At 72.3% G+C, this 112,440-nt stretch carries 106 protein-coding genes, 1 tRNA gene, 1 other RNA gene and 5 pseudogenes (2 of these 113 cut by a window edge); 41 read left to right on the top strand and 72 right to left on the bottom strand.

From position 1 onward, the window contains the following. A protein-coding gene (gene glnA, locus ACNAVT_RS14315; RefSeq protein ID WP_416296397.1) for a type I glutamate--ammonia ligase crosses the window boundary here: on the top strand, positions 1–329 show its final stretch. The gene continues 1,096 nt to the left of window position 1, outside the view; the window shows 329 of its 1,425 coding nt (coding positions 1,097–1,425); its start codon lies off the left edge, out of view; the stop codon is at positions 327–329. A 66-nt stretch (positions 330–395) separates the two neighbouring features. On the opposite strand, the gene mptB (ACNAVT_RS14310) is transcribed toward glnA (ACNAVT_RS14315), so the two are convergent. Beyond that, positions 396–1,883, bottom strand: coding sequence for a polyprenol phosphomannose-dependent alpha 1,6 mannosyltransferase MptB (mptB, locus tag ACNAVT_RS14310; protein ID WP_416296396.1), 1,488 nt, complete (start codon positions 1,881–1,883; stop codon positions 396–398). A 12-nt stretch (positions 1,884–1,895) separates the two neighbouring features. After that, positions 1,896–3,296, bottom strand: a complete 1,401-nt coding sequence (gene mptB / locus ACNAVT_RS14305; RefSeq protein ID WP_416296394.1) for a polyprenol phosphomannose-dependent alpha 1,6 mannosyltransferase MptB — start codon at positions 3,294–3,296, stop codon at positions 1,896–1,898. 45 nt (positions 3,297–3,341) lie between these two features. Here mptB (ACNAVT_RS14305) and ACNAVT_RS14300 point away from each other — a divergent pair, with 45 nt between their 5' ends. After that, a complete protein-coding gene (locus ACNAVT_RS14300; protein WP_416296392.1) occupies positions 3,342–4,928 on the top strand; it encodes a hypothetical protein in 1,587 nt (528 codons plus the stop codon). Between the two features lie 388 nt (positions 4,929–5,316). Here the strand turns inward: ACNAVT_RS14300 and ACNAVT_RS14295 are convergent, their stop codons facing one another. After that, positions 5,317–8,340 (bottom strand): bifunctional [glutamine synthetase] adenylyltransferase/[glutamine synthetase]-adenylyl-L-tyrosine phosphorylase, encoded by a 3,024-nt coding sequence (locus ACNAVT_RS14295; protein WP_416296390.1) that lies wholly within the window; start codon positions 8,338–8,340, stop codon positions 5,317–5,319. 1 nt (position 8,341) lies between these two features. Beyond that, on the bottom strand, positions 8,342–9,109 hold the full coding sequence (locus ACNAVT_RS14290) for a type 1 glutamine amidotransferase (protein ID WP_416296388.1): 768 nt from the start codon (positions 9,107–9,109) through the stop codon (positions 8,342–8,344). A gap of 64 nt (positions 9,110–9,173) precedes the next feature. Here ACNAVT_RS14290 and ACNAVT_RS14285 point away from each other — a divergent pair, with 64 nt between their 5' ends. Together ACNAVT_RS14285 and ACNAVT_RS14280 are read left to right on the top strand one after the other, a co-directional pair. Continuing rightward, positions 9,174–10,103 carry a S66 peptidase family protein gene (locus ACNAVT_RS14285; protein WP_416296386.1) on the top strand — a complete coding sequence of 310 codons (930 nt, stop codon included), beginning with the start codon at positions 9,174–9,176 and terminating at the stop codon, positions 10,101–10,103. 191 nt (positions 10,104–10,294) lie between these two features. Beyond that, positions 10,295–10,768 (top strand): hypothetical protein, encoded by a 474-nt coding sequence (locus ACNAVT_RS14280; protein WP_416296384.1) that lies wholly within the window; start codon positions 10,295–10,297, stop codon positions 10,766–10,768. Between the two features lie 186 nt (positions 10,769–10,954). Here the strand turns inward: ACNAVT_RS14280 and ACNAVT_RS14275 are convergent, their stop codons facing one another. The 3 genes from ACNAVT_RS14275 to glnA (ACNAVT_RS14265) form a co-directional block, all read right to left on the bottom strand. Continuing rightward, on the bottom strand, positions 10,955–11,329 hold the full coding sequence (locus ACNAVT_RS14275) for a VOC family protein (RefSeq protein ID WP_416296382.1): 375 nt from the start codon (positions 11,327–11,329) through the stop codon (positions 10,955–10,957). A gap of 95 nt (positions 11,330–11,424) precedes the next feature. Then, positions 11,425–12,117: a helix-turn-helix transcriptional regulator gene (locus tag ACNAVT_RS14270; protein WP_416296380.1), complete on the bottom strand. Its 693-nt coding sequence runs from the start codon at positions 12,115–12,117 to the stop codon at positions 11,425–11,427. Positions 12,118–12,175: 58 nt separating this feature from the next. Next, positions 12,176–13,525 (bottom strand): type I glutamate--ammonia ligase, encoded by a 1,350-nt coding sequence (gene glnA, locus ACNAVT_RS14265; RefSeq protein WP_416296463.1) that lies wholly within the window; start codon positions 13,523–13,525, stop codon positions 12,176–12,178. A gap of 198 nt (positions 13,526–13,723) precedes the next feature. Here glnA (ACNAVT_RS14265) and ACNAVT_RS14260 point away from each other — a divergent pair, with 198 nt between their 5' ends. Together ACNAVT_RS14260 and panB are read left to right on the top strand one after the other, a co-directional pair. Then, positions 13,724–15,487 carry an NAD+ synthase gene (locus tag ACNAVT_RS14260; protein WP_416296378.1) on the top strand — a complete coding sequence of 588 codons (1,764 nt, stop codon included), beginning with the start codon at positions 13,724–13,726 and terminating at the stop codon, positions 15,485–15,487. Positions 15,488–15,624: 137 nt separating this feature from the next. Next, positions 15,625–16,470: a 3-methyl-2-oxobutanoate hydroxymethyltransferase gene (gene panB, locus ACNAVT_RS14255; protein ID WP_416296376.1), complete on the top strand. Its 846-nt coding sequence runs from the start codon at positions 15,625–15,627 to the stop codon at positions 16,468–16,470. Between the two features lie 60 nt (positions 16,471–16,530). Here the strand turns inward: panB and npdG are convergent, their stop codons facing one another. From npdG to ACNAVT_RS14235, 4 genes are all read right to left on the bottom strand, one after another. Continuing rightward, positions 16,531–17,229 carry an NADPH-dependent F420 reductase gene (gene npdG, locus ACNAVT_RS14250; protein ID WP_416296374.1) on the bottom strand — a complete coding sequence of 233 codons (699 nt, stop codon included), beginning with the start codon at positions 17,227–17,229 and terminating at the stop codon, positions 16,531–16,533. A gap of 112 nt (positions 17,230–17,341) precedes the next feature. Then, a complete protein-coding gene (locus ACNAVT_RS14245) occupies positions 17,342–18,805 on the bottom strand; it encodes an RNB domain-containing ribonuclease (RefSeq protein ID WP_416296372.1) in 1,464 nt (487 codons plus the stop codon). 76 nt (positions 18,806–18,881) lie between these two features. Then, the gene (locus ACNAVT_RS14240; protein ID WP_416296370.1) at positions 18,882–19,760 is read right to left on the bottom strand and encodes a histone; all 879 of its coding nucleotides are present in this window, start codon (positions 19,758–19,760) and stop codon (positions 18,882–18,884) included. A 75-nt stretch (positions 19,761–19,835) separates the two neighbouring features. Further along, positions 19,836–20,039, bottom strand: a complete 204-nt coding sequence (locus ACNAVT_RS14235) for a hypothetical protein (protein ID WP_416296369.1) — start codon at positions 20,037–20,039, stop codon at positions 19,836–19,838. Between the two features lie 253 nt (positions 20,040–20,292). Here ACNAVT_RS14235 and ACNAVT_RS14230 point away from each other — a divergent pair, with 253 nt between their 5' ends. Both ACNAVT_RS14230 and ACNAVT_RS14225 read left to right on the top strand, forming a co-directional pair. Continuing rightward, the gene (locus tag ACNAVT_RS14230) at positions 20,293–21,567 is read left to right on the top strand and encodes a M48 family metallopeptidase (protein ID WP_416296367.1); all 1,275 of its coding nucleotides are present in this window, start codon (positions 20,293–20,295) and stop codon (positions 21,565–21,567) included. A 35-nt stretch (positions 21,568–21,602) separates the two neighbouring features. Then, positions 21,603–22,673, top strand: a complete 1,071-nt coding sequence (locus ACNAVT_RS14225; RefSeq protein ID WP_416296365.1) for a DNA glycosylase AlkZ-like family protein — start codon at positions 21,603–21,605, stop codon at positions 22,671–22,673. 22 nt (positions 22,674–22,695) lie between these two features. On the opposite strand, the gene ACNAVT_RS14220 is transcribed toward ACNAVT_RS14225, so the two are convergent. Further along, a complete protein-coding gene (locus tag ACNAVT_RS14220) occupies positions 22,696–23,433 on the bottom strand; it encodes a class I SAM-dependent DNA methyltransferase (RefSeq protein ID WP_416296363.1) in 738 nt (245 codons plus the stop codon). A gap of 178 nt (positions 23,434–23,611) precedes the next feature. Between ACNAVT_RS14220 and ACNAVT_RS14215 the strand changes: the two genes are divergently transcribed. Continuing rightward, positions 23,612–23,737, top strand: a complete 126-nt coding sequence (locus tag ACNAVT_RS14215) for a hypothetical protein (RefSeq protein ID WP_416296362.1) — start codon at positions 23,612–23,614, stop codon at positions 23,735–23,737. A gap of 48 nt (positions 23,738–23,785) precedes the next feature. On the opposite strand, the gene ACNAVT_RS14210 is transcribed toward ACNAVT_RS14215, so the two are convergent. Further along, positions 23,786–24,394 (bottom strand): hypothetical protein, encoded by a 609-nt coding sequence (locus ACNAVT_RS14210; RefSeq protein WP_416296360.1) that lies wholly within the window; start codon positions 24,392–24,394, stop codon positions 23,786–23,788. 120 nt (positions 24,395–24,514) lie between these two features. On the opposite strand from ACNAVT_RS14210, the gene sigJ reads away from it, so the two are divergent. Continuing rightward, positions 24,515–25,459, top strand: coding sequence for an RNA polymerase sigma factor SigJ (gene sigJ, locus ACNAVT_RS14205; RefSeq protein WP_416296358.1), 945 nt, complete (start codon positions 24,515–24,517; stop codon positions 25,457–25,459). Between the two features lie 93 nt (positions 25,460–25,552). Beyond that, positions 25,553–26,749: an NAD(P)/FAD-dependent oxidoreductase gene (locus ACNAVT_RS14200; protein WP_416296356.1), complete on the top strand. Its 1,197-nt coding sequence runs from the start codon at positions 25,553–25,555 to the stop codon at positions 26,747–26,749. A gap of 127 nt (positions 26,750–26,876) precedes the next feature. Here ACNAVT_RS14200 and ACNAVT_RS14195 read toward each other — a convergent pair whose 3' ends face one another. Further along, positions 26,877–27,656 (bottom strand): YcnI family protein, encoded by a 780-nt coding sequence (locus tag ACNAVT_RS14195; protein ID WP_416296354.1) that lies wholly within the window; start codon positions 27,654–27,656, stop codon positions 26,877–26,879. A 360-nt stretch (positions 27,657–28,016) separates the two neighbouring features. On the opposite strand from ACNAVT_RS14195, the gene ACNAVT_RS14190 reads away from it, so the two are divergent. Then, positions 28,017–28,358 carry a hypothetical protein gene (locus ACNAVT_RS14190; protein ID WP_416296352.1) on the top strand — a complete coding sequence of 114 codons (342 nt, stop codon included), beginning with the start codon at positions 28,017–28,019 and terminating at the stop codon, positions 28,356–28,358. A 317-nt stretch (positions 28,359–28,675) separates the two neighbouring features. On the opposite strand, the gene ACNAVT_RS14185 is transcribed toward ACNAVT_RS14190, so the two are convergent. From ACNAVT_RS14185 to ACNAVT_RS14165, 5 genes are all read right to left on the bottom strand, one after another. Beyond that, entirely contained in the window at positions 28,676–29,035 is a 360-nt protein-coding gene (locus ACNAVT_RS14185; protein WP_416296350.1) for a hypothetical protein, read from the bottom strand. Positions 29,036–29,754: 719 nt separating this feature from the next. Continuing rightward, positions 29,755–30,327 (bottom strand): GrpB family protein, encoded by a 573-nt coding sequence (locus ACNAVT_RS14180; protein ID WP_416296348.1) that lies wholly within the window; start codon positions 30,325–30,327, stop codon positions 29,755–29,757. Between the two features lie 220 nt (positions 30,328–30,547). Beyond that, entirely contained in the window at positions 30,548–31,027 is a 480-nt protein-coding gene (locus ACNAVT_RS14175) for a hypothetical protein (RefSeq protein ID WP_416296347.1), read from the bottom strand. A gap of 151 nt (positions 31,028–31,178) precedes the next feature. Then, positions 31,179–31,307 carry a hypothetical protein gene (locus ACNAVT_RS14170; protein ID WP_416296345.1) on the bottom strand — a complete coding sequence of 43 codons (129 nt, stop codon included), beginning with the start codon at positions 31,305–31,307 and terminating at the stop codon, positions 31,179–31,181. Positions 31,308–31,726: 419 nt separating this feature from the next. Continuing rightward, positions 31,727–32,269, bottom strand: coding sequence for a tyrosine-type recombinase/integrase (locus tag ACNAVT_RS14165; protein ID WP_416296344.1), 543 nt, complete (start codon positions 32,267–32,269; stop codon positions 31,727–31,729). Between the two features lie 221 nt (positions 32,270–32,490). On the opposite strand from ACNAVT_RS14165, the gene ACNAVT_RS14160 reads away from it, so the two are divergent. Next, positions 32,491–32,736 carry a DUF6879 family protein gene (locus ACNAVT_RS14160; RefSeq protein WP_416296342.1) on the top strand — a complete coding sequence of 82 codons (246 nt, stop codon included), beginning with the start codon at positions 32,491–32,493 and terminating at the stop codon, positions 32,734–32,736. Between the two features lie 593 nt (positions 32,737–33,329). Here ACNAVT_RS14160 and ACNAVT_RS14155 read toward each other — a convergent pair. After that, on the bottom strand, positions 33,330–33,689 hold the full coding sequence (locus ACNAVT_RS14155) for a hypothetical protein (protein ID WP_416296341.1): 360 nt from the start codon (positions 33,687–33,689) through the stop codon (positions 33,330–33,332). Positions 33,690–34,085: 396 nt separating this feature from the next. Continuing rightward, positions 34,086–34,495: RNase P RNA component class A (gene rnpB, locus ACNAVT_RS14150), an RNA gene on the bottom strand. Between the two features lie 114 nt (positions 34,496–34,609). On the opposite strand from rnpB, the gene ACNAVT_RS14145 reads away from it, so the two are divergent. Continuing rightward, positions 34,610–35,371: a sulfite exporter TauE/SafE family protein gene (locus tag ACNAVT_RS14145; protein ID WP_416296339.1), complete on the top strand. Its 762-nt coding sequence runs from the start codon at positions 34,610–34,612 to the stop codon at positions 35,369–35,371. A gap of 63 nt (positions 35,372–35,434) precedes the next feature. Here the strand turns inward: ACNAVT_RS14145 and ACNAVT_RS14140 are convergent, their stop codons facing one another. After that, on the bottom strand, positions 35,435–36,667 hold the full coding sequence (locus ACNAVT_RS14140) for an MFS transporter (RefSeq protein WP_416296337.1): 1,233 nt from the start codon (positions 36,665–36,667) through the stop codon (positions 35,435–35,437). 54 nt (positions 36,668–36,721) lie between these two features. On the opposite strand from ACNAVT_RS14140, the gene ACNAVT_RS14135 reads away from it, so the two are divergent. Beyond that, complete coding sequence (locus tag ACNAVT_RS14135) at positions 36,722–37,201, top strand: MarR family winged helix-turn-helix transcriptional regulator (RefSeq protein ID WP_416296335.1); 480 nt, start codon at positions 36,722–36,724, stop codon at positions 37,199–37,201. Between the two features lie 68 nt (positions 37,202–37,269). Here the strand turns inward: ACNAVT_RS14135 and mctP are convergent, their stop codons facing one another. From mctP to ACNAVT_RS14100, 7 genes and pseudogenes are all read right to left on the bottom strand, one after another. Further along, entirely contained in the window at positions 37,270–38,925 is a 1,656-nt protein-coding gene (gene mctP / locus ACNAVT_RS14130) for a monocarboxylate uptake permease MctP (protein ID WP_416296333.1), read from the bottom strand. After that, positions 38,925–39,167 carry a DUF3311 domain-containing protein gene (locus tag ACNAVT_RS14125; RefSeq protein WP_416296331.1) on the bottom strand — a complete coding sequence of 81 codons (243 nt, stop codon included), beginning with the start codon at positions 39,165–39,167 and terminating at the stop codon, positions 38,925–38,927. The genes mctP and ACNAVT_RS14125 overlap by 1 nt, the downstream gene beginning before the upstream one ends. A 152-nt stretch (positions 39,168–39,319) precedes the next feature. Continuing rightward, positions 39,320–40,528: a bifunctional RNase H/acid phosphatase gene (locus tag ACNAVT_RS14120; protein ID WP_416296329.1), complete on the bottom strand. Its 1,209-nt coding sequence runs from the start codon at positions 40,526–40,528 to the stop codon at positions 39,320–39,322. A gap of 5 nt (positions 40,529–40,533) precedes the next feature. Next, on the bottom strand, positions 40,534–41,271 hold the full coding sequence (locus tag ACNAVT_RS14115) for a zinc ribbon domain-containing protein (RefSeq protein ID WP_416296327.1): 738 nt from the start codon (positions 41,269–41,271) through the stop codon (positions 40,534–40,536). Further along, positions 41,261–42,098, bottom strand: a pseudogene (locus tag ACNAVT_RS14110) (Nif3-like dinuclear metal center hexameric protein). The gene ACNAVT_RS14115 and the pseudogene ACNAVT_RS14110 overlap by 11 nt, the downstream one beginning before the upstream one ends. A gap of 148 nt (positions 42,099–42,246) precedes the next feature. Further along, complete coding sequence (locus ACNAVT_RS14105) at positions 42,247–42,828, bottom strand: flavoprotein (RefSeq protein ID WP_416296326.1); 582 nt, start codon at positions 42,826–42,828, stop codon at positions 42,247–42,249. A 41-nt stretch (positions 42,829–42,869) separates the two neighbouring features. After that, positions 42,870–44,096, bottom strand: coding sequence for a helix-turn-helix domain-containing protein (locus tag ACNAVT_RS14100; RefSeq protein ID WP_416296324.1), 1,227 nt, complete (start codon positions 44,094–44,096; stop codon positions 42,870–42,872). Positions 44,097–44,333: 237 nt separating this feature from the next. Between ACNAVT_RS14100 and ACNAVT_RS14095 the strand changes: the two genes are divergently transcribed. Both ACNAVT_RS14095 and ACNAVT_RS14090 read left to right on the top strand, forming a co-directional pair. Then, positions 44,334–45,005, top strand: a complete 672-nt coding sequence (locus ACNAVT_RS14095) for a bifunctional DNA primase/polymerase (protein ID WP_416296322.1) — start codon at positions 44,334–44,336, stop codon at positions 45,003–45,005. A gap of 30 nt (positions 45,006–45,035) precedes the next feature. Continuing rightward, entirely contained in the window at positions 45,036–45,254 is a 219-nt protein-coding gene (locus ACNAVT_RS14090) for a hypothetical protein (protein WP_416296321.1), read from the top strand. Between the two features lie 88 nt (positions 45,255–45,342). On the opposite strand, the gene ACNAVT_RS14085 is transcribed toward ACNAVT_RS14090, so the two are convergent. Genes ACNAVT_RS14085 through ACNAVT_RS14075 form a run of 3 tightly spaced genes read right to left on the bottom strand, consistent with a single transcriptional unit; the run spans position 45,343 to position 48,110 of the window. Continuing rightward, positions 45,343–46,065 (bottom strand): FAD:protein FMN transferase, encoded by a 723-nt coding sequence (locus ACNAVT_RS14085; protein WP_416296461.1) that lies wholly within the window; start codon positions 46,063–46,065, stop codon positions 45,343–45,345. Between the two features lie 50 nt (positions 46,066–46,115). Further along, positions 46,116–46,676 carry an FMN-binding protein gene (locus ACNAVT_RS14080; protein ID WP_416296319.1) on the bottom strand — a complete coding sequence of 187 codons (561 nt, stop codon included), beginning with the start codon at positions 46,674–46,676 and terminating at the stop codon, positions 46,116–46,118. Between the two features lie 12 nt (positions 46,677–46,688). After that, a complete protein-coding gene (locus ACNAVT_RS14075) occupies positions 46,689–48,110 on the bottom strand; it encodes a ferric reductase-like transmembrane domain-containing protein (RefSeq protein ID WP_416296317.1) in 1,422 nt (473 codons plus the stop codon). Between the two features lie 746 nt (positions 48,111–48,856). On the opposite strand from ACNAVT_RS14075, the gene ACNAVT_RS14070 reads away from it, so the two are divergent. Continuing rightward, positions 48,857–49,114, top strand: coding sequence for a DUF3040 domain-containing protein (locus ACNAVT_RS14070; protein ID WP_416296315.1), 258 nt, complete (start codon positions 48,857–48,859; stop codon positions 49,112–49,114). Between the two features lie 39 nt (positions 49,115–49,153). Here the strand turns inward: ACNAVT_RS14070 and ACNAVT_RS14065 are convergent, their stop codons facing one another. From ACNAVT_RS14065 to ACNAVT_RS14055, 3 genes and pseudogenes are all read right to left on the bottom strand, one after another. Next, positions 49,154–50,116 (bottom strand): SWIM zinc finger family protein, encoded by a 963-nt coding sequence (locus tag ACNAVT_RS14065; protein ID WP_416296314.1) that lies wholly within the window; start codon positions 50,114–50,116, stop codon positions 49,154–49,156. Then, positions 50,113–52,557, bottom strand: a pseudogene (locus ACNAVT_RS14060) (DEAD/DEAH box helicase); the annotation flags it as partial. The pseudogene ACNAVT_RS14060 and the gene ACNAVT_RS14065, both read right to left, overlap by 4 nt. A gap of 45 nt (positions 52,558–52,602) precedes the next feature. Beyond that, positions 52,603–53,256: pseudogene (locus ACNAVT_RS14055) on the bottom strand (ATP-dependent helicase); the annotation flags it as partial. Between the two features lie 63 nt (positions 53,257–53,319). On the opposite strand from ACNAVT_RS14055, the gene ACNAVT_RS14050 reads away from it, so the two are divergent. Then, complete coding sequence (locus ACNAVT_RS14050) at positions 53,320–54,192, top strand: carbohydrate kinase family protein (protein ID WP_416296313.1); 873 nt, start codon at positions 53,320–53,322, stop codon at positions 54,190–54,192. 6 nt (positions 54,193–54,198) lie between these two features. Here the strand turns inward: ACNAVT_RS14050 and ACNAVT_RS14045 are convergent, their stop codons facing one another. Next, positions 54,199–54,720 carry a DinB family protein gene (locus ACNAVT_RS14045; RefSeq protein WP_416296311.1) on the bottom strand — a complete coding sequence of 174 codons (522 nt, stop codon included), beginning with the start codon at positions 54,718–54,720 and terminating at the stop codon, positions 54,199–54,201. 82 nt (positions 54,721–54,802) lie between these two features. Between ACNAVT_RS14045 and ACNAVT_RS14040 the strand changes: the two genes are divergently transcribed. Continuing rightward, on the top strand, positions 54,803–55,009 hold the full coding sequence (locus tag ACNAVT_RS14040) for a hypothetical protein (RefSeq protein WP_416296309.1): 207 nt from the start codon (positions 54,803–54,805) through the stop codon (positions 55,007–55,009). 155 nt (positions 55,010–55,164) lie between these two features. On the opposite strand, the gene ACNAVT_RS14035 is transcribed toward ACNAVT_RS14040, so the two are convergent. From ACNAVT_RS14035 to ACNAVT_RS14020, 4 genes are all read right to left on the bottom strand, one after another. Continuing rightward, complete coding sequence (locus tag ACNAVT_RS14035) at positions 55,165–55,695, bottom strand: hypothetical protein (protein WP_416296307.1); 531 nt, start codon at positions 55,693–55,695, stop codon at positions 55,165–55,167. 194 nt (positions 55,696–55,889) lie between these two features. Next, on the bottom strand, positions 55,890–58,379 hold the full coding sequence (locus ACNAVT_RS14030; RefSeq protein WP_416296305.1) for a S8 family serine peptidase: 2,490 nt from the start codon (positions 58,377–58,379) through the stop codon (positions 55,890–55,892). A gap of 698 nt (positions 58,380–59,077) precedes the next feature. After that, positions 59,078–60,229: a polysaccharide pyruvyl transferase family protein gene (locus ACNAVT_RS14025; protein WP_416296303.1), complete on the bottom strand. Its 1,152-nt coding sequence runs from the start codon at positions 60,227–60,229 to the stop codon at positions 59,078–59,080. A 72-nt stretch (positions 60,230–60,301) separates the two neighbouring features. Continuing rightward, on the bottom strand, positions 60,302–60,877 hold the full coding sequence (locus ACNAVT_RS14020; RefSeq protein ID WP_416296301.1) for a TetR/AcrR family transcriptional regulator: 576 nt from the start codon (positions 60,875–60,877) through the stop codon (positions 60,302–60,304). Positions 60,878–60,965: 88 nt separating this feature from the next. On the opposite strand from ACNAVT_RS14020, the gene ACNAVT_RS14015 reads away from it, so the two are divergent. The 3 genes and pseudogenes from ACNAVT_RS14015 to ACNAVT_RS14005 all read left to right on the top strand — a co-directional run. Beyond that, the gene (locus tag ACNAVT_RS14015) at positions 60,966–61,550 is read left to right on the top strand and encodes a dihydrofolate reductase family protein (RefSeq protein ID WP_416296300.1); all 585 of its coding nucleotides are present in this window, start codon (positions 60,966–60,968) and stop codon (positions 61,548–61,550) included. A 41-nt stretch (positions 61,551–61,591) separates the two neighbouring features. Further along, a complete protein-coding gene (locus tag ACNAVT_RS14010) occupies positions 61,592–62,527 on the top strand; it encodes a phosphotransferase family protein (protein ID WP_416296298.1) in 936 nt (311 codons plus the stop codon). A 58-nt stretch (positions 62,528–62,585) separates the two neighbouring features. Continuing rightward, positions 62,586–62,813, top strand: a pseudogene (locus ACNAVT_RS14005) (sigma factor); the annotation flags it as partial. 19 nt (positions 62,814–62,832) lie between these two features. Here the strand turns inward: ACNAVT_RS14005 and ACNAVT_RS14000 are convergent. The 6 genes from ACNAVT_RS14000 to ACNAVT_RS13975 form a co-directional block, all read right to left on the bottom strand. Further along, positions 62,833–63,630, bottom strand: a complete 798-nt coding sequence (locus tag ACNAVT_RS14000; RefSeq protein WP_416296296.1) for an alpha/beta fold hydrolase — start codon at positions 63,628–63,630, stop codon at positions 62,833–62,835. 164 nt (positions 63,631–63,794) lie between these two features. After that, on the bottom strand, positions 63,795–64,298 hold the full coding sequence (locus ACNAVT_RS13995) for a GNAT family N-acetyltransferase (protein WP_416296294.1): 504 nt from the start codon (positions 64,296–64,298) through the stop codon (positions 63,795–63,797). 221 nt (positions 64,299–64,519) lie between these two features. Continuing rightward, positions 64,520–65,998, bottom strand: a complete 1,479-nt coding sequence (locus ACNAVT_RS13990; protein ID WP_416296292.1) for an NCS2 family permease — start codon at positions 65,996–65,998, stop codon at positions 64,520–64,522. 315 nt (positions 65,999–66,313) lie between these two features. Beyond that, the gene (locus tag ACNAVT_RS13985; RefSeq protein ID WP_416296291.1) at positions 66,314–66,718 is read right to left on the bottom strand and encodes a hypothetical protein; all 405 of its coding nucleotides are present in this window, start codon (positions 66,716–66,718) and stop codon (positions 66,314–66,316) included. 507 nt (positions 66,719–67,225) lie between these two features. Next, the gene (locus ACNAVT_RS13980; protein ID WP_416296290.1) at positions 67,226–67,627 is read right to left on the bottom strand and encodes a hypothetical protein; all 402 of its coding nucleotides are present in this window, start codon (positions 67,625–67,627) and stop codon (positions 67,226–67,228) included. A gap of 307 nt (positions 67,628–67,934) precedes the next feature. After that, on the bottom strand, positions 67,935–68,375 hold the full coding sequence (locus ACNAVT_RS13975) for a hypothetical protein (protein ID WP_416296289.1): 441 nt from the start codon (positions 68,373–68,375) through the stop codon (positions 67,935–67,937). Positions 68,376–68,588: 213 nt separating this feature from the next. Between ACNAVT_RS13975 and ACNAVT_RS13970 the strand changes: the two genes are divergently transcribed. The 3 genes from ACNAVT_RS13970 (at position 68,589) to ACNAVT_RS13960 (ending at position 70,498) form a co-directional block, all read left to right on the top strand. Next, positions 68,589–68,930 carry a hypothetical protein gene (locus ACNAVT_RS13970; protein WP_416296287.1) on the top strand — a complete coding sequence of 114 codons (342 nt, stop codon included), beginning with the start codon at positions 68,589–68,591 and terminating at the stop codon, positions 68,928–68,930. Positions 68,931–69,175: 245 nt separating this feature from the next. Next, on the top strand, positions 69,176–69,649 hold the full coding sequence (locus tag ACNAVT_RS13965) for a hypothetical protein (protein WP_416296285.1): 474 nt from the start codon (positions 69,176–69,178) through the stop codon (positions 69,647–69,649). 411 nt (positions 69,650–70,060) lie between these two features. Further along, positions 70,061–70,498 carry a hypothetical protein gene (locus tag ACNAVT_RS13960; protein WP_416296283.1) on the top strand — a complete coding sequence of 146 codons (438 nt, stop codon included), beginning with the start codon at positions 70,061–70,063 and terminating at the stop codon, positions 70,496–70,498. Between the two features lie 157 nt (positions 70,499–70,655). On the opposite strand, the gene ACNAVT_RS13955 is transcribed toward ACNAVT_RS13960, so the two are convergent. Further along, positions 70,656–71,294, bottom strand: coding sequence for a lipoprotein (locus ACNAVT_RS13955; RefSeq protein WP_416296281.1), 639 nt, complete (start codon positions 71,292–71,294; stop codon positions 70,656–70,658). A gap of 126 nt (positions 71,295–71,420) precedes the next feature. Continuing rightward, positions 71,421–71,645 (bottom strand): hypothetical protein, encoded by a 225-nt coding sequence (locus tag ACNAVT_RS13950; RefSeq protein WP_416296279.1) that lies wholly within the window; start codon positions 71,643–71,645, stop codon positions 71,421–71,423. Positions 71,646–71,755: 110 nt separating this feature from the next. Between ACNAVT_RS13950 and ACNAVT_RS13945 the strand changes: the two genes are divergently transcribed. Continuing rightward, entirely contained in the window at positions 71,756–72,322 is a 567-nt protein-coding gene (locus ACNAVT_RS13945; protein WP_416296277.1) for an HD domain-containing protein, read from the top strand. Here ACNAVT_RS13945 and ACNAVT_RS13940 read toward each other — a convergent pair. Beyond that, positions 72,310–72,781, bottom strand: a pseudogene (locus ACNAVT_RS13940) (NUDIX domain-containing protein). The gene ACNAVT_RS13945 and the pseudogene ACNAVT_RS13940 overlap by 13 nt on opposite strands. Between ACNAVT_RS13940 and ACNAVT_RS13935 the strand changes: the two are divergent. Next, positions 72,729–73,625 carry a tyrosine-type recombinase/integrase gene (locus ACNAVT_RS13935; protein ID WP_416296275.1) on the top strand — a complete coding sequence of 299 codons (897 nt, stop codon included), beginning with the start codon at positions 72,729–72,731 and terminating at the stop codon, positions 73,623–73,625. The pseudogene ACNAVT_RS13940 and the gene ACNAVT_RS13935 overlap by 53 nt on opposite strands. A gap of 74 nt (positions 73,626–73,699) precedes the next feature. On the opposite strand, the gene ACNAVT_RS13930 is transcribed toward ACNAVT_RS13935, so the two are convergent. The 6 genes from ACNAVT_RS13930 to ACNAVT_RS13905 form a co-directional block, all read right to left on the bottom strand. Then, positions 73,700–73,774 (bottom strand) — tRNA-Val (locus ACNAVT_RS13930). 83 nt (positions 73,775–73,857) lie between these two features. Then, positions 73,858–74,325 carry a peroxiredoxin gene (locus ACNAVT_RS13925; RefSeq protein WP_091104391.1) on the bottom strand — a complete coding sequence of 156 codons (468 nt, stop codon included), beginning with the start codon at positions 74,323–74,325 and terminating at the stop codon, positions 73,858–73,860. A gap of 75 nt (positions 74,326–74,400) precedes the next feature. Then, positions 74,401–74,838, bottom strand: coding sequence for a DUF3052 domain-containing protein (locus ACNAVT_RS13920; RefSeq protein WP_416296273.1), 438 nt, complete (start codon positions 74,836–74,838; stop codon positions 74,401–74,403). A gap of 111 nt (positions 74,839–74,949) precedes the next feature. After that, positions 74,950–77,472 carry a thiamine pyrophosphate-dependent enzyme gene (locus ACNAVT_RS13915; RefSeq protein ID WP_416296271.1) on the bottom strand — a complete coding sequence of 841 codons (2,523 nt, stop codon included), beginning with the start codon at positions 77,470–77,472 and terminating at the stop codon, positions 74,950–74,952. 51 nt (positions 77,473–77,523) lie between these two features. Then, positions 77,524–78,006 carry a MarR family winged helix-turn-helix transcriptional regulator gene (locus tag ACNAVT_RS13910; RefSeq protein WP_416296269.1) on the bottom strand — a complete coding sequence of 161 codons (483 nt, stop codon included), beginning with the start codon at positions 78,004–78,006 and terminating at the stop codon, positions 77,524–77,526. A gap of 18 nt (positions 78,007–78,024) precedes the next feature. Continuing rightward, complete coding sequence (locus tag ACNAVT_RS13905; protein WP_416296267.1) at positions 78,025–79,446, bottom strand: MFS transporter; 1,422 nt, start codon at positions 79,444–79,446, stop codon at positions 78,025–78,027. Between the two features lie 70 nt (positions 79,447–79,516). Between ACNAVT_RS13905 and ACNAVT_RS13900 the strand changes: the two genes are divergently transcribed. Further along, complete coding sequence (locus tag ACNAVT_RS13900; RefSeq protein ID WP_416296265.1) at positions 79,517–80,287, top strand: helix-turn-helix transcriptional regulator; 771 nt, start codon at positions 79,517–79,519, stop codon at positions 80,285–80,287. 19 nt (positions 80,288–80,306) lie between these two features. Here the strand turns inward: ACNAVT_RS13900 and ACNAVT_RS13895 are convergent, their stop codons facing one another. Next, positions 80,307–80,711 carry a YjbQ family protein gene (locus ACNAVT_RS13895; RefSeq protein WP_416296263.1) on the bottom strand — a complete coding sequence of 135 codons (405 nt, stop codon included), beginning with the start codon at positions 80,709–80,711 and terminating at the stop codon, positions 80,307–80,309. 177 nt (positions 80,712–80,888) lie between these two features. On the opposite strand from ACNAVT_RS13895, the gene aceE reads away from it, so the two are divergent. Continuing rightward, a complete protein-coding gene (gene aceE / locus ACNAVT_RS13890; protein WP_416296261.1) occupies positions 80,889–83,633 on the top strand; it encodes a pyruvate dehydrogenase (acetyl-transferring), homodimeric type in 2,745 nt (914 codons plus the stop codon). Between the two features lie 149 nt (positions 83,634–83,782). On the opposite strand, the gene ACNAVT_RS13885 is transcribed toward aceE, so the two are convergent. Beyond that, a complete protein-coding gene (locus ACNAVT_RS13885; protein ID WP_416296259.1) occupies positions 83,783–84,229 on the bottom strand; it encodes an SRPBCC family protein in 447 nt (148 codons plus the stop codon). Positions 84,230–84,414: 185 nt separating this feature from the next. Here ACNAVT_RS13885 and ACNAVT_RS13880 point away from each other — a divergent pair, with 185 nt between their 5' ends. The 3 genes from ACNAVT_RS13880 to gltX all read left to right on the top strand — a co-directional run bounded on the left by ACNAVT_RS13880 (position 84,415) and on the right by gltX (position 88,557). Then, the gene (locus ACNAVT_RS13880; protein WP_416296257.1) at positions 84,415–85,803 is read left to right on the top strand and encodes a GH1 family beta-glucosidase; all 1,389 of its coding nucleotides are present in this window, start codon (positions 84,415–84,417) and stop codon (positions 85,801–85,803) included. Further along, complete coding sequence (locus tag ACNAVT_RS13875; protein WP_416296255.1) at positions 85,800–87,077, top strand: MFS transporter; 1,278 nt, start codon at positions 85,800–85,802, stop codon at positions 87,075–87,077. The genes ACNAVT_RS13880 and ACNAVT_RS13875 overlap by 4 nt, the downstream gene beginning before the upstream one ends. Positions 87,078–87,147: 70 nt before the next feature. Next, a complete protein-coding gene (gene gltX, locus ACNAVT_RS13870) occupies positions 87,148–88,557 on the top strand; it encodes a glutamate--tRNA ligase (RefSeq protein ID WP_416296254.1) in 1,410 nt (469 codons plus the stop codon). A gap of 145 nt (positions 88,558–88,702) precedes the next feature. On the opposite strand, the gene ACNAVT_RS13865 is transcribed toward gltX, so the two are convergent. After that, positions 88,703–89,323: a copper resistance CopC family protein gene (locus tag ACNAVT_RS13865; protein WP_416296252.1), complete on the bottom strand. Its 621-nt coding sequence runs from the start codon at positions 89,321–89,323 to the stop codon at positions 88,703–88,705. A 216-nt stretch (positions 89,324–89,539) separates the two neighbouring features. Here ACNAVT_RS13865 and ACNAVT_RS13860 point away from each other — a divergent pair, with 216 nt between their 5' ends. Next, the gene (locus ACNAVT_RS13860; RefSeq protein ID WP_416296250.1) at positions 89,540–90,199 is read left to right on the top strand and encodes a hypothetical protein; all 660 of its coding nucleotides are present in this window, start codon (positions 89,540–89,542) and stop codon (positions 90,197–90,199) included. Positions 90,200–90,278: 79 nt separating this feature from the next. Here ACNAVT_RS13860 and ACNAVT_RS13855 read toward each other — a convergent pair whose 3' ends face one another. Both ACNAVT_RS13855 and ACNAVT_RS13850 read right to left on the bottom strand, forming a co-directional pair. Further along, positions 90,279–90,602: a hypothetical protein gene (locus ACNAVT_RS13855; RefSeq protein WP_416296248.1), complete on the bottom strand. Its 324-nt coding sequence runs from the start codon at positions 90,600–90,602 to the stop codon at positions 90,279–90,281. 175 nt (positions 90,603–90,777) lie between these two features. Further along, the gene (locus ACNAVT_RS13850; protein WP_416296246.1) at positions 90,778–91,317 is read right to left on the bottom strand and encodes an orotate phosphoribosyltransferase; all 540 of its coding nucleotides are present in this window, start codon (positions 91,315–91,317) and stop codon (positions 90,778–90,780) included. A 33-nt stretch (positions 91,318–91,350) separates the two neighbouring features. Here ACNAVT_RS13850 and ACNAVT_RS13845 point away from each other — a divergent pair, with 33 nt between their 5' ends. From ACNAVT_RS13845 to ACNAVT_RS13815, 7 genes are all read left to right on the top strand, one after another. Further along, positions 91,351–92,697 carry a PucR family transcriptional regulator gene (locus ACNAVT_RS13845; RefSeq protein ID WP_416296460.1) on the top strand — a complete coding sequence of 449 codons (1,347 nt, stop codon included), beginning with the start codon at positions 91,351–91,353 and terminating at the stop codon, positions 92,695–92,697. A 78-nt stretch (positions 92,698–92,775) separates the two neighbouring features. After that, positions 92,776–93,945, top strand: coding sequence for an acyltransferase domain-containing protein (locus ACNAVT_RS13840; RefSeq protein ID WP_416296244.1), 1,170 nt, complete (start codon positions 92,776–92,778; stop codon positions 93,943–93,945). Continuing rightward, a complete protein-coding gene (locus ACNAVT_RS13835) occupies positions 93,942–94,886 on the top strand; it encodes a beta-ketoacyl-ACP synthase III (RefSeq protein ID WP_416296242.1) in 945 nt (314 codons plus the stop codon). Before ACNAVT_RS13840 ends, ACNAVT_RS13835 begins: the two co-directional genes overlap by 4 nt. A gap of 83 nt (positions 94,887–94,969) precedes the next feature. After that, complete coding sequence (locus tag ACNAVT_RS13830; RefSeq protein WP_396859739.1) at positions 94,970–95,209, top strand: acyl carrier protein; 240 nt, start codon at positions 94,970–94,972, stop codon at positions 95,207–95,209. A 2-nt stretch (positions 95,210–95,211) separates the two neighbouring features. Next, a complete protein-coding gene (gene fabF / locus ACNAVT_RS13825; RefSeq protein WP_416296240.1) occupies positions 95,212–96,438 on the top strand; it encodes a beta-ketoacyl-ACP synthase II in 1,227 nt (408 codons plus the stop codon). Between the two features lie 22 nt (positions 96,439–96,460). Further along, complete coding sequence (locus ACNAVT_RS13820) at positions 96,461–97,885, top strand: acyl-CoA carboxylase subunit beta (protein ID WP_416296238.1); 1,425 nt, start codon at positions 96,461–96,463, stop codon at positions 97,883–97,885. 148 nt (positions 97,886–98,033) lie between these two features. Further along, a complete protein-coding gene (locus tag ACNAVT_RS13815) occupies positions 98,034–98,828 on the top strand; it encodes a class I SAM-dependent methyltransferase (RefSeq protein ID WP_416296236.1) in 795 nt (264 codons plus the stop codon). Here ACNAVT_RS13815 and ACNAVT_RS13810 read toward each other — a convergent pair. From ACNAVT_RS13810 to ACNAVT_RS13755, 12 genes are all read right to left on the bottom strand, one after another. Next, positions 98,806–101,082: a hypothetical protein gene (locus ACNAVT_RS13810; protein WP_416296234.1), complete on the bottom strand. Its 2,277-nt coding sequence runs from the start codon at positions 101,080–101,082 to the stop codon at positions 98,806–98,808. The two genes, ACNAVT_RS13815 and ACNAVT_RS13810, sit on opposite strands and share 23 nt — an antisense overlap. Further along, entirely contained in the window at positions 101,079–102,101 is a 1,023-nt protein-coding gene (locus ACNAVT_RS13805; protein WP_416296232.1) for a glycosyltransferase family 2 protein, read from the bottom strand. The genes ACNAVT_RS13810 and ACNAVT_RS13805 overlap by 4 nt, the downstream gene beginning before the upstream one ends. Before the next feature lie 113 nt (positions 102,102–102,214). Next, the gene (locus ACNAVT_RS13800) at positions 102,215–103,135 is read right to left on the bottom strand and encodes an ROK family protein (protein WP_416296230.1); all 921 of its coding nucleotides are present in this window, start codon (positions 103,133–103,135) and stop codon (positions 102,215–102,217) included. Further along, positions 103,132–104,589: an argininosuccinate lyase gene (locus ACNAVT_RS13795; RefSeq protein ID WP_416296228.1), complete on the bottom strand. Its 1,458-nt coding sequence runs from the start codon at positions 104,587–104,589 to the stop codon at positions 103,132–103,134. Before ACNAVT_RS13795 ends, ACNAVT_RS13800 begins: the two co-directional genes overlap by 4 nt. A gap of 49 nt (positions 104,590–104,638) precedes the next feature. Next, positions 104,639–105,592, bottom strand: coding sequence for an amidohydrolase family protein (locus ACNAVT_RS13790; RefSeq protein WP_416296226.1), 954 nt, complete (start codon positions 105,590–105,592; stop codon positions 104,639–104,641). Next, positions 105,589–106,419, bottom strand: a complete 831-nt coding sequence (locus tag ACNAVT_RS13785) for a creatininase family protein (RefSeq protein WP_416296224.1) — start codon at positions 106,417–106,419, stop codon at positions 105,589–105,591. Before ACNAVT_RS13785 ends, ACNAVT_RS13790 begins: the two co-directional genes overlap by 4 nt. Further along, positions 106,407–108,191: an ABC transporter permease gene (locus tag ACNAVT_RS13780; protein ID WP_416296222.1), complete on the bottom strand. Its 1,785-nt coding sequence runs from the start codon at positions 108,189–108,191 to the stop codon at positions 106,407–106,409. The genes ACNAVT_RS13785 and ACNAVT_RS13780 overlap by 13 nt, the downstream gene beginning before the upstream one ends. 114 nt (positions 108,192–108,305) lie before the next feature. After that, complete coding sequence (locus ACNAVT_RS13775; protein ID WP_416296220.1) at positions 108,306–109,379, bottom strand: ABC transporter ATP-binding protein; 1,074 nt, start codon at positions 109,377–109,379, stop codon at positions 108,306–108,308. 124 nt (positions 109,380–109,503) lie between these two features. Then, on the bottom strand, positions 109,504–110,547 hold the full coding sequence (locus ACNAVT_RS13770) for an extracellular solute-binding protein (protein WP_416296218.1): 1,044 nt from the start codon (positions 110,545–110,547) through the stop codon (positions 109,504–109,506). Positions 110,548–110,596: 49 nt separating this feature from the next. Then, complete coding sequence (locus ACNAVT_RS13765; protein ID WP_416296216.1) at positions 110,597–111,760, bottom strand: ROK family protein; 1,164 nt, start codon at positions 111,758–111,760, stop codon at positions 110,597–110,599. Positions 111,761–112,066: 306 nt separating this feature from the next. Continuing rightward, entirely contained in the window at positions 112,067–112,258 is a 192-nt protein-coding gene (locus ACNAVT_RS13760) for a hypothetical protein (protein WP_416296215.1), read from the bottom strand. Positions 112,259–112,296: 38 nt separating this feature from the next. After that, on the bottom strand, positions 112,297–112,440 hold the end of the coding sequence (locus ACNAVT_RS13755) for a glycoside hydrolase family 3 protein (RefSeq protein ID WP_416296213.1). 1,560 nt of this gene lie beyond the right edge of the window; only the last 144 of its 1,704 coding nucleotides appear in the window; its start codon lies off the right edge, out of view; it ends in the stop codon at positions 112,297–112,299.

The raw sequence follows: 112,440 nt of genomic DNA, 5'->3' as shown, positions 1-112,440 counted from the left end.
CGGATCCCTCCAGCAACCCCTACCTCGCCTTCTCGGCGATGCTGATGGCCGGCCTGGACGGCATCAAGAACAAGATCGAGCCGCCGGCGCCGATCGACAAGGACCTGTACGACCTGCCGCCGGAGGAGTGGGGCGACGTCAAGCAGGTCCCGGGCTCGCTGCCCGAGGTGCTCGACGCGCTCGAGGCCGACCACGACTACCTGCTCGACGGCGGCGTGTTCACGCCGGACCTGATCACCACCTGGGTGGATTGGAAGCGGACCAACGAGGTCGACCCGGTGCGCCTGCGCCCGACCCCGCACGAGTTCGCCATGTACTTCGACTGCTGATCGACCTCTCCACCGGCCGGGCCGGCTCCGCGACCGCGGGGCCGGCCCGGCCGTCCGCGTACGGCGTCAGCGAGCGCGTCGGGTCAGGGCCGCCCGGACTCCCCAGACCGCCACCGTCACGACCAGCGCGGTCATCAGGATCGCCCCCGGCGCCTTGGTGAACCGGGCCAGGTTGGTGCCGTCCGGCAGGACGAGGCAGGACGCCACGGCACAGGGTGCCACGAACCAGACGGTCCGGGCCACCGACACCGTCGCCACCGCGAGCAGTGCCAGCGGCCAGGTCGCGTACCAGGGGTGGAAGACCGGGGCGAGCAGCACCGTGGCGGCCAGCGCGAGCCCGGCACCGGTCAGGGCCACCCGGGGTCGGTCGACGGCCAGCCGGGCCACCCGCTGCCGGACGTCGCCCAGCCGGCGCAGCGCCGTCCAGGCCCACCACCAGAGCGCCGCGAGCAGCACCGCGAGCAGCGCCAGCGCGACCAACCGGACCACCGGCACGGCGTGCGGCTCCGGGCCGAACAAGGTGCCGGCGTAGTCGACCACGAACCCCACCGCGGTCGGCGGCGAGGTCCACTGCTGCGAGTCACCGCTGTGCGCCAGGCCGCCCACCCAGCCAAGGCCCAGCCCGGTGGCAAGCGAGGTGACCAGCAACGCGGCCAGCACTCCCCCGGCCAGCCAACCGGCGTCGCGCAGCAACGCACGCACCGTGTAGCGGCCCCCCACCGCGGCGAGCGCGGCGAACGGGAGCACCACCACGGCGACGGCCTTCACCGCCACCGCCAGCCCCAGCAGCACCCCGGCCACCAGCAACGCCCGTGGCTTGCCGGGCCGGCGCACCAGCACCAGCAGGCCGAACAGGAGCAGCCCGAGCCCGACCGCGTCGTTGTGCGCGCCGGCCACCAGGTGCACCCCGACGAGCGGGCAGGCCAGCGCGAGCCAGGCCGCCCGCCGGGTCGGCACCCCGACCGCGTGGGCCAGCCCGGGCAGGCAGAGAGCGGCCAGCAGCACCCCGGCGACCGCGATCAGCCGCAGCAGCACGATCGCCCCGACCAGGCCGCCGCCGAGCAGCACCGCCAGGCCCGCCAGCAGGACGAAGAACGGCCCGTACGGCGCCGGGGTGTCCCGCCAGATCGGCGGCACCGCGTCGGTCCAGGGGCAGCCGGCCGCGGCCACGCCGACCCGGTACGGATCGGTGCCGTGCGTCCAGGACCAGCCCTGGCAGGCGTACGAGTAGACGTCCCGGCTACCCAGTGGCGGTGCGGCCAGCAGCGGCAGCAGCCAGAGCCCGGCGGTCAGGTAGGCCCACCGGGCCGACGGGGCACCCCAGCGCAGCGACCACCACGCGCCCACCAGCAGGGCCGTGCCGGCCAGCCAGCAGCCGAGCACCGCCGGCCCGTGCGGGGCCCGCCAGATGTCGAGGAGGCTGTCGGCGGCGGGGACGTGGGGCAGTGCCCCGCCCAGCCAGCCGGCGACGGTCAGCAGCACCGCCCCGGCGAGCCCGGCGTACCGCGCGAGCGCGGCGGCGACGGGCCGCACCGGCCCGACGGGCTCGCTCACCGGCACCTCTCCTCAGTCGGCGGGGACCGGCTGGCGGGCCGCCCGAGCCGACCGTACCAATCTGACCACCACCACGATCACCAACAGCGTCATCAGGGGGGCACCCGGCATCTTGGTGTACCGGGGTAAACCGGTGCCGTCGGCCAGCACCAGGAACGACGACACGAGGGCGACGACGGAAAACCAGGTGGTCCGGCGGGCCGTGGCGGCGAGCACGGCCAACGGCCAGATCCAGTACCAGGGGTGGAAGAGCGGGGACAGCGCGACGGTCGCGGCCAGCGCGAAGCCGGCGTGCAGGATCGGGTGCCGGGTCCGGGCCCGCCACCAGAGCCCGACCAGCAGCACGCCGAGCACCACCACGGCGATGCCGCGGGTGACCGGCAGCGCGTCGATGTGCGCGCCGAAGAGCGCCGCGAGGTAGCCGACGGTCTGCCCGACGGCGGTCGGCGGCGAGGTCCAGGCGACCACCAGGCCGCCCTGCTCCAAGCCGCTGATGAAACCGAGGCCCAGGCCCGCGGCCAGGGTCGCCCCGACCACCGCGGCCAGCGCCCCGCCGACCACCCATCCGCCGTCTCGGACCAGCGCGCGAATCCGGTACGGCCCGACGATCGCGGCCAACGCGGCGAACGGCACCACGACCAGCGCGGTGATCTTGATCGCAGCGGCCAGCCCGAGCAGCAGCCCGCCGCCGAGCAGCGGCAGCGCGCGGCCCGGCCGGGCGGCGACCACCGCCAGCCCGGCGGTGAGCAGGCCCACCATGATCGCGTCGTTGTGCGCGCCGGATATCAGGTGCACTGGCACCAGGGGGCAGGCCAGCGCCAGCCAGAGCGCGCGCTGCGGCGGCACCCCGCAGCGGCGGGCCAGCACCGGCAGGGACCACGCGGTCAGCGCCACGCCGGCGACCGCGAGCGCCCGGAACAGCGCGACGCTGCCGAACAGCGACCCGGTGGCCGCCACGATCGCGCCGGAGATCATCACGAACAGTGGACCGTACGGGGCCGGGGTGTCCCGCCAGATGTACGAGATGGTGTCCAGCCACGGGCAGGGCAGGGCGGAGACGCCCTGCTCGTACGGGTTGATCCCGGCGTTGTAGCTGGCGCCCTGGCAGGCGTACGCGTACGCGTCGCGGCTGCCGAGGGGCGGCGTGACCAGCATCGGCAGCAGCCAGAGCGTGACCGTGACCAGCACCCAACGGGTCGACGGCACCCGGTGGCGCAGCGACCACCAGGCCCAGCCCAGCAACGCGGTGCCGGCCAGCCAGGTACCGATGATCAACGGCCCGTTCGGGCCCTGCCAGATGCTGACCGGGGTGGGGCGCAGGTTTCCGTGCGGCAGCGCGCCGCCGAGGAAGGCGGCCACGGCGAGCAGCACCGAGCCCGCCAGGCCGATCCAGCGCGAGAGGTGGTGAGGCACGCCGGACATGCTGCCAGTACGGTGGGTCGCGATCAGGAGGTGGGCATGCGGGGTGGTCGGGCGGTGGCGGTGTCCGCCGCGTTCGCGCTCGTCCTCGGCGTGCTGTATCTCACCCTGCCCGCGACCGGCTCGGACCTGTCGGCCCAGGTGGCCCGCGCCGGCTTCTTCGCCGCCCACGGGCCCGCGCCGGTCGACCTGCGCTGGTACGGCGGCGTCCATCCGTGGGGCTACAGTCTGGTCTCGCCGCCGCTGATGGCCCTGCTCGGGGTACGCGCCACCGGCGCGCTCGCGCTGCTCGGGTCGGCGACCGCGTTCGCGGCGCTGCTGGTCCGCACCCGCGTGCCCCGGCCCCTGCTCGGCGGCCTGGTCGGGGTGCTCACCATCGCCGGCAACCTGGTCTCCGGCCGGGTGACGTACGCCCTCGGGGTCGCCTTCGGCCTGGCCGCGCTGCTCGCGCTCACCCTGTCGGCCGGGCCGGACCGGCGCGCCGGCTGGCACCGCGGGGCGCTGACCGGCCTCGCGGCCCTGCTCGCCTCGGCGGCCAGCCCGGTGGCCGGGCTCTTCGTCGGCCTGGCCGGCGTCGCGCTGCTGCTCACCCGCCGGTACGCCGACGGCCTGCTGCTCGCCGCGCCCGCCGCCGCGCCGCTGGCCGTCACCGGGCTGCTCTTGGGCGAGGGCGGCTGGATGAACATCAGCCGGGCCGACACCCTGCACGCGGTGGTGACCAGCCTGGTGGTGGCCGCGCTCGTGGCGTACCGGCCGGTGCGGGTGGGCGGGCTGCTGTCGGGGGCCGGCGTGCTGGCCGCGGCGCTGCTGCACACCCCGGTCGGACTGAACGCCACCCGCCTGGTGGTGATGTTCGCCCTCCCCGTGCTGGCCGCCACCGCGCACCTCCCCCGGTGGCTGGCGGACCGCCTGCCGGCGCCGTCGGGGCGGCGAACGGCCGGCCCGCTGGGCCTGGCCGCCCTGCTCGTGGCGGCGTGCTGGTGGCAGCCGCCGGTGGTCGCCGCCGACGTGCGCAGCGCGGGCGACCCCACCGCCGATCCGGCCTACTTCGCGCCGCTGCGGGCGGAGCTGGTCCGGCGCGGGCTGGCCGGGCGGGTGGAGGTGCCACCGACCCGCAACTACTGGGAGGCCGCCCACCTCGGCGAGGTGCCGCTGGCCCGGGGCTGGCTGCGCCAGGCCGACATCGGTCGCCACCCGCTCTTCTTCACCACCGTCCCGGGCGCGGCCGGCACCGGCGTCCCGCTCACCGCGGCGAGTTACCACGCCTGGCTGGCCGACAACGCGGTGCAGTACGTCGCCGTCCCCGACGCCGAGCTGTCCTGGGTGGGACGTCCCGAGGCCGAGCTGGTCGCGGCCGGCCTGCCGTACCTCACCGAGGTCTGGTCCGACGCGCACTGGCGGCTGTACGCGGTGGCCGACCCGACTCCGCTGGTGGGCGCGCCCGGCGAGCTGGTCCGGCAGGACGCCGCCTCGGTGACCTTCCGCGTCCCCGGCCCTGCCACGGTGCCGATCCGGGTGCGCCACGACCGCTGGCTGGGTGTCACCGGCGGCGCGACGCTCACCACCGACGGGGCGTGGACGGCGGTGACCGTGCCGCGCGCCGGCACGTACACGCTCGGCAGCTGACGCAGGGGAGGAACTGGCCGGCCCGTGCAGGCTGGCTGCCCAGCTACCGGGCTGCTGGTTTCGCCCCGTGACGCACGCCAGCCCGCGTGCCGACAGATGGCTCCCCAGCCGCTACGAACTTGATGACGTGAACGACTCACTTCGATCGCAGCCCTGACGGCGGCCCCGGGTGATCCATCCACGTCATCAAGTTTGTAGGCACGGAAGGCGGTAGGTCGGCCCCGCGTCCGGACAGGCCCGACGCGCAGAAGGGGGTAGGTCGGCCCCGCGTCCGGGCGGGACCGACCGCCGTGTCGCGGCCGCGGCCCGGGACCGCCGACGGAGGCCTCCCGTTCGCTGGCCGGTGCCGGCAGGTCCAGGGTGCCGTGCCCTCAGGGGGCCGGAGCCCTCAGGCCGGGGCGTCCAGCACCCGCTGCATGGCGGCGCGGGAACGCCGGCCGGTGCGCAGATATTCGTCCAGGAACTCACCGGGGTCGTCCCGGCCGAGCAGGCGCACCGCGCCGGCCAGCTCCACCCCGTGCCGGGGCAACTGGTCCCCCGCCCGGCCCCGGACCAGCATCAGCGCGTTGCGGACCTGCGCCGCGAGAGTCCAGCCGGCGGCCATCTCCACGGCGTCGTCGGCCTCGACCAGGCCGGCGTCGCGGGCGGCGTCGAGGGCGTCGAGGGTACGCGTGCCGCGCAGCTCGGGCACCCGGCCGGCGTGCCGGAGCTGGAGCAGCTGCACCGCCCACTCGACGTCGGCGAGGCCACCCCGGCCCAGCTTGGTGTGGGTGGCAGGGTCGGCGCCCCGGGGCAGTCGTTCCGTCTCCACCCGGGCCTTGATCCGGCGGATCTCCACCACCTGCTCGCGGGTCAGCCCGTCGGCCGGGTACCGGACCGGGTCGACCATCGTCTCGAACTCGGCGCCCAGGTCGGCGTCTCCGCACACGAACCGGGCCCGCAGCAGCGCCTGCGCCTCCCACACCTTGGACCAGCGGGCGTAGTACTGGGCGTACGCGGCGAGGCTGCGGACCAGCGGACCCTGCCGGCCCTCCGGGCGCAGGTCGGCGTCCACCCCGAGCGGCGGGTCGGGAGCCGGCGCGGAGAGCAGCCGGCGCAGCTCCTCGGCGATCGCGTGGGCAGCCGCGCTGGCCTTGCCCTCGTCCACGCCGGACGGCGGATCGTAGACGAAGAGCACGTCGGCGTCGGAGAGGTAGTTGGATTCGTATCCGCCGAGCCGGCCCATGCCGATCACCGCGAAGCGCAGCCCGGCCGGCGCCGGCTGGGCGGCCCGGGCGGCCCGCAGCGCGGCGGCCAGGCTGGCGTCGGCGACGTCGGAGAGGGCGGTGCCGACGGCGGTGACGTCGGCGAGGCCGAGCACGGCCCGCCCGTCCGAATCGGGGCGGCTCGGAGTGGGGGCGAGCGCCCCGGCCCGGCTCAGCACGTCGGCGCAGGCGATCCGGACCAGCTCCCGGCGGCGCAGGGCGCGGACCGCCCGGATGGCCTCGACCGGATCGGCGTGCCGGGCCGCCGCGGCGGCGAAGCCCTCGCAGAGCACCGCGCGGGTACGCGGCGTCAGCTCGGTGTCCTCGGCCAGCAACCGCAGCGCCTCCGGCTCGCGGGCCAGCAGGTCGGCGGCGTACCGGGAGGAGGAGAGCACCCGGGCCAGCCGGCGGGCCACCGGGCCGGAGTCCCGGAGCAGTCGCAGATACCAGGGGGTGCTGCCGAGCTTGTCGGAGACCTGCCGGTAGTTGAGCAGCCCCCGATCCGGTTCTGGCGCGTCGGCGAACTCGCTGAGCAGCACCGGCAGCAGGGTGCGCTGGATCGCGGCGGTCCGGCTCACCCCGCCGGTGAGCGCCTGGAGGTGACGCAGCGCCCCGGCCGGGTCGGCGAAGCCGAGGATCTCCAGCCGGTGCCGGGCCGCCTCCGGGGTGAGCCGCAGCCCCTCGGCGGGCACCCGGGCCACCGACTCCAGCAGCGGCCGGTATAGCAACTTCGCGTGCAGCCGCCGTACCTCGGTGGCGTGGGTGACCCACTCGGCGCGGAACTCCTCGACGGCGCTACGGCCCGGGGTGGCCGCGTAGCCGAGCGCGGCGGCCAGCCAGCGCAGCGCGGCCGGCTCGGTCGGCACGGTGTGGGTGCGGCGCAGGCCCTGGAGCTGGAGCCGGTGCTCGACGCCGCGCAGGAAGCGGTAGCCGAGCAGCAGCGCCTCCCCGTCGGCCCGCCCGACGTAGCCGCCGGCAACCAGGGCCCGCAGCGCCGGGATGGTCCCCGGCGCCCGCAGCGACTCGTCCCCCCGGCCGTGCACGAGCTGGAGGAGCTGGACCGCGAACTCGATGTCGCGCAGCCCGCCCGGGCCGCGCTTGATCTCGCGTTCCAGCTCCTTCGGTGGGATGTTGTCGATGATCTTCCGGCGCATCGCGCGGACGTCTTCGACCGCCTCCGGCCGTTCCGCGGCGGTCCACACCAGTGGCGCGAGCGCCTCGATCCACTCCCGCGCGAGACCCAGGTCGCCGGCCGCCGGCCGGGCCTTGAGCAGCGCCTGGAACTCCCAGGTCCGGGCCCAGCGCCGGTAGTAGGCCAGATGGCTGGCGAGGGTACGCACCAGCGGCCCCCGGTTGCCCTCCGGCCGCAACGCGGCGTCGACCGGCCAGGCGACCAGCCCGCAGATGTGGATCAGCCGGGTGGCGACCAGGGTCGCGGCGGCCAGGTCGTCGTCCTCGGCGCCGACGAAGATGACGTCCACGTCGGAGACGTAGTTCAGCTCCTCTCCGCCGCACTTGCCCATCGCCACCACGGCCAGCCGGGGTCGACGCGTCCCCTCCGGCAGCTCGTCGACGGCGATCGCGTACGCGGCGGCGAGGGTGGCGTCGGCGAGCCCGGACAGCGCCGCCATGGTCTGCTCCAGCCCGCGCCCCCCGGTCAGGTCCGCCGCCGCGATGCGCAGCAGCGCCAGCCGGTACGCCTGTCGCAGCACGGGAATCGGGCCGGCGACGGCGGTCAACCGGGCCGCGGTGGCCAGGTCGAGCCGGCCGTCGGCGGGAGGCGCGAGCCCGTCCGGCTCGGTGGCCAGCACCGTCCACTGGTTCGGGTTGGCCACCAGGTGATCGCCGAGCGCCGAGGAGGCGCCGAGCACCGCGACCAGCCGGCGGCACAGCCCCGGGTCGGCGGAGAGGGCCTCCAGCACCGCCGACTTGTCCGCGGTGCGGCGTTCCGCCTCGACGAGGCGGTGCAGCTGGCGTAGCGCCAGGTCCGGGTCGGCGGCCCGGGACAGGGCGGACAGCAGCCCCCCGGCCCGCTCGTCGACGGGTTCCTGCTCCACGGTGCGCCACAGCCCGAGCCCGTCCGGGCCGAGCAGGACGGCGGCCCGCGCCCGCCCTTCGCCCTCGGCGAAGCCGTACCGGGCGAGGCGTCCCCTGGTCGGGCGGGCCATGTCAGTGCCCGAGCAACGGCAGACTGCGGCGCGGGGCGTCGTCGTCCAGCTCGCCGAGGGCGAGGGCGGCGAACCGGATCGCGAACGGCTGCCACACCTCCTCGACGTCGGCCATCACCCGGTCGCAGGCGGCGACCACGAGCTCCGGGTCGTAGCCGCGCTCGGCGAGGAGGGTCGAGTCGCGGGCCCAGTCGGCGATCATCTCGGTGTCGCACTCGATGTGGAACTGCAGCCCCCAGGCCCGGTCACCGAGGCGGAACGCCTGGTGCGGATAGCGGGTGGAGGCGGCGAGCAGGGTGGCCCCGTGTGGCAGCTCGGTGATCTCGTCGGAGTGCCACTGGAACACGTCGGGCATCAGCGGCACGTACCGGAAGAGCGGGTCGGCGTCGGCGGCGTCCCGCTTGCCGACCACGGCGGGCCCGACCTCCGGCCCGGACGGGCTCCGCTCGACCTGCCCGGCATGCGCGGTGGCCAGCAGTTGCGCCCCGAGGCAGACCCCGAGGGTGGGGATCCGCTGCCGGACCGCCTTGCGCAGCAATCCCTCCAGAGCGGGGAACCAGGGCGCACCGGGGCTGCCGTCGGGCAGCGGATACGCCTGCTGCTCGCCGCCGAGCACCACCAGGGCGGCGTAGCCGTCGAGGTCGGCGGGGAGCTCGTCGCCGGCGTGCGGGCGCAGCACCCGCAGGTCGACGCCCCCCTCGGTGAGCCACTCCCCCAGTCGGCGGAGGTCGTCGGTCGGGTCGTTCTCGATCACCAGCGCGGTCGCCACGACGTCGAGGCTATCCGGTAGGTGGCGGGCAGGCCGGAAGGGCTCGGCCCATTAGGCTCCCGCTGTGCCCACCGACGACTGCCTGCACCCCCCGGTCCTGCGTCCTGGCGACACGGTGATGCTGGTGTCGCCGTCCGGCCCGACCCGGCCGGAGCGGGTCGCCCGCGGCATCGAGCTGCTGACCGGCTGGGGGCTGCGCCCGGTGCTGGCGCCGAACGCGTACGCCCGCCGGGGCTACCTGGCCGGCGGCGACGACCTGCGGGCCGCCGACCTGAACACCGCCTTCGCCGACCCGGAGGTGCGCGGGGTGATCTGCACCCGGGGCGGCTACGGCGCGCAGCGGGTGGTGGACCTGGTCGACATGGACGTCGTCCGCCGGGACCCGAAGGTGGTGGCCGGCTTCTCCGACATCACCGCGCTGCAGTTCGCGCTCTGGCGGGGCGCCCGGCTGGCCGGCGTGCACGGCCCGGGGGCGGCGTGGCTGGACGATCGCACCCCGCCCCGCTCGGCGGCGTCGCTGCACGCCGCGCTGATGACCAGCGAACCGGTCACGGTCGCCGCCGTCGAGGAGGAGGACACGTACGCCGTGCGGGTGCCCGGCCGGGCGCAGGGCCGACTGCTCGGCGGCAACCTCTGCCTGATCACGGCCTCGATCGGCACCGCGGACATGCCGGACCTGACCGGGGCGGTGCTTCTCGTCGAGGAGGTGCAGGAGCCGCCTTACAAGATCGACCGGATGCTCACCCACCTGCGCCGCTGCGGGGCGCTGGACGGGATCGCCGGGGTGGCGGTGGGGCAGTTCACCGAGTGCGCCGACGGCTGGGACACCACGGTCACCGACGTGTTGACAGAGCGCCTGGGCGACCTCGGCGTGCCGGTCCTCGGCGGCCTACCGATCGGCCACGGTGTCGGCCAGCTCACCGTCCCCGTCGGCACCCCCGCCGTCCTCGACGCGGACGCCGGCATCCTCACGGTCTCCCCCGCCGTCCGCTGACCCGCCCCGCCCGTCCCGGCTCGCGCTGGGGAAATTGACCGTCTTTCGGCACTCGACGCACCTCCGCAACCGTTTTGTATGCATTTCGCAGTCGGATTTTCAGCGCCCTGACAGGTTCGCCACGGGTTGCCTCCAGCTCGGCCGGTCACTGTCGGTCACGTCAACGCACCACCACCGAACTGGAGAACCGCATGATCCGCAAGATGTCGAGGAAGAACGTGCTGGTCGGCCTGGCCGCCGCCGGGGTGCTCGGCGTGGGGATCGCTGCCCCCACGGTGGCGCTCGCCGACGACAAGAGCCCCGCCCCGAGCGCCAGCGCCGACCAGGGCACCGACCGCCAGCAGAAGCGGGCCGACCGGCAGGCCGAGTTCGCCGACGCCCTCGCCAAGGAGCTGGGCGTCCCGACCGACAAGGTCACCGCCGCGCTGGAAAAGCTCAAGGAGCAGCACAAGGGCGACCGGCCGGAGCGGCCGTCGACCAAGGATCGCCAGGAGCAGCTGAAGGACCGGCAGGCGCAGCTGAAGGAGCGGCTGGACCAGGCCGTCAAGGACGGCAAGCTGACCCAGGACCAGGCCGACGCGGTGCTGAAGGCCGTCGAGGCCGGCGTCTTCCCGGGCCCGGGCGGCCACGGCCACCGCGGCTGGGACGGCCAGACCGACAAGTGACCCGGGTGGCTCCGGGTCTCCTCACCGGCCGAACCACCCTCCCGGCCGGAACCTTCTCCCACGGCGGAGCCACCCCGTGACATGACGCACGGGCGCACGTCCGCCCCGGCGGCGTTGCCGGGGCGGACGCCGTCCGTTCAGCGCAGGTACGGCCCGTCCGTGCCGATCTCGCTGAAGGGGTCGGAATCACGCCCCGGCGGGTGGCGGGGTGAAGACGCCGAGGTGGTTCCCCGACGGGTCGAGCACGTGCGCGAAGGTCAGCCCACTCGGCGCGGTACGCAACGGCACCAGCACCTTTCCGCCGGCCGCCTCCGCCCGGCGGCAGGTCTCCGCCACGTCCGTCACCTCCGCGTAGAAGATCGCGTAGTTCGGGGAGCCCCCGTTCGTGGCCCGGATCGCGCCGCCGATCCCCTGCTCCCCACCGGCCGTCGTCTGCCGGTACGACGCCCCCGGCGCACCCCGCTCCTCGAAAGTCCAGCCGAACAGGTCGGCGTAGAACCGCTCGACCTCCTCCGGTCGGTCGGAGCCGATCTCGAACCAGGTGACGGGTGTGCTGGACATGCTTCCTCCTGTCGTCACGCCGGCCGGTCGGCCGGCGTCGTCAGGAGTCAGCTTCGGGGGCCTTCACGACAGCGTCCTGTCGGTGTTTTCCGGCCTCACACCAGGGTGAGCGGGCGCACCCGCTCCGCGGGGATGTCGAGGTCGCCGGGTTGCAGCTCTCGGGTCACCGGTTGCGCCAGCGGATGCACGGAGAGGATCCGGTCGGTACGGAAGCAGCGCAGCCCGTCGCGGAGCCGGCACCAGGCCAGCAGGTACCAGTGCGTGGGATTGCCGAGGTAGCCCAACGGCTCGACGTCGCGGACCGAGTCGGCGCCCGCCCGGTCGGCGTACCGGATCCGCAGCACCCGCCCGGCAGCGACCGCGTCGGCCACCGCGGCCGGCACGGGCGCGGCCGGCCCCTCGCCGATCAGGTGCACCCGGCCGGCGAGGCGGTGCGCCTCGGCGGCGTCGGCGGCCGGCATCACCGCGACCAGCTTGCGCAGCGCCGCTCCCGCTGCCGGGGCGAACGGCGTGCCGGCCAACCGGTGCAGCGCGACGGCCATCGCCACCGCCTCGCCGGGGCTCAGGTTGACCGGCGGCAGGGTGCGCGCCCGGTCGACCACATAACCGCCGGTGCGACCCGGCTCGGCCCAGATCGGCACCCCGGCACCCTGCAGCGCGGCGATGTCCCGCTCGATGGTCCGGGCGCTGACCTCGAAGCGGCGGGCCAGCCAGCTGGCGCTGCGCGGGCGCGGCGACACCGCCCGCAGCTCCTCCACCAACGCGTAGAGACGGTCGGTCCGGTTCACGGCGTCAGGCTAGGCCCGGGGTACGACGTCCGCGTCCTGCCCGGACGGCCCGCCGGCCCTACAGCGAGAGGTAGCGCTGCCGCTCGTACGGGGTGACCTCGCGGCGGTACTGCTCCCACTCCGCCCGCTTGTTGCGCAGGAAGAAGTCGAACACGTGCTCGCCGAGGATCTCGGCGACCAGTTCCGAGCCGGCCATCACGTCGATCGCCTCGGCGAGGTTCTCCGGCAGCGCCTCGTATCCCATGGCCCGGCGCTCCGCGCTGCTCAGCGACCAGACGTCGTCCTCGGCGCCCGGAGGCAGCTCGTACCCCTCCTCGATGCCCTTCAGCCCGGCGCCGAGCATGACCGCGAAGGCCAGGTAGGGGTTGGTCGCCGAGTCCAGCGACCGGACCTCCACCCGGGCCGAGTTCGGCTTGCCGTACGCGGGCACCCGGACCAGCGCGGACCGGTTCAGGTGACCCCAGCAGACGTACGCCGGGCTCTCGGTGATCCGGTCGGGCAGCGCCAGCGGGAAGAGCCGCTTGTAGGAGTTCACCCACTGGTTGGTGACCGCGGTGTACTCCCGGGCGTGGGTGAGCAGCCCGGCGATGAACGACTTGGCCACCTTGGACAGCTTCATCGGATCGCCGGCGTCGTGGAACGCGTTGCGCTCCCCCTCGAACAGCGACAGGTGAGTGTGCATGCCGTTGCCCGGCTGGTCGGTGAAGGGCTTCGGCATGAAGCTGGCCTGCACGCCGGTGGAGAGCGCCACCTCCTTGACCACGTGCCGGAAGGTCATGATGTTGTCGGCGGTGGTCAGCGCGTCGGCGTAGCGCAGGTCGATCTCCTGCTGGCCGGGGGCGACCTCGTGGTGGCTGTACTCCACCGAGATGCCGATCCGCTCCAGCGCCAGCACCGCCTGGCGGCGGAAGTCCCGGGCCACCGCGTGGGTGGTGTGTTCGAAGTAGCCGCCGCTGTCAACCGGGATCGGCACCGAGCCGTCCTGCGGGCCGTTCTCCAGCAGGAAGAACTCGATCTCGGGATGGGTGTAGAAGGTGAACCCCTTCTCGGCCGCCCGGGAGAGCGCCCGGCGCAGCACGTGCCGCGGATCGGCCCAGGACGGGCTGCCGTCGGGGAGCAGGATGTCGCAGAACATCCGGGCGCTCTCGCCGCTGACCCCGCCCTCGAAGGGGAAGACCTGGAAGGTGGTGGGGTCGGGCATGGCCACCATGTCGGACTCGAAGACCCGGGCGAAGCCCTCGATCGCCGAACCGTCGAAGCCGATGCCCTCGTCGAAGGCCGCCTCCAGCTCGGCGGGCGCCACCGACACGCTCTTCAGCGTGCCGAGCACGTCGGTGAACCACAGCCGGACGAACCGGATGTCCCGCTCTTCCAGCGTACGGAGGACGAACTCCTGCTGACGGTCCACTTCCACCGATACCTTTCCTTGGTCGGAGCCGGTCCGGCCTGACCGCTTAGTCTCCACCGGTCTCGTTACGCCGACGTTACGCGACCACCCCGGCGCTGTCCGCCCGTGTCACGGCGGGGATGACGCCGGTGGCGGGGGCCGCCGGGTCTCCCGCGTCCGGCCGGGTCCGACCCGCCCCGCTGCGGCAAGATGAGGAACATGCCCACCCTGCGTCTCGCCCTGTGCCAGGTCAACCCCACGGTCGGCGACCTCGCCGGCAACGCCGACCAGGTCCGCGCCCGGGCCCGCGAGGCCGCCGACGCCGGTGCACAGCTCGCCCTCTTTCCGGAGCTGATGGTGACCGGCTACCCGGTCGAGGACCTGGTCTTCCGCCCGTCCTTCATCGCCGCGTCGAGGGCCGCGCTGGAGCGGCTCGCCGCCGACCTGGCCGCGGACGGGCTGGGCGACCTGCCGGTCGTGGTCGGCTACCTCGACGCGGACGGTCCGCCGCAGATCAGCAGCGACGCCCAGCCGGGCCGGGGCGCCCGAAACGCCTCCGCGCTGCTGCACCGGGGCGCGGTCGTGGCCACCTACTACAAGCACCACCTGCCCAACTACGGCGTCTTCGACGAGGACCGCTACTTCGTCCCCGGCACGACGCTCACCGTGGCGCGGATCGGCGGCGTGGACGTCGCGCTGACCATCTGCGAGGACCTCTGGCAGGCCGGTGGTCCGTTCGCGGTGGCCCGGCAGGCCGGCGTCGGGTTGGTGGTCAACATCAACGGCTCGCCGTACGAGCTGAACAAGGACGACGTCCGGCTGCCGCTGGTCCGGCGCCGGGCCGCGGAGGCCGGCGCCACCGTCGCGTACGTGAACATGATCGGTGGCCAGGACGAGCTGGTCTACGACGGCGACTCGATGATCGTCAGCGCGGACGGCACGCTGCTGGCCCGGGCCCCGCAGTTCGTCGAGCACCTGCTGCTGCACGACGTCGAGCTGCCCGCGGCGCGGCAGCCGGCCGGCGGCGACGAGGAGCTGGCCGACGGGATGCGGGTGGTCCGGGTCACGGTCGGTGACATCCCCTCGCCGGCCCCGCCCGGGCAGGTCGCCGTCGGCGGGATCATCGAGCCGGTCGCCGACGAGGCCGAGGTGTGGCAGGCGCTGGTGCTGGGCCTGCGCGACTACGTCAACAAGAACCGCATCCCGTCGGTGGTGCTCGGCCTCTCCGGCGGCATCGACTCGGCGGTGTCGGCGGCCATCGCGGTGGACGCGCTCGGCCCGGACCGGGTGGTCGGCGTGTCGCTGCCCAGCCAGCACTCCTCCGAGCACTCCCGGGCGGACGCCGAGGAGCTGGCGAAGCGGACCGGCCTGGTCTACCGGACCGAGCCGATCCAGCCCATGGTGGACGCCTTCCTGGCCAACATGTCGCTTTCCGGCGTGACCGTGGAGAACCTCCAGGCCCGGGTCCGTGGCGTGATCCTGATGGCGCTGTCGAACCAGGAGGGCCACCTGGTCCTCACCACCGGCAACAAGAGCGAGCTGGCCGTCGGGTACTCCACCCTCTACGGCGACTCGGTCGGCGGCTACAACCCGGTCAAGGACGTCTGGAAGACGCTGATCTGGCGGCTGGCCAAGTGGCGCAACGCCGATGCCGGGCGCCGCGGCGAGACCCCGCCGATCCCGGAGAGTTCGATCGGCAAGCCGCCGTCGGCGGAGCTGAGCCCCGGCCAGCTGGACAGCGACACCCTGCCCGACTATGACGTCCTCGACCCGATCCTGATCGGCTACATCGACGGCGACCTGGGCCGGGACGGCCTGATCGCGTCCGGACACGACCCGGCCATCGTGGACAAGGTGCTGCGGATGGTGGATACCGCCGAGTACAAGCGGCGGCAGTCCGCCCCCGGCACGAAGATCTCGATGAAGGCGTTCGGGCGGGATCGCCGGCTGCCGATCACCAACCGCTGGCGCGAGCACGGCTGAGCGGTGGTCGTCCCCGGCCCGCGCCCGCAGCCGGGAGTGAAATCCTCCACTCCGCCCTGCCGTCGCCCGGGCGTCGAGTGCCACGATCGGGGCGGAACCCGGGGACCGCGAACGCGGCCTCGAGGAAGGAGAGAGTCATGGTGGAGTCCACCCCGACCGAGGTGACCGCCCTGTACGGCGGGCCGGCCACCCGACGGGTACGCACCCGCGACCTCATCGCCGCCAAGGAGCGCGGCGAGCGCTGGGCGATGCTCACCTCGTACGACCAGTACACCGCCTCGATCTTCGACCAGGCGGGGATTCCGGTGCTGCTGGTCGGCGACTCGGCGGCGAACAACGTCTTCGGCTACGAGACCACCCTGCCGGTGACCGCCGAGGAGCTGCTGCCCCTGGTCCGCGCGGTGGTACGGGCGACCCGGCAGTCACTCATCGTCGGTGACCTGCCCTTCGGCTCGTACGAGGAGGGGCCGACGCAGGCGCTGCGCACCGCGGTGCGGTTCATGAAGGAGGGCGGCTGCCACGCGGTGAAGCTGGAGGGGGGCCGGCGCTGCGCCGCACAGATCGAGGCGATCGTCGGGGCCGGCATCCCGGTGATGGCGCACATCGGCTTCACCCCGCAGAGCGAGCACACCCTGGGCGGCTACCGGGTGCAGGGCAGGGGCGACACGGCCGAGGAGGTGATCGCCGACGCGCGGGCGGTGGCCGAGGCGGGCGCCTTCGCGGTGGTGCTGGAGATGGTGCCCGGTGAGGTGGCCAAGCGGATCACCGCCGAGCTGCCGATCCCGACCGTGGGCATCGGCGCCGGCCCGGACACCGACGCCCAGGTGCTGGTCTGGCAGGACATGGCCGGCCTGCGCACCGGCAAGGCGCCCCGCTTCGTCAAGCGCTACGCCGACCTGGCCGGCACGCTGACCGACGCCACCCGCCGCTTCGCCGACGAGGTCCGTGGCAACGAGTTCCCCGCCGCCGAGCACACCTTCTGACCGTACGATCCGGCGCGGCGGTGGGTACCCGCCGCCGCGCCCACCGCACCGGGCAGCGGCTCAGAGGTCGGTGACGCGGATGCCGGCGTGCGCCTTGTATCGCTTGTTGATCGCGATCAGGTTCGCGGTGAACGCCTCGATCTGGTGGGCGTTGCGCAGCCGGCCGGCGTAGATGCCGCGCATGCCGGGGATCCGGGCGGCGAGCGCCGCGACCACCCCGACCAGCTCCCGGTCCTCGGTGCAGATCAGCACGTCGAGGTCGATCCGGTCGATCTCCGGGTCGGCCAGCAACGGCGCGCTGACGTGGTTGAACGCGGCGCAGACCCGGGACTCGGGAAGCAGCCCGGCGGCCTGCTGCACGGCGCTGCCCTCCGCGACGGTGAGCGCGTACGGGCCCTGCTTGTCGAAGCCCAGCGGGTTCACGCAGTCGACCACGATCTTGCCGGCGAGCGGCCCCGCGAGGGCGGCGACGGTGGCGGCGTGCCCGTCCCACGGCACCGCGATGATCACCACGTCGCTGCGCCGGGCGACCTCGTCGTTGTCCGCGCCGGACACCGCTGTCCCGGCCGGGATGCCGGGTAGCGCGGCGATCTCCGCGGCGGCCTGCGCCGCCCGGTCGGCGGCGCGGGAACCGATCAGCACGGTCTGCCCGGCCCGGGCGAACCGGTAGGCGAGACCCCGGCCCTGGTCACCGGTGCCCCCGATGATGCCGACGGTCAGCCCGGAGACGTCGGGCAGCGTGGTCGCGTCGTAAGCCATACGGTCATCCTCGCAAACCGTGCCGGCGGCCCACGCCGCCCCGCCCGTCCGCCCATGCCCACGGTCCTGAGCCGGCCACGGGGGCCGCGTGGGCGCGCGAGACGACGGGGCGTCAGGCGCGTTCGAAGAGGACTTTGCGTTGGGCGGGGTCGGCCGAGACCAGGCGGACCGCGATGCGCTCGCCGAGCGGCAGCTCGCCGAGGCACCGGGCGCGGACCGCGGGCTCGTCCAGGGCGACCGTGCCGCCGGGTGGGCGACCCGGCTTGGCGGTGCCGTTCCCGGGCTGCCGGGGCACCTCGGCGGCCGGCCGCCGGGCGTCCACCTCCAGCACGGCCGCCTCGAAAGTCTCCCCCACCCGCTGCTCCAGCAGCACCGCCTCGGCCAGCTCGACCGCGCCCCGGGTGGCCGCCGACGCGGTCCGATCGGTGCTCGCCATCACCTCCGGCAGCTTCGGCAACGCGGCGCGGACCCAGTCGGGCACCTCGCGGCCCTCGTGCAGGGCCAGGCAGACCTCGGTCGCGTACCGGTCGGCGAGCCGGCGCAGCGGCGCCGTGACGTGGGCGTACGCGGCCGCCACCCCGCCGTGCTCCGGATGCTCGGGCACGGAGCCGTCGAAGGCGGTGTACGCGGCGCCGCGCATCAGCTCGGCCGCCTGGTCGATGAAGGCCGCGGCCCGGGGTTGCGACGCGTCCAGCCCGGCCAGCACCTCGCCGACCGACATCCCCGCCGGCCAGGTCACCCCGAGCGGGCCGGCGGCCAGGCGCAGCCGGTCGACCGCCTCCGGCTTCGGCCACGGCATCGTACGCAGCAGCCCGATCCGGCCGGCGAGCATGATGTCGGCTGCGGCCATCCCGGTCAGCAGGGAGATCTGCGCGTTGTGCTCCTCCATCGGGCCGGGCCCGCGCAGCACCAGCCGCCAGCCGTCGCCGTCCGGCTCGACCTCCTGCTCGGGCAGGGGCAGGTTGACCGCGCCCCGGCGCAGCCCGCGCGCGATGAGCAGGGCGCCGATCTCGGGGAGCAGGGCGATCGGCTCGGGCAGCCGGCCGGCGTCGGCGGCGAGTTGCACGCCGGAGTAGTCAAGCTTGGCCCGGCTGCGGACCCGGGCTCGTTCCAGTGCGACGCCCACCGTGCCACCGTCGGCGTCGAGGTCGACGGTCCAGACCACGGCGGCCCGCTCGGCGTCGGGCAGCAGGCTGGCCGCACCCTCGCTGAGCGTGTGCGGGTGCAGCGGCACGTTGCCGTCGGGCAGGTAGACGGTCTGTCCCCGGCGCCAGGTCTCCTCCTCCATCGCCCCGCCGGGGCGTACGTGGGTGGCGACGTCGGCGATCGCGTACCGGACCCGGAAACCGCCACCGGGACGGCGGCTGAGATGCATCGCCTGGTCGAGGTCGCGCGAGGTCGCCGGGTCGAGCGTGACGAACGGGATGTCGGTCCGGTCCGCGACGGCCGGCAGCGGCGCGACGGCCGACTCCTCGGCCTCGCGCTGCGCCGCGGTCGGGAAGCCGTCGGGCAGTCCCAGCTCGCGGCGCAGCGCGCCGAAGTCGATGCGGGGCGCCAGTACGCGTCGGATCACCACGGCGTCAATCCTGACAGCGCGGCGCGTGATCCGCTCCCCGACGCGGCCGGGCGCCGGTCTTCGGCAGACCCGGGGATCAGCCCGTCGCCTTCCGGGCGCTCGCCGGCCTGGCCGTCGACCGTCCCGCGACGACCCTCGTACCGGCCGGCTTCCGCGCGGCGGTGAGCCGCTTGTGGGTGCCGGTCGAGGTGCTCGTCCTGGCCTCGAGGGGGGTCACGGACGACGCGGAGGTCGCCTTCCGACCCGCCGCCTTGCGCGTGGCGGTCGAGGAGGTGCCGCTGGCTTTCCGCGCCGGAGCCTTCTTCGCCGCCGCCTTGCGGGCACCCCCGGTGGGGCGGGTCCCGGCGGCCTTCACGGCGGTGGTCTTCTTCGCGGCGGCCTTCTTCGCCGGAGCCTTCGCGGCCGTCGTCTTCTTCGCGGGAGCCTTCTTCGCCGGGGCCTTCTTCACCGCGGCGGTGGCCTTCTTCCCGGTGGAGGTGACCTTCCGGGCGGCGGCCGTGGTCCTGGCGGGGGCGGCCTTCTTGGCAGCGGCCGTCGTTCTCTTCGCCGCGGCCGTCGTCTTCTTCGCGGGAGCCTTCTTCGCCGCGGCCGTCGTCTTCCTCGCGGGAGCCTTCTTCGCCGCCGTGGTGGTCGTCCGGACGGCGGCCTTCTTGGCGGGCGCCTTCTTGGCGGTGGTCTTCGTGGCCGGGGCCTTCTTCGCGGTGGTCTTCGTGGCCGGCGCCTTCGCGGGCGCTTTCCGCGCTGCTGACACGACCTTCTTGGCAGTCGCCTTCCTCGCGACCGCCTTCTTCGCCGGCACCCGGCCGGCACCGGCCCCCGACGCGTTAGGGGACGCCTTCGTGACCGTGGCCGTGCGGGCCGTGGCCGCACCCACGGTCCGCCTGGCCGCGGTGGTCTTCTTCGTGGTCAGACGGGTGGTGGCCGGGCGGGTGGTGGCCTGCTGTGCTTCGGCCATCTCGGTTCCCTCCTTGGGGACGTGCGTCCGCCCTCGCGGAGCACGAGTACCTCGACGCGGGCCGTCCCGCGCCGTCTACCTGTCCTCCCCGGCCCAACGGGCGTCCTCGGCGTCCCACGCTTCGTTGCGCTCCTGCACCTGCTGCAAGGCGTTCTCCGCGTCGGCGGCTGAGGCATACGGCCCGAGAACGTGTTTCGCCGCGCACACGTCGGCATCGGTCTCGACCCGGTGGTGTCGGGTGCACCAGTAGTAGTGCCCACCACTGCCGTTGTCGCTCATGCGATCACTGTGCACCGCATAGCGCCCGGCCGCCACCGGAACGCCGCAAATAGTCGCCGATGTTCTCCACAGTAGACCTGCTCAGGGCCGGCCGGAGCCGAACGGGGGAAGGACGGGGCACCCAAGCAGCGGCTCGGTGCCGCTCAATCCCCACCTCGGTCGGCGATGCTGGAGCGGCTGCCGTGGCCGGCGTGAGCGGATCCGCTGAACGGCCGGTACCACCAACGGACGGCTACCGGCAGGATCGACCGCCATGATCACCACGAAGGCCGGTACGGAGGCCTGTCCGGAGTGCGGCGCGGCGACGGTGTCGATCCGCGAGGCGATGCCCTGGTGCGGCCGGTGCGAATGGAACCTCGACGGCTACGACCGGGCCCGGCAGGCGCCCGAGTTCGGTTGGTCCTGGATCGACCGGCGAACCCACCGGCTCGCCACCCGGCTGACCCGCCAGCAGTACGCCGCGCTCGTCGGCCGCCCGCTGGAGTCGTCCGGGTTGGGCCTCGCCGGAATCCTGACGGTTGCCGTCTCGCTGCTGCTCCTGGTCGGGGTGCTGGCGCTGGCGGTGGCCGGGGTGTGGCTGTTGTTCGCGTACCCGTTCCCGAACTTCGCGATCGTCGCCGGGCTGGCGCTGATCGGGCTGGCGGTGGCGCTGCGGCCCCGGTTCGGCCGGATCGACCCCGACCTGGAGGTGCTCACCCGGGAGCAGGCGCCCGAGCTGCACGCCCTGATCGAGGAGGTGGCGGGCAGGATCGGTGCGCCGTTGCCGCACGTCATCGGCGTCGACAGCTCCATCAACGCGTACACGACGGCGGTGGGGCTACGCCGGCGGCGGGTGCTCTGCCTCGGGCTGCCGCTGTGGGGCGCCCTGGACGGGCAGGCGCGGGTCGCGCTGCTCGGCCACGAGCTCGGCCACTTCGTCAACGGCGACGTCCGCCGGCTGCTGGTGACCGACCCGGCGCTGACGATGCTCGGCAACGCCGCCGACCTGTTCCGCCCCACGCACGGCACGCACGGCAGCGGGTTGCTGGAGCTGATCGGCGAATGGCTGGGCCGGATCCTGTCGTGGACGGTGTCCCGCCTGCTCTTCCTCGGTCACCTGGTGCTGGTCTCCACCGCACTGCGGGACAGCCAGCGGGCCGAATACCTGGCCGACGAGATGTCCGCCCGAGCGGGGGGCACTGCCGGTGCCACGCGCCTGCTCGACGTGCTGCTCAACGACGAGTCGGTGGCGCTGGTGGTCCGCCAGGCGGCCCGGGGCGGGCACGGTCCGGCCGCGTGGCGGGCGGGGATGGGCCGGTCGCTGGCCGGGTCCGCCGAATGGCTGCCACTGGTGCGCCAGCTCTCCATCCGGGAGCACACGTCGTTGTTCGCCACCCATCCGCCCGCGGGCCTGCGCCACCAGATGCTCACCGCGCGACCGTGGCAGGACCCCGGGGTGGTGCTCACCGAGGCCCGCGCCGAGCGGATCGACGCGGAGCTGACCACGCACTACGAGCGGGTGGGCCGGATCGTGAGCTGGTCCGCTTGAGACCCGGCCGCTCGGGCGGGCAGTAGCCTCTCCGCATGGCCCCGCACCGGCTCGACCGCGCCACCGCCCGCCGTGTTGCCGTCCGCGCCCAATTGCTCGACGCGGAGCGGCCCACCGACCTGCTGGCGGTGGTGGACCGGCTGACGTTCCTCCAGATCGACCCGACCGCCGCCGTGGCGCCCAACGCCGACCTGGTCGCCTGGACCCGGCTCGGCGCCGCGTATCGGCCGAGCCAGCTGACCCGGGCGCTGGAGGCCGACCGTGCCCTGTTCGAGCACCGGGCGATGGTGCGGCCGATGGCCGACCTGGGGCTGCACCTTGCCGAGATGGCGGTCTGGCCGGAGGACGCCCGGCGCCGGGACTGGCTGGCGGCCAACGACGCGTTCCGCCGGTACGTGCTGGACCTGCTGCGCGACTCCGGCCCGCTGCTGAGCCGCGACGTACCGGACCGCAGCGTCGTGTCGTGGCCGTCGACCGGCTGGACCAACAACCGCAACGTCACGCAGATGCTGGAGTTCCTCGCCGCGCGCGGTGAGGTCGCCATCTCCGGCCGGGTCGGGCGCCAACGGACCTGGGACCTCGCCGAGCGGGTGTACCCGCCCGGCACGTCGGCCGTCCCCGCCGAGGAGGCCCACCGGGCACGCGACGAACGGCGGCTGCGCTCGCTCGGCGTCGCCCGGGCCGTCGTGGTCGGCGAGGCCGGCGAGCCGGCCGAGGTCGAGCGCACGTCCGGCGTCTGGCGGGTGGATCCGGCCGCGCTGGACGGCGTCCGGTTCGCCGGACGTACCGCGCTGCTGTCCCCGTTCGACCGGCTGGTGCACGACCGCCGGCGTGCCCTGGAGCTGTTCGACTTCGAATACCGCCTGGAGATGTACGTGCCGAGGGCACAGCGGCGCTGGGGCTACTTCGCGCTGCCGGTGCTGCACCGCGACCGGCTCGTCGGCAAGGTGGACGCGACGGCCGACCGGAGGGGCGCGGTGCTGCGGGTGGACGCGATCCACGAGGACGTGCCGTTCACCCCGGAGGTCACGGCGTCCGTGCACGCGGAGCTGGCGGCGCTGGCGTCCTGGCTGGGCCTGCCCGAGGTCTGCCTCCCGTCGTCCTGACCACCGCCTCGACGGCTTCCGTTCAGGCCGGCTTCTCCCAGACCGAGACGTGCTGGCGGCTCTCGCTGGTGAACGGCGCCCGGTCCCACCCGTCCCAGCGATCAGACAGGCGCAGGCCGGCGAGCTGCGCCATCAGGTCGAGCTCGGCCGGCCACACGTACCGGAACGGGATCGACCGGTACTCGGCGCGGCCGTCGACCACCTTGACGTAGTTGGAGCTGGTGGCCTGCGTGGCCACGTCGTAGATGTCGAACGCCCAGCCGCTCGGGCCGACGCGGTAGGGCACCACGTTCTGGCCGGGCGGGAGCCGGCGCAGCTCGGGCACCAGGACCTCGATGACGAAGCGACCGCCGGGTGCCAGATGCTCGGCGACGTTCCGGAAACAGGCCACCTGGGCTTCCTGCGTGGTCAGGTTCATGATGGTGTTGAACACCAGGTACGCCAGGGAGAAGCTCCCGTCCACCCGCGCGGTGGCGAAGTCCCCGATCGTCACGCCGATCGCGTCGCTGCCCGGCTTGGCCCGCATCCGGTCGGCCATCGCCCCGGACAGGTCGATCCCGTGCACCGGTACGCCGCGAGCGGCGAGCGGCAACGCGACCCGTCCGGTGCCGATGCCCAGTTCGAGCGCCCGGCCCGTGCCGGCCAGCTCCGCCAGCACGTCGACCGTCCGCGCCACGACCTCGGGGGCGAACATCGCCGAGTGCGAGTCGTCGTAGGTCGCCGCCACCGCTTTGCCGAAGTACCCGTCCGCGTCGGTCATCGCCGGACCGTACCGCGACGCGACCCGTCGATGCTCTCGAATATCCCCGGGACGGGCCGCCTCCGGGTGACGGACGGGTCGGCGGGGATCCGGCGTGAGCGCACGCTGGTGAATGACCGCTGCCCCATCGGGTACGCAAGCTGCGATGCGCGAAACGTGCTCGAGGAGGGGGCTTGCGATGAAGGACAAGATCCTTCGAGGGTTGCGAAGGAAGGCGAGCGCGATCGTGGTGCGCCGCAGGCGCAAGGACTCCGTGGTCAACAAGCCAACCGGCGCCAGAAGACCCGGCAGGCTCTTTCAGTGAGAGCGCGACTTACCGGGGGCCGAAGGCCGCCCGATGGGTGGCTTTCGGTCAGCTGGACAGCCAGAGCGAGGCCCGTTTGATGTGCAGGAGCTGTGCGGCGAAGGCGATCAGCGCCACCGCCACGCCGAGCGCGATCGCCAGCGCGAGGGCTCCACCCGCCAGCCCGGTCACCAGGGCCGCGCCCAGGCCGATCAGCAGTGCGTTGACCGCACCCACCATCGCCGCCGTGGTCAGCAGCAGCTGCCAGCGAACCGGCCTGTTGCCCACTGCCGCCGCGATCACCCGCACGTCGCCCCCGCTTGCCACCGCATCGGCGAAGAAGTCGTGCTCGCCGGCGAACTGGCGGTGGTAGTAGGCGCGGATGCGCTGGATGCGCTTGAGGTCCAGCGAGTTCTCCACCATGTTCTGCACCAGCCGGCCGAACGTGAGCAGCCCGGTGATCACCAGGGTCGGCAGTATCGCACCGAGGTACGGCTTGGTCAGGTGGCCGCTGCTGGAGACGAAGCCCAGCCCGATCAGTGCGGCGGAGAGCAGCGACAGAAACACGGTCGCCCGCCCGACGGACTCGGTGATCGTGGCGCTGCGGGAGGTCTGGAGCACGAAATGCTCGGTGGTCAGCGCGGTGAGCAGCGCCTGCTCACGCGCGTCTTCGTCCATGCCGCCGCCCTCCGGTGCTGGCCGCCCTCTCACATGATGGAGGACAGGCTCCGCGCCTGGAGTGATATGCCCGATAAGGGCGGCGGCCCGATTCGCGAGGCACCGATCTAGGATCGGGCCATGCCTTTGACCGCGAACGACGTCGACCGGTTCGAGGCGTGCAGGCCGCGTCTGGGGGCCGTGGCCTACCGCCTCCTCGGCTCCGCCGCGGAGGCCGAGGACGCCGTGCAGGAGACCTTCCTGCGCTGGCAGGCCGCCGACGTCGACCGCATCGAGGTCCCCGAGGCCTGGCTGACGAAGGTCCTCACCAACCTGTGCCTCAACCAGCTCACCTCCGCGCGGGCGCGCCGCGAGACCTATGTGGGCCAGTGGCTGCCCGAGCCGCTGCTCGCCGGGGACCCGATGCTCGGCCCCGCCGACACCGCCGAGCAGCGCGAGTCGGTCTCGTACGCGGTCCTCACCCTCATGGAACGGCTCTCCCCCAACGAGCGGGCGGTGTACGTGCTGCGGGAGGCCTTCGACTACCCGCACCGGGAGATCGCCGAGATCCTCGACATCACCGAGGCCGCCAGCCAGCAGATCTTCCGCCGCGCCAAGAAGCACGTCGCGGACGGCAAGGCCCGCACCGAGATCGACGAGGCGGCCGCCCGGCGGATCGTCGAGGAGTTCCTGGCGGCCGCCACCAACGGCCAGACCGGGCCGCTCGTGCGCCTGCTCACCGAGGACGCCATCTCTATCGGCGACGGCGGCGGGAAGGTCCCGGCCCGCGCCAAGGCGTTCGAGGGCGCTGTCGCGGTCGCCAAGTTCCTGTGGGGCCTGTTCAGGCCCGGTGAGGCCAAGCGCGCCATCGTCGGCGGCGCGCCCGAGGTCTACGCCTGGACCGCCAACGGCGACCCCGCCGCCGTGGCCGTCCTGGGCGGGCGGGTCGTCGGCGTCATGTGCCTGGAGGTCACCGCCGGGGGCATCGCCGCGGTCCGCAACCAGGTCAACCCCGACAAGCTTCACCGCGCGACCGCGCAGTGGGCGACCACCGACCACGGGATGCCCCTGTTCAACGCCTTCTGACCGCGGTGTGAGGTGCTTCACGTCGCGTTCCTGTCAGGAAACGGCGGGCCGCCCGGTTCAAGTGGCAAGCCCGCGCCAGACAGGAGCAAGGACATGCAGCACCGCGTCATCGTCCTCGGAGCCGGATACGCCGGAGCCATCGCCGCCGGCCGCCTCGCCAAGCGGCTCCGCCGCGAGGAGGTCGCCATCACCCTCGTCAACGCCGAGCCCGACTTCGTCGAACGCGTCCGCATGCACCAGCTGGCGACCGGCCAGGACCTCAAGCTCCGGCCATTGAGCGAGATGTTCGCGGGCACCGGCGTCGAACTGAGGCTCGCGAAGGTCACCGGCGTCGACGTCGACCGCAGGACCGTCGCCGTCATCGACCCGAACGGCACCGAAGAACTCGCCTACGACACGCTCGTCTATGCCCTCGGCAGCGGCTGGAACACCCAGGGCGTCCCCGGGACCGCCGAGCACGCCTACGAGATCGCCAGCCGCCCCGGAGCACTGCGGCTGCGCGAGCGCCTGGCCCGCCTCGACAGCGGGCAGACCGTGGTCGTCGTCGGCGGCGGCCTCACCGGCCTGGAGGCCGCGACCGAGATCGCCGAGGCCCGCCCGGACCTCGACGTCGCCCTCGCCGCCCGCGGCGGCCTCGGCGACTGGCTCTCGCCCAAGGGCCGCGAGCACCTGCGGAAGGTCTTCGGCAAGCTCAGGATCACCGTGCACGAGCGCGCCGCCGTCACCGGCGTCGAAGCCGACCGCGTCGTCACCGCCGACGGCAAGGCCATCCCGGCCGCAGTCACCGTGTGGACCACCGGCTTCGCGGTCCACCCGATCGCGAACGCGACCGCCCTGGAGATCACCGGCACCGGCCAGATCGTGGTCGACGGGACCATGCGCTCGGTCTCGCACCCGGACGTGTACGCCATCGGCGACGCGGCCATGGTGATGGGCCCAGGGGAGAAGCCGCTGCGGATGTCGTGCGCCACGGGAGGTCCCACGGCGTGGCAGGCCGCCGACGCGATCGCGGCGCGCCTGACCGGCGGGAAGCTCCCGAACGTGCCGATCCGCTACTTCAACCAGTGCATCTCACTGGGCCGCAAGGAGGGGCTGATCCAGTACGTCACCGCCGACGACCGCGCCGTGCAGGCGGTCCTGGCCGGACGGCTCGCCGCCGTCTACAAGGAGCTGGTCTGCAAGGGCGCCGCCTGGAGCGTCGCCAACCCGACGCTCGGGCTGCCGACCCGGCGTCGCCGCGTCACGCGGGAGCGGGCGCCGGCGGGCTCGGCCGCCGAGGCGCTGGCGTAGGGCACGAAGCGAAGCGGGCGCCCTCGATGCGAGGGCGCCCGCTTCACTGCTGGTCCATGCGGCGACGGCTTCGCCAAAGCTTCGTCGGCGAGACGGCAGCCGACGGACCTTGGGCTGGCAGAGGGAGTCAGTCGGTCGCCGTGCCGGCGGTGGGTCGACGCCGCCACGCCAACAGGCCGAAGCCCAGGCCGGCAAGCCCGGCGACCAGCCCGGCGATGCCGAGGGCGAGCGCCCAACCGGTGCGGCCGTCCTGTGTGTCAGTGGTGTCGCTGGCTTGGACCGTGGCGACGTTGTTCGAGTTGGCGGCCGGCGTGGCGGCAGCATCCTTGGCCGGGGCCTTGGCGAGCTTGAGGACAGGGGCCGGGTGCTCGGCCTCGGCGCCGTTAGTGCTGGGTTCCTCGATCCACCGCACGATCTCGCCGTTGGAGTAGGTCTGCAGCGCCTTGAAGATCATCGTGTCGGCCTCGGGCAGCGGACCGACGGAAACCTCGAACTCCTGGAACTGGCCCGGCTTGATCATGTTGGCGTCACCACCCTCGGCCGTCCACGTGATCTTTGACGGTGCCTCGGTCACCTGGTTGCCGTGCATCTCGATCGGCTTCGCGAGCGTGGTCTTCTCGACCTGCACCGTCCATCCCGCCATCGGCCGCACCGACACCGACGCCAACGGCGCGTCGGCCGGCAAGGCGACTTCCAGCTTGGTCGTGCCGGCGTTGTCCCGCTCGTTCGGCACCCGGAAGGCAAGCTTGGCGTAGCCGCCCTGGGTCGCCTCACGCGGATTGACCGTCACGTGCGCAGACGCCACGCCGACTCCGATGGTCGCGGCGGCAAGCATTCCAGCAAGGGTTGCGGCAGCCAGCCTGGCCACCGATCGTGCACGCATCAACAGAAACTCCTTGATCCACATACCCGCGCCAGCCGACCCACGCCGCCCGCACGCGGTGACCGGGTGGCCACCACGTTGTTGGTCGGAAGCCGGAACCGTCTGGTTCCCGGGGATTGCAAACTGCGCACGCCCGGCGTTTGTCCGACTTCGGAGAGTTTCGGCCTGACCGCGAGGATTCCGTAGCCGCATGGGGCAGGATCAGGGCGTCCCCAGGGCGTCAGGGCCGGTCAGACGCCAGCCAGGGATGGCCAACAACGCGGATGGGTGGCAGAAAATTAGCGGCCGGGCGGCGGCCCGCTCTCCCCAGCGGCAGGTCGACGGCGAACGCGATGGCAGAGGTTTCCTAGCGGATTCTTGCAACCCGTTCGAACAATGATCGGCATGACAGAGATGAGCCCGCGCAAGGTTAGACGGCTGGGCCGGCTGCTCATGCTGGGGCTCCCGCTGTTCGGGTTCGCCCTCGACTTCGTCCTCCTCCTTGTCACGTATCTGGTGCTGGCCTCGATAGCTCCGAGCGTGCTGGGTGAGGTGGCCGCTAGCCCTGCGAGGTTCGCTGCCTGGATCGCGCTGGTGAAGCTCCCGATGACCCTCGCCTACACGCTGGCCGTTTCGTGGCGCGGCTTGATGGCCGTGGTGACCACGGGCGAGGTTCCCGATCCGCCGGTACGGAAGGGTTGGCGGCGCAGGGTGCGCGACTGGGGGCAGACATCCCCTGGTTGGTGACGGCCGCGCTGATCGTCTTCGACCGGGTGGCCGATCCGGGCGATGCACGGGTCTGGCAGCTCGTTGTCGTAACTGCTGTCGGACCATTCCTGCTGCCGGAGTCCGTGAAGGGATTGTTCCGGCTACTGCGCTGGTGGTGGCGACGGAGGCACACATACCACGCACGGCACGCGAGGCCCGATGAGGAGCCCATCAATGCCTGACACCCGGGCCGAGGGACCGACTCGAAAATCGTGGAGCGCGTGGGCAGGCGGTAGCGCCCGGCGGAGCGGAGTCGGACTTGGGGCGGCGCACTCGCCCGAAGCAGTACCGCCAGGTCACCAGTCCTGGCAGGAAAAGTGTGTTGACCGGTCGCAGTCCCAGTCCAGGAACAGCACCACACGAAAGCGTCCGGCGTCTGCCAGCTCCTGGAACAACCTCCTGCCGACCTGGACCTCGGCGCCCTTCTCGGTCGCGACGTCTAGACGGAAGGGGTGGCTGAGGCCCGGCTCCTCGTCATCGGGGTCGAAGCTCAGCCAGACCCGGAAATCCTCCCCGTCACCGATGACGCACTCCGGATCGCCGACCCTCAAATGGTTGAGACCGAGCACCCGTGCGAGCTCTGCCGTGATCCGGTCCAGTGAGGGTGAAGCGTCCGGCTCGGCGGCAGCAAGCAGCAAGACCACGTCTCCATTCACGGCCGGCGACTGTACAGCCATCCGTACAGCCAGGCCTACCGAGCGCTGGCGGCTGGTGTTGAGCGGTGCCGAGAGGGGTTTCCGCAGGCCAGACGAGGTTGGGGCAGGTTTGCTGCGGCCCGGGCGGGACGCCTGTACACCTTCGCCTCCGAAGCTGACTGCTGGGCAATGGCAGATGCGACCTGGTGGTCGACGGACGAGTCGACCTGTACGCCGGATTCTGTCGGCTACACATGCCGTGAGCTGCGCAAACACCGCTGGCCATGGTTGTCAGGGCGTCTACAGGGCGTCTCCCTCCTCTGCAACGAGATCCGGGACGAGGTTGTCGTGTAATGCATCAGCCGGGACACGACAGCAGGTCACCGGATGACGTTGCCGAATTCCGCTCTATCAGATCAAGGCGGCGCCGGCCGGCATCGGCCGGACCGGCCGGCCATGCTGGCGGAGCACCAAGAGCATGGAGGGCTGAGGCGGGACGATCGCCTTCGGGGTTGCTCTCCATCGAGGGCGGGGCGATCGCTGCCGCGCAGCACAGCTGCTTGCCTCCGAGTCGCGTGGCCGCTGTCCGCGGTTCGATGACGACGAGGACTAGGGCGTGACCCATCCCCCAGGTGCCCGATCCTCTACGCCACCCGGTCGGCGTCAAGGGCGCTGCGCGTCGGCACGCCGATGGCCTACGGCCACCCTTGACCCCGACCGGGCACCGCAGTCCTTGGCACCTATCCGGGGGATGGGGGCAGACTGGCGGCTCTCCGCTCGATCTCCCTCACGAAGTCCCGCTTGTCCCTCGTGTAGCGACCAGGGTCAGCGGCATGTCGGGCAGCAAGTTCGCGTTTCAGCCTGACGTATGAGGCGGCGTCTTCCGGGTGCGCACGGAGGTAGTCCCGGAAGGCCATCAGGCGACGCCAGTAGTCGCTGTCCTGCTCAGTGACATGCAGGTGATGCGTGCGGAGCCGGGTGAGGTCTTCTGGCCCCTTGCGGAAGACACGGCGGCTTGGGTCGTCTGCCTCGGACTCAGGCGTGTAGGTGTAGCCGATCTCCTGTAGGCGCTCCACCAGCGCCAGGAAACCGTTGAAGTCCCGGACAGCGGCGAGGATGTCGATAACGGGCTTTGCCGCCAGGCCAGGAACCGCCGTACTCCCGACGTGCTCCACCGCAAGCAACGAGTCCGCAAGCGTACGCGCCAGCAACTCGGCTTCCTCGGCATAGCGCTCGGGCCAGCTCGGGTGGTACATCTGGACCTGAACCCGTGCCGCCCGATACCAGAGTGCGTTGCCCGGCTGCCCGTTCATGTGCCCTTCCTACCGACCAGGTGCGACATGCGCAGCCCCAGTGAGCTTCGGCTGTACAGCCAGCCATACAGCCAAGACCACCCGCTGACGCCGATGCCACCCGACAACGGCAGACGGGCTGACCAGGGAAGCAGCTACCTGACCAGCCATCCGCGATCTTCTTCTAATCCCCAGGCCGGTCGGGTCACCTGACGCACATGGGGGACGCGAGCCCCGACGCTCAGGGCATGGGCACCACCCGGATGATGCTGGCCCCGCTCACCGTGTTGCCCGCGCCGACCACGGAGGTGACCAGGTTGTAGTAACCCGGCTTGGCGTCGGGACCAATCACGATGGTGCTGACGGGTCGTTCGTCGGGCATGCCGGATGGTCGGACCGGTGCGGCCGCGAAGGTGACTAGCCCCGGAACGGTTGGGGTGCCTTCTGTCGCGGCTTTGAGGTCACCTACGGTGGCGAACGGACCCGTCAGGAGTGCGGCCAACTCGACCTGCGGTGGGGTTCCGCCCGGCTCCTCCGGGGACTCGACAGTCCAATCCACGGTCAAGGTCTGGCCAGGCTGGTACGGCTTGTCGACGTCCAAGGCCTCACAGCAGGTGTAAGTCATCGGCATGGCCTCCACTGGGCCGGAGGGCTCGGCGCCGCAGGCCGTCAGGAGCGGGATGACCATGCAGGTAAGCAGGCGGACTCGCGACGCGTTCATGCGCAGGATCGTAGGCCCAGGTTGCCAGTCCCGTAGCGGCCACAGACGCTCAGGAGGGGCGCGGTCGGCATCCAGTCCGCAAGAGGATGGCGAATGCGGGCGGGCAGGGGAAGGACGGCCGAGAATGCGGCCTAAGCCGGCTCCCCGACGTTCACGATCCACCACGTGACCGGCGCTTGTGGCCGTCGTGGATCGCGTGCCGGACAGCCAGGCGGATCACCCAGTAGAGGACGAACAGACTCAGAACGTAGAGGAGAACGGCTGCGACAGACTGTTCCATGATCGCGGACTATAGGGATCGGCCGCCGCTGTCGCTACAGCCACTCGTAGAGCGAAGACCACGCGAAGGCCGGCATGGGCCATCCGTGGGCCCAGTAACCGTGGCGCGCAGCGGGCACGAGCGGGCACGAGACGCGATCGGGCCGGCCGCCGCCCGCAGGCGTTTCGGGCATCACGGCCGCTTGAGCACGCTCTTCCAAACTGAAGCTCCGCAGCTCAAGTCAGGGCGTCTCCAGGGCGTCGAACGCCGACCAATGTTGACCATCACCGACCATCGACACCCGAACATAGAACCAGGCCAGAGCCTTGATCGCGGCTCTGACCTGGTGGGCGACGGACGAGTCGACCTGTACGCCGGATTATGACGACCACACATGCCGTGAGCTGCACAAACACCGCTGGTCATGGCCGCCAGGCCGTCTACAGGGCGTCTCCCTCCTCCGCAACGAGATCCGGGAAGAGGTTGTCGATCGCCTGCCGCGTTCGTTCCTCGCTCGACGGCATGAGGTGGGTATAGACCCGGAGGGTGAAGCCGGGATCGGTGTGACCGAGGTAGGACGCGAGGGCCTTGATGCTCTCCCCCGCGTCCAGAAGCGCCGAGGCGTAGAAGTGCCGCAGGGCGTGCATGCCGGTAGAACGGCTCGAAACCATGCCAGCGGCACGAACGGCGGGCCGCCATGCGACCTTGTCGAAGGTGGTTCGCCGGAGCGCTCCGTCGCGGGTGGTAGTGAGGACCAGGGCGTGAGTCTGCGTCTCGGCGCTGGCCGGGTCTTCCCATGGGAGAGTGACGTGGACCGGTGGGAACCGGTCGAGGTGCGCCTGCAGGGCTCGCGCGACGGTGCCAGGCAGCGGCACACGGCGGTCCCGGTCGGTCTTGGAAAGTCCGAAGACGAGCCGGGACCGGACGTACTTGACCTGACGAACGATGTGCAGCCAGCCGCCGTCGAAGTCGATGTCGGCCACAGAGAGGCCGAAGATTCCCCCTGACGGAGGCCGCAGCCACCGCCCAGGTCAACCGCGACCCCGTAGCGCTCGGACAGGTTGGCCCGTACCGCGGCAACCTCCTGCGGCTTCCAGGGCACCACCTTCCGCTGCACTGCCCGGGGTGGAATCACGGAACGGGCGGAGCATGGGTTCTTGGCGATGCGCTCGTCGTCCACTGCCGCCGCGAGGATCGAGCGGAGGTGGGTCAATACCACGGCACGGGAGGCAGGGGCGAGAACACCGACCATGTTACGGTCCCACTCACGGATCTGGCCCGGATTGATGGCCGACAGGTGCCGGTGGCCAAAGAACGGTTTGATGAGGTGGGCCACCGGATCAGCAACGAGTTGGTGACCGACCCGGCGACCGTGGTGCAGGCGTGTGCGTGGCGGGACCTGGCAGTCCACTACGCCGCTCCGGACAACGCGCGGAGCGCAGCTGCCTAGCACGAGGAGTCACCCATGAACCCGATGGAAGAGTGGCTGACCCAGCCCGAAGGACTGGCCGATCGCCTGCGCTGGACGGTCTACGACTGCCCGACGAGGAGATCCGCCGCACTCGCTCCTGGCAGTACCGCGAGTTCAGCAGTCCTCGCACGGTAAATGCGTCGACTGTTCGCAAACCCCGTCCAGCCACAGCACCACACGGAAGCGCCCGGTCTCCGCCAACTCCTGGAACAGCCTCCTGCCTACCTCGGGCTCCGAGCCCTTCTCGGTGGCTATATCTACCCAGAAGGGGTGGCTAAGGTGTGGCTCCTCGTGATGAGGGTGGAACTGGACCCAAGCGCGAAAATCTCTCCCGTCACCAAGAACGCACTTGGGGTTGCCGACCCATTCCAAGTCTGCGAGGCCGAGCACTCCTGCAACCTCTGCCGCGAACCGCGCCAGCGAGGGCGGATCGCCTGGTTCAGCAGTACCAACAAGCAATGTCACGTCGCTCACACGCCGAGACGATATAGCCGCCCGTTCAGCTCCCCGGACGGTCTACGACTGCCCGACGAGGAGATCCGCCGCACTCGGCCTCTAGCGGTACCGCCAAGTCACCAGTCCTGGCACGAAAAGTGCGTCGACCGGTCGCAGTCCCAGTCGAGGAACAGCACCACACGGAAGCGCCCGCTGTCTGCCAGCCTCTGGAACAACCTCCTGCCGACCTCGTACTCGGCGCCCATTTCTGTCGCCACGTCTACCCAAATGGGGTGACTGAGGTGCGGCTCCTCGTCTTCGGGGTGGAAGCTGAGCCAAACCTTGAAATCCTCCCCGTCGCCAATGACATACGGATGGTCGCCGGTTCTCAAGTCTTTGAGGTCGAGCGCCCGTGCGACCTCTGGCGCGATCCGCTCCAGTGAGGGTGAACCGTCCGGCTCGGCGGTACCAAGAAGCAAAACCACGTCTCCGCTCACGGCCAGCGACTGTACAGCCATCCATACAGCCAAGACTTCCGGCAGGCACCGACGCTGCCCGACAACCACGGACGGGCTGACCAGGGGAGCCGCTGCCCGACCAGCCATCCACGATCTTCTTCTAATTCGAAGGCCGGCATGGGCCATCCGTGGGCCAGTAACCGTGGCGCCCAGCGGGCACGAGTGGGCACGAGACGCAACCGGGCCGGCCACCGCCCGCAGGCGTTTCGGGCATCACGACCGCTTGAGCACGCTCTTCCAAACTGAAGCTCCACGGCTCAAGTCAGGGCGTCTCCAGGGCGTGGAACGCCGACCAACGTTGACCATCACCGGCCATCGACGCCCGGACATAGAACCAGGCCAGAGCCTTGATCGTGGCTCTGACCTGGTGGGCGACGGACGAGTCGACCTGTACGCCGGATTCTGTGACCGACGCGGCCCGAAGGCGCGTCGGCGGCGGCCATCCATCTCGGCCTACCGTCGCCGGCAGGCTCCAGCGGCCTACCCGCAGACATCGGGCGGGCAGCCCTCAAGCGTCTGCGCGAACCGTCATCTTGCGGTGACGGCCCTTTCTTGGCCTTGCTCCGGGTGGGGTTTACCGAGCCATCCCGGTCACCCGGGATGCTGGTGGGCTCTTACCCCACCGTTTCACCCTTACCGTCCCGTATCGGGCCGGCGGTCTGTTTTCTGTGGCACTGTCCCGCGGGTCACCCCGGGTTGCCGTTAGCAACCACCCTGCCCTGTGGAGTCCGGACGTTCCTCGGCGACGGGCCGGAGCCCGTCGACGCGACCGCCCGGTCGACTCGTCCGTCGCGCCCTCATCCTAACGACAGGTCCGCCCCAACCATTTCCGCCCGGGCGACGACGCGGCAGGGTAGCGAAAAGTTGCTTCCGTCGGGGCGTACTAGCCTCGGGGGACCATGAACCTCTCCGACGCCGCGCTCCTGCTCGCCGCCGGTCTCGCCGCGGGCATGGTGAACGCGGCGGCCGGGGGCGGTTCCCTCATCACCTTCCCGGCCCTGATCGCGATCGGCCTGCCCCCGGTGCCCGCCAACGTCACCAACTCCGTGTCGGTCTTCCCCGGCTACGTGGCCGCTGTGGCCGGCAGCCGGATGGACCTACCGCGCGGGCGCAAGCTGTGGAGCCTGCTGCCCACCGCGATCGTCGGCGCGATCGTCGGCTGCCTGCTGCTGCTGTCCACCCCGGCGCGGGCGTTCGAGGTGGTGGTGCCGTTCCTGGTGCTCGGCGCGACCGCCGTGCTGGCCTTTCAGGATCCGCTGCGCCGGCTCGTCGGCCACCCGGCCCACCTCAGCCCGCGCCGCCGTACCGTCACGGTGCAGGCCATGGTCGGGCTCGGTTCGGTGTACGGCGGCTACTTCGGCGCGGCGCTCGGGGTGATGCTGGTGGCCGGCCTGGCGCTGGTGCTGGACACCACCCTCGCCCGGGTGAGCGCCATCAAGAATCTGCTCTCGGCGGTGGTGGGGCTGACCACGCTGGTGGTGTTCGCGCTCTTCGGGCCGGTCGACTGGGCGGCCGCCGCGGTGGTCGCACCGGCCACGGTGATCGGCGGGTACGTCGGTGCCCGGCTGGTCCGCCGGCTCCCGTCGGTGGTGCTGAAGACCGTCATCGTGCTGTTCGGCACGGTGATCGGCCTCTACCTGCTCTGGCGCGCGCTGCGCTGACCCCGGACACCGGATCGCCCCGGCGCGACGCTGCGCCGGGGCGGTCCGATCAGGAGGGGAAGGTCAGTACGCCTCGCCGACCGGCTCCTCCGGGGAGTGCTCGGCGCGGCGGGCGGCCCGGTTCCACCCCGACCAGAGCACCCGCTCGCCGTAGCCGGCGGCCATCAGGTGCGCGAAGGCGAGGTAGATCACCACGCCGACGGCGAGCACCCCGAAGCCGACCCAGAACGGCAGGGCCAGCCCGTGTTCGGCGAGTTTGCCGGAGATGATCGGGGCCGGCGCGGCGGCGCCCCAACGGACCAGGTTGAACGCGCCGGTGGCGACCCGGCGGTCGTTGGAGCCGAGGCCGAGCGCCAGGTCGGTGAGGTTGGCGTTGGCCAGACCCATGAAGAGGCCGGCGAGCACCAGCACCACCAGCGACTCGGTGGTGCCCGAGGATGTGGCGAAGAGGACCATGCAGACCAGCAGGCCGGCGATGGCGACGCCGACGGTCTGCACCGCGCCGATCCGGTGCGCCAGCCGGTGGCCGATCAGCAGGATGCCGGCGGCCAGGCCGAGACCCCAGCCGGTGAAGGCCAGCCCCAGCGGGATCACGTCGAGGTGCAGGTAGAGCGGGGTGTAGCCGAGCACCACGAAGAAGACGAAGTTGTACGCGGCGGTCACCACGCAGAGGGTGATGAACGCCGGCTTGCGGTAGGTCGAGAAGATCTGGCCGACGCGTACCGGGGGCTGCCGGCGGGCCGGCTCGCGGAGCTTGCGCGCGGCGACGCCCAGCGCGAGCACCATGAAGACGCCGCAGACGAAGAACGGTAGCCGCCAGCTCACCTCGCCCAGCAGACCGCCGATCAGCGGGCCGACGGCGAAGCCGAGCCCGAGCGCGGTCTCGAAGAGGCCGACGACCCACTCCCGGTCGTTGGCGAGGTTGACCAGCACCACCATCGCGGTGGCGAAGAACATCGCGTTGCCCAGCCCCCACACGCCGCGCAGCACGGAGAGCTGCACGATGTCGTTGCTGAACGACGCGAGGATCGCGGCGAGGCCGACCACCGTCACGCCGGTGATCAGCACGGGTTTGAAACCAAACTTCCCGCTGGCCAGGGTCGCCGGGATCATGCCGACCGCCATCACCGCGATGTACGCGGTGAACAGCAGCTCGACCTGCCAGGCCGTGACCCCGATCGCCTCGCCGATGGCGGGCAGGATCGGGTCCACCACGGCGATGCCGGCGATGGCGAGGAAGGCCACCAGCGTGGTGGCGTAGATGGCACTGCGGTTGGGCTCGGAACGCCGATCCACTCCGCCTCCCAAGATAGCTGTATCCTACAGGTAATTCGGTTGTATCATACAGCTATGAACGTGGACCACGACACCGGAACCGATCGGGACGAGGCCACCCTGGGTCGGATCGAGACCGAGGTGGCCCTGTTGATGCGACTGGGCGAGGCGACCCGCCGGGCCACCGGCAGCGCGGAGCACCGGGTGCTGGACCGCGCGGCGTACGTGATCCTGCGGCACCTGGACAACGCCGGTCCGCAGAACATCTCCGCGCTGGCCGCGAGGCTGAACCTGGACGGGTCGACGGTCACCCGGCAGGTCTCCGCGCTGCAGCGGGACGGCCTGATCGTCCGTACGCCGGACCCGGCCGACGGGCGGGGCACGGTGATCTCCCCCACCCAGGCGGGGCTGCACCGGATGGCCGCCGTCCGGGCGGCCCGCACCCGGCTCTACGGCGACATCCTCACCGACTGGACCAGCGACGACCGGGACACCCTGGCCGACATGCTGCACCGGCTCAACCAGGCCCTGGAGTCACGCAACCGGCGCCGCTGACGCGCCGAGCGGTGGGTTGAGCGGGGCCCCCTGCACCGCGCCAGGCGATGACAGGGGACCCCTCCTTCTCAGGCGACCGGCTCGCGGGCGGAGTCGGCGTCCCGCTCGGGGCCGGGCGTGACGCGGGGATCGCCCTCGTCGGCGAAGTAGTCGTCCGGCGTGGTGCGGTCGACCCCGTCGGCCACCTTCGCCGCGCGCAGGGCGAGAGTGACCAGCGCGGCGACGACCAGGTTGACCAGCACCGCCACGATCCCGACGTAGATCGTCTTCTGGGTGTCGAAGCCGAACTTCTCCAGCGGGAACGCCGAGCCGGCGAAGTGCTTCTTCCCCGTCGCCGGGTTCGCGACCTGGTAGAGCATCCACATGCCCATCGCCATGCCGGTCACCCAGCCGGTGATCAGCGCGCCCCGGTGGAACCAGCGGGTGTAGAGGCCCAGCGCCACCGCCGGCAGGGTCTGCAGGATGATCACGCCGCCGATGAGCTGCAGGTCGATGGAGAACTGCGGGTCGAGGAAGACGATGCAGGCGACCGCGCCGACCTTCACCACCAGCGAGGTGATCTTCGAGACGTTCGCCTCCTGCGCCGGGGTCGCGTCCCGCTTGACGTACTCCTTGTAGATGTTGCGGGTGAACAGGTTCGCCGCCGCGATCGACATGATCGCCGCCGGCACCAGCGCACCGATGCCGATCGCCGCGTACGCGATTCCGGCGAACCAGTTCGGGAACTGCTGGTCGAACAGCAACGGCACCACGGTGTTGCTGTCCACACTGCCCGCCTTGGCCCCCGGCAACGGCTTCACGTTGGCCGCGATGGCCATGTAGCCGAGCAGCGCGATCAGCCCGAGCAGCAGGCTGTACGCCGGCAGCGCGGACATGTTCCGCTTGATCACGTCCCGGTTCCGGCTGGCCAGCACGCCGGTGATGCTGTGCGGGTAGAGGAAGAGCGCCAGCGCCGAGCCGAACGCCAGGGTGACGTACTGGAGCTGGTTGTTGGCGTTGAGCAGGATGCCGTCGCCCGGCGCGGGTGTGGCCTTGAACTTCGCGTCCGCCGCGTCGAAGATGCCGCTCCAACCGCCCAGCTTGTAGGGCAGGTAGACGACCGCCACCAGGATCACGACGTAGATCAGCGAGTCCTTGACGAACGCGATCAGGGCCGGCGCGCGCAGCCCGGACTGGTAGGTGTAGGCCGCCAGGATCGCGAACGCGATGATGATCGGCAGGTGCCGGGCCAGCGCGCTCTCCCCGGAGACGCCCATCGTCTTGAGCACCGCCTCGATGCCGACCAGCTGCAACGCGATGTACGGCATGGTCGCCACGATGCCGGTGATCGCGACCAGCAGCGCGAGGATCGGTGAGTCGAACCGGTTGCGGACGAAATCGGCCGGGGTGACGAAGCCGTGCCGGTGCGACACCGACCAGAGCCGGCAGAGCACCAGGAACACCATCGGATAGATGACGATCGTGTACGGCACGGCGAAGAAGCCCGCCGCGCCGGCCCCGAAGATCAGCGCCGGCACCGCGACGAAGGTGTAGGCGGTGTAGAGGTCACCGCCGACCAGGAACCAGGTGATCCAGCCGCCGAAGCTGCGCCCGCCCAGGCCCCACTCGTCGAGGTGGGCCATGTCGCGCGGTGCCCGCCACCGGGCCGCCACGAAGCCCATCGCACTGACCAGCAGGAAGAGGAGGGTGAAGATGATGATCTCGGTCAGGTGGTCGCGCCACATCAGCGGTCACCCCGCTTCTTCGTCATCTGGTAGACGAGCGTGGTGGTGCCCACGCCGAGCAGGATCCAGGCCAGTTGCAGCCAGTAGAACCGCGGGAACCCGAACAGCCGGGGTGAGTCGGCGTTGAACAGGGCCGGGATCAGCGGCACCACGATCGGGATGAAGAGCAACCAGTTCCAGGGGCTGTGGTCCTTCGCCCTGGACCGCGCCGTAGCCGGCGCCTCCGGTTCGGGTGCTGCCATGTGACACACCTCCGGGAAGTCGTAGCTCGCCAGGTGACGGCCGGAGGTTACGACTATGTGAGACAGGTCACGTTCACTCGGAGGACGGTGATGCGCTCAGCGGCCGCCCGCATGCGCCGAACGGCGGCGGCGGGCGGCCGAACGGCCACGGCTCAGAGGTCGGCCAGGTGGGCGGTGTCGTTGACCGAGCGCACCGCGACGCCGCCGTCCGGATACAGGTCGAGCACCGAGACGCCCGCGGTGTCCAGATAGAGGCGGTGCAGGAAGGCGTCACCCGCGGCGAGGGCGTCGCGCAGCACCAGCTTGATCGGCGAGACGTGGGAGACCACCACCACGGTCTCCCCCGGGTACGCCGTACGCAGCCGCTCGATCGCCCGGTCGGTGCGCTCGGCGACGGTGGCGAACGACTCGCCCTGCGGCGGGGCGACCCGGGTGGAGGCGAGCCACGCGTCCAACTCCCCCGCCCAGCCCTCCCGCACCTCGGCGAAGGTCCGCCCCTCCCAGTCCCCGAAGTCGCACTCGATCAGGTCGTCGTCGGGGCGTACCGCGGGATTGCCGACGGCTGCGGCGATCGTCTCGGCGGTGGCCGTACACCGGGACAGCGGTGAGCTGACCACGGCCGCGACCGACGGGGCCAGCGCGGCCACCCGGGCGGCGGTGGCCCGGGCCTGGACCCGGCCCCGGTCGGTCAGCGGCACGTCGTCGCGGCCCGAGTAGCGCTTTTGTACGGTCCGCTCGGTCTCGCCGTGCCGGACCAGGATCAGCCGGGTCGCGGTCTCGGTGGGGCGCGGCTCCCACGAGGCCGGCGTCGTGGCCGGGTCGGTGCCGGTGGCCCGACCGGTGGCGGCCCGGGCGGCCACCTCGCGGGCCGCCGAGTCGGGACCGGCGACCTCGCGCGGCGGCTCCACGATGCGGGGCGACGCGACGGTCGGCCGGGCCGGCGCCAGCCCGGCCGCGGCATCCATCGCCGCATTGGCCAGCGCGTCCGCGTGCCGGTTGCGCTCCCGGGGCACCCAGCTGAACCGTACGCCGGCGAACCGGCCGACCAGGCCGGCGGCCTGCGCAGCGAGCGGCCGCAGCCCGGGATGCTTGATCTGCCAGCGGCCGCACATCTGCTCGACCACCAGCTTGGAGTCCATCCGCACCTCGACCTCGGCCGCGCCCAGCTCGGCGGCGGCCTCCAGCCCGGCGATCATGCCCCGGTACTCGGCGACGTTGTTGGTGGCCGTGCCGATGGCCTCGGAGCGCTCGGCCAGCACCTCGCCGGTCTCCGCGTCACGGACCACCGCGCCGTAGCCGGCCGGCCCGGGGTTGCCCCGGGACCCGCCGTCGGCCTCGACCGTGACCGCGTGCACCGCCACGACGACTACAGCCCCGACTCGCCGGTACGGACCATGATCCGCCGGCACTCCTCGCAGCGGATCACGTCGTCCGGGGCGGCCTTGCGGATCCGGGCCAGGTCGGCGCCGGCGAGGTCCAGCCGGCAACCGCCGCAGCGGGCGCCGGTGAGCAGCGCCGCGCCGAGCCCGGTGTCCTCGCGGATCCGCTCGTAGAGGGCGACCAGATCGGCCGGGAGGTCGCCGGCGAGCGGCTGGCGGGCGCCGCGCTTGAACTCCTCCTCCTTGGCGATCTCGGCCAGGCTCTCGTCGCGGCGCTGCTCGGCGGCGGCCCGCCGATCGCGGGCCTCGGCGAGCCGCTGCTCGATGCCGTCGAGCACGCCCTGCGCGGTCTCGCGCTGCTCCATCAGCTCCAGCTCGGCGTCCTCCAGGTCGCCCTGCCGGCGATTCAGTGAGACCAGCTCGTGCTGGATCGCTTCCAGCTCCCGGGCCGGCCCGCTGCCGGACGCGAGCCGGGCCTCGTCCTTGCTCTTGCGGGCCCGGACCTGATCGATGTCCTTCTCCAGCCGGGCGATGTCCCGGTCCAGGTCGTCGACGGCCACCTGGGCGCGGACCCGCTCGTCCTCCCGCGCGGAGAGCTCCCGCGCGAGCACCTCCAGCTCCGCCAGCTCCGGCAGCGTCCGGCGGCGGTGGGCGAGCTGGGCGAGGGAGGTGTCGATCGCCTGCAGGTCGAGCAGGCGACGCTGCACCTTCGGGTCAGCCTTCACGGTCGGGACTCCTTGTCGTCCGGTCTGGGTGCGGCGGCGTGCACGGTCCACGGGTCGGTGTCCAGGTCGGACACCACGGTCTCGACGCCCAGCTCGTCCCGCAGCTGGGCGGCCAGGTCGTCCAGCCAGGGCCGTTCGGTCGCCCAGTGGGCGACGTCCAGCAGGGCCGGGCCACCGGCGGCGAGGTGCTCACCGGCGGGATGGTGACGCAGGTCGGCGGTGAGGAACGCGTCCACCCCGGCGACGGTCGCCTCGGCGAGGAAGCTGTCCCCGGAGCCGCCACTGACCGCGAGGGTACGAACCATACGCCCGGGATCCCCGGCGGCGCGAACTCCCCAGGCGGTGGCGGGAAGCACAGCGGCGGCCTGCCGGGCCAGCTCGGCGAGGGTCATCGGCGTGGGCAGCTCGCCGATCCGGCCGATCCCCCGCCCGGGGCCGTCGGCCGGCGACCCGGGTCGCGGCCGGTGCAGCGGGCGCAGCCCGGCCAGCCGGAAACGGGCCGCGAGGGCGTCGGAGACGCCGGGATCGGCCACGTCGGCGTTGGTGTGGGCCACGTACAGCGCGACATCCGCCTTGATCAGCCGGTGGACGATCCGCCCCTTGTACGTGGTCGCGGCGACGGAGGAGACCCCGCGCAGCAGCAGCGGGTGGTGCGCGACGATCAGGTCGGCTCCGGCGGCGAGCGCCTCGTCCACCGTCTCGGGCACCACGTCGACCACGCAGGCGATCCGGCGTACCTCGGTGGCCGGGTCGCCGAGCACCAGGCCGACCCGGTCCCACTCCTCGGCCCAGGCGGGCGGGTAGCGGCGGTCCAGCGCGGCCACCACGTCGGCGACGGTGGGCGGGGATCCGGTTGTGCTCACGGCCGGCCAGCTTACCGGCGTTCGGGGCCGGTCAGGGCGTCGGACGGGAGCGCCGGCCGGCGATTCGGCCAGCATCCCCCGATCGGGGCGCGGGGCGCCCGCCGACCGCCGCTCAGCCGACCGGGGTGACCGGGCGCGTCGCGCCGTGCAGCGCCTTGAGGCCGACCGCCCAGGGAAAGGCGTCCAGATACCGCTCGCCGGTGCCCGGCGGATGCAGCGGCACGACGTGGTCGCCGAAGACGACGTGCACCCCCCACTCACGCAGCCGGGCCAGGCCGGCGCGGAACGCCGGGTGCGCGGCCATCGCCGAGTTGGTGTACGGGACGGCCGCGATCGGCACCCCGAGCCCCTGCGCCTCGATCAGCAGCCCGAGGGCGAGCGTGTCGGCGATGCCGACGGCCCACTTGTTGACGGTGTTGACCGTCGCCGGGCAGACCAGCATCGCGTCCGCCGGCGGCAGCACGTCCGGGTCACCCGGGTTCTTGTAGTGGGTGCGTACCGGGTGACCGGTCTGGGCTGCCAGCGCCGGCCGGTCGACGAACTTCGCGCCGTCCGGCGTGGTGACCACGCAGACGTCCCAGCCCTCCTGCTGGGCGAGTTCGACCAGCCGGCCGACACGACGGGCCAGCGGCGAACCGCAGGCGACGACGTAGAGCACCCGGCGGCGTCCCTGGCTGGTGTGCGGACCGTTCATCCGACCGGCACCGCGCTGATGATTCGCTCGCTGGCGCTCGCTCACACTCCGACTCCCATGTGCCCAGCCAACTCCGCGATCGGCTGAGGCGGCGCACCCCGGGTGCGACGGAGCACGTCCGACATCACCTCGTGGGCGATCGGCCGGCAGCGGATCTCGGACGGGGCGAGCCGATCGCCGCGCAGCAGCATCTCGCCCGCGTTCGCGACGTCGCCGATCTGCGCGTAGCCGCGGGCGATGTCGAGCAGGTGGTGCGCGCGACGCTCGGGCAGCAGGCCGTTGAACGCCGCCTCGGAGATGCCGTGGTGGATCTCCACGGCCCGGCCGCCGTCGCCCAACTCCACTGCGGCGGCGGCCCGGTGCAGCTCCAGGTTGGTCGGGCCGAACGAGGTCCAGTAGTGGTTGTAGTCCCCGCCGAGCAGGGTGGCCGCCTCCCGGGCACCGGTGAGCAGATCCTCCACGGTGGCGGGATCACCGGTCCGGGCGGCGGCCATCGCGCCCTGGAGCAGCAGCATGCCGTAGACCGAGAGCCGGGCGGGGGTGGCCTCGTTGCCGCCGCCGGGGGCGAGCCGGTTCGCGATGTTCACGTTGAGTTCGAGCGCGGGGCGGGCCCGCCCCATCGCCACCAGCGCGTTGCTGACCCGGGTGGTGGCGATGCCGGCCAGCAACTGGTCGTCGGCCCGCTGGGCGACCGCCATCGAGCGGTCGGCGGCCAACCAGGCCAGGTCGCACTCGCCGAGCTTGCGCAGCACCGAGGAGGCGATCTGGTAGACCTGCCCGAGCAGGTGGGCCGCCGCCTTGGCCTGGTCGCCGCCGTACGCGGCGTCGGCGGCCTGGGCGTCGCGCAGCAGCTTCGGCAGCGCGCGGGTGAGCATCCCGTAGCGGCCGTACTGGTAGGTGAGCCAGGCGTGGTTGACCGCCTTGCGCATGTCGGGCAGCGGTGGGGGGAAGGGCGCCGCGTCGAAGTACGCGCTCATCGAGTCGTACCGCTCCAGCGCGGCCCGGATCTCCTCCACCTCGACCTGGTCGATGCAGTTGAAGGCGTCGATCCGCCGCTCCGGGTCCTTGCCGAGCAGCAGTTGCACGTCGAGCTGGAGGATGTCGGCGATCTCGTAGAGGACGGAGAACTTGTCGAGCCGTCGGACCCCGCGCTCGACCTTGTCGACCCAGCTCTTGGACTTGCCGAGCCGGTCGGCGAAGACCTGCTGGGACATCTTGCGCCGGCTGCGCCAGTACGCCACGCGGCGGCCTATCGGCAGTTCGTCCATCTGCCTGCCCTCCCCCTCGCCCGGCTGATCCCCCCGGTCGACCAGCGCAATGCCCGTCGGTCTCAAGGTTTTCCCCTGGTCGCACAGTCTGTACGTCGGCCGTCCGGCCAGTCCTCGTAGTTTTTGTGCAACTTGCATCAGCCGTTCGTCAACTCAACGACCGTGGGTTACGGCAGTGACGGCGTTCGACGCGTGGCGTGGGCAGCGTCCGACCAGGGGCGAGAGGGGATGGCGCACATGTGGGGCACCGTCGGACCGCGCATGGCTCAGCTGTCGCCGCTGGAACGGGTCCGGCTGCGCCGGATCGCCATCCGGTACGCCGTCCACGGCTGGGAGGTGACACCGGGGGCGTGCCTGGCGAACCGTCGTTTCGTCTGCGGCCGGGCCGGCTGTCCCACGGTCGGCTGCCATCCGGCGCTGGAGGACTGGGAACACGCGGCGAGCACCGACCCGGCCCGGGTGGCCACCTGGTGGCGCAGCCGCCCGCACGGCGTGCTGCTGCCCACCGGGCGTTCCTTCGACGTGCTGGAGGTGGCCGCCCATCTCGGCCGGCACGTGCTGGAGGCGGTCGCGACCCACCCGGCCGGCTTCGGCGTACGCGGGCCGGTCCTGGTCACTCCCACCGGACGCTGGATGTTCCTGGTCCGCCCGGGCGACCCGCTCCGGCCGGAACTGGAGCACTGCTTCCACGTGGTCCGGCACGGCCCCGGCTCGTGGATCGCGGCGCCACCGACCCGGCTGACCGAGGGGACGGTGCGCTGGACGGTCGCCCCCGAGCAGGCCCGCTGGCAGCTGCCCGATTCGTACCTGGTGCAGAACGCGCTGATCGAGGCGTTGCGGGCCGCCGGCGTCACGCTCGCCTCGGAGGCACTCCCCGGCCAGCTCCCCCTGCCCCGCCGCGGCTGCTGACCGACCTCTCCCCCGACAGCGTCCTCCCCGGTGCCGGACTCGTTGAACCAGGGTGACAGCGAGTTCGCGCCAGATCGGGGGTTGACCATGTCCACGGACGACGCGGCCCGCCACACCGGCGGCACCGAACCATCACCGCACCACCGGCGCCCGCGCCGCTGGGCCGGCACCCGGCCCTGGGGCACCCGCCCCGGCCGCCCCCGCCCGACCGGCTCCCGCCCCAACTCCACCTACCGCCCCCTCCGCTGACCCCCGTCCCCGCCCCCGGCGATCTTGCACGAATTCCCACGGCAGCAACTGCTCGCCGACGGCGGGGAGCGCGGGGGGCCAGGGCGCGTCAGGGTGCCAGCGGGAGGGTGGCGGAGTGGAGGAGGTGGGCGTCGTCGGTGACGACGGCGTGCAGGTGGTCGGGGAGGCGGTCGAGCCAGCCGATTCCGGAGCGGCCCATCGCGACGGCGGCGGTGGCGTACGCGTCGGCCACGCCGAGATCCGGGCCGACCACGGTGACCGAGCGCAGACCGCGGGCCGGGGCACCCCGGCGCGGGTCGACCACGTGGTGGCCGCGCTCGTACACGCCGGAGGTGGCGATCGCCAGGTCGGTGCCGGTCAGCACCAGGCAGGTGGCGGTCGGGTCCCACGGGTGCCGCACACCGATCCGCCACTCTTCGCCGGTGGCCGACCGGCCGCGTACCCGGACGTCGCCGCCGGCGTTCAGGCAGTGGTTGGGGGCGCCGGCTGCCACCAGCCGGTCCGAGGCCACCTGGGCCGACCAGCCCTTGACGTAGCCGGACGGGTCCAGCCGCCCGGTGGCGTACGCGTCGAAGAAGCCGTCGGTCCCGCGCCACAGGTCGGCGCAGCGTTCCAGCACCGTCCGCAGGTCGGCCGAGGCCTCGGCGAGCGGCAGTTCACCCCGGTCGAACCGGCACACCTCGCTGTCGTCCCGGTAGGTGCTGAACCGCGCGTCGACCTCGCGGAGCCAGCCGAAGGTCTCCTCGGTCAGCTCGCGCAACGTGGTGGCGGGCAGGTCGTCGGCCAGGTCGAGGCTGATCGCCGTACCCATGATCTGCTCGACCCGCCGCAGGCCGGGCCGGACGTCGGAGGCCATCCGGGTCAGGCCCTGTCGAGCGCGGCCTGCAGCGACTGCTGGTACGCGTCGCTGGTGTAGGTGGCCCCGGAGACGGTGTTGAGGTTGGCGCTCTGCCTGGCGACCACCTCACCGGAGGTGCCGCTGTAGCGTGCCTGCACGTCGTCGCTGCGCAGGCCGGACTGGCCGCCCTGCGGCATGCCCAGCGCGGTGGCATCGGCGATCCGGGTGCCGCTGAGCGTGATCCGCACCTGGAGCGACCCGTACCGGTAGCTGACCACCGGCCCGGTGACCGTCCGGGCGGCCGGCTTCGGCGCGGCGGTGGTGGCCTTCGCGGCGGTGCTGGACTTCGCGCGCGGGGTCTGGCCGGCGCCAGCCTTGGCGCTCGGTTTCGCCGACGCCGAGGCGCTCGGCGCGACCGATCCGTCCGGAGTGAGGGCGGGTGCCGCGGACCCGTCGGCGGCGACGGGCGCCTCGGCGGCGGGCAGGTCCTGGGCGACCTGGCTGGCGCCCGGGGCGCCCTTGAGCACCACCAGCGCGGTGGTGCTGGCGGCCAGGCCGGTGATCGCGAGCAGCGCGCGACGCATGGGCGGGCCTCCCTACAGCTCGAAGGTGGCGAGGTGGATCTGCCGTCGGGGGACCCCGGCCCGGCGCAGCACCCGGACGGCTTCGTCGACCAGGCCGCCCGGTCCGCAGAGGTAGACGTCGCGGCGGGTCAGGTCGGGCACCAACCGGCGCAGCCCGTCCGGGCTCATCACCTGGCGGGGACCGGGGTCGTTCCGGGAGCCGATCACGTACCAGACCGAGGTGTGCCGGGCCTGGGCCAGGAAGTCCAGTTCCTCTTGCAGGAGCACGTCGGCCGGGGTGCGGGCGCGATAGACGAGAGCGGCGCCGGGCGGCAGCTCCTCCAGCATCGCCCGCAGCGGTGCGATGCCGCTGCCCCCGGCGATCAGCAGCGCCCGGGTCCGGGTCCGGTGTGCGGCGGTGAAGGTGCCGGAGGGGCCCTCGGCCCAGACCCGGGTGCCCGGGGCCAGGTCCCGCAGCTCGGCAGTGTGCGCACCGACGACCTTGACGGTGAGCCGCAGCCAGCGGTCGTTGCCCGCGGCGGAGAGCGAGAAGGGATGTGACTGCCACCAGCAACCGGGGTTGAGGAAGCGCCAGCGGAAGTACTGCCCGCCGAGCAGGTTGATCTGGTCGAGCCGGCGCCCGGTCAGGTAGATCGAGACGGTGTCCGGGGTCTCCGTCACCACGTCGGCGACCCGCAGCCGGTGCCGCAGGTTGAAGTGCAGCGGGGCGATCACCCGGCCCCAGATCAGGGCGGCCACCACCAGCAGGTACCCCGCGACCCAACCGGAGCGGACCGGGCCCGGCTCGAACAGCTGCGCGCCGTTGCTGAACTGGTGGCCGTAGCCGAGCAGCAGCACGGCGTAGCTGGTCAGGTGCAGGAGGTACCAGAGTTCGTACGGCAGGCGTTGGCGGACGCCCCGGACGGCGGTGACGCCGACCGCCACCATGATCCCGGCGGCCACGAAGGCGGAGACCATGTCCTCGTAACCGCCCAGCAGGGAGCCGACCTCACCGAGGATCGACTTCCGCTCCAGGCCGGCGTAGCCGACCACGAGCAGCGCGAGGTGGGCGAGGACCGCCACCAGCAGGGTGGCACCGAGGTCCCGGTGCACCCGGGAGAGCCGTTCCGCGCCGACCCAGCGCTCCAGCGCGCCGAGCCGGCTCATCATCAGGACCTGGACCAGCAGGAGATAGCCGGCGAGCAGACCGGTGATCCGGCCCGCGGCGGTGAGCACGTCGGTGGCCCCGGTGAGCGAGCCGGCCGGGGTGTCCAGCCACCAGGGCAGCACCGCCGCGACCAGGCCGAGCCAGAAGAGCGCGGCCAGGGCGCGCCGCCCACCGGGCCCGCGGCGCGGCAGACCGGGCGGCGGGGGTACGGGGACAGCGGAACGGCCGCCGTCCGGGGGCTCTGTCTCGACAGGGCGGCCGGCGGGGTGAACGTCCTGATATGTCATGTACACAACTTCATGGGAGTGAATTTCTGGCGGGGGAACACCTTGTTCACTTGCGCCGCGCTCAGCCCGAATCGCCCTGTGCGACGGGCCCGTAGACGTCGAACATGTTGTTGTATTCGTACATCCCCGATGTCCAGATCCGTCGATCAATTCCAGGCTCTGAGCAGGGACTTGGCGAGTCTACGCGCGCTCAGGATGATGACAACCCCGCCGTCGCCATGATCGGCGCCGCCCTGGTTCGCGGCGGCCCGGGCGTTCGGCCGCCCTTGATCAGCTGACGGCCAGCGAGTCGTCGCCGATCAGCCGGTGGGGGCGGATCTTGTTGAGCACCGGGTCGCCGGCGGGGGCGACCAGGCTGAGCGGTGGCCAGTGCGGTCGCGGTGGCCACCGCGCCCCGCGGCTGGGCGGTCCACTAGAGACTCCGGCGGTCGAGGGCCGCCGCGAGATGCCTGAGTTCCTGGGCAGGCCGACGGCACCACCGAGGGCACTTAGGACGGTGTCGGACCGAGTGCCGGCCCGCCCGTGCGTGCCGGGCCGGGCGGCGGCGCCCGGAGCAGGGCCGGCCCCCGCCGACGGCCCTCGCCGCCAGCCTTTTTCGGCCGCTACGGACCTGTTCGCGAGGTTTGCCCGCGGACCTGCCCGACTCTCGCCCGATCTGCCGAAAGTAGCAACAGGACCAGCGCGTGACCCGCCGCCGTTGCGGGTATTCCCCTGCACCGCTGAAGCCGTGAGGGGAAGGCACCGCCATGCTCAGCAAAGAGGATCAGCGCAGGTTCGAACAGATCACCCGCCAGCTGCGGGAGAGTGACCCACAGTTCTTTGCCAGGCTCGACCAGCGGGCCCGGGCCCGCCGAGGCCGGTACCTGATGTTGCTGACGATCGTGCTGTGGGCCTCGCTGCCGGCGATGACCGTATTGGCCGGACGAATGGCCGGCGCGATCTGCGCCGTGGTGCTGCTGGCCAACGCCGGACTCATGTGGCGGTTCCGGCGACGCTGGCTATGACCGCGACAGCCCTACCACCGGGACACCGGGCCGCCGGGGTCAGCCCGCCGGCCCGTCCGGGTCCGTCACCGGTCGCGGCCGGCCGAACTCCCGGTAGGCCCGACGCAGCCGCTCGACCAGGCCCGGGCCGCCGATCGCGGCCCCGGGCGGGGCGAGCTGGCGCAGCAGCAGCTCCGGCCCGGTCACCAGGGTGGGCGGCCGGTCGGGCAACGGCACCGGGGCCAGCCAGAACCGATCCACCGCGTCGGCCAGCGGGGCCGACGGCAGGCCGCCGAGCACCCGCCGCGCGCCGGCGACGGGGGACGCCGCTTCCCCGGCTCCGGCACGGCCGACCGCCGGGCCGACCGGCTCACCCGTCGTCACCATCCGGTCGGCCGGTGCGCCGTCGGTGGTGGCGGCGCCCCGCAGCGTACGCAGCCGGTCCAGCAGCTCGGCCCGGCTTCTGCCACGCCAGTGCAGGAGCTGGAACGGGTCAGCGTCGAACGCCTCGGCGAGCAGGTAGAAGGTGGCCGCCAGGTGTTTGCACGGGACCGCGAAGTCGGGGCAGCCGCAGTGCTGCTCCAGCTCATCCACGTCCGCCGGGAAGAGCGGGGCGGCCGCCTCGGCGAACAACTCCTCCAACTCGGCCGGCAGGTCGCCGGCGAGCAGCCGGGCGCTGAAGAACGCCTGCCCGGCCAGGTCCGCCTCGATCCGCTCCCACACCTCGTCCGGGTACGCCGCCAACCCGATCCGCACCGGATACGGGTCGGGCCGGGAGCCCTGCACACTGGCGGTGACCAGCCCGGGGGCGACGTCGAGCCGGAGCACCTGGCCGCGGCGCGCATACGCCCTACCTCGGGTGAGCCGGGTGCCGAGCGCGAAGGATTCCAGCACCTCCAGGAACCGCCGGGACCACCAGGATCGGCCGATGGCGCCTCGGGTGCTGCGCGCCCGCAGGCCGCCCTCCACCCGGCGCGGCGGCCCGAACTCCGCAAACCGGGGGCGTTCGTCCGAAGTGCTCATTCCACCACCGCTCCGGACTCCAACGCGAACAGCTCCCGCAGCGTCTCGGTGGACAGTTCGGTGACCCACTGCTCGCCGCTGCCCACCACCCGCTGCGCCAGGCTGCGCTTGTCCGCAATCATCGCGGCGACCTTCTCCTCGACCGTGCCGGCGCACACGAACTTGCGTACCTGCACCCGGCGGCGCTGGCCGATGCGGAACGCCCGGTCGGTGGCCTGGTCCTCGACCGCCGGGTTCCACCAGCGGTCCACGTGCACCACGTGGTTCGCCGCCGTCAGGGTCAGCCCGGTGCCGCCGGCCTTGAGCGACAGCACGAACAGCGGCGGGCCGTCCGAGGATTGGAACCGGGTCACCATGGCGTCCCGCTCGGCCTTGCCCACCCCGCCGTGCAGGAACAGCACCTCCCGGCCGGTGCGGGCGGACAGGTGCCCGCGCAGCATCCCGCCGAACTCGGCGTACTGGGTGAAGAGCAGGGCCTTCTCCCCCGCGGCGAGGACCTCGTCGACGATCTCCTCGAGCCGTTCCAGCTTGCCGGAGCGGCCGGGCAGGCCGGAGCCGTCGTGCAGCAGCTGCGCCGGGTGGTTGCAGACCTGCTTGAGCCGGGTCATGGTGGCCAGCACCAGGCCGCGGCGCTCCATCCCGTCGCTGGACTCGATCTTCGCCATCATGTCGTCGACCACCGCCCGGTACAGCGCGGCCTGCTCGGCGGTGAGGTTGCAGAGCACCTCCATCTCCAGCTTCTCGGGCAGGTCGGAGATGATCGACGCGTCCGTCTTGAGCCGGCGCAGCACGAACGGGCCGGTGACGCGGCGCAGCCGTTCGGCCACCTCGGCGTCCCCATGCCGCTCGATCGGCTCGGCGAACCGCTTGCGGAACGTGGCGGCCGGGCCGAGCAGGCCGGGGTTGGCGAACTGCATGATCGACCAGAGGTCCGCGAGCCGGTTCTCCACCGGTGTGCCGGTCACCGCGACCCGGTGCCGCGCCGGCAGCGACCGGACCGCCTCGGCCTGCCGGGTGGCGGCGTTCTTGATGGCCTGCGCCTCGTCGACCACCACCCGGTGCCAGTCGATGCCGGCCAGCTCGAACGCGTCCCGGGCGGCCACCGAGTAGGTGGTGAGGACCAGGTCCGCCGCGTGCACGGCCGCGGCGAACTTTGCGCCCCGGGCCCGTTCGGCCCCGTGGTGCACGTGTACGCGCAGCGCCGGCGTGAACCGGGCCGCCTCCCGCTGCCAGTTGCCGACCAGCGACATCGGACAGACCAGCAGCGTCGGCCCGGCCTCCGGCGGGTCCCCGGCGAGCAGGGCGAGCAGTTGCACGGTCTTGCCCAGCCCCATGTCGTCGGCGAGGATCCCGCCCAGCCCGAGCGACTGGAGGAACGCCAGCCAGGCCAGCCCGCGCCGCTGGTACGGCCGCAGCGTCCCGGCGAACCCGGGCGGTGGGTCGGCCGGGACGAGACGCCGCTCCGCCTCCCCGGCCAGCAGCTCGCCCAGCGCGCCGTCGGCGGTCACCTCCAGCACCGGCAGCTCGTCGGAGCGGTCGGCCCCGGCCAGGCCCATTCGGAGCAGGTCGGCCACGGTCAGTTCGCCGGCCGAGCGGAGCAGCCGCAGCCCGGCGGCAAGCCGCTCCGGGTCCAGCTCGACCCAGCGTCCGCGCAACCGGACCAGCGGCGACTTCAGCTCGGCCAGCGAGGCCAGCTCCTCGGCGGTGAGCGGCTGATCGCCGAGAGCCACCTCCCAGCGGTAGTCCACCAGGGCGTCCAGCCCCAGCCCACCCGCCGCGACGGCGACCGTGCCGGGGGCGGTACGGCTGCGGGCCCGCAGCCGGGCGCCGAGGCGCGACGAGGGCCGCCGCCACCACGAGGGCAGGAGCACCCCGAAGCCGGCCGCGTGCAGCACCGGCGCGCCCTCGCGGAGGAACCGGTGTGCGCCGTCCGCGTCCAGGTCCGTCCCCTCCGGCGTGGCGGTCCGCAGCGCGTCCTCCAGTTCCGGCCAGAGCCGGCTGGCCCGGCCCAACTCGGCCAGGAGGGTCTCCTGCGGGTCGACCCCACGGCCGGCGAGCGCGGCCGCCGGCCCTCGCCAGACGTGCCCCGCGTCGACCACCAGGCCCGGCTCGTCAGCCGGTTGCAGGCCGAACTCGACCCGCCAGGAACCTCCCTCGACCAGCTCGGCCACGGGATCGACGGCCGGCTCGACCAGGCGGAAGGCGGCGCGTACCGCGCCGCCGGCGGCGTCACGCTGCCAGGCGTCCAGCTCGGCGCGCAGGATGTCCAGGGCGGCCGGCTCGGTGGTGAAGACGCGCTCCGGCCCGGTCAGCGCGGCCAGCCAGGGGGGCACCGGCCCACCCGGCCGCATGCCCCGGTGCAGCAGGGTGTCGGCCAGGACGGCCCGGGCGGCCGCGTCGGTCAGCGCGTCCAGCGCCTCGGCGACCAACTCCCCCGCCTCGGTGCCGCCCGGCGCCGCGGCCACGTCGGCCCCGGTGACCTCCCACTCGACGGCGGCGCGGGCGGCCGGGGGCAGGGCGAGGGCGAGCGAACGCGCCCAGGCGGCGTCCGTGCCGGTGAGCAGGGGCCGCCAGACCGCCCGCGTGGTGACCACGTCCGAGCCGTCCACCGGGCGCAGGCGACGCCGGGGGCGCCTGCCCAGCTCGGGTCCGGCGGCACCGGCCGGGTCCGGCGGGGGCGGCTCGGCCACGCCGGGCAGGAGCCGGCCGCGGGCGACCAGGTCGGCGGCGAAGTCGGCCAGCTCGGCCAGGTGGCGCAGACTCGCCCCGGCCACGGCGTCCCCCGGGCTCAGCGCCCGGAGCAGGGCGAACGCGGCGTCCGGGGCGTACGCGAGGGCGGGGACCCGCCATCCGGCGAGGGTGACCGGGCCGCGCGCCGGTTCCCCGACGGCGGCTCGGACCAGCTCCGGCGAGTCCAGCGGCGAGCCGGCCCGGGTGGGCAGGGTGAGCAGCACGGACGCCGGGACGGCGGGCGGGTCGCCGAGCGCGGCGGCGAGGCTGGCGTGGTCGGCGGCGAAGGGGTGCGGGCGCTCGCGCGGGGGCCGCCCGGAGCGGCGGGGGGCGTGGGCCGGCCGGGTGCCGTCCTCGGCCCAGACCGCGAGCCCGACGCCGGGGCGCCACAGCCCGTGGATGACCAGCACGCACTCCCCCTCGACGACGCCCGCGGCCAGAATAGGCGGCCCCGGCCCGGTAGTGTCGGCCGCGTGGTCGATCTGCTCGTGATCGGTGGCCTGGGGGTCGACATCCGCGCCCGGGTTCCCGCGCTTCCGCTGCCAGCCGCCGACTCGCTGACCGTACCCCCGATCGAGCTGCGGATCGGCAACACCGGCGCCGGGGTGGCGCTCGCCGCGCACGCCCTCGGTCTGCGGGTGGCGCTGATCGACGTGCTGGGCGCCGACCCGGCCGGCGACGTGGTTCGGGCGGCGCTGGCCCGCACCTCCGTCCGGGCCGTGCTGGCCGACGCCCCGGCTGGCACCCGCCGGTCAGTGAACATGGTCGACCCGGCCGGCCGCCGGATGTCCCTCTACGACCCGCGCGGCTGGACCGGCCCGGCGCCGTTCGCCCCGGCGGAGCTGGCCGCGCTGGTGCGGGACGCGGCACACGTACACGTGTCGATCATGGACTGGGCGCGGCAGGTGCTGCCGGAGCTGCGCACGGCCCTCGGCACCGGCACGGCCCTCTCCACCGACCTGCACGACTGGGACGGCGAGAACGACTACCACCGGCCCTTCGCGGAGGCGGCCGACCTGGTCTTCGTCAGCGATGTCCGGCTCGGCGACCGGGCCGGGAAGGTGGCGGCCGGGCTGGCGCCACGAACGGTGCTGGTGACCGGCGGGGCGGCCGGCGCGACCCTGCACGGCGGGGACGGCCCGCCGGCCCAGGTGCCCGCGGCGACCCCGCCCGCTCCGGTGGTGGACACCAACGGTGCGGGCGACGCCTTCGCAGCCGGCCTGATCGCCGCCCGGCTGCGCGGCGCGTCCCCGCTCGACGCCGCCCGGTACGCCGCCCGGGTTGCCGCCGCCGCGTGCACCCACGACGGGATGGAGTATCCGCCCGGCCTGCTGCCCCGGGACTGACGCCGGTCAGAGCACCCCGGTCTCGCCGTCGGTCAGCTCGCGGAGGATGTCCGCGTGCCCGGCGTGCCGGGCGGTCTCCTCGATCAGGTGCACCAGCACCCAGCGCAGCGACACCTCGCCGAGCTGCGGGTGCGGCACCACGTGGTCCAGGTCGAACCGCGCGGCGACCTCGCGCGACCGGGCGCAGGCCGCCTCGTACGCCGCGGCGAGCCCGTCGACGGTCTCGCCGGGTTCGAGGGTGAAGCTGGCCACCGCCTCCTCCTCGCTGGTGAGGTAGACGTCCCGGGGCTGCGGCGTGAACAGGACCGGGAACCAGTTCCGTTCCACCAGGGCCAGGTGTTTGAGCAGGCCGGCGAGGGTGGTGTGGGAGGGCACCAGGCGCCGGCTCGCCTCGGTCTGGGAGAGGCCGCGCACCTTGCGCAGCACGATGGCCCGGTGGAAGTCGAGGAACGATTCGAGTACGGCCCGCTCGTCGCCGGTGCGGGCGAGGACCGGGCCGAGCGTGGGGTCGATCGTCGGGTCCGCCATTCCCGGACCCTAGTTCCCGCCGACGTGGCCCGCTGCCCCGCTATCCGCTGCGGGACGGCGGTCTCGGGGGCAGGATGGGCGCATGGCTTCGACGGTGCAGATCCCCCTGGTGGGCGGTACGGCCGACGGTGAAACGGTCACCGTCGAACTGGACAGCAACGGTCGCCCGCCGCTGACCCACCACCACCTCGGCCCGGCGGGGCTGGCCGAGGCGCAGATCTACGAGCTGGAGTCGGACGACCAACACGGCAGCCCGTGGGTCTACGCCTGGCGCGGCCCTGCGGTCTGACCCGGATCCTCAGATAGCAGAGGTGTGATCGAGACGTATCGGTGACGGCCGGTTAATGGTGTGGTGTTTCGACCGGTGGGTCTGCCGGTGTCCCGGGTGCGCCGGGTTTCGCTGGTCTCCGTGGGCTGGGTCGGGGCGGGCGGGGCCGCGGGTGGTCAGGTCCAGATGGGTAGCCGGCGGAGTCGGGCAAGGACCTGGGCCAGTAGCTGTTGAGTACGCGTACACGTGTCCGACGAGACCGTCCAGGGCGAGGGCGAGTTGACCCTTGGGATGGTGCGCCGGCGGCGGGCCCGCGGATCGGTGGAGATGTCGCCGGCGCGGACCTTGACCCGCCGCACCACGCACGCGGTGCCGATCGGCCACCCGGCCGGGGCGTAGTCGCACACGGCGACCTGGGCGCCTTTCATCCGCTTGGCCTTCGTCCAGGCGGCATCGGGGATGGCCTCGGCGGCCCGCCAGACCGCCGGGTTACGGGTCACGCCCAACGAGAAGTCACAGCCGGCCTCCACAGCGGCCCAGGCGATGTCCTTGGCGAAATAGCCCACATCACCGCGGACCCTCGGCCGGGCGGTGACCCCCGCCGCGCGCAGCGTGGCCACACTACGTTCGATCAGCGACCCCGCGCCGGGGCGGGGATCCTCATCGCGGTCCGGGACGACACCGTCGACGCGTTCGTCGACGCCCACCCGAGATGGGTGGCCGACTCCGAGCCGGCGGCGCCCGCCCAGTAGGCGCCTGCTCCGCCGGCCGTCACGGAATGAGGGGCACGGGGCGGGCCGGACGAATTGGTGGGCCGCGACGCCGATCTCGGCGTCGCGGCCCGCCTTTCCTCACGGTCCCTTCACCACGGCTCGACCATGGTCAAGCCGCAGATCACGGCCTACTTCCCGTTGTTCGGCACCGGGTGCATGACGGTCAGCGTCATGCTGTTGTTCTTGTAGGACACCCGGAACAGGTAACCGCCCACGTTCAGGGCCCGGTTCTCGGGCAGCGCGTGGAAGGCGCCCTTGATCGAGCTACCGCTCATGATCGTGAACACGGTGCCTGGCGTCAGCTTGCCCCGCACGTCCAGGTCCAGCTCGCCGTCCAGCACCAGCTCGCCCGCCGCCCGGACGCTCGTGTAGTCCCGGTCGCCGGAGATCGTGACGGCGACGCGACCCTGCCTGCCGATGGTCACGTTCCCGCCGACGGTCAGGGCGTTGCCCGCGGAGGTGCCGGTGAGCTGCGCGGCCTCGTCGGACGCGAGCCCGGGCCGCAGCACGCCGCTGGTGACGGTCACGCTGTCACCCACGCTGCCACTGCCGCCGAGCGTGCCGCCCTTGACGGCGATCGAGCTTGCGTGCGAGCCGGTGATCGAAAGCTTGCCGCCTTCAACCGTCGTGCCGCCCTCGTAGGTGTCGTCGCCCGTCATGATCAGCGTCCCGGGGCCTTGCTTGGTCAGAGAAGCCGTGTAGAGGTTGTTGTCGATGTTGTTCTGAATGTAGGCCGCCCGCTCGTCCATCCATTCCTTGCGCCACTTGACGGCGTCCTCATAGGTGATCTTGTCGTACAACTCGGGATGGCCGTTAGTGATAGCTTGGATGTGAGGATCACCCAGAATGCCCTGAAGCATGAAGGCCTGTTCGTCAAGCGTGCCGTCCCGGTTCAGCACGTTGGGGCTGAATTCACCGGCGTAGGCAATGCCTTGCTCCTTGTAGCCCGCCAGCCACTCCAGATCTTCCCTTTCCCTTTCCTTGATCGCGATCTGGCTGATGTCGTTCGACCAGACGTCCAAGGGCGCTTTATCCATGTTGTAGGTCATGGGGCTCAGGAGCTGGCCAGGGCCGTACATGCCCTTGGCCAGATCGGGAATCCCCCAGCCCCAGCGATCGTCCGGAAGACCGTCGGGAGCGGTCCAGGCGATGGATGCCCCGGAGGGGGAGGTTTGCCCGGTGCCGAGGAATCTCACGCCGTCGGACATCTTGTTGTTCGCCGTGGTGAACATCAGGTCACGCACCTGCTTGGCGTCCATGTTCGGATAGCGGGAGAGCAGAACCCCCATCACCGCTGTCGCAACGGGCGTTGCCGGTGACGTGCCGCTTGAGTTTGAATAGTTAGTGTCACCAGCGCTGCTCGTGGTCCGAACGTTGTTTGAAGGGGTAGACACGTTCCACCATTTGGCGAGCCCCGCCTCGTTATACCCGAACTGCTTTGTGTATTCGGGATCGGTCGCAGTGGGCGGTTGCACCCCGCCGACGGCTATCCACTGCTTTTCCGCCAAGGGATTGAAGAGGGGATACGCCGGGCGAAAATACGGGTTGCTCCAGTCGTTGTTGCCGGCCGACCTTGCGTTGACGGTACCGCTGTCCTTGATGGCGTCCCAGATGGCGTCCATGAAGGAACGTCCGGGGTAGTTCGGATTGTATTGAATGCCGCCTTCCGAATAGCTTTTCTTGAAGAAGAAATACTGGTACTCCAGATCCTTCAGGTACTCGTTGGGGATAATGGTCGCCATTGCCGTGGCGCTGGCGCTGTCTTTGCCAGGCAGTTGGTAAGCGTTGGCGCGGTTGCCGTTGACTCCAAGGTCGTTTCCTAAGCCGTCATAGCGGGCTCTGTCAAGAGTCTGGACATAAGAGCCCCAACTGCTGTTGATGACCTGGGCGCCTGCGTCGACCAAGGCCTTGTTGGCTGTATACCAGTACACGTAATCGTGGAAGGGACCGTGGGACTGGCTATCGGAACCGCCGGTCTTGGCAACATACATCTTCGATCCAAAGGCGATGCCGTGCTGGTCTACACCATCGCGCATGCCGGAGGTAACCCCAAGCATACCGGTCCCGTGCGAGTAGTCACTTGTTCTCGCCTGATCACCGGCCACAGTGAACCACTCACCCGCAGTAAAGGGGTTCGTCGGGGTCGCGCCACGATACCCGTAGCCGGACGTGCCGTAGACACCCTCCCCTGTCACCGAATCGATCAGCTCGGTCTGAAATGCTTCGTGTGTAGGCCTGTAGCCGGAATCCATCATGCCCAGCGTGACGCCCTGCCCGCAGTACCCCAGGGCGTAGGCGGTGGACGCGTTTACCGCGGCGAGCTGCCATGGGGAATTGACCGCTGTGCCAGGAGTAGAAGGATTATGGCCGGTATAATAACCATATTCCGGCGTTTCCCAACTGGCTTTAGCGGCATCTAGTTCCCCTGGACTCTTGGCGACAAAGCCCGGGTCTTCCGGGTACGACCACTGCGCGCAGTCTTCCGGGTACGACCACTGCGTGCTGGCCGGGCGTTCGTCGGCCCCCGGCCCGGCCAGGGCGCCGGTCGCCGGCAGGCCGGCGGCCACGACCGCCAAGGCCAGCACCGAGCCGCGCCCGGCAAGCTTCCCTCTTCGCATCTGCGTGCTCCTCCTCCCCACACCACCCGTTGACCAGCGGCTCGAGGTCCCTCGTCGGCATAGACACGGGTCAGTCGCCACAACGATCGAACCGAACCTACGGACCGACGTGCGGCAACTCATCGGACACCTGTGGAAGATGGCCGCCGTCGGCTCCTACGCCTGTCGCACGGTTGCCGCCGGCGCTGGACCGCGAGCCGACCCGATTCGCGTTTGCGACGACCGGATCGTCGATTCAGGAGCGATCGGTCATTGACAGAGCACAGAACGAGCGCTCAGGCAGCTCGTCTCGTTGCCCTCGTAGGCGGTGGGCCATGCGCGGGTTGCCGGCGGCTCCGAGGTGGTCGAGCAGTCGCCGGCGCTCGCCCAGGGCACCCAGCTTGTGAGACGTCCCCGAGAACAACCTCGCAGGAGCTGGCTGGGCGTCGCCCTCCAGCTCGCGGTGCACCTCGGGCAGTTGGGAGGAGTGCAGACGGTCAAGTACCGCTAGTGCCCGCCCGACCTGCTCCATGCGGTAGTCCAGAGCGTCCTGCACGAGCGCGTCGTACCTCGTCTGATCGCGGCGGAGGGCCCGGTGGATCGCGTCCGACGCGGAGTTGGAAAGCCGGGCGCCGGGGCGGGCCACCGGGGCACTGCCACGCGGTGTTGTATTCCTATCCGCGGATCCGGGTCTGAACGCACCCGTACGGGTCGGGGCCTCAGGCGACGCCGACGCGGGTCAGCTTCCGGGACCGGACGCTCTCCAGCACGCCCCGGGTGACCTGCGAGGTGCCCCGGGCCTGCTCGCACACCTCGGCGACCTTGCGCGCGGTCTCGTCGGCCCGCGACTCCCGCTCGTCCCACAGCAGGTCGACCTCGGCCAGCAACGGGCCCTCCACCTCGCGTTCCACGCCGCGCAGCGCCGGGACCCCGAGCCGCTGGGCCAGGTCGAAGACCTTCCCGGCGTAGGGCAGGGGCAGAAAGGGCGTGCCGATCATGGCGGCGAAGATCAGGAAGTGCAGCCGCATGCCGACCGCCAGGTCGAAGTGGCGCATCAGGCCGAGGACCTGCCGAGGGTTGTAGTCGCCGTGCAGGATCCGCCCCCGCTCTGCAGCGATCATGTGCGACATCACTCCGTGCGAGTGCCGGATGTCGTCGCGTTCCATCGGCACGAAGAGCACGTACGCGTCTATCCGGTGCACCAGGAAGTCGCCGATCTGGGCGAGCAGCCGGTGGTAGCCGTCGACGTCGAGGCGTTCCGCGGCGCGGCCCGGCTCCCGCACGCTCAGCCCGACCAGCCGCCGGCCCGCCGGAACACCCTCCTCGCGCAGCCAGCTCGCCGGGAAGTCCTCCGGTTCCAGCAGGAACGCCGGGTCAGCGGTGACCGTGATGGGGTTCAGCAGCCCGGCCTCCTCCAGCACCATCCGGGACTCCTGGTCGCGCACGGTCACCTCGATCGCGCCGGCCAGGGTCTCCCGCACCATCCCGGTGTCCACGCTGTCGCTGAGCGGGCCGACGCCGACCGCGTACGTGAGCAGCGGCAGGCCGCGTTCCTGGGCGACCCGGACCACCCGCAGGTAGCGGCGGGCCTCCCGGTCGTAGAGGATGCCGCCGCCACCGAGGATCAGCAGGTCCAACTGGCCCAGGATCACCGACGCGTCGGCCCGACTGACGCCCTCCCAGGGCACCGCTTCCACGTCCGGGTGGGCCAGCGCGGTGTGCGCGGGATCCCGGGAGAAGACGATGATCCGGCCGTTCGGCTCCTGCTGGCGCAGGTCGGCCAGGAGACCGCTGAGGATCGCCTCGTCGCCGAGGTTGCGGCCGCCGTACGAACCGAGCACACCGATGGTCAGTCCGACGTCATCCGTCATCCGTCGCTCCTCCCCAGGGGCATTCCGCGCCGGTTTCCCGCTGCACCGGTGGACACACCTGGGGGGGTGGGCTCAGCCCGCCGCGCCGACCAGACGGGAGACCAGGGCGGAAACCACCTGGTCGGCGTCGAACCCGGCGTCGATCGAGGTGGCCAGATGGTCGAGCAGAAGCCCGTCCACCGCGTAGTGCAGCAGGGCCACCTCGAACGCGCCGCCGGGCAACCCGGCCGCGACGTGGAAGGCGACGTCGTCGGCGTACCCCTGGCGGAGCACGTCGCCGAGGGCGCGGCGCAGCTCGGGACGGCGGGAGGCCTCCAGCCGCAGCTCGAACAGCGCGCGGGTCAGCTCCGGCTCGCGGGTGGTGCGCTCGACGACGTACCGCAGGTAGTCGGTCACCAGAGCGAGCGACGGTTCGCGCCGCCCGAGGTCGGCCAGGACCGCCGGGTCGGGCGCCATCCGGCCGAAGATCCGCTCGGCGAGGCCGGCGAGCAGCGCCGCCCGGGACGGGAAGTAGTTGGAGGCGGTGCCGGTCGGCACGCCGGCCTCGGCGTCGACCGCTCGGTGGGTGAGCCCGCGTGCGCCCGACGCGGCGAGCACGCGCAGCCCGGCGTCGGCGAGGAGGTTACGTCGTTCCGGATTCCTGGCCACGGAACCACCCTAGCAATAACCACGACAGGTGTTGTACATTCGAACAACCACGACAGCCGTCGTGGTTCAACCGAACATCGGAGCAGGTTTGCGCAAGCTCGTGTACTACGTCGCCAGCACCCTCGACGGCTTCATCGCCGCCCCCGACGGGTCCTACGACTTCTTCCCACTGGTGCCGGAGCCAGAGGTGCTGGCCCACCTGGCCGCCGAATGGCCCCAGACCTTCCCCACGCTCGCCCAGCCCCACTTCGGCATCGACTCGCCACCCGCGGGCCGCTTCGACGCCCTGGTGATGGGGCGCGGCACGTACGACCCGGCGCTGAAGATGGGCGTCACCAGCCCGTACGCCCACCTGAAGCAGTACGTCTTCTCCCGCTCGCTGCCTCCGTCCGACGACCCGCAGGTGGAGATCGTCGACAGCGACCCGGCGGCCTTCGTCCGCGAGCTGAAGCGGCAGCCGGGCGGGGACATCTGGCTCTGCGGCGGCGGGCAGCTCGCCGGCCAACTCCTCGACGAGGTGGACGAGCTGGTGGTCAAGCTGAACCCGATCGTGGCCGGCAGCGGCATCCCGCTGGCCGACCGGGGCTTCGCCCCGCACCGCTTCACCCTGGTCGAGGCGCGCCCGTTCGACAGTGGGCTGGTCATCCTCCGCTACACCGCCGCGGCGCGGTAATCGGATTGCCCGGGGCGGACACCTCGCCGCACGGTGGACCGGTGACGAGCGCGACGAAGAGCCGGATCCGCTGGAGCGACCTGCCGGACACGGTCCGGGCCGCGGTGGAGGAGATCCTCGGTGACCGGGTGGTGGAGGCCGTCTCGCAGCCGGGCGGCTTCTCCCCCGGCACCGCCGACCGGGTACGCACCGCCGGCGGCGAACGCGCCTTCGTGAAGGCAGTCAGCCCGGCACAGAACGACCGCAGTCCGATCCTTCACCGCACGGAGGCGCTGATCGCCGCCGCCCTGCCGCCGGCCACGCCCGCGCCCCGGCTGCTCGGCAGCTACGACGACGGTGACTGGGTGGCGCTGGTCTTCACCGACGTCGAGGGCCGGCACCCGGTGACCCCCTGGGACGCCGACGAGTTGACCGCCGTGCTGTCCACCCTGAAGACGATGGTCGGGGCCCTCACCCCGGCGCCGGTCCCGGCGGCGCCCGTGGCGGCCGCCGCGCTCGCGCCGAACTTCGCCGGCTGGCGGCGGATCGTCGAGGAGCCGCCGGACGACCTGGACCCGTGGGCGCGGGCCCGACTGCCGGAGCTGTGCGCCGCGGCCGAGCGCGGGCTGGCCGCGCTGGCCGGCGAGACGCTGTGCCACCTGGACGTCCGGGCCGACAACCTGCTGGTCGGCCCGGACGGCACGGTCACCGTGGTCGACTGGCCGTGGGCCTGCCGGGGGCCGGCGTGGCTGGACAGCCTGATGATCCTGATCAACGTGCAGGTGTACGGCGGGCACGACCCCGAGGCGCTGCTACGCGACCTGCCGCTCGCCGCCGGGGTCGACCCGGCCGACCTGACCGGGGTGCTGGCCGGGTTCACCGGCTTCTTCCTCGACGCGGCCCGGCGGCCACCGCCGCCCGGCATCCCCACGGTGCGGGCGTTCCAGCGGTTCCAGGGCGAGGAGCTGCTGCGCTGGCTCGCCCGTCGGCTGCCCTGATCGTCCTCCTCAACCATCCGGCGGGCGGGACGCGCCTGTAGAGGGCGAGGGGGTGGGCATGTCGGAGACGTTCCACGAGTTCGTGGTGCAGCGGTCGGCGGCGCTGTCGCGGACCGCATACCTGCTCACCGGGGACCACCAGCTCGCCGAGGACCTGTTGCAGAGTGCGCTGGCCCGGACGTACCGGCACTGGCGGCGGATCCGCGGTGGCGACCCGGAGGCTTACGTGCGCCGGGTCATGTACCACCAGCAGGTGTCCTGGTGGCGCCGGCGCCGGGTGGCGGAGTTCCGAATACGCCGATTTGTCAGGCGGGCGCGCGGACCTCGTGGGTGAGGAACGGCAGTGCGACGGCGGGCAGCGCCGGTGAGCCGACGATGTCGTAGTGAGTCAGGCCGGGCAGCACGGCCAGCCGGGAGGCCGGGCGGTCACTGCCGTCCCAGCCGGCGTCCCGGTGCCCGCCACCCAGCAGCCCGAAGAACTCCGCCACGTGGCTGACCGGGATCGAGTCGGCGTCGGCGAAGACCAGCAGCACCGGCAGGGCGAGGGCGGCCACCTCGGCGGACCAGTCGTACTCGCGGCGCAGCAGCTCACCGGTCTTGGCCCAGAGCGTCGGCCAGTCCTGCGGGCGCGGGGCCACCCGCTCATAGAGCTCGTGGGGCGGGGTGCCGCGCATCTGCTCGGCGACCCGCTCGTCCTGGGCGGCCATCGCGGCCAGCACCTCCGGATACCAGCCGCGCCGCCGGAACGGGGTGGAGACCAGCACCAGGCGGCGGACCCGGTCGGGGTGCTGGATCGCGGTACGCAGAGCCACCCCGCCGCCGAGCGAGTAGCCCAGCAGGTCGGCCTCGGGCAGCTCGAGGTGGCGCAGCAGCGCGGCGATGTCGTCGGCCATCGACTCGTACCGCAGCGGGCGGTCCACGTCGGCGGTGCGGCCGTGCCCCTGGAGGTCGACCGCGATCACCTGCCGGCGGGCGGAGAGGGCGGGCAGGATCGGCGCGAACAGCTCCACCGCACCGTAGCCGCCGTGCAGCAGCACCAGCGGCCGGCCGGTCCCGTGGACCTCGTACCAGAGCCGCACCCCGTTGACGTCCGCGTAGCTCATCCGGTTACCTCCGTCGGTTCGGCCCAGCTTCCCGCACCCACTACCCGTCGGTGGCCGCTTCGGAGGTGGAACATCGACGCCGCGTCGTATTCGTCCGTCGACCGATGATCACTTTCGAACGCGGCGGCCCGGCGGCGGGACACCCCCGCCGCCGGGCCGTCGGATCACCGTGCAATCAGCTCGACGGCGGTGAGCACGTACCGGTGCAGCAGGCCTTCGTCACTGTGGACCGTGCCGTCCCGGCGCAGGCCGGCCTTCTCCAGCACCCGCACCGACGGCCGGTTTGCCGGGTCCACGGTGGCGTACACCTCGTCCACACCGGGTGCCGTGAGGGCGAACGCGACCAGCGCGCGGGCGGCCTCGGTGGTGTAACCCCGGCAGCGTCGGGACGGGGCGATGCCGTAGCCGAACTCGACCGACCCGTCGGTGGGCGGCCATTTCAGGCCGATGGCGCCCACGGTCAGGCCGGTTTCCCGTTCGATCATCTGGTAGTGCCCGTGCGGCCGTTCCGGCTCGCTGGTGAGCCGGCCGGCGATCATGCGGTCGGCCTCGCCGGGGAAGTCCGCTGCCCAGTGCGGGCAGCGCTCGCCGGCGGCGGCGACGGCGGCCTCCTCGGCGGGCCACAGACGCAGCACGAGTCGGTCGGTGGTCAGGTCAGGAAAGGACAACGCGATTCTCCAAGGTCGTGGAGCGACCCGGGTCGCGGTCGGTCAGCGCGCGCGACCCGGAAGAGGGCACGAGAAAGGAAGCTCATGGCGGTCCATGGCCTCATCTCCCCTGCGCCCACGACGGTCGCGTGTCCGCGCGACGGCACTCTAACCCATGATCCGGATACGGCGCGCCCCCGCTGCCTCGGGCCAGGGGGCAGCGGGGGCGCGACGAGGACGGGTCAGCTGACGCCGGTGACGGCCTTGACCAGGTTGATGCCGAAGTAGATCACGAACGCGGCGGAGACCGCCCACATCAGCGGGTGGATCTGCCGGGCCTTGCCCTGGGCCACCCGGATCGCCACCCAGCTGACGAAGCCGGCGCCGATGCCGTTGGTGATCGAGTAGGTGAACGGCATGAGGGTCATGGTCAGGAAGGCCGGGACCGCGACGCCCACGTCGGTGAAGTCGATGTCCTTGACCTGGCGGATCATCAGCGCGCCGACGATGACGAGGGCCGGGCCGGCGGCCTCGCTCGGCACCAGCGACACCATCGGGGTGAGCAGCAGCGCGCCGAGGAAGAGCACGCCGGTGACCACGCTGGTCAGGCCGGTACGCCCACCGTCCGCGATGCCCGAGGAGGACTCGACGTACGTGGTGGCCGAGGAGGCGTTGCCCGCGCCACCGGCGACAGCGGCGACACCGTCGACGAAGAGCACCTTGCCCAGCCGGGGCATGTCGGTGCCGTCCGCATTGGTGAGGCCGGCCTGCTTGGCCAGACCGACGGTCGTGCCCATCACGTCGAAGAAGTCCGCGAGGACCAGGGTGAAGACCAGCAGCAGCGCGGTCATCACGCCGACGTGGGCGAACGCGCTGAACGACACGTTGCCGAGCAGGTGCAGGTCGGGCTTCTGCCAGAGCGGGTCCGGCAGGGTGGGGACGTTGAGCCGCCACCCGTCCGGGTTGGGCTTGCCGTCGGGGAGGAAGGCCCCGCCCGGCTTGGCGAAGGCGTTGACGATCGCCGCGAGGACGGTGGTGACGACGATGCCGATCAGCACGCCGGCCTTCACCTTCCGAGCGACCAGGATGCCGGTGAGCAGCAGGCCGACCAGGAAGATGACCGTGGGCCAGCCGCGCAGGGTGCCGTCACCGCCGAGCTGCACCGGCACGCCGCTGCCGGCCCGGACCAGGCCGCCGTCGACGAAGCCGATCATGGCGATGAACAGGCCGATACCGGCAGCGATGGCCGACTTCAGCGAGGCCGGGATGGCCCGGAATACGGCCTTCCGGAAGCCGGTCAACACCAGCACGGTGATGATCAGACCTTCGATGACGACCAGACCCATCGCCTCGGCCCAGCTCATCTGGGAGGCGACGGCGTATGCGACGAAGGCGTTCAGGCCCAGGCCGGTCGCCACGGCGAACGGCACCCGGCCGACGACACCCATCATGATCGTCATGACCGCCGCGACGAGGCAGGTGACCCCGGCGACCGGCCCCATGCCGAGCAGGGTGCCGTGCTTGTCGGGCGCGGTGCCGATGATCAGCGGGTTGAGCACGACGATGTACGACATCGCCGCGAAGGTGGTGATCCCCGCGAGCACCTCGCGCTTGACCGTCGAACCCCGGCGGGTGATCTCGAAGAAGCGGTCGAGGCGGCCGCGCTCGGCGGGTTCCGCCGACTCGACCGGGGCAGCAGGTTCCTGCACAGTCACGCTCATGGCGTGGACGTACTCCGTTCCGGGTTGGCCCGCCGGACGCACCGGTCGGGCGGTGGGGGTGCAGTCGTCCCGATTCGGTTGGCCCGGAGAACGTCGGAACGGCTGGGCTCCACGGATCCCGTGAAGCACTACGAAGCCGCACCCCTGTCGGGGAGCGACTTCGCACCCCCAGTTTAACCGCCGGGTAACGACAGCTGACCGTCGCCTGCCCTTACGCCGCCGAGAGGGTGGGCAAGGTCACGCCCGGCGCCGGTGGCGGGCGATCCAGGCCGCAGAGCAGCGCCCACCGGGCCTCGGCCGGACCGGACGACCCGATCAACTCGGGCACTGTCCGGCGAACAGCGAGACCACGACGCGCACCGGCCGGGCGCCGTCGGCTGTGACGTCCAGCGGCACGCACCGGTGCCCCTTGACGACGAACCCGCCGACGAACCAGGTGTCGGCATCCGGGCAGGCGGAGAACGTCACCCCATCGACCGGCCGGTATCCCCATGCCTGGCCGTACGCGAGGGCCGCGTACCCGCGGGCCTCGGTTCCGATCGTGACCGTGACGGTCGCACCGGCACGGACCCTCGCCCCGATCTTGTAGTGGCCGCCGTCGGCGTCCTGGTAGCCGAACGAGGCAGGATCTCCGGTCGCCATCGCCTTCAGGCCTCGCCAGGTCATCGGCCCGGCGACGACGTCATCCGGGCCGGGCGGGACCGGCGTCGGTTCCGTCATGTGCGCCTCGCCGGGTCCGCAACGGACCGGCCGGGGGCCCGCCGCCTCCCCGGGCGAAGCCCCGGACGCGGCCACGTCAGCCGCCGCCGCAGCGCTGGTTCCGGAGCCGGCAACGGTCGCCGCCGACCGGCCCGGGCCCGGCGGGTCCGCGGACGTACAGCCGGTGACCACCAGCAGCACGGTGCCGGCCGTGGCAAACGTGCGCACCCCTCGTCGCATCTCCGGCCCTCCCGTCTCCCCCACCCTAGGAAGCCGGTCAACCCAGAGCCGGGGCGGCCGATACCCACGTGCCATGAGGCTGGTGGCCCTGCGACGCTGCCGGGGTGACCGCTATCCGGGTCGTTGTGCTGGTCGGGCTGTTCTCTGCCGTGTCCGACGGCGGAGCGCGACTGATGGACGCGCCCCTGTCTCGTCGTTCGTCATCGGCTCCGGAAAGCTGTGACAGCTCGCCAGCTTGTGCTCGAGCAACCAAGCCGACGCCGCCGTCTTCGTCAACGATCTCAGTGACTACCAGCGCCGTTGGTTGTCCAGGTGGCTCGGATGCCCGGTGCTGACCCCATAGCGACTTTTCCGCTGCCGCTGGGAACTCAATCCAGATCCGGCCGCTGCTGCCCCGCAGGCGCTACGGCCTTTCCAGCACGGCGAGGTCGCGCAGCGCATAGCGGCGAAGTCACTTCCTGGTACGTCGATGAGCAGGTTGGCCCGGAACCGCACCAGGTCAACCGGCTCCCCGAGGAGACCCAGGAGTCGTCGCACGGCTGCCGTGCTGATCAGGCTCATCGGCCCCTCGTCGTGGTGCATTACGTCTGCCTCGCGCGTGATCGTGATGCGACGACCGCTGACCGCCTCGTGCCCGGCCGGCTCATCGGCACCGACGCGGCGCCCGTCGGGCAACTCGACGACCGGCACCGGGTCACGAGAATGCCCGCGGCAACGGCGGCCTTCAGACCGGTGACTCGGCCCGGGCTCATGCAACACCACCTGCCGCTCCTTCATCCGCCAAGATGGAGCACGTCATCTCGTCGTGGGGACGGCTCGCGGCCGAACGGGAGCGGCGGCTCGGCCCGACGCATCCTGACACCATTGATGCCCGCGCGCCTCACGCATACTGCCACCGGTGGGTGGGCCGCACCTATGACGAGGTATCCCTCGTCGAGCAGATCGCCGCCGACCATCAGCGACTGATGGGCCCGACGACCCATCCCCCGCACGCTCCTCACTCGCCCGACGATCGGCCTGCCGACTCGCCACCGCGTTCAAGGTTCGCATTCTGCTCGGTCGAGTTGTCTCGAACGGGCGGCAACAACATGAACGCGTAGGCGAGAACAATCACCGGGACTTCAAGCAACAACTGGAGGACGACGCGGCCCAAACCATGCTCTGGAATCTGATCATCCAGCCAGGTAGCGTATACAACGGCTCCCGCGAAGACCGCCAGCCGCCATGGCTGACGAACGAGGCGGACCACCTCGAGCCGAAGCATTCGCCATCTCGACACGATGCCTCCCTCAGGTGCGTCTGCGATGTAGCCGGCATTGTCCCATGTGGTCACCACCTGGCGTTGAACTGTCACTGGCCTATCAGCATGTCCGACATGGGTACCCATTCCGGCTCTGACCTGCACGAGCGCTTGGCATCGACGGCTGCCGGTGGTCACCGCTGGTCCACCTTTGGCGGCCTGGCAACGGCCTGGAACTCCGCTTCGGCTGCCCGGGTCCGGTGCCGTCGTTGAGCACCATCGACTACGTCCCCCGCCAGGCCGCGGAGGGCAAGACCAAGACCGAGATCATGGGATGCCTCAAGCGCTACATCCCGCCGGAAGCCTTCACGCACCTCGCACCTCGCCCGACAGAACAGGCACCATGGCCCGGTGCGACTACTGACGGCAGATGAGTTCAAGGACACGTACGGGACACCGCCAGCACCAGTCGGCGTCGATGAACCTCCTCCATTCGACTTCTGGCCCTACTTCGACGCCATCCCCCACGATCACTTCGCCGGCCACGACTTCAGCCGCGAGGAGGTGACGAACGTCTGGCAGATGCCCGACGGGACGCATCAGCACGTCCTCATCGCTGCCGGGACCCCGAACGTGTTCATGGTGCTCGTTCTCAACCTCCGAATAGCCTCAGTACTCGGCCACCACCTGCTCGACCTCAACGAGCTCTATGGGATCAGCCAGCCACCCACGGCGCCACTTGACGAACAGTAGGAGCGTCCACTTCGTCGACAGCCGGTTCGGGGCGCACCGTCCGCCCGCGTCCGTCTCCGGCTGCCACCTAGGGGAGTCGTCCGCCGCCCGCTGCCGCGGCCTGCCCAGTCCGTGCTCGTTGAGTCGACTGGTCAGCTCGGTCACGATCTCCGCGGCCGGGCGGTTGTCGTTGACCGCCAAACCCATCGCCCGGTTCAAGGCCCGAAAACTTCAGCACCCGCAGACCGGGCAGGCACAATGACCGGATGCCTGCCGACGACGCCCAACTCTGGCAGCTGCTGCACTCCCTCGACGACCCCAACCACCTCGAGTTCCCCGCAAACTACGACCACCGCCGAGCCAGGACACGGTTCAACCATCTGGCCGAGCGACTCGACCGCGACTTCGGCTGCCAATGCGACGTCGACCGGCACGTTCAAGACGCCAGCTTCCACGGCCGCATCGACATCCCCGCCGCAGCCACCACCACCGGCGAGCGCCTCGTCATCGTCATCAGCAACTTCGGCGACCTGGCCGTCCTCGCCGTCGAGAACCCCGGCGTCTGGGACGACGAGGAAGCAGCCCAGGTGCTGCACCCAGACGACACCAGCCGCATCCACAAGGCCCTCGACGACCTCGGCTACACCCTCATCCCCGAAGAACCCCTCTGGAACCGCTACGACGGGGTCTGCGGGCCCGCCATCTCCACATGGTGGGTCCGCTACTTCGACTACCTTTGACCGCGCCGGCAAGATCCCCTCATCATGATCGCCTATCCGGACGTGTCACGGATCAAGTGACAGCGATCCGTAACGCATCAAGTGAAGCCCGACATCGCCTGCAGCCGGCTGTGTCCCGTCACGGGGCATGCTTGACGCTCACGTCCCACCTGATGCCCGACATGATCGGGCCACGCAGCCGCTCTGGCGGTCAGTTCATCGGGATCATGTCAAACGTCAGGTGAGGCCGCGCCGTCAAGCATCATGCGAGACCAGGCATCGCCGGCATCGCCGTGTCCGGTCTCGGGACCTGCGTGACACATCGGTATCAGGACCTGGGTGAAACGCTCGGTGTGAGAACGCCGCGAGTCCTGACTCGTGATGGGCATGTAGGCGGGTATGCAGTAGTTGAGGGAGGGCCACAATGGGCGGATGAGCGAGTACGTCGAGTTCTTCGGGGCGCCCGACGACAAGAAGGCCAAGGCCGTCCACGCCCGAGGTCCGGAGCGACGCGTTAAGACTGTGTCCGGCTCCTTCTTCGATGCCGACGACGCAATCGTTACCTGGGAGAACCTGTTGACGGGCCGCCTCCGCAAGCATGAGGCGACGGTCGACGACCCGCGCATGGTCGCGGAGATGGTCAACGACGGCAGCGCGGTGTTCGCGTTATCGGACGAGTTGGTGGCTCGCCTCGTCCAGGCAGACTTGCCCCGATTGCGGGACGTTGCAGAGGCATGGCGAGCCGAGCTGGCCCGCAACGGGGAGGATATCGATGCAGATGTCGCGCTCGGCATTCTGGTCGGCGTGGCGGGGTTGGCTCGCGAGGCCGTTCAATCGGACGGCGGCGTCTACTGCTGGGTGTCCGGTTGACGGCATGGGGCGACCCAGGGGCAGCCTCGCACCGATTGTGTCTAGCCGGATGTGTCACCCACGTCCCGAGACTGATCTGTCACGCAAGTCCTGAGACCCGACATCGCCGGTAGCCGGCCGGCAACCAACCCGCAGTGGTTTGGTGGCGACATGGCCGTTAACGCCGCTTGACGCTCCGCTTGGCGAGCTGGAAGCCAGGTAGAAGCGACTGGAACTCCTCAGCGTCCATGCCGCCAACGGTCACTACGACGTCGCCGAGAATCGCGCGGACCGCGATAGCCCGCTGCGGGTTCGGCTTCCCGTCGATGCCTTGCTGGACATACGAGGCCTCGACCGAGTCCAGCGGACCGGCCTTGGTCCGGCGGTAGGTTGCCTGGTCGTCCTGCGCGTACTCGGTCACGAAGTCCGAGACCTCGGTCTTCGCGTCGGTGCGCAGGCGCTCGTCGACCGTCCACACTCGAAGGAAACCGACCAGGCCGGCGGGCTTGGCATCGATCTCGCAGCTCAGAGTCACCCGACCGACCTTCAGCTTGGCCTTGGCAGGAATCTGCTTCACCCTCCAGCCAGCCGGGATAGAGAAGGTGATCGGCAGGTCACAACCGCTGTTCGAGTCGCCGATGGTGATGCCGGCCTCGGCGGGGGGGACCTCGTCATACCAGGGTGGGCCTGGGGTGACCGGCGAAGCAGTCGGGCTGGCCGATGTTGTGGGGGCTGCGGCCGGCGCAGGATCGCCCCCGGCGCAGCCGGTGGCGAGCATCAGCGTAAGCGCGGCCGGTACGGCCATCTTCCGGATCATGTCTCTCCCCGTAGACCTCTGCCGTCGAAGCAACGGCCAGCGGATGCTATCCGCCTGATTCAGTGCTACGTCGTCCGCCCTGGCGACAGGGCAACTCACTGGCAGACCGCCGGCTGCCAGCCGGCTTCACCTCGGCGGCTGCGTGGCTGTGTCGCCGGTCTGCTCGCGCCACTGGCTACCGTCGGCCTGGACGAGACGCCGCACCATCTGTCGGGCCTCGTCCTCGGTGGCGAACTCCCACCGGAGCACCTTGCCCGTCTCCGAGTCGCCTGCCCTGGCGACGACGTGCCAGCGGATCTCGCGAGCGAGCCACACGTCAAGCCGGGTCAGCCGTCCCCATGTCCGTTCCACCAGCGTGCGACCAGCTCCTTTGCCACGACCCGATCGTACAAGCGTTCTAAGCTAATGGCCCGGCTTGTTGGGTGAGTGCGGTCCGTTCGATGTCTCCGTACCCTGACCGCATGGCGCAACTCGTCGAGACCGCCCAGCAGATGGCTCGCACCAAGCTTGAGATCGCGTTGCCCCGCCGGTGGAGCCACGTCCAGGCGGTGGCCGCCAAGGCCCGCCGCATCGCCGCAGCCGTGTGCGAGGAAGATCGAGACATTCTGGTTGCTGCCGCCTGGCTGCATGACGTGGGCTACAACCCCGAGCTGGTCGACACCGGCTTCCACTCCCTCGACGGCGGTCGGTGGCTGAGGCGGGAGCACTTCGACGAGCGGATTGCCGCCCTGGTGGCGCACCACTCGTGTGCCTGGCTGGAAGCCGAGGAACGCGGCCTAGACGCGGCCTTGAGCGATGAGTTCTCCCGTGAGGAGTCGGCCGTCGCTGATGCTCTCTGCTTCTCGGACATGACCACGGGACCCGACGGCCAAGACTTCGAGGTGTTGGAGAGGCTGGCGGAGATCCAGTCGCGCTACGGCCCGGATCACCTGGTCACCCGCTTCATCATCCGGGCGGAACCCGAGATGGTCGCAGCCGTGGGCCGAACGCAGTCCCGCCTTCACGGCCGGGTCCCTCAGCCGATGTAGGGTTCTCTGCGGTCCTCGTAGCCGTGTCGGATACGGAGGTGCGTCGACGGGTGGATCGGGAGGCTCGGCAGGGCTTCACGTTCCAGTCCATCGCACCTCGGATGACTCATCGCTCCTCGCCAACGCACCGCCGCGAGACTTCGCCCGGAAGCAGAGCGAGAACTGCTGGCGGACCTCACCATTGGAGTACTCGACGACGTGGCCGGGGTCCGAGTAAACACCGACGAGTCCTACCACCTCGACCTCGATGCCGGTCTCTTCGCGGGTCTCTCTGACCGCCGTCTGCGCGACGGTCTCGCCGATCTCCTGGCCGCCACCTGGCAGGGACCACAGACCGTTGTCCGTGCGTTCGATCAGCAGCACTCGGCCACGGTCATCTTGTACGAACACGGAGACCGCCACAACGATGCTGTTGGAGCGCCTGGACGGCTTGCAGGTCCAGCACGTCAAGGCGTTCATGGACGAGTTCCGCCGCAAGTGCCTCTGCTGCACAGCTGGTCTCGATGCGAGTCGTCGTCCTGACCGGCGCTGCTGCTCGGTCGGTAGGTGCTGCCAGCGCTACCCCAGCAAGCGTCAGATCCAGTACGTGCACGCGGTACTGCGCAACGCGCTCCAACACGCCATGCGCGAGGAACTGGTATCGCGGAACGTCGCCAAGCTCGTCCGGGTCCCCTCGCCCCGCTACAAGGTCGGCAAAGGGCTATCGGTCGACCAGGTGCGCAAGCTCCTCGCCGCTGCCGAGGGGCACCGCTTGTACGCGCTCTACGTCGTGGCAGCAACACTTGGGCTTCGGCGCGGTGAGCTGCTTGGGCTGCGCTGGTCAGATCTCGACCTGGACAACGGCACGGCCGCCATCGGCCAGACCGTCCAGCGGGCCGGCGGCAAGCTCCACCTGCAAGACACAAAGACCGAGGACTCGGAGACCGTCCTCCCCCTGCCCGACTGGACCTGGCTGGTCCTGCTGGACCACCAGGAGCGCCAGCGGCGGGAACGCGAGCGGCTAGCCGAGGTTTGGCAGGATCACGGCCTGCTCTTCCCCTCCGAGGTCGGTACCCCGATCGAGCCGCGCAACCTCAACCGTCACTTCGCGTCTCTCCGGGAGACGGCCGGCTGTCCCGATGTACGGCTGCACGACCTCCGACACACCGTCGTGTCGCTGCTGATGGAGCTGGGCGTCCCGCCACACGTCGTCCAGGCCATCGCCCGGCACGCCGACGTGAAAATCACCCTGAAGATTTACTCGCACGCCAACCTTGACGTCATGCGCCAAGCGCTCGGCAAGCTTGACGGGCGGCTGTCATGAGGTCGGTTGCTGTCACCGCTGCTGTCATCGCCCAAGAATCTGGTCTTCGGGCCGGCGTTGGTGCTGGTGGTATGTGGTGGGCGCGGCAGGTTTCGAACCTGCGACCCCTCGCTTGTAAGGCGAGTGCTCTCCCACTGAGCTACGCGCCCGGAACGCCCCGTACGGCGGGCCGGAGGTTGGCAAGCTTACCTGCCGGCCTCCGACCCGGTCGAACGGCGTACCTGGGGTGGGATCAGGCGGCGACGGCCTCGGCCAGCGCCTTGCGCCAACCCTGCTGGTCCCGGGCCTCGCCGGGCATGTTCATCTCGGCGAACCGGACCACGCCGGCCTTGTCGATCACGAAGGTGCCACGGTTGGCGATGCCGGCGACGTCGTTGAAGACGCCGTACGCCTGGGCCACCGCGCCGTGCGGCCAGAAGTCGGCCAGCAGCGGGAACTGGTAGCCCTCCCGGTCGGCCCAGATCTTGTGGGCGTACACCGAGTCGACGCTGACGGTCAGCACCTGGACGTCGTCGTTGACGTACTCGTTGAGGTTGTCCCGCACCTCGCAGAGCTCACCCTGGCAGATGCCGGTGAAGGCGAGCGGGTAGAACACCAGCAGCACCGTCCGCTTGCCGCGGAAGTCGGAGAGTCGGACCTCCTGGTTGTTCTGGTCCTTGAGCACGAAGTCCGGCGCCTCGGCGCCAACCTCGATGGGCATGCGAGCTCCTCGGGTCGAGTCTGGAGATGATCAGCCTGCCACACCGGCGACGAGCGCCGCCGGGTGGCGTGCGGCCTACTTCCTGGTCTTCGAACCGCGCCGGAGCACCAGGCGGGCGCCGCTCCAGTCGCGGCCCGCGTTGATCGTGGAGGTCTGCTGGAGGCCCGCGGTCTGCGCGCTCTCCGCGACCTCGCTCGGCTCGACGTGGCCGTCCCGGCCGGCCTTGGGCGTCAGGAGCCAGACCACCCCGTTGTCGGCCAGCGGCCCGAGGGCGTCGACGAGGAGCTCGAAGAGGTCACCGTCGCCGTCGCGGTACCAGACCAGGACCGCGTCGACCACTTCGTCGGTATCCTCGTCCACCAGATCTCCACAGCGGTCGGCGAGGGCGTCCCGGAGATCCTGGTCGACGTCGTCGTCGTACCCCATCTCCATGACGACCATCTCCGGCTCGACTCCGAACCGGTCCGCCAGGCTGCGTACCCCGTCGGCGGCCTGACCAGCGGTCGCGCTCACTGTCGCGTGCCTCCTCATCTCATCCCTGCTCGCGGCGTCGTCCGACGCCGTCGGGCCAAGTCCACACAGTTGTGGTTCCCCGCGCAAGTGGCGCACCGGGTGGAACGGAATTTACCGTGCCAGCAGCGTACGGGCACCCTGGGTAATGGCTTCCTCGGAGACCAGAACCTGACCTGCTGCCGGACCTAATGGTACAAACGAGTCAAGTCCGGCCACTCGGCGCGCCGCGCCAACATATCCGCCGTCCACCAGAGCGGCGATCACCCCCTCGCCCACCCCGCCCGACCGGCGGGTCTCGTCGACGACCAGCACCCGCCCGGTGGCCGAGGCCTCCCGGAGGATGTCCGCCACCGGCAGCGGGGCGAGCCAGCGCAGATCCACCACCCGGCTGCCTATCCCCTCCTCGGCGAGGGCGGCGGCGGCCCGCAGCGACATCCGCACGCCGTTGCCGAAGGTGATGATCGTGATGTCCTCGGCCGAGCCGACGCCGTAGACCCGAGCCCGGCCGATCGGCACGTGGCGGGCGGCCCAGGCGCCCGGCTCGGCGTACCCCCCGAGCCACTCGCCGTCGCCGTCGGCGTAGAGGTCGCGGGTGTGGTAGAGCGCGATCGGTTCCAGGAAGACGCAGACGCTGCCGTCCACCGCCGCGGCGGCCAGGCAGGTCCGGAGCATCGGTGCGGCGTCGTCGGGCCGCGCCGGCACCGCGATCACCAGCCCCGGCACGTCCCGGAGTACGGCCACCGAGTTGTCGTTGTGGAAGTGCCCGCCGAACCCCTCCTGGTACGCCAGCCCGGCCACCCGGACCACCATCGGGTTGCGGAACGCCCCGCGGGAGAAGAACCGCATGGAGGCGGCCTCGCCCCGGAGTTGGTCCTCGGCGTTGTGCAGGTACGCCAGGTACTGGATCTCCGGCACCGGCAGCATCCCGGCCGTGCCGGCGCCGAGCCCGAGCCCGAGGATCGAGGTCTCGTCGAGCAGGGTGTCGAAGACCCGGGCGGGCCCGAACTTGTCCCGCAGCCCCTTGGTCACCCCGTACACCCCGCCCTTGACGGCGACGTCCTCGCCGAAGACGGCAATCCCCGGCTGGTCCAGCATCCCGTCGGCGAGGGCCGCGTTGATGCTCTGCGCCAGGGTCAGCGGCCCGGCCAGCTCCGGCGGCTTGCCGCCGAACACCTCGGCCCGGGCGCCCGCGTTCGGCCCGGCCGCGCGGGCGGCCGCGTCGGCCACGACCCGGGAGATCCGGACCGGCCGACGCGGGGCCAGCTCCGCCACCACCTCGGCCGGGGACGCCAGTTTCGGTTCGTCGAGCACCTCGTCGGCGATCCGGCGGACCTGCCAGCCGCGCTCGTCGTACCTGGCCAGCAGCTCCTCGGCGGTGGCGTAGCCCGCCGCAACCAGCAGCCGCGCCGTGGCCAGCAGCGGGTCACGTCCGAGGTCCGCGGTGATCTCGGCCGGACTCCGGTACGCGGTCTCCGCGTCGGCCCCGGCGTGTCCCATCAGCCGTACGGTGGTCAGGTGCAGCACCGCCGGCCTCCGGTGCCGGCGCACCCAGGCCGCCGCCTCGTCCGCCACCCGGTACGCCTCGACCGGGTCGGTGCCGTCGGCGGCGAAGTACCGGATCCCGGGCTTGGCCCGCAGCGTCGCCTCGACCCAGCCCTTCGGCGAGCGGACGCTGATGCCGAGTCCGTTGTCCTCGCAGACGAACAGGATCGGGATGCGCAGGCCGGTGTGGTCGTACCAGCCGGCGGTGTTGAACGCGGCCGTGGCGGTGGCGTGGTTGACCGAGGCGTCCCCGAACGAGCAGACCACGATCGCGTCCGGCGGCCAGGGCGAGCCGATGACGTCGTTCCCGCCGGGCTCCGGCCCCGTCGCACCGGCCCGCCGGCCGCCGCCGACCCGGCGCAGCCGTTCCAGGGCGAGCCCCATGCCGACCGCCCGGGGCAGGTGGGACGCGATGGTGGAGGTGGTCGGGATGACGGCGAGGTCGGCCCGACCGAACACCTTGTGCCGGCCGCCGGCGATCGGCTCCCGCGCCGAGGCGACCATCCCGCGCAGCACGTCCCGCGCCGCCTGTGCGTACGCGTCGTCGGGATCCAGGGTGGGCCGGAGCGGCGGGCCGGCCGGCGCCACGCCCACCACGCTCCCGGCTCGGGCCTCGGCCGCCGCCGGGAGGGTGGCCGTTCCGACGTCACCGGAGTCGCCGCCCGATCGCGTCGCGGGCTCGGCGTCGTCGGGATCGCCGTCGCCGGTGACTGGCCCCCCGTCGCCGGGCGCCGCCTGGAAACCGCCCGCCGCCTGGGCGGCCCGCAGGCAGTAGAAGGCGCCGGAGCGGTAGTGCAGCAGGGCGGGGTCGGTGGGCCGTAGGGCGGCGGCCACGGCCGCGTTGCCCTCGTGGCCCGCCGAGCCGATCGTGTAGTAGCCCTCCCCGAAGCTGCGCAGCCACCGGCCGGCGAGATCCAGCAGCCGGCTGGTCGCCTGGGCGTCGAAGAGCGCCAACGCCTGTGCTCCGGTCAACGGCCCGCCGTCGGGCAGCCGCTCGCCCAGGTCACGCCGCTGGGCGGAGGCGTCGAGCGCGCCCAGCGCCTCCCGGAACCGGTCGTCGAGATCGTGCGGGGTGGTCACGTCGGACAGCATTACCGACGGAGGGCCAGGTCGCCCACTCGGACACGTTCCGCCCGGCCGTGCTCAGCCCTCGCCGCACTGCTCCGGGCAGCCGGCGTCGGAGACCTTCCAGACCAGCTCGCGCAGGGTGGCCAACTCCTCGGTGGTGAGCCCGCCGAGGAGTTGGGAGTCTGACATCACCTGACACACCCGGTCCCGTACGCGCCGGCCGGCCTCGGTCACGACGAGGGTCTTCTGCCGCCGGTCGGCCGGGTCGACCCGCCGCTCCACCAGCCCCGCCTGCTCCAGCTTGTCGACCAGGGCGGTGACGTTGGACCGGTCGCAGCGCAGCTGCTCGGCCAGGTCCCGACCGGGCAGCGGACGGTCGGGGTCGAGCTCGTGCAGGGCGCGGGCGGCGGCCGGGGTGAGACCCAGCTCGGCGATCTCCGTGTCCTGGTGGTGCCGCATCGCGGAGGCGATGTGCAGGATCCGGCGCACGGTGTCCCCGGCCAGGCCGGAGCGGTCGCCCGCGTCGGGGCCGGCGAGGGGAACGGTGGGCTGCGCCATGGCTCGACATCGTAACTGTCATCCGGCCCGGCGGGTCGGCGCGACGACCTCCTGGCCAGCTGGCCGGACCCGGGTCGGGCGGGTAGCGCGGTGGGCCGCGTGGGCGCCGGACAGCAGCAGCGCGGCGGTGAGCGCGGCCGGCGCCAGTGGGGTGTCGGGCAACGCGAGGTGCAGGCCACCGATCAGGGTCACGCCGAGCACGGCGGCGAGCAGGGTGCCGGTGGAGACCAGCGCGGAGAGTGCCGCGGCCGAGGCGACCGGCACGATCCCGGTGAGTCGGCTGACCAGCGGGCTGAAAGACGCCGCGTGCGCCGCGCCGCCGGCGAACAGCAGGGCGCTGCCCGGCAGCCACGGCCAGCCGCCGTGGGACAGCCAGGCGACCGCCGCGACCGCGGCCGCGAGCACCAGCGGGCCGGCGACCGGCAGGACGGCGCCGGCCCGGTCGGGCAGTCTCGGCACGGCCAGTCCGCAGAGGGCGAAGCCCGAGGCGTACGGCAGGAAGGCCAGTCCCGCCGCCAGCGCGGTGAAGCCGAGCCCGTCCTGCAGGCGCAGGGTGAGCACGAAGAGAAAGCCGGCGTAACAGCCCATCACCACGCAGCAGGCGAGCAGGCCGGCCGGCACGCCCGAGTGCCGCAGCACCGTCACGTCCAGCAGCGGGTCGGCGTCGCGGCGGGCGCGGCGTGCCTCGTACCGCAGGAAGAGCCGGAGGCCGATGGCGCCCGCGACGACCGCGGCGGCCAGGGTCCAGCGGGGCCAGCCCAGATCGCGGCCGAGCACCAGCGGCAGCACCAGGGTGAGCATCGCGGCGGCGAGCAGCAGGACGCCCGGCCCGTCCAGCGCCTCCCGTCGGGGCGGAACGACGGGCGGCCCGGCGAGCACCTGGCGACCGACCAGCCACAGCACCCCGCCGACCGGCACGTTCACCAGAAAGGCGGCCCGCCAGCTGAACCCGCCGAGGTCAGCGGTGACCAGCAGCCCACCGGCGACCTGGCCGGCGGCCACGCCGAGGGCCAGCACCATCGCGTACGCCCCGATCGCCCGCGCCCGGGCCGCGCCGGCGAAGGACGCCTGGATCAGCGACAGCACCTGCGGCACCATCACCGCGGCGGCCGCCCCCTGCACCGCCCGGGCGAGCACCAGGGCGACCGGCCCCGGGGCCAGCCCGCAGGCCAGCGACGCGAGCGTGAATCCGGACAGGCCGAGCAGGAAGACGCGCCCGTACCCGTGCCGCGCGCCGAGTCGGGCACCGGTGACCACCAGCACCGCGAACGTCAGGGTGTAGCCGGCGAGCACGAGCTGCTGCACGGCCGGTGGTCCGGCCAGGTCGGCCCGGATCGTGGGCGCGGCGACCGCCGCGATCGAGGTGTCCATGGAGGCCATCGCCTGGCCGGCCAACAGGACGGCCAGCAGGGCGGCGCTCCGGCCGGTCCGCTCGGTCATGGCCGCCACCCTGCCGGTTCCGCGGCCTCAGGTCTTGTCGATCCTTGCAGCGCCGGGCCACCCTGACGGCATGCGAACCGTGACGCCGCTGCTCCGGCACCCGGATTTCCGGGTCGTCACGGTGCGGTGCCGCGACGACCACACCGGCTGGTCCGCCCCGGAGTCGAACGAGGCGTACGGGCTGGTGCTGACCCGGCGGGGCGGCTTCCGCCGGGCCGGCCGGGGCGGCGCGGAGTTCGTCGACCCGACGACGGCCTACCTGACCGTGCCGGGCGAGGAGGAACGCTTCGCCCACCCGGCCGGCGGCGACGACTGCACCTCGGTGCGCCTTTCCGAGCGGCTCTGGCAGGAGCTGTTCGCGGACCGGCCCGTGCCGGCGGTGGCGCACGTCGATGCCAGGGTGGACCTGGCGCACCGGCTGCTGCTGCGGACCGCGACGGACCCGGACCATGCGGCGGCGGAGCGGCTGGTCCGGCTGGTCGGGGCGGCCACCGGACCGGCGGTCGGCGGGAGCGGGCGGAACCACCGCCTGGTCGAACGGGCGCGTGCCGCGCTGCACGACGGCCATCCCGACGCCGCCGGGCTGCTCCCGCTGGCCCGGGCGCTCGGCGTGTCGCCGTACCGGTTGAGCCGGGAGTTCCAGGCGCTGGTCGGGGTGCCGCTGACCCGCTACCGGAACCGGCTGCGGGTCGGGCGGGTGCTGGACCGGCTGGAGGAGTGCGTGGAGAGCCTGTCGAGCCTCGCCGCCGAGCTCGGCTTCGCCGACCAGGCCCACCTGACCCGGACGGTACGCGCCCACCTCGGCCAGACCCCCGGCCAGCTCCGCCGGCTGCTGCGCTGAGCCGGGGCGGGCGGGAGGGTCAGGCCGGCAGGAACGAGAAGCGGACCTCGCGGGTGGGGTTGTCACCGTTGGTGTCGACCAGGCAGAGGGACTGCCAGGTGCCGAGCGCCAGCCGCCCGTCGAGCACCGGCAGGGTCGCGTACGGGGGGACGAACGCGGGCAGCACGTGGTCCCGGCCGTGCCCGGGCGAGCCGTGCCGGTGCCGCCAGCGGTCGTCGGCGGGGAGCAGGTCGTCGAGCGCGCGCAGCAGATCGGTGTCGGAGCCGGAGCCGGTCTCGATGATCGCCAGGCCGGCGGTGGCGTGCGGCACGAAGACGTGCAGCAGGCCGTCGCCCTGCCCGGAGACGAACCGTTCGGCCTCGGCGGTGATGTCTCGGACGGCCGGCCGGGACCCGGTCTGGACGGTGATCACGTCGGTGCGCACACCCGCATTCTGGCCCGCCCGACGCCCCACTGTTGGCGCCTAGGGCCCGAAACGCAATGTTACTGGCTGGTACATGTGTTCAGCGTCGCGTCTGGGGGAGGGAGGCGTGACGGAAGCCGTCATCAGGGGGCAGGATGGCGCTAGAGACCTATCCCACACAGAACCGAGGGAACGCCTGTGGCTACGGAACGCAAGCGCCCGGTGATCACCGCTGGTCTGCCGAGCCAGCTTCCGGACATCGACCCTGAAGAGACCAGCGAATGGGTCGAGTCGCTCGATGGTGTCATCGACGAGCGCGGAACCAAGCGCGCCCGGTACGTCATGCTGAGCCTGCTGGAGCGGGCCCGCGAGCGCCAGGTCGGGGTGCCGTCCCTGACCACCACCGACTACATCAACAGCATCCCGCCGGAGCGCGAGCCGTGGTTCCCGGGTGACGAGCACATCGAGCGGCGGATCCGGGCGTACATCCGGTGGAACGCGGCCATGCTGGTGCACCGGGCGCAGCGCCCCGAGATCGGCGTGGGCGGCCACATCTCCACCTTCGCCAGCTCGGCGTCGCTCTACGAGGTGGGTTTCAACCACTTCTTCCGGGGCAAGGACCACCCGGGCGGTGGCGACCACATCTTCTACCAGGGCCACGCCTCCCCCGGCATGTACGCGCGCGCCTTCCTCGAGGGGCGGCTCAGCGCCGACCAGCTCGACGGTTTCCGGCAGGAGCTGTCGCACCCGAGCGGCGGCCTGCCGTCGTACCCGCACCCGCGGCTGATGCCGGACTTCTGGGAGTTCCCCACCGTCTCGATGGGTCTCGGGCCGATCAACGCGGTCTACCAGGCCCGGTTCAACCGCTACCTGCACCACCGAGGCATCAAGGACACCTCCCAGCAGCATGTCTGGGCGTTCCTCGGCGACGGTGAGATGGACGAGGTCGAGTCGCTCGGCGCGATCGGCGTGGCCGCCCGCGAGGAGCTGGACAACCTCACCTTCGTCATCAACTGCAACCTGCAGCGGCTGGACGGCCCGGTCCGGGGCAACGGCAAGGTCATGCAGGAGCTGGAGGCGTTCTTCCGGGGCGCCGGCTGGAACGTGATCAAGGTGGTCTGGGGCCGGGAGTGGGATCCGCTGCTCACGGCGGACACCGACGGAGCCCTGGTCAACCTGATGAACACCACGCCCGACGGCGACTACCAGACCTACAAGGCGGAGTCCGGGGCGTACGTCCGGGAGCACTTCTTCGGCCGCGACCCGCGGACCCGCAAGATGGTCGAGCACCTGAGCGACGACGAGATCTGGAACCTCAAGCGGGGTGGCCACGACTACCACAAGCTCTACGCGGCCTACAAGGCGGCGATGGAGCACACCGGGCAGCCGACGGTGATCCTGGCCAAGACCATCAAGGGCTGGACGCTGGGCTCGCACTTCGAGGCCCGCAACGCCACCCACCAGATGAAGAAGCTGACGCTGGAGGACCTGAAGCTCTTCCGCGACCGGCTCTACCTCGACATCCCGGACAAGCAGCTGGAGGAGAACCCCTACCTCCCGCCGTACTTCCACCCGGGGGAGAAGTCCGCGGAGATCGAATACCTGCACGAGCGGCGGAAGCAGCTCGGCGGCTACCTGCCGACCCGGCGGACCGCCAGCAAGGCGCTGCAGATCCCGGGCACCGAGCGCTTCTCCGACGTCAAGCGCGGCTCGGGCAAGCAGAAGGTGGCCACCACCATGGCCTTCGTCCGCCTGCTCAAGGACGTGATGAAGGACAAGGAGTTCGGCAAGCGCTGGGTGCCGATCATCCCGGACGAGGCCCGTACGTTCGGTATGGACTCGCTCTTCCCGACGGCGAAGATCTACTCGCCGCACGGCCAGCGGTACACCTCCGTGGACCGGGAGCTGTTCCTGTCCTACAAGGAGGCCACCGGCGGCCAGATCCTGCACGAGGGGATCAACGAGGCGGGCTCGGTCGCCTCGTTCACCGCGGCGGGCACCTCGTACGCCACGCACGGCGAGCCGATGATCCCGATGTACATGTTCTACTCGATGTTCGGGTTCCAGCGGACCGCCGACGGGCTGTGGGCCGCGGCCGACCAGATGGCGCGGGGCTTCCTGCTCGGCGCGACCGCCGGCCGGACCACGCTCAACGGTGAGGGCCTCCAGCACGAGGACGGCCATTCGCTGCTGATCGCCGCCACCAACCCGGCGGTGGTGGCGTACGACCCGGCGTTCGCGTACGAGATCGCGCACATCGTGGAGAACGGCCTGCACCGCATGTACGGCGAGGCGCAGGAGAACATCTTCTACTACCTCACCGTCTACAACGAGCCGATCTTCCAGCCGGCCGAGCCGCAGGGCGTGGACGTCGAGGGCATCCTCAAGGGCATCTACCGCTACTCCCCCGCGCCCACGTTGGACGGGGCCGCGCCGAAGGCGAACCTGCTGGCCTCCGGCACGGGCATGCAGTGGGCGCTCAAGGCGCAGCAACTGCTCGCCGACGAATGGGGGGTGGCCGCCGACGTCTGGTCGGTGACCTCCTGGACCGAGCTGCGCCGGGATGCGGTGGAGTGCGAGGAGCACAACCTGCTCAACCCGGGCTCCGAGCCGCGGGTGCCGTACATCCAGCGGAAGCTGGCCGACGCGGACGGACCGAAGGTCGCGGTCAGCGACTGGATGCGCGCGGTACCGGACCTGATCGCCCGCTGGGTGCCCGGCGACTACACCTCGCTCGGCACCGACGGCTTCGGCATGTCGGACACTCGGCACGCGCTGCGCCGGCACTTCCATGTGGACGCCGAGGCGGTGACGGTCGCGGCGCTGCGCCAGCTCGCCCTCCGCGGCGCGGTCCCGGCCCACGTGCCGGCCGAGGCCGCCAAGAAGTACGCGCTGGACGACGTCAACGCCGCCCCGGTCGGCGAGACCGGCGGCGACAGCTGATCCATCCGGTACGACAGGGGCCCGGCGCGGAAGCGCCGGGCCCCTTCGTCGTCTCTGGTCTTCTCGACCACCGAATCGACGATGGTCCGGCGTTCCTGGCGGGAACGCCGGACCATCACCATCGCGGGCGACGCCGAGACCGGCTCCGGTCAGCCGACAGCGGCCAGATCGGTCAGCCGGGCCAGCGAGTCCTCCAGGTCGGCGCCGACCCGACGCAGGCCGAGCCGGAGCAGGGCGGCCTTGACCGGCCCGGCGGGCCACCGTACGACGATGAGCCGCACGATCGTCCCGCCTTCCTCCTCGTCCGGGGTCAGCTGTACGTAGATCTCGGTGCGCGCCTCGGCCCGGGCACCGGCGCCCTTGGCCCGTTCGCGCCACCCGATCAGGGTCGGCTCCTGGTAGGCGATCACCTCGGCCTCGTGCGCCGCACCGCGCCCGGCCTGGACCAGTTGTCGCCGGCCGTAGCCCTCCCCCGAGAGGACCTCGGCCGCGCGAACCCCCGCCAGCCAGGCCGGCAACTGCTCGGCTCGCTGCACGACGTCCCAGACCGCTTCCACCGGCGCCATCACGTGCGCACTGCGTTCCACGAGGATCATCTTGTCTTTCCCCCACTTAAACCACATCCGCGATATTCAGCACTCTATGTGTAAATCGGACTTACCCGGACGGGTTCGGGGAAAGACACGCCGAACCCTTGCGCCGCCTGCCTTTCCGGACCTGTGGACCGGCGGCGCTCCGCGCCCTAGAGTCGCGAGCACGCTTCTCGTTCCTGGGAGGGCGAATGACGACCGCGCCGATGCCCGAGTTCCCCGCCGGCTTCCGCTGGGGGGTGTCCACCTCCGCGTACCAGATCGAGGGAGCCGTCACCACTGACGGTCGGGGGCCGTCCATCTGGGACAGCTTCGCCCACACCCCGGGGCGGATCGCCGACGGCAGCACCGGCGACGAGGCGTGCGACCACTACCACCGGTATCCCGAGGACGTCGCGCTGCTGGCCGGGCTGGGGGTGTCCGGTTACCGGTTCTCGATCGCCTGGCCACGGGTGCAGCCCACCGGCACGGGTGGGGCCGATCCGGCCGGGCTGGGCTTCTACGACCGGCTGGTCGACGCGCTGCTCGACCGGGGCGTCGACCCGGTCGCCACCCTCTTCCACTGGGACCTGCCGCAGGCCCTGGAGGACACCGGCGGCTGGTTGAACCGGGACACCGCCGCCCGCTTCGCCGAGTACGCCGATCTGGTCGCCACCCGCCTCGGCGACCGGGTGAAGCTCTGGATCACCCTCAACGAGCCGTTCATCCACATGAGTCTCGGGCACGGCATGGGGGTGCACGCCCCCGGCCGGACGCTGCTCTTCGACGCGTTCCCGGTCGCCCACCACCAGCTTCTCGCGCACGGCCTCGCGATCGCCGCGCTGCGCGCCCGCAGCACCGGCCCGGTGGCCATCGCGAACAACTACTCCCCGGTGCGGCTGGCCGGGGACACCGACGCCGACCGGGCCGCCGGGGCGGCGTACGACGCGCTGCACAACCGGCTCTTCACCGACCCGCTGCTCGGCCTCGGCTACCCGCAGGGGCTGGGCTTCGACGCGGCCGTGGTCCGTGACGGGGACCTCGACGTGATCGCCGCCCCACTCAACGTGCTCGGGGTCAACTACTACAACCCGACCGGCATCCGGGCCGCCGAGGAGGGCTCACCGCTGCCGTTCGAGATCGTGCCGCTGACCGGCTACCCCCGGACCGCCTTCGACTGGCCGGTCGCGCCGGACGGGCTGCGCGAGCTGCTCGTCCAACTACGCGACCGGTACGGGGACACGCTGCCACCGATCCAGGTCACCGAGAGCGGCTGTGCGTACGACGACGTACCGGACGAGCAGGGCCGGGTGCACGACCCGGAGCGGATCGCGTACCTGGACGGGCACGTCCGGGCGGTCCACGAGGCGATCGACGCGGGGGTCGCGGTGACCGGGTACTTCGTCTGGTCGCTGCTGGACAACTGGGAGTGGGCCGAGGGCTTCACCAAGCGGTTCGGCCTGGTGCACGTCGACTACGCCACGCAGCGGCGCACCCCCAAGTCGTCGTACGCCTGGTTCCGCGACCAGGTCGTGCGGCCGGCGGGCGCGAGGAGTGAGCTCGCCGGCCCCGCCGCCGCGAGCGACAAGCCGACGCCGTGACCACCGTCGACCCGACGCCGGCCCCGCTGCCGGCGGCGCTCGCCGAACCGACCGTGCCGGTCCGGCGGAGCTGGATCGCACTGATCTTCGCGGCCAACCTCGGCCTCTGGATGGCCTTCTTCACCCCGATCCAGGTGCTGCTGCCGCAGCAGGTGGAGCGGATCGCGCCTGGCGACAAGGAGGCGATGCTCGCCGTCGTCACCGGCCTCGGCGCGCTCGCCGCGGTGCTGGCCAACCCGCTCGCCGGGGCGCTGTCCGACCGGACCGTGCTCCGGCTGGCCAACCGGCACTTCGGCCGGCGGCACGTCTGGACCGCCTCGGGCGCGGTGCTCGGCGCCTTCGCCCTGGTGCTGCTGGCCCGGCAGGACAGCATCGCCGGGGTGGCGGTCGGCTGGGTCGCCGCCCAGGTCTGCTTCAACGCGATGCTGGCCAGCCTCACCGCGGCCGTCCCGGACCGGGTGCCGGTCGCCCAGCGCGGCGGCGTCTCCGGCTGGGTGGGCATCCCGCAGGCGCTCGGCCTGGTGGTCGGGGCGGTGCTGGTCACCGCCGTGGTCACCGGCAACGCCGCCGGATACGCGGCGATCGCCCTCGCGGTGCTGCTGCTCTCGCTGCCGTTCGCGCTGCTCACCGAGGACGACCCGCTGCCTCGCGAGCACCGGCCGGCGCTACGGCTGCGCGGGCTGCTCGCCTCGATGTGGATCAGCCCGCGCCGGCACCCCGACTTCGCCTGGGCCTGGTTCACCCGGTTCCTGGTCCAGACCGGCAACGCGCTGGGCACGCTCTACCTGCTGTACTTCCTCACCGACGGGGTGCGCGTGCCCGATCCGCAGGGCTCGCTGCTGGTGCTGATCCTGCTCTACACGCTGGGCATGATGCTCACCGCCGTGGTGGCCGGGCGCCTGTCGGACCGGTCCGGCCGGCGCAAGATCTTCGTGATCGTCTCCGGGTTGATCATGGCGGTGGCGGCGCTGCTGCTGGCCGTGGCGCCGATCTGGCCGATGGCGGTCGCCGCCGCGCTGCTGCTCGGTGCCGGGTACGGGGTCTACCTGGCGGTGGACGCGGCGCTGATCACCCAGGTGCTGCCCACCGCCACCGGCCGGGCCAAGGACCTCGGGGTGATCAACATCGCGAACTCCGCCCCGCAGGTGCTCGGCCCGGCGCTCTCCGCCCCGATCGTGATCCACCTGGGCGGCTACCCCAGCCTGTACGCGGTCACCGCGGCGGTCACCCTGCTCGGCAGCGCCCTGGTTCTCCGGATTCGATCGGTGCCCTGAGCTGCCCGCCGGGGGTCGGTAGGCGCACCCCTCGCGGAATCCGCTGGCCGCCGGCCGTAGGCTGGGGGACGTGACGGTACGTGTACGCTTCGCCCCTTCCCCGACCGGTATGTTCCACGTCGGTGGCGCCCGCTCCGCGCTGCAGAACTGGATCTACGCCAAGCAGCAGGGCGGGGTGTTCGTGCTCCGCATCGAGGACACCGACGCGGCCCGCAACAAGCCCGAGTGGACCGAGGGCATCCTGTCGGCGCTGGACTGGATCGGGATCGCGCGGGGCAGCTACGAGGGCCCGCACTTCCAGTCGTCGTACGCCGGCGAGCACCGCGCCGCCGCGCAGCGGCTCTACGAGGGCGGCCGGGCGTACTACTGCGACTGCACCCGGGAGGACGTGCAGGCGCGTACCGGCTCGCAGTACGCCGGCTACGACGGCTTCTGCCGGGACCGGGGGCTGCCGCCGGCTGAGGGGCGGGCGCTGCGCTTCCGTACGCCGGACGAGGGCGAGACCGTGGTGGTCGACCTGATCCGTGGCGAGCCGACCTTCGAGAACAAGCTGATCGAGGACTTCGTCATCGCCCGGGGCGACGGCTCTCCGGTCTTCCTGCTCGCCAACGTGGTCGACGACATGACCATGGGGATCACCCACGTGATCCGGGCCGAGGAGCACCTGCCCAACACCCCGAAGCAGCAGCTGCTCTGGGACGCGCTCGGGGTCAAGCCGCCGGTCTGGGCGCACGTGCCCGTGGTGGTGAACGAGAAGCGGCAGAAGCTGTCCAAGCGGCGGGACAAGGTCGCCCTGGAGGCGTACCGGGACGAGGGCTACCTCGCCGCCGCGATGCGCAACTACCTGATGCTGCTCGGCTGGGCCCCCTCCGGCGACCGCGAGATCGTGCCCTGGTCGGTGATCGAGGACGAGTTCCGGCTGGAGGAGGTGAACCCCTCCCCCGCGTTCTTCGACGAGAAGAAGCTGCGCGCGTTCAACGGCGAGTACATCCGGGCGCTCCCGATCGAGGAGTTCATCGCCGCGTGCCAGCCGTGGCTGGCCGGCACCGGCACCATCGCCCCGCCCCCGTGGCAGCCGGAGGAGTTCGACGCCGCCGCGTTCGCCGCGGTGGCGCCGCTGGCGCAGACCCGGATCGCGGTACTCAGCGAGATCGTGTCGAACGTCGACTTCCTCTTCCTGGCCGACCCGCTGATCGACGAGGCGGCCTGGGCGAAGGCGATGAAGGAGGGCGCGGCCGAGCTGCTGGACGCGGCGATCGCGGCGTTCGACGGGCTGGAGTCCTGGGACGCCGAGTCGCTGAAGTCCACGCTGGAGGCGGTCGGCGCGGAGCGCGGCCTCAAGCTGGGCAAGGCGCAGGCGCCGGTCCGGGTCGCGGTCACCGGCCGCACGGTCGGCCTGCCGCTCTTCGAGTCCATCGAGGTGCTCGGCCGCGAGCGCACCCTGACCCGGCTGCGTGCCGCCCGGGTGCGCCTGGTCTGACGCCGGATCGCGAAAGGGCTCGCCGGTCGCCCGGCGGGCCCTTTCCCGTCCGGTGGCCGCCACCACGCTCCGGCGGCTTCGGGGCCGACCCAGCGGACCCGCCCGGTGGCCGCGGCGCCACCGGGCACGGGGGTGCCGGGGCGACTCAGCGGCGGGCGGAGCGGCGGCGGAGCAGCAGCCCGCCGCCCAGCGCGCCGAGCACCACCACGGCCCCGACCGCCCACCACAGGCCCGTGCCTCCGCCGTCGTCCGAGCGCGATGCGGCGGGCGACTGGCTCGCCGGGGACGTCGGCGGCTCCGCGGGAGTGGTCGGGGGGTCCACCGGGGTGGTCGACGCGGCGCTGCTCGGCGACATGCTGGCCGAGGGCGTGGCGGCGGCCGCACCGGTGGTCAGGGTGAAGCTGATCTTTCCGCTGACCGCGTGGCCGTCGGTCGAGCCGACCCGGTACGTGACGGTGTACACACCGGCCGGACCCGGGGTGAACGGCACGCTCACCCGCTTGCCGGAGAAGGTCGGCGCGCCGTCCGAGGCGGCCGTGTCGTCCGGCCCGGCCACGGTGATCTGAGTCGAGGCGGGGGCCGGCGTGGCGAGGAAGCGGAGCTCGATCCGCTTCGGGGCGGTCGCCACCCGCGCCCCGTCCTTCGGGTCGCTGCTGGTCAGCGAGTTGTGCGCGGCGGCTGGGCTGGCCGGCAGCACCGAAACACCCAACGCCACGCCGAGAACCACTAGCCAGGTACGCGCCACGCGGGCGACCTTGCCCCCCATGAACCCCTCCGTCCGGGTACGATCCGGCCGCTGATCATCGGCCGCTCATTAGTCGGTCTCAGATCGCACATAGTTCCAATAACTGTTCCATCAGCTGCAACCAAGCGCCGTTCCACGGAGTCTTTGAGGTGGGCACCGGTCTTTCGCCGGGCCCGCCGGCCGATCAAGCGTGACCTGCAGCGAAAGCCACCCATCGAACGGGGCGAGGAGGCGGCGATGGTCCTGAAGGTGAAGCGGCTCCTTGCCGCCGTGGCCGGGTTGGTGATCGCCACCGCCTGCTCACTGGCCCTCACGGGCACCACTGCGGCCCACGCGGCGCCGCCCAAGCCCGAATTGACCGGAGTGGACATCACCGGCGACGGGCTCGACCAGCCCCTGCAGCTGCGCTCCGACACCCACGCCACCGTGGTGAACGCCGTCCTCGACCAGGTGAGCTGGCTGGGGCGTACCGGCCAGCAGCGCGGCCCGCAGGCAAAGGACCTCGGTCCCAAGTACACGGTCGTGACCATCACCGCGGGTGCGGCGAAGAAGACCTACGACCTCTACCCGCTCGCCAAGGGCGGGCCCCGGATCTACCGGCCGGCCAAGCAGCCCGACCAGAGCAAGCCCCGGGCCGGCTGGTTCTTCGGCCGGCTGAACATGTCCGAGACGCTGCGCGCGGCCGGGGTGCCGTTGGAGCCGCAGTTCGACACGATCAGCGGCGGGATCGGCGGTGGCGAGCGGGTCATCCCGGAGGACGCGCTGAACCCGGCGCGGGACATCGACGAGGCGCTCGGCGAACTTCAGCGGCTGCTGCTGCTCAACGCAGGGGTGATGGTGGTCATCACCAGCGGGCTCGCCGGCATCGCGCTGCTGATCCGCCGCCGTACCCGCTGAGTCCGGCCGCAGAGCCGTAGGCGTCGATCGCGATCGCCTTCACCCTGCTCAAGCTGGTCGCCGCCAGCTGATGGCGGGATCAGCACCAGCGGCGTGGCGGCCGCTCCCGGCGCACCGTGCGGCTCCGGGGCCGGACCGCGCCATGCTGGTGCGCGCCCGCCCAGCCGGGCAGGTCGCTGCAGCAGCCCTGGCTGGGCACCGGCTCGGGCACGGCCGGCTCGACAGCCCGCTGCCGCGGCGCGGGCGGGTCCTCGTCCCCGCGTTCGGGCCCCCAGCCGGCGGGCGCGTCGGCCGGATGGGGCAGGCCCGCCCGGCGGGGGTGCTTGGCGGGCACCGGCTGCTCGTGGCCCGGCCGGCAGGGCTCGCCCTGGGCGCAGCCGTGCTCGGCCTCCCCATGCGCCATCCCGGTCTCCTCACGTTCGCCGTCGCCCGTCGGGCGGTCGCCCCGGCGTGCCCTGACACCGTACTGGCCGGGCCGGACGGTGCGTGCGGCGCGTACCGTGTCGGCCGCCCGTGAGCGCGGTCGCCAGCCCGCGTCGGGGTGCGCGGCCTGCCCGCCGCGCCGCTGGACGCCGGAGTCAGCGGGCGGCGTCCAGGTCGGCGCGGGTGAGCAGGGCCCGCAGCGCGATCCCGTGTGCGGCCAGGGCCGCCGGGCCGCCCTCGGCGCGGTCGATCACGCAGAGGGCGTGCTCGATCCGCGCGCCCAGCTCGCGCAGCTGGCCGGTGGAGATCACCACCTGGCCGCCGGAGGTCACCACGTCCTCCACCACCAGCACCCGCCGGCCGGCGACGTCCGCACCCTCCGCCAGCCGGGCGGTCCCGTACGCCTTGGCGGTCTTGCGGACGAAGGCGCAGGGCAGCCCGACGTGCCGGGCCAGCGCGGTGACCACCGGGATGCCGCCCATCTCCAGGCCGGCCAGCACCTCCGTGCCGGGCGGGACCAGCTCGGCCAGCCCGGCCGCGACCCGGTCCAGCAGCACCGGGTCGGCCTCGAACCGGTACTTGTCGAAGTACTCGCCGGCGGTCCGGCCCGACCGGAGCACGAACCGTCCGGTGAGCCGGCAGGTGGCGTCGATGTCGCGGGCGAGCGCGGCCCGGGCGCTCGGGGTGTCGGTCATGGGAGATCATTGTCGCCGGTCCGCCCGCGGCGGGTGCGCCGGTGCGGGGGATCCGGGCGGCACGCCCGACCCCTCGGTGTGCAGGCCCTGGTCAGGGCATGTCAGGCTAAAGCGGTGAGCGAGCCGGCCGGTACCGAACTGTCTGCCACGCTTCGGCGGATCGAACGGGCGGCGGGCGCGCTGGCCACCGCCAGCGTGGCCCGGATGGACGAGAGCCTGCCGTGGTTCCGGGAGCTGCCGGCGGACCAGCGGTCGTGGGTCACGCTGGTCGCCCAGGCGGGCGTCCGGTCCCTGGTGCAGTGGCTGCGGCAGGGCGGCGGCGCGGCCGACAGCACCCAGGAGGTGTCGGACGAGGTCTTCGCCGCCGCGCCGCAGGCCCTGGCCCGCTCGATCAGCCTCCAGCAGACCGTGGCGCTGATCAAGGTGACCATCGAGGTGGTCGAGGAGCAGGTGTCGCACCTGGCCGCCGAGGGCGAGGAACAGCCGTTGCGGGAGGCGGTGCTGCGCTTCTCCCGGGAGATCGCCTTCGCCGCCGCCCGGGTGTACGCCCGCGCCGCCGAGTCGCGCGGCTCGTGGGACGCCCGCCTCCAGGCGTTGCTGGTGGACGCGCTGCTGCGCGGCGACTCGCCGGACGTGCTGGCCAGCCGGGCCGCTGCGCTGGGCTGGACGGACGCGCCGCCGGTGGCGGTGGCGGTGGGCCGCTCCCCGGGCGGTGAGGTGGCCGCCGTGCTGCACACCGTCTACCGGCAGGCCCGTCGGATCGGGGTCGAGGTGATCGGCGGCGTGCACGGCGACCGGCTGGTCATCGTGCTCGGCGGGGCGGCCGATCCACTGGCGGCCACCGAGAAGCTGCTGCCCGCGTTCGGCGACGGGCCGGTGGTGGTCGGTCCGGCCGTACCGAGCCTGGACGAGGCGACGGACTCGGCGCGGGCGGCGCTGGCCGGGTTCCGCGCGGCGCCGGCCTGGCCGACCGCGCCGTGCCCGGTGCCCGCCGCCGACCTGCTGCCCGAGCGGGCCCTGGCCGGCGACGCCGAGGCCCGCCGCCGGTTGCGGCACGACGTGTACGCGGTGCTGGCCCGCGCCGGTGGTGAGCTGCTGGAGACGCTGGACGCCTTCTTCGCCGCCGGCGGGACGCTGGAGAGCGCGGCCCGGGCGCTCTTCGTGCACCCGAACACCGTGCGTTACCGGCTCAAGCGGGTCGCCGAGGTGACCGGCTTCTCGCCGCTCATGGCCCGGGACGCGTTCGCGCTGCAGGTGGCGTTGACTGTCGGTAGGCTCGACCCGGTGGTCCCGGGCGGCGCACCCGTCCCGAGCCAGACATTGGCCCCGGCAGCCCGGAAATCATCACAGACGGGTGATGACCGAAACCGATTTTTGTAGGGAACCTCCAAAGCTTCTAGTGCGGTTTGGTGCCATGCGTTACAGCGCGACCCGCGAGTATCCGTCAGAGTCGTAGACGTGCTCGCCGTACTCTCACCCGGACAGGGTTCCCAGAAACCCGGCTTCCTGACCCCCTGGCTCGACCTGCCCGGTGCCGAGGCCCGCCTGCGCTGGTGGTCCGCGCTGGCCGGAGTCGACCTGGTCCACCTCGGCACCGAGGCGGACGCGGACGAGATCAAGGACACCGCCCGTACCCAGCCGCTGCTCGTCGCAGCCGCGCTCCTCGCCGCCGAGCACCTGCCGATGTACGACGTCGCGCTGGTCGCCGGCCACAGCGTCGGCGAGCTGGGCGCCGCCGCCCTGGCCGGGGTGTTGCCCGCCGAGGCGGCCGTCACCCTCGCCGGCGTACGCGGCCGCGAGATGGCCGCCGCCTGCGCGCTCGAGCCGACCGGAATGGCCGCCGTGCTCGGCGGCGACCCGGACGAGGTGCTCGCCGCCATCGAGGCCCACGGACTGCACCCGGCCAACCGCAACGGCACCGGCCAGGTCGTCGCCGCGGGAGCGGTGGCCGGCCTGGAGAAGCTGGCCGCCGAGCCGCCGGCGAAGGCCCGGATCATCCGACTGCAGGTGGCCGGTGCCTTCCACACCCCGTACATGGCCCCGGCCGAGGACGCCCTGGCCAGGGTGGCCGCCGGCATCACCCCGGCTGACCCGGCCCGGATCCTCCTCTCCAACCTCGACGGCGCCGCGGTCAACCACGGGCGGGAGATGGTGCAGCGGCTGGTCCGCCAGGTGACCGCCCCGGTCCGCTGGGACCTGTGCATGCGGACCCTGGCCGACCTCGGGGTCACCGGCGTGATCGAGCTGCCGCCGGCCGGCACCCTGGCCGGCCTGGTCAAGCGGGAGCTCAAGGGCGAGGGCGCGCCGGAGATCGTCACCCTGAACACCCCCGACGACCTGCCCGCCGCGCGGGACCTGATCGCCCGACACAGCGGCCTGCGCGGCCACGAGCCCGTGATTCACTTCCGGGTGGTGGTCTCTCCCGCCGCCGGCACCTTCGGGCCGGTGGCCGAGCTGGCCGAGGGCGCCGACCTGCGCGCCGGCCAGGTCATCGGCCACGTCGCCACCCGGCAGGGGCCGGTCGAGGTGGCCGCGCACCACAACGGGCTGCTCACCGAGTGGCTCGCCCACCACGACGACCCGGTCGCTCCGGGCCAGCCCCTCGCCCGGATCGGAGGCCACGCATGACAGGCAGCAGGATCGTCGCGATGGGGCACTACCAGCCCTCCCGCGTGGTCACGAACGACGAGCTCGCGCAGCTGGTCGACACCAACGACGAGTGGATCCGGGACCGGGTCGGCATCGTCACCCGGCGGATCGCCGGTGACGAGACAGTGGCCGACATGGCCACCGCCGCCGCCGGGAAGGCACTGGCCAACTCCGGCCTCACCGCCGCCGACATCGATCTCGTCGTGGTCGCCACCTGCACGTCGGTCGACCGCAGCCCTAACGTGGCCTGCCGGGTGGCCGCCAAGCTGGGCGTCACCGCCCCGGCCGCCTACGACGTCAACACCGCCTGCTCGGGCTTCGCGTACGCCCTGGGCACGGTCGACCACGCGATCCGGGCCGGGGCAGCCCGCAACGCGATCGTGATCGGCGCGGAGAAGCTCTCCGACTTCACCGACTGGAACGACCGCTCGACCTGCATCATCTTCGGCGACGGCGCCGGCGCGGCGGTGGTCACCGCGACCGCCGAGGGCGAGCCGGCCGGGGTCGGGCCGGTGGTCTGGGGCTCGGTGCCGGAGAAGAGCGACGCGGTCCGCATCGAGGGCTGGCGGCCGTACATCGCGCAGGAGGGGCAGGCGGTCTTTCGCTGGGCCACCACCGCGCTGGCGCCGCTCGCGCTCGAGGCCTGCGAGAAGGCCGGGGTGGCCCCGTCCGAGCTGGCCGCGTTCGTGCCGCACCAGGCCAACGCGCGGATCATCGACGGCATCGTCAAGCGGCTGAACATCCCCGACGCGATCATCGCGAAGGACATCGTCGAGTCCGGCAACACGTCGGCGGCGAGCGTCCCCCTGGCCCTGTCCAAGCTGGTCGAGCGACGCGAGGTGCCGGCGGGCGCGCCGGTGCTGCTGTTCGGCTTCGGCGGTGGCCTGACCTACGCCGGTCAGGTCGTCCGCTGCCCCTGAAGACCCCCTCGGGCGAACGCGCCGAGGAAATGACGACCGGCGTCGCCGGCCGTCGTGAACCCCGATGAGAGGAACCAACCGCAATGACCCGTGACGAGATCACCGCCGGCCTCGCCGAGATCCTCGAAGAGGTTGCCGGGGTGAACCCGGACGAGGTGGCCGAGGGGAAGTCCTTCACCGACGACCTCGACGTCGACTCCCTCTCGATGGTGGAGGTCGTGGTGGCGGCCGAGGAGAAGTTCGGCGTCAAGATCCCGGACAACGAGGTGCAGAACCTGAAGACCGTCGGCGACGCCGTCAGCTTCATCGAGGCGCAGTCCTGATCATGAGTCGCCCCGACGTCGTCGTCACCGGGCTCGGCGCGACGACCCCGCTCGGCGGGGACGTCGCGTCGACCTGGGACGCCATGCTCGCCGGCCGCTCCGGGGTGAGTCCCCTCACCCAGGAGTGGGCGGCGCAACTGCCGGTCCGGATCGCGGCCCAGCTCGCCGTGGAGCCCACGGAGGTGCTGGACCGGGTCAAGCTGCGCCGGCTGGACCGGTCCCAGGCCATCGCGATCATCGCGGCGCAGCAGGCCTGGGCCGACTCCGGACTGGCCGACTCCGGGCTGGACCCGGAGCGGCTGGCCGTCAGCGTCGGCTCCGGCATCGGCGGGGCCACCACCCTGCTCGCCCAGGACGACATCCTGGAGGCGTCTGGGCCACGGCGGGTCTCCCCGCACACCGTGCCGATGCTGATGCCGAACGGCCCGGCCGCCTCTGTCGGGCTGGAACTGGGCGCCAAGGCCGGGGTCCACTCGGTGGCCAGCGCCTGCGCGACCGGCGCGGAGGCGATCGCGCTCGGCCTGGACATCATCCGCTCCGGCCGGGCCGACGTGGTGGTGGCCGGTGGCACCGAGGCCGTCATCCACCCGCTGCCGATCGCCGGCTTCGCCTCGATGCGGGCCATGTCGACCCGCAACGACGAGCCGGAGAAGGCTTCCCGGCCGTGGGACAAGGGCCGCGACGGCTTCGTGCTCGGTGAGGGCGCGGGCGTGCTGGTCCTGGAGCGTGCCGACCACGCCGCCGCCCGCGGCGCCCGGGTGTACGCGCGCCTCGCCGGCGCGGGGATCACCTCGGACGCGTACGACATGGTGCAGCCGCACGCCGAGGGCGAGGGCGCGATCCGGGCGATCGGCAAGGCGATCGCCGACGCGGACATCGCCAGGACGGACATCGTGCACGTCAACGCGCACGCCACCTCGACGCCGGTGGGCGACATGCTGGAGATCGGGGCCCTGCGCAAGGTGCTGGGCGACCACCCCGTGCTGTCGGCCACCAAGTCGATGACCGGCCACCTGCTCGGCGCGGCCGGGGCGCTGGAGTCGATCGCCACCATCCTGGCCATCCGCGACGGGGTCGTACCCCCGACGATCAACCTCGATGATCCGGACGAGGGCCTCACCCTGGAGGTTGCCGCCCACAAGGCACGTCACATGGAGGTCCCCGCCGCGCTGAACAACGCGTTCGGCTTCGGCGGGCACAACGTGGCTCTCGTCTTCACGCGGGCCTGAGACCCACACCCGGGAGGCACCAGTGACCGCGACCGCCGTCAACGCGGAGAGTTCGACAGTGGACCACCGCGATCCGGAGATCCGACTGCGGGCCCTGTTCGACGCCGGCTCGCTGCGCCTGATGGCGCCGCGGGACACCTCCGGCGTGCTCTGGGCGCGGGGTGAGATCGACGGTACGCCGGCGGTCGCGTACGCCACTGATACCACCAGGATGGGCGGTGCGATGGGCACCGACGGGTGCCGGCACATCGTGGACGCCATCGACACGGCGGTCCGGGAGCGGGTGCCGGTGCTCGGTCTCTGGCACTCCGGCGGTGCCCGGCTGGCCGAGGGCGTGGTCGCACTCGACGCCGTCGGTCAGGTCTTCGCCGCCATGGTCCGGGCGTCCGGCCGGGTGCCGCAGATCTCCGTGGTGCTCGGGCCGGCCGCCGGTGGCGCCGCGTACGGGCCGGCGCTGACCGACATCGTGGTGATGTCCGGCACGGGTCGGATCTTCGTCACCGGCCCCGAGGTGGTCCGCAGCGTCACCGGCGAGCGGGTCGACATGGAGCGCCTCGGCGGCCCCGAGCCGCACGGCCGGCGCTCCGGTGTGGTGCACGTGACCTGCAAGGACGACGATGCGGCCCTGGTCGAGTCGCGCAAGCTCGCCGCGCTGCTCGGCCGCCAGGGTCGGCTCTGCCCCGACGACGTCGCCAACGGCGCCGAGGACGGGCACGACCTGGCCGCGGCGATGCCGGCCGAGGCCAACCGGGCCTACGACGTCAAGCCGGTGGTCAAGGCGCTGCTCGACGAGCCGGGCGTGGAGTTGCACGCCAAGTGGGCACCGAACATCGCCACCACGCTCGGCCGGTTCGCCGGCCGCACGGTCGGCGTGATCGCCAACAACCCGCTGCGGCTCGGCGGCTGCCTCGACGCGTCCAGCGCCGAGAAGGCCGCCCGCTTCGTGCGGATGTGCGACTCGCTCGGGGTGCCGCTGATCGTGCTGGTCGACGTCCCCGGCTACCTGCCCGGCCTCGGCCAGGAATGGGACGGCGTGGTCCGGCGCGGGGCGAAGCTGCTGCACGCCTTCGCCGAGGCGGTGGTGCCGCGGGTGACGCTGGTGACCCGCAAGGCGTACGGCGGCGCGTACATCGCGATGAACTCCCGCTCGCTGGGCGCGACCGCCGTGTTCGCCTGGCCGAACGCGGAGGTCGCCGTGATGGGCGCCGGCGCTGCCGTCAACATCCTGCACCGCAAGAAGCTGGCCGCCGCCCCCGTCGAGGAGCGGGAGGCGCTGCGCGCCCGGCTGATCGAGGAGCAGACCCGCGTCGCCGGCGGCGTCAGCCGGGCGCTGGAGATCGGCGTGGTGGACGACGTGATCAAGCCGGCGGAAACCCGGCGCCGGATCGCCGAGGCCCTCGCCGCCGCGCCGGCCGCCCGCGGCGCGCACGGCAACATCCCTCTGTAACGGTCGTTTGTAGACACGGGCCCGCGCTCACCGAGCGCGGGCCTGTTTGCGCGGGTGCCGCCGAACCCTCCAGCGGCTGCCGGGTCCCACGGTCGGACAAACCTGACCATCGCCCACTAAGGTGAGTGCGGCCGTACCGGGAGGGAACGTGGAAGCGACGGAGATCCGTAAGCTCGCCGAACTCGAGGACACCCATTGGTGGTACCGGGAGCGACGCGCCCTGCTCGCCCGCGAACTGCGTCGGCTCGCCGCCGCAGGGGTCCGACCCGATCGGGCGTTGGACATCGGCGCCGCAGGGGGCGGCAACACCCGGGTGCTGCGCGACCACCAGTGGCGCCCGTTGGCACTGGAGTACAGCGCCGAGGGCGCGGGCGTGGCCCGAGAGCGGGGACTGGACGTCATCCGGGCGGATGCCCGGCAGCTGCCCGTGCCCTCGGCGAGCTTCGGCCTGGTCGTCGCCTTCGACATCCTCGAGCACATCGAAGACGATCACCTGGCAGCCGCGGAGATCCGCCGGACGCTGCGGCCGGGTGGCCGCGCGCTGATCGCCGTACCCGCCGACATGGAGCTCTGGTCGGCGCACGACGTGGCTGTCGGGCACGTCCGCCGCTACGACCGGGAGTCGCTGCGGGCCGTCGTGGAGAAGGCGGGCCTGGTCGTCGACGAGCTGTGGAGCTGGAACGTCGTGCTCCGCCCGGTCGCCGCCTGGCGACGCCGCAAGTCGACGGGCAGCGACCTGGACGACCTGCCCGGCCTGGTCAACCTGGGGCTGCGTGCGGTCATCACCGCCGAGCGGTACCTGCCGGTGCGGTCGCTGCCCGGCGTCTCGTTGATGCTCGTCGCGCACCGCCCCGCCGAGGGCTCAGTCCCGCGGCCGCTGCGCCCGGGTGGGGCCACCATCCCCGCCCCGGGCGTCCCGGTCAGTGGAGGCGATAGACGCTGACCCGCTTGTTGCGGAAGCGCAGCTCGGCAAGGTCGGCCAACGCGGGGGACTCCGCCGCCACGGTTCGGTCCGCGACCAGCCAGCGGACCCCGTACCGATCCCGCAGCTCGGCCAGACCGGCGGGCGTCGGAGCCGCGAACGCCACGTCGTTGAGCCGGAGGCGTTCGGAGTCCCAGAACGGCGCCGTCCAGCCCTGGCCCACCATGCGGGGGGCGAAGGCCCACCCCTCCACCAGCACGGACCGCTCGGTGTAGGCGCTCACCCAGAACGTCCGCGAGTCGCAGCCGGCCGCGCTGACCGTCTGGCAGTGCGAATTGGTCGCCACCACGTCGTCCGGGGAGCTGTGGTCCCGGACCCAGCGGGCCGCCTCGACCTTCGAGGCCGGCATCGACACCCCTCGGTACGCGCCCCCGTTGGGCTCCTGCTGCGACACCTGCGCATCCAGCACCAGACCGGGCGCCCCGGCCACCAGGACACCGGTCAGCAGCACCGCACCGCCGCGCCCGGCCAACGCCGGGCGGCCCCTCGCCAGCAGCCGCCAGAGCACCCCCAGCGCCAGCGCCAGCAGAACCAACGCGCCGGCCCAGCGCAGCAGTGGGTACACCCGTTCGTGGATCGCGCTCGACAGCGGCGCCGGGAACCGGAGCTGGATCAGGGTGAGCAGTACCGCGAATCCGGCGGCGCTGGCGGCGAGCAGTGCCCGCCCGCGGGCGGGGAGCGCGGCCCGTTCCAGCAGTTCCGCGTACCCCCACCCGGACAGCAGCACGCCGAAGGCGAACCCGGTCCGGCTGAAGTAGTGATTGCTGGCGCCGGGGTGCGAAACGAGCAGGAAGATGGCCGGGCCGGCCAGCGCGCCACCGAGCAGGAACAGCTGCACCGGTTCCAACCGCCAGCGGCGCACGTGCAACAGCGCCACCACACCGGCCATCCGGAGCTGGAGGTAGAGCAGGCAGGCCACTGCGACACCCACCCAGAGCAGGGCCTGCTGCTCGGTCGACCAGCCCTCGACGGACCGGACGTAGACCCGCAGGGCGGAGAACGGCGAGACCGCCACGCCGTGGCTCTCGAACGCGAAGAGCACGGCGGTGGCGAACAACTGGGCGCCCAGCGCCAGCGCCGCAACGAGCAGCAGCATCCACTCCAGCCGCCGCCGCACCACCAGCAGCACGCCGGCGGTGAAGAGGACCGCGGCCAGCAGCACCGGCAGCGAGCTGGCCTTCGCCCCGGTGGACGCGGCCAGCAGCAGCACGGCGATCGCCCAGGCGCCGCGGCCGATCACGGGGACGGTGGAGGCCCGCGCCCGACCGATGATGTCGCCGACCACCGCGATGAGCGGCAGCAGCAGCACCCAGCTGTAGGTCATCGACGGGCTGCCCCAGACGATGAAGGTGGCCTGCGTGCCGAAGAGCTGGCGGACCCCGTTCTCGTAGCCGAACTCGCCGATGGCGAACATGAGCACCGCGGCGGCCGCGCCAGCGTACGGTCGCCCGCTCACCCGCCAACCGACCACGGCGACCAGCACTATGACGAGAGCGCAGAGGGCCGGTACGGCGAGCCGGAAGAAGACGGCGGTCAGGTCCACGCCGCTGACCAGGCTGCTCGCGGCCATGTGCGCGAAGCCGAACCAGTGGTAGTGCAGCGGCTCCCCGGCGACCTGCGGCACCTCCGGCGGCATCTGGTGCTTGGCCGCGCCGGCGATGGACATCTGGAACGCCAGGTCCATGTACTGCCGCTGGCCCTCTCGGTTCGGGATCACCGGGTTGACCCGCAGGAACGCCTGGGCGAGGTAGAGGGTGAACCCGATGACCACGCCGGTGACCGCCCAGGCCCAGCCGAGCGGGACCCGGGTGTCATATCGCACCCACCAGTGTCGACGCAGGCGGGGCAGCACCGCGAACGGCACCAGAACGGCCAGCGGCCAGAGGCGCAGCCAGCCGGGCACGCCGAGCCCGGTGAACACCGCCCAGCCGGCCAGCTCGAGGACCAGACCGACCGCGGCCCCCATCGCGACGTCCTCGACCAGGGTGTGCGGGTGACGACGCAACGCGCGGTAGACCAGGACGCCCGGCGCCAGCACGGCGAACGCCGCGTAGAGGGTGTAGCGGAGCAGGTCCGGCACGGAGGTGCTGGTGATCAGCAGGATGCCGGCGACGGCGGCGTACGCGACCAGCGCGGGGGCGAAGCGGACGAGCCCCGGGCGGGCGACCGGCACGGTCGCGGGCGGAGTGGTCTCCGCGGTGGCGAGCGAGGTCACGGCCGGCTCCCGGCCAGCTCGGTCGCCTCGTGGTCGCTCGACGCCGGCTGACCGGCGGCCCGCTGCTCGTGCCGCTCCTCGGCGCTGTCGGTGGCGACGAAGTACGCCGGCCGGCCCTGAACGGCGGTGTAGATCCGGCCGACGTACTCGCCGAGCAGGCCGAGGCACAGCAGCTGCACCGCGCCCAGGAAGAGGATGGCGAGGTAGAGCGAGGGCCACCCGCTCTCCGTGGCCCCCATCGTCCAGGCGAGCACGGCCAGCACCATCAGCAGCCCGCAGACCGCCACCCCGATCAGGCCGAGCCAGGTGGCGATCCGCAGCGGTGCGGCGGAGAAGCTGGTGACACTCTCCGCGGCCAGCGCGGCCATCCGGGAGAGCGGGTACTTCGTCTGGCCGGCGGCCCGCTTCTCCCGGCGGTAGGTCACCTCACCGCTGGGGAATCCGAGCCAGGGCACCACCAGCCGAAGCACCGGAGCCCGTTCGGGCAGCTCCTCCAGCGCGTCGACCGCCGCGCGGCTGAGCAGTCGGAAATCGCCGGCCTGGGCGGGCACCTGCCGGCCGACGAGCCGGCGCATGAGGCGGTAGTAGGCGTCGGCGGTCCATCGCTTGAACGGGGTGTCCGTGCTGCGATCGGCCCGCACGCCGTAGACGATGTCGAGCTGCTCCTCGCGGGCCAGCCGCAGCATCTCGACGATCGCCTCGGGAGGATCCTGCAGGTCGGCGTCGATGCTGACCACGTACCGGCCGCGGGCGCGGGACAACCCGGCGAGCAGCGCAGCCTGGTGGCCGCTGTTGCCGCGCAGGCGAACGAGTCGCAGTTGTCGCCAGTTGCGGCGCAGTGCCGTCACGGCGGCGGCGGTCCCGTCGAGGCTCCCGTCGTCGACGGCGACCACCTCGTACGCCTCACCGATGTCGTCGAGGACGGCGCGGAGCCGCCGCGCGAGCATCGGCAGGACCGCCTCCTCGTTGAACATCGGCACCACGACCGACAACAACGGCTCCGGATCGGTGCCCGTCAACCTGACCTCCAGCGGAATCCGGTGGATTCACGGAAGGTACCAGTCCTTGCCGCCGCCGGCTGACCCGGAAATCCGCGGCCGTAAGGCTGGTCAGCCCGGCGGCGGTGGGTGCCTCAGCGGGCTGCGGGCACCGCCTCGCGGGCGAGCGTGAGGGCGCCGAGCAGCGCGGCGTCGTCGGCGAACCGGGACAGCACCACGTCGGGCCGGTGCGGGAGCACCTCGTTGAGCCGGTCGACCAGCAGCCCGCGGATCAGCTCACTGCTGGCCACCCCGCCCACCAGCACCACCCGCTGCGGGTCGAGCAGCAGGCAGCAGGTGACCAGGTGGCGGGCCGCCTCGTCGACGCGGGCGGTCAGCGCCTCGCGCGCCGCTCCGGGGCGTTCCGCCGCGTCGGCGAGCCCGGCCGCCCCGCCCGGCACGCCGAGCTCCTCGGCGAGCCGGTCCAGCGCCCGGCCGGAGAAGTCCAGCTCCAGCATGGTCCCCGGCCAGGTGGCACCGGCCACGGCGTACCCGATCTCGCCGGCCGCCCCACGATGGCCGGCCAGGACCGTCCCCCCGACCGTCACGGCGGCGGCCACGCCGGTGCCGATCCCCACGACCAGGCCGGGGTCGGCGTCCCGCAGCGCGCCGAGCCGCAGCTCGGCCAGGGCGGCGGCGTTCAGGTCGTTGTCCACCGCCACCCGGGCGACGCCGAGCGCGTCCCGGACCGCGTCGGCCAGCCGCAGCCGCTCCCAGCCGGGCACGTTGGGCGCCAGGTCGATGCCGTCCGGGCGGACCACGCCGGGCGAGGCGACCCCGGCCGCGGCGAGCGGCCCACCGACCTCGGCGACCAGCTCCGCGGCGAGGTCCAGGGCCCGGTCCAGGGCCTGCGGCGCGCCCTGGTCGGCGTGCGTGGGGACCCGTCGGTGGGCCAGGAGCCGGCCCTGCCCGTCGGCCACCCCGACCGCCATCTTGGTGCCGCCGAAGTCGATGCCGAGCAGCAGCCCGTCGGGGCGCGTGCCGGCAGCGGGAGACCCCGCCAGCCGCACGCTCACCGCGCCACCAGCTCGGCGGCGACGGCGTCCAGCGCCTCGTCGGCCCGGCCGAGGCGGTCGCGCACCGCCGCCAGCCGGTCGGCGACCGCGTCGAACGCGACACGCAGCGTACCCACCTGGGCGCGGACCGCGGCGGCGCCCGGACCGTCCACCTGGGCCCGGTTCAGGACCAGGTCGGGACGGACGGCGGCGGCGATCAGGTCGTCGACCGCGGCGTCGTCGAGCGGGCCGGTCAGCCCCTCGGCGGCGGACCGGACACCCTCGGCGGTCCAGGTGTCCGGGGCACCGGCCCGGACCAGCCGACCGACCACCGAGTGGGCGGCCCGGAACGGCACCCCGTGCCGGGTCAGGGCGTCGGCCGCGGCGGTGGTGGTGGCGCCGGAGGCGACGATCTCCGCCCGGCTCGGCGGCGACAGCGGCTCCACCTCGGCCAGGAAGCCGCCGACCAGCGCGAAGAAACGCTCCGCCCGGTCATTGCTCTCCCAGAGCCGGACCTGCACGTCGGTGGTGGCGTTGTTGGAGTCCTCCCACCAGGCGGCGCCGACGTTGTTCAGCACCGAGGCGGCGTCAGCCGCGGCGGCGCCGGCGTACGAGACCAGGTGTTCCAGCACCACCGGGTTGCGCTTCTGCGGCATGATGCTGCTGCCCTGGGTGAAGTCGGCCGGGGTGGTGACCCAGTTCCAGCTCAGCCAGTCCATCAGGGTGCGCGCCAGCCGCGCCCCGGTGGCCAGCGCCTGCGCGTTGAGCGTCCCGACGCGGACCAGGTGGTCGGCACCGGCGACGGCCTCGTAGGAGTTGGTCACCAGGCCGGCGAAGCCGAGCAGCTCCGCCACCCGGGCCGGGGCGATCTCCAGGTCGGTGCCGGCGAACGCGCAGGAGCCCAGCGGGGAGACGTTGAGCTGGTCGATCAGGTCGGCGTAGGCGACCGCCTCGCCGGCGAGGGCCTCGGCGTAGCCGGCGAGGGCGTGCCCGATGGTGGTGGGTTGGGCCGGCCGGCGGTGGGTGTAGCCGGTGATGACCACGTCGGCGTACCGGTCGGCCCGGTCCAGCGCGGTCCGCCCGGTGGCCAGCACCCGGCCCAGCACGCGCAGGAGCTGGTCCCGCAGCAGCATCCGGAACACCCCGGCGTCCAGGTCGTTGCGGCTCCGGGCCATCTGCACGTCCAGCTCGGACGTGGGGATGCCGCACGCCTCGGCGAGCCGCTTCTCCATCAGGTAATAGGTGTCCTCGAAGCTGCCGTCGTACGCCGGCGCCGGGCCGGTGTCGGCGCGCAGCTCGGCCAGCCCGCGCAGCAGCCGGGCACCCCGGTCGGCGGGGACCAACCCCTGCTCGGTCAGCATCACCACGTGCGCCTGGCTGGCGCGGACCATCGCCGGATACAGGTGACCGACGTGGTGGTCGTAGGTGGGCGCCAGGTGGTGCCGCTGGTAGGTGGTCAGCGCGGGTGTGCTCATGGCGGTTCCTTCCAGTCCGCGGGCGGGCGGTGGGCCGCCCGCTGCGAGTTCAGCCGGTCAGGCCGAGCAGCCGTTCGGCGTTGCCGGCGAAGATCGCGCGAAGGTGGTCGTCGGGCATGCCCAGCTCCCGGCAGACCCGGAGCTGGTCATCGAGGTAGCGGGTGACGTAGCCGCGGGGGAACCACGACGAGTCGCTGCCGAAGACGATCCGGTGCGGACCGATCGTCTCGTAGCAGCGGCGGAAGAGATCCTCCAACGTCAGCTTGTACGGCATCCAGCGCACCCACTGGTTGGACCCGGACGTGTCGACGTGGATGTTGGGGCAGCCCCAGGCGGCGAAGAACAACTCCTGCACGTGCTGGACGCCGAAGTGCGGCACCACCACCGCCAGCTCCGGGAAGCGGCGGGCCATCCGGGCCAGTTCCTCGGGGCCGCCGTACCGGCCGAAGCTGAGCCCACCGGCGCTGCCGTAGTGCCCGATGTGGATCAGCACGGGCACGCCGAGCCGCTGGGCGGCAGCCCAGAGGGGGTCCAGGTCCTCGTGGTCCAGCGGGCCGCGCAGCAGCGGGGCGAACAGCTTCAGCCCCCGCAGGCCACGCTCGGTCACCGCGCGGTCCAGCTCACCGGCGGCGTCCGGGCCGTACGGGTCATGGTGGGCGAAACCGAGCAGCAGGTCCGGGTGGCGGTCGACGACGTCGGCGAGGGTGTCGTTGCCGCCACCGGTGACGAAGACGGCCCTGCGGACGCCCACGGCGCGCAGCTCGTCGGCCCAGCGGTCGGCCTCGTCCTCCCAGCGCCCGGCGGGCGGCTCCGGGTCGGGGAAGCCCCACGCCTGCCGCCACTGCCGCGCGTACGGGGCCGAGCCGGCTGCCCGCACCGCCCGCTCGTGTGCCCCGCCCGGATGCATGCCGGCGGCCTGCTCACAGGCGTGGATCGTCTCGTCGGAGCCGATCCGGAAGTGCAGGTGGAAGTCGACGACATCCAGTCCCCGCTCGACGGTCATGACTCTCCCCCGGTCACCAGCGGGTCGGCGGTGGGCGGGGCCGGCGGTGGGGCGGCCACCCAGGCGGCGACGATCTCGCGCAGCCGCGCCCCGGCGAGCGCCCGTACCGTCCGGCCGGCCTCCTCGCTGGCCAGCGAGATGTGCCCGGACCAGCCCTGCCAGGGGTCGGGGCGGGACTCGACCAGCACGTAGGGGTGGCCCACCGGCAGCTTCGGCTTCGGTGGCAGGTCGGCCACCGCGTCGAGGCGTACCGCGCCGGGGTCGAATCCGAGCACGCCGGAGGTCTCGTACGCCCCGCCGTGCCCGCGGGCCGGCGGCTCGCCGTAGATCTCCGTCGTCTCCGCCGGGGTGACCAGCTGGAACCAGTTGACCAGCAGCAGGCTGGCGGTACGCCGGCCGGAGACCCACTCCATGGCAGCCCGGACGGTGGACATGTTCGCGTCGTGGCCGTTGACCACCAGCAGCCGGGGGAAGCCGGCGGCCACGATCCCCTCGATCACGTCGGCGAGGTAGCCGACCGCGATCTCCGGCCGGATCGCCACGGTCCCCGGCCAGGGCCGGGTCTGCCCCGGGCAGGCCGCGTACGCCACGGCGGGGAAGACCACGCCGCGTGGCCCCGGCACGTCGCGGGCGGCCTCCCCGGCGAAGCCCTCGGCGAGGATCAGATCGGTGCCGAGCGGCAGGTGCGGGCCGTGCCACTCGACCGCGCCGACCGGGAGCACCGCGAAGTCCGCCGCCGCGGCGACCGCGGCGAGTTCCCCACCGGGGATCCGGGCGGCGGGAACCAGGCCACCGCCCGCCGGCCACCCGGAGGTCACGCCGTCCACTGCGCCGCCTCCCGGCTGGCCTTCGGGCCGCTTTCCAGCCGTCCGGAGACCACCATCACCACGAAGATCAGGACGATCTGGAGCATGCCGTACGCGGCGGCGGTGCCCACCTCGAACGAGTACATCCGGTTGTTGATCTCGACGGAGATCGGCGCGGTCTCCGAGGTGTAGATGAGCACCGAGGCGACGAACTCGCCGACGCCGTGCACGAAGGCGAGCAGCGCGCCGGCCAGCACGCCCGGCAGCATCAGCCGCAGGGTGACCGACCCGAACGCCCGCCACCAGGAGGCGCCGAGGTTGCGGGCCGCCTCCTCCAGCGACGGGTCGAGCTGGGCCAGCGTGGCCGAGCTGGAGCGGAAGACCAGCGGCAGGAACCGCACGAAGTACGCCAGCGGCATGATCCAGAAGGTGCCGATCAGGACCTGGCCGAGGCTGAACGCGTTGCCGGTGCTGAACGCCGAGATCAGGTTGATCGCCACCACCGTGCCGGGCAGCGCCCAGGCCAGCATGACCGCCACGTCGAGCAGGGCACGGCCGCGGAAGTCCAGCCGGCGCACCGCGTACGCGATGAGCACGCCGACCACCACGCAGCCGACCGTGGCGATCAGGCTCATCTCCAGGGAGTTGACGATCGGCCGGTACGCCCCCGGATCGGAGAAGATCGTGACGAAGTTCTGCATGGTGTACGCCGACGGGACCACCTCGGTCGTCCAGGAGCCGTCCTGCGAGAACGCCACCAGGGCGATGGTGCCCACCGGGGCGAGCAGCACCACGGTGGCGAGCACCGAGGCGAGCAGGGCCAGCCACCGGCCGAACGGGTTGGTGATCTCACGGCGGTGCGAGGCGACACCCTTGGACTGGGAGCGGTAGCTGCGCCGCCCCTCGTACCAGCGCATGCCGAGCAGGAACAGCACCGACACCACACCGAGCACCGAGGCGTAGGTGGAGGCCATCGGCAGGTCGCCGTTGGTGCGGTTGATGTAGATCTGCATCGTCATCGTCTGGTCCACCCCGAACAGCAGCGGGGCGGTGTACGACGCCAGCGACGTCATGAAGACCAGCAGCGAGGCGGAGACCAGTGCCGGGGTGAGCATCGGCAGCAGCACCGTGCGCCAGACCCGGACCCGGCCGGCGCCCAGGTTGTAGGCGGCCTCCTCCACCGACGGGTCCATCCCGACCAGCGCGGCCGAGGTGGCCAGGTAGAAGAACGGATACATGGTGAAGGTGTGCACGACCAGCACCCCGGCGATGCCGCTGAACGGCAGCACCGGGTTCTCGGTGCCGAACAGGTGCTGGAGGCCGCGCGGCAGGATGCCGGTCTCGCTGTAGAGCAGCTGGAACGAGATCGCCCCGATCAGCGGCGGCAGCGCCGCCGGCACCAGGATGATCGCCTCGATCAAGCGGCGGCCCGGGAACGAGAAGCGCTTGAGCAGGAACGCCATCGCCACCCCGACGATGCCGCAGAGCACCACGCTGGCCGCCGAGATCACCAGCGAGGTGACCAACGATGAGCGGGCCACGCCGTCGCCGGTGAGGAAGACGGTGTAGTTCGCCAGGCCGTCCACCCCGACGCTCTCGGCGAAGGTGGCGAACATCGGCTGGACCACGTACCCGAAGAGGATCAACGCCAGCGGGAAGACCAGGACGTACGGGAACCAGGGTGAGTTGGCGCCACCGGCGAACCATCGGGACCGGCGGGCCCGCGGCGGCGTCGGCTCCTTGGTGACCGGCGGGACGGTCGCCGCCCCGGGCGTGGCGGGAATCGTACTCACGTCATCACCTCAGTTCGCGACTGCGGGGCTCGCAAAACCGGCTCACTCCTCGCGCTCACGTCATCACCTCAGTTCGCGACTGCGGGGCTCGCAAAACCGGCTCACTCCTCGCGCTCACGGCCGCACCACCCACATGCGCTCCCGGGGCAGCCGCAGCCCGACCTGGTCGCCGACGGCCAGCCCGGCCGGTACGTCGATGGCGGTGACCTGCACCGACTCGCCGGCCGCGTCGACCACGAGGTTGGTGGCCATGCCGGTGAACTCCAGCTCGGTCACCCGGCCGGTGAGCGCACCGGCCTCGGTAGCCGTGGTGAGCCCGATGTGCTCGGGCCGGACCGAGACCAACGCCTTGGCACCCTCGCGCAGGCCGTGCTCGGCGGGTGCGGCCACGGCCAGCTGCTCGCCGCCCGGCAGCGCCACGGTGACGGTCTGCGGGCCGGCGGCGGCCACCGGCAGGCTGAGCACGTTGCTGCGGCCGATGAACCGGGCCACGAAGGCGTTCGCCGGCCGGTGGTAGATCTCCTGCGGCGCGCCGATCTGCTGGACTCGGCCGGACTCCATGACGGCGATCCGGTCGGACATCGCCATCGCCTCGGCCTGGTCGTGGGTGACGTAGATGGAGGTGGTGCCGGCCTCCCGCTGGATCCGGCGGATCTCCACCCGGGTCTCCTCGCGCAGCTTGGCGTCGAGGTTGGACAGCGGCTCGTCGAGCAGCAGGGTGCGGGGGCGGATGACCAGGGCACGGGCCAGCGCGACCCGCTGCTGCTGGCCGCCGGAGAGCTGGTCGATCCGGCGGTCGCCGTAGCCGGCCAGGTGCACCTGGCCCAGCGCCTCCTCGACCCGCCGCTTCGACTCGGCCCGACCGACCTTACGGATCTTCAGGCCGTACGCGACGTTCTGCGCCACGGTCATGTGCGGGAAGAGCGCGTAGTTCTGGAACACCATGCCGGTGTCGCGCTTGTTCGGCGGCCGGTGGGTGACGTCCTCCTCGCCGAAGCGGATCCGGCCGGAGGTGGGGAAGTAGAAGCCGGCCACCATGCGCAGGGTGGTGGTCTTGCCGCAACCGCTCGGGCCGAGCAGGGTGAAGAACTCCCCCGCGGCGATCCTGATGTCGACGTCGTCGACGGCTGCGGTGTCGCCGCCGCGCGCGAAGCGCTTGCTCACCGACTCCAGCGTGACATCGATCATGATGCCTCTCCTTGCGTCCGGTACCGGGTCCGACCGGTTGGTGGGTGGGAGCCAGACCCGTTCTGGCGGTGCGTACGGGAGCCGGGGTGTCGGGTGCGCCAGGCGCACCCGACACCCCGGGTGGTCAGCCCTTGTTCTTGATCTGGCTGTTCCAGTGGTTGATCCACTCGGTCTCGTTCTTGCCGATCACGTCCCAGTCGACGTCCAGCGGCTTGAGGTTGAGCTGGGTCAGCCACTCCGGCTTCTGGGCGATGTCCACGGCCGGGATCTGGAAGTAGTCCTTGGCCAGGTCGGCGCGGAGCGAGTCGTCGAAGAGGAACTCGATGAACTTCTGCGCGCCGGCGCTGTTGCCGCCCTTGACCGCCGCCAGGCCGTCGACCAGGACCGGGGCGCCGGAGGCCGGCATCACGTATCCGAAGGGCATGTTGGCCTGGTTGGCCTGGAGCAGGACGTCCTGCAGGTTCCAGGCACTGAGGACACCCTGCTGGCGGGACATCTTCAGGTAGAGGTCGGTCGGGTTGGCCGCGTACGCGCCGGTGTTGGCGTCCAGCTTCTTCAGCCAGTCGTAGCCCGGCTGCGGGTTACTGCCGTCCGGCGACTGCCGCTGGATCATGGAGGCGTAGATCGACCGCATCGTGCCGGAGGCCGCCACGTCGCGGATGATGATCTTGCCCTTCCACTCCGGCTTCAGCAGGTCGTCCCAGTCCTTCGGGGCCTGCTCCGGGGTGAGGGCCTTGTTGTTGTACATGATGACCTCGGGCAGCAGGATCTCGCCGAACCAGCGGCCCTCGGGGTCCTTGTACTTGGCGTCCATCTTGCCGGCGAACGACGGCTGCCAGGAGGCGAGCAGGTCCTCCGAGGCCCCGGCGGCCAGCCCCTGCTGGGTGCCGCCCCACCAGACGTCGGCCTGCGGGTTGGCCTTCTCGGCCCGGACCCGCTCCAGGATTTCCTGGGCGCCGAGGTTGAGGACCTCGACCTTGCCCTTGTACTCGGGGTACTTGGCGGTGAACTTGTCGACGACGAAGGTGGCGACCTTCTTGTCGCGGGCCGTGTAGATCGTCAGCTTCTCGGTGCCGCTGGCGGCCTTGTCGCCCGAGCCGCCACCGCAGGCGGTGCCGGCGGCGAGGACCGCGGCCAGCGCTCCGGCGAGAAGAAGTCGACGTTTCATGGGGTACCTCCGAGGGGTGCGGGGAACTGCGTTGTTCTGAAGCGAGGGGTCAGGGGGCCGGCAGCAGGGTGGACAGTCCCGCGGCGGCGGCGGAGAGGGCGTAGCTGACCGCGCCGTGCAGCACGGCCCGGTCGCCGAGGACCGCCCGGCGGACCTCGGTCGGACTCGGCGCGGCGGCCGAGACCAGGGTCTGCAGCCGGTCGACGGCGGCGTCGTCCAGCTCGGCGGCGGCCCCGCTGAGCAGGACCCGGCCGGGGTCGACGACGCAGGCGCAGGAGACGATGAGGCGGGACCAGGCAGCCAGCACCTCGTCGAGGTAGGCGGCGGCACGATCGTCGGCGGCGGCCAGTTGCACCAGCGCCTGGACCGGCGACGCGGGACGGCGGCCCGGGGCCAGCGACACCACCTTCTCGGCGATGGCGCTCTCCGACCAGCGGGCCTCGAACGGGCCGACCCCGTCGTGCCCGCGATCGGTGGGGTCGAGCGGCAGGAAACCGACCTCGCCGGCCGCCCCGCCGGCACCCCGACGGACCTGCCCGTCCAGCACCAGGCCGGCGCCGATGCCGTCGGCCACGTGCAGCAGGAGCAGGTCGGCGACGTCGATGCCCGCACCGGCCGCGTGCTCGCCGGCCGCCATCAGGTTGACGTCGTTGTCCACCACCACCGGCACGCCGAGCCGCCGCTGCACCGACTCCCCTATCGGCCGGCCCTCCACCAGACCGACCGAGGGGGCGAGCCGGACGGCTCCCCCGGACGAGACGCCGGGGGCCGCGATGGCCACCCCGCGCAGCGCGGGCAGGCCGTCGCCGGCCAGCTCGGGCACCGCCCGGCAGATCAGGTCGACGATGTCGCCGGTGAGCCGGACCGTCCGGTGGGCGACCACGGCGCCGTCGCTGTCGGCGATCTCGCAGTTGATCCGGGACGGCTCCAGCGAGACGGCCGCGACCAGCTCGGCGCGGGGGTTGAACTCCAGCATGGCGCGCGGCCGTCCGGCCCGTGACGCGCCGGGTCCGCGTTCGATCAGGTAGCCCTCGGCGATCAGGTCACGGACCAGCGGGGTGAGCGTGGCCGGGCTCAACCCGGTGAGCTCGGTCAGCTCGGCACGGGAGAGCACCCGCACCTGGCGGGCGGCGGAGATCACGGAAAGCCGCTTGATCTCCTTCGACCGCTCCCGGCTTACCGGGCTCGTCGGTGGCGTCACCACGTCATTCACACTTCCTTCCTACGGCGAACGAATTATTGAGTCAAGTAACGAATGCGTCTCGGCCAGTCCACGGGACCGTGATGAGCAGTGAAAATGTTGACGAATCCGACCACGGCAGGACATCACCCCCGAGGGAATCGAGGGGCGGAGAGCACTCATGGCGGCCAGTTTGTTTCTTTCGCAAAATAAGAACGATCTTGCACGGCATTGGCGATCCACCGGCCGGTCCCCGCGTCACCGGGCGAAGGCATTCCAGTGTGTACGGAGCCCCGTACCGCCGCGTGCCCGGCAGTCCCGGGTGCCCGGGCACGGGCGTCAGCGGAGCCGGTAGACGGGCGTCCAGGAGGCGGGCGGGCGTCGCAGGTTGGTGCCGATGGCGGCGGCCCAGATGCTCCAGCCCGCCACCACCGCCAGCGCGGCGGCCCAGCAGAGCAGCGGCAGCACCGCGGTGCTGGTGTTCCTGCTCGGCTCCGCGATCAGGCCGCCCGCCACCCCGGCGTACGCCACGGGACGCTTCGCCCGCGGCGGCGGACGGGTACGGGGGGTCAGCTGTCGCAGGCGGTGGCGGGCAGGCCGGTCACCGGGACCGGGGAGCTGCCGGCCGGGCGGGCCTTGCCCGCGAGCACCCCGGCCAGCGCGGTCATCGACGCCTGGCTGGACGAGTACGTGGCCAGCAGCGTCGGCGACTT

Origin of the sequence: Micromonospora sp. SL4-19 (assembly GCF_047921475.1) — a bacterium.
GTDB lineage: Bacteria > Actinomycetota > Actinomycetes > Mycobacteriales > Micromonosporaceae > Micromonospora.
The sequence above is the reverse complement of the archived record's forward strand: the minus strand, read 5'-3'. Positions and strand labels throughout refer to the sequence as shown.

Excerpts from the sequence above, each read along its gene's own strand:
- ACNAVT_RS13935 (WP_416296275.1), top strand. The coding sequence starts at position 72,729 with ATGCTGTTGGAGCGCCTGGACGGCTTGCAGGTCCAGCACGTCAAGGCG.
- ACNAVT_RS13885 (WP_416296259.1), bottom strand. The coding sequence starts at position 84,229 with ATGATCCTCGTGGAACGCAGTGCGCACGTGATGGCGCCGGTGGAAGCG.
- ACNAVT_RS13775 (WP_416296220.1), bottom strand. The coding sequence starts at position 109,379 with ATGATCGATGTCACGCTGGAGTCGGTGAGCAAGCGCTTCGCGCGCGGC.
- ACNAVT_RS13955 (WP_416296281.1), bottom strand. The coding sequence starts at position 71,294 with ATGATCCGGAAGATGGCCGTACCGGCCGCGCTTACGCTGATGCTCGCC.
- ACNAVT_RS14045 (WP_416296311.1), bottom strand. The coding sequence starts at position 54,720 with ATGGCGGACCCGACGATCGACCCCACGCTCGGCCCGGTCCTCGCCCGC.
- ACNAVT_RS14195 (WP_416296354.1), bottom strand. The coding sequence starts at position 27,656 with ATGTGGATCAAGGAGTTTCTGTTGATGCGTGCACGATCGGTGGCCAGG.
- ACNAVT_RS14180 (WP_416296348.1), bottom strand. The coding sequence starts at position 30,327 with ATGAACGGGCAGCCGGGCAACGCACTCTGGTATCGGGCGGCACGGGTT.
- ACNAVT_RS13990 (WP_416296292.1), bottom strand. The coding sequence starts at position 65,998 with ATGAGCGTGACTGTGCAGGAACCTGCTGCCCCGGTCGAGTCGGCGGAA.
- ACNAVT_RS14070 (WP_416296315.1), top strand. The coding sequence starts at position 48,857 with ATGCTCAGCAAAGAGGATCAGCGCAGGTTCGAACAGATCACCCGCCAG.
- ACNAVT_RS14065 (WP_416296314.1), bottom strand. The coding sequence starts at position 50,116 with ATGAGCACTTCGGACGAACGCCCCCGGTTTGCGGAGTTCGGGCCGCCG.
- ACNAVT_RS14085 (WP_416296461.1), bottom strand. The coding sequence starts at position 46,065 with ATGGGTACGGCGATCAGCCTCGACCTGGCCGACGACCTGCCCGCCACC.
- ACNAVT_RS14030 (WP_416296305.1), bottom strand. The coding sequence starts at position 58,379 with ATGCGAAGAGGGAAGCTTGCCGGGCGCGGCTCGGTGCTGGCCTTGGCG.
- ACNAVT_RS13960 (WP_416296283.1), top strand. The coding sequence starts at position 70,061 with ATGAGCGAGTACGTCGAGTTCTTCGGGGCGCCCGACGACAAGAAGGCC.
- ACNAVT_RS14235 (WP_416296369.1), bottom strand. The coding sequence starts at position 20,039 with ATGAGCGACAACGGCAGTGGTGGGCACTACTACTGGTGCACCCGACAC.
- ACNAVT_RS14260 (WP_416296378.1), top strand. The coding sequence starts at position 13,724 with ATGCCCACCCTGCGTCTCGCCCTGTGCCAGGTCAACCCCACGGTCGGC.
- ACNAVT_RS14000 (WP_416296296.1), bottom strand. The coding sequence starts at position 63,630 with ATGAGCTACGCGGACGTCAACGGGGTGCGGCTCTGGTACGAGGTCCAC.
- ACNAVT_RS14175 (WP_416296347.1), bottom strand. The coding sequence starts at position 31,027 with ATGAACGCGTCGCGAGTCCGCCTGCTTACCTGCATGGTCATCCCGCTC.
- mctP (WP_416296333.1), bottom strand. The coding sequence starts at position 38,925 with ATGTGGCGCGACCACCTGACCGAGATCATCATCTTCACCCTCCTCTTC.
- ACNAVT_RS13790 (WP_416296226.1), bottom strand. The coding sequence starts at position 105,592 with ATGACCGTCGAGCGGGGACTGGATGTCGTCGACTTCCACCTGCACTTC.
- ACNAVT_RS13855 (WP_416296248.1), bottom strand. The coding sequence starts at position 90,602 with ATGGCGCATGGGGAGGCCGAGCACGGCTGCGCCCAGGGCGAGCCCTGC.
- ACNAVT_RS14095 (WP_416296322.1), top strand. The coding sequence starts at position 44,334 with ATGTGGGGCACCGTCGGACCGCGCATGGCTCAGCTGTCGCCGCTGGAA.
- ACNAVT_RS13835 (WP_416296242.1), top strand. The coding sequence starts at position 93,942 with ATGACAGGCAGCAGGATCGTCGCGATGGGGCACTACCAGCCCTCCCGC.
- ACNAVT_RS14220 (WP_416296363.1), bottom strand. The coding sequence starts at position 23,433 with ATGACCGACGCGGACGGGTACTTCGGCAAAGCGGTGGCGGCGACCTAC.
- ACNAVT_RS13965 (WP_416296285.1), top strand. The coding sequence starts at position 69,176 with ATGCCTGCCGACGACGCCCAACTCTGGCAGCTGCTGCACTCCCTCGAC.
- ACNAVT_RS14075 (WP_416296317.1), bottom strand. The coding sequence starts at position 48,110 with ATGACATATCAGGACGTTCACCCCGCCGGCCGCCCTGTCGAGACAGAG.
- ACNAVT_RS14170 (WP_416296345.1), bottom strand. The coding sequence starts at position 31,307 with ATGGAACAGTCTGTCGCAGCCGTTCTCCTCTACGTTCTGAGTCTGTTC.
- ACNAVT_RS14230 (WP_416296367.1), top strand. The coding sequence starts at position 20,293 with ATGATCACCACGAAGGCCGGTACGGAGGCCTGTCCGGAGTGCGGCGCG.
- ACNAVT_RS14190 (WP_416296352.1), top strand. The coding sequence starts at position 28,017 with ATGACAGAGATGAGCCCGCGCAAGGTTAGACGGCTGGGCCGGCTGCTC.
- ACNAVT_RS14200 (WP_416296356.1), top strand. The coding sequence starts at position 25,553 with ATGCAGCACCGCGTCATCGTCCTCGGAGCCGGATACGCCGGAGCCATC.
- ACNAVT_RS14210 (WP_416296360.1), bottom strand. The coding sequence starts at position 24,394 with ATGGACGAAGACGCGCGTGAGCAGGCGCTGCTCACCGCGCTGACCACC.
- ACNAVT_RS14300 (WP_416296392.1), top strand. The coding sequence starts at position 3,342 with ATGCGGGGTGGTCGGGCGGTGGCGGTGTCCGCCGCGTTCGCGCTCGTC.
- ACNAVT_RS14275 (WP_416296382.1), bottom strand. The coding sequence starts at position 11,329 with ATGTCCAGCACACCCGTCACCTGGTTCGAGATCGGCTCCGACCGACCG.
- ACNAVT_RS13795 (WP_416296228.1), bottom strand. The coding sequence starts at position 104,589 with ATGAGCACACCCGCGCTGACCACCTACCAGCGGCACCACCTGGCGCCC.
- ACNAVT_RS13865 (WP_416296252.1), bottom strand. The coding sequence starts at position 89,323 with ATGGGGGGCAAGGTCGCCCGCGTGGCGCGTACCTGGCTAGTGGTTCTC.
- ACNAVT_RS14215 (WP_416296362.1), top strand. The coding sequence starts at position 23,612 with ATGAAGGACAAGATCCTTCGAGGGTTGCGAAGGAAGGCGAGCGCGATC.
- ACNAVT_RS14295 (WP_416296390.1), bottom strand. The coding sequence starts at position 8,340 with ATGGCCCGCCCGACCAGGGGACGCCTCGCCCGGTACGGCTTCGCCGAG.
- ACNAVT_RS13880 (WP_416296257.1), top strand. The coding sequence starts at position 84,415 with ATGACGACCGCGCCGATGCCCGAGTTCCCCGCCGGCTTCCGCTGGGGG.
- ACNAVT_RS13910 (WP_416296269.1), bottom strand. The coding sequence starts at position 78,006 with ATGGCGCAGCCCACCGTTCCCCTCGCCGGCCCCGACGCGGGCGACCGC.
- ACNAVT_RS14135 (WP_416296335.1), top strand. The coding sequence starts at position 36,722 with ATGAACGTGGACCACGACACCGGAACCGATCGGGACGAGGCCACCCTG.
- ACNAVT_RS14145 (WP_416296339.1), top strand. The coding sequence starts at position 34,610 with ATGAACCTCTCCGACGCCGCGCTCCTGCTCGCCGCCGGTCTCGCCGCG.
- ACNAVT_RS14040 (WP_416296309.1), top strand. The coding sequence starts at position 54,803 with ATGGCTTCGACGGTGCAGATCCCCCTGGTGGGCGGTACGGCCGACGGT.
- sigJ (WP_416296358.1), top strand. The coding sequence starts at position 24,515 with ATGCCTTTGACCGCGAACGACGTCGACCGGTTCGAGGCGTGCAGGCCG.
- ACNAVT_RS14280 (WP_416296384.1), top strand. The coding sequence starts at position 10,295 with ATGATCCGCAAGATGTCGAGGAAGAACGTGCTGGTCGGCCTGGCCGCC.
- ACNAVT_RS14125 (WP_416296331.1), bottom strand. The coding sequence starts at position 39,167 with ATGGCAGCACCCGAACCGGAGGCGCCGGCTACGGCGCGGTCCAGGGCG.
- panB (WP_416296376.1), top strand. The coding sequence starts at position 15,625 with ATGGTGGAGTCCACCCCGACCGAGGTGACCGCCCTGTACGGCGGGCCG.
- ACNAVT_RS14080 (WP_416296319.1), bottom strand. The coding sequence starts at position 46,676 with ATGCGTCGCGCGCTGCTCGCGATCACCGGCCTGGCCGCCAGCACCACC.
- ACNAVT_RS13915 (WP_416296271.1), bottom strand. The coding sequence starts at position 77,472 with ATGCTGTCCGACGTGACCACCCCGCACGATCTCGACGACCGGTTCCGG.
- ACNAVT_RS13860 (WP_416296250.1), top strand. The coding sequence starts at position 89,540 with ATGGTCCTGAAGGTGAAGCGGCTCCTTGCCGCCGTGGCCGGGTTGGTG.
- npdG (WP_416296374.1), bottom strand. The coding sequence starts at position 17,229 with ATGGCTTACGACGCGACCACGCTGCCCGACGTCTCCGGGCTGACCGTC.
- ACNAVT_RS14025 (WP_416296303.1), bottom strand. The coding sequence starts at position 60,229 with ATGACGGATGACGTCGGACTGACCATCGGTGTGCTCGGTTCGTACGGC.
- ACNAVT_RS13900 (WP_416296265.1), top strand. The coding sequence starts at position 79,517 with ATGCGAACCGTGACGCCGCTGCTCCGGCACCCGGATTTCCGGGTCGTC.
- ACNAVT_RS13905 (WP_416296267.1), bottom strand. The coding sequence starts at position 79,446 with ATGACCGAGCGGACCGGCCGGAGCGCCGCCCTGCTGGCCGTCCTGTTG.
- ACNAVT_RS14225 (WP_416296365.1), top strand. The coding sequence starts at position 21,603 with ATGGCCCCGCACCGGCTCGACCGCGCCACCGCCCGCCGTGTTGCCGTC.
- ACNAVT_RS14105 (WP_416296326.1), bottom strand. The coding sequence starts at position 42,828 with ATGAACGGTCCGCACACCAGCCAGGGACGCCGCCGGGTGCTCTACGTC.
- ACNAVT_RS13830 (WP_396859739.1), top strand. The coding sequence starts at position 94,970 with ATGACCCGTGACGAGATCACCGCCGGCCTCGCCGAGATCCTCGAAGAG.
- ACNAVT_RS14100 (WP_416296324.1), bottom strand. The coding sequence starts at position 44,096 with ATGGACGAACTGCCGATAGGCCGCCGCGTGGCGTACTGGCGCAGCCGG.
- ACNAVT_RS13985 (WP_416296291.1), bottom strand. The coding sequence starts at position 66,718 with ATGACGGAACCGACGCCGGTCCCGCCCGGCCCGGATGACGTCGTCGCC.
- ACNAVT_RS13770 (WP_416296218.1), bottom strand. The coding sequence starts at position 110,547 with ATGAAACGTCGACTTCTTCTCGCCGGAGCGCTGGCCGCGGTCCTCGCC.
- ACNAVT_RS13925 (WP_091104391.1), bottom strand. The coding sequence starts at position 74,325 with ATGCCCATCGAGGTTGGCGCCGAGGCGCCGGACTTCGTGCTCAAGGAC.
- fabF (WP_416296240.1), top strand. The coding sequence starts at position 95,212 with ATGAGTCGCCCCGACGTCGTCGTCACCGGGCTCGGCGCGACGACCCCG.
- ACNAVT_RS13850 (WP_416296246.1), bottom strand. The coding sequence starts at position 91,317 with ATGACCGACACCCCGAGCGCCCGGGCCGCGCTCGCCCGCGACATCGAC.
- ACNAVT_RS13945 (WP_416296277.1), top strand. The coding sequence starts at position 71,756 with ATGGCGCAACTCGTCGAGACCGCCCAGCAGATGGCTCGCACCAAGCTT.
- ACNAVT_RS14240 (WP_416296370.1), bottom strand. The coding sequence starts at position 19,760 with ATGGCCGAAGCACAGCAGGCCACCACCCGCCCGGCCACCACCCGTCTG.